Consider the following 111,101-nt stretch of genomic DNA (forward strand, 5'->3'; position numbering starts at 1 on the left):
GAACAGAGCAGTTAAGCCCCGTAGCGCCTATGGTACTGCCTTCACCGGCGGGAGAGTCGGTCGCCGCCAACCTTTTCAAGCTCTGCCCCCCGCGACTTCGTGCTGCGGGGGGCAGTCGCGTTTTATGCCCCCACCCCACCTACCCGGCCACCCGGATCCGGCATGGTGCCTCATACCGGCGTTTTGGCCCAAAGTAGATTAAATACTGTAGTAGCGTAAAGGTTATTATATCCGCTCTTACTTTTTGTTATTACCTGAAGGTTGGTTATTCAGTAAGTTTAGTAAGACTCCATTTGTCCAGCCGAAACCATCCTGTAAGGGATATTCGCCCCCTCCAGCAGGTAGTGAGGTGTTTATCACATTATATTTTTCCAGAAGCTTTCCGGTTTGCTGAAATACCCGCGTATTGAGTCGAACCCAGCGTTGGACTACTGTGTCGGCAAGGGTGGTTTCGTGGTAGTTTCGCAGTCCTTGAATGGCCATGTATTGCAATGGTGCCCACGCATTGGGAGCGTCCCATTGCTGACCACTTTTATTTTGGGTCGTCAATAGGCCACCATCCCGTAGAAAGTCACTCTGTAAACCTTGAGCCACAGACTTAGCCTGGTCGGGGGTAGCAACATGGAATGACAATGGGAAAACTCCGGCAAGGGTGCGGACCGCTGCTGGCTGCTGTTGCTGCCAATTATAATCTGTGAACCATGCTTGCTGCTTATTCCAGCAATAGCGCTGAATTGCGCGGTGACGCTGCTTAGCTCGTTGCTGCCACACCCGTGCCGCGCTAGGCTGTTGCGCGAAGCTGCGTGCTATGGTCTGTTCCAGGGCTAATAAAAGGCAGTTTAAATCAACGGGAATAATTGCGGTGGTGCGGATGCTGGAGAGCGTGCCAGCGGGGCTAAACCAGCGGGTACTGAAGTCCCAGCCGGAAGCGGCGGCGGCGCGTAGGTCGCGGTATAACTCCGCCGACGGGCGGTTGCTGGTTTGGGCGACGGCTACATCTTCCGCATACGACTCTTCCCGAGGCTCACTGCTGCTGTCCCAATACCGGTTGAGCAGCTCGCCGCCACGGAGGCGAACCACACGCTTAGTGGCCTGATTAGGTCGCAGAGAATCGGCCCCGGCCATCCAGTAAGCATATTCCTGTAGGAGCTGGGGTTGATAACGGGTAAGTACACTGTCGCCCTGCTCATGAGCCAGTAGCTCTACCATCAGCGAAAAGAAGGGTGGCTGTGAGCGGGTCAGGTAATAGGTACGGTTACCATTTGGAATAAAGCCGTATTGCCTGATCAGGTAGGCGAAATTATCGGTCATGCTACGCAGCATATCCAGCCGATGAGCTTCGCGCAAACCCAGCATGGTGAAATAAGAATCCCAGTAGTAGATTTCCCGAAACCGGCCGCCTGGTACTAGGTAAGGCTTGGGCAAAGGTAGCAGCGAGGAGTAGGCCGCTACGTGCGGGGTGGCCGGCCGCCGCAGCACGGTCCAGAGCGTATCGAGGTGGTGGCGCAGGCCTTGGGCTACTTGGCTCCGGTAGACGACCGGATTGTCGGTGGGGAGCTGAAAATGGGCGTTGATGAAGGCCGCCAGCTCGAAGCCCGGTTGCTGCTTTTGCTGCTGCCAGGCGGCCAGAATGGCGGCCGGCGCTTGCAGCGGCACCGCATCGACGAAGGTCTTGTTGTCGGGGAACACATGCCCTAACTGCACTGCCTCGAACAAGCCCGGGAATAGCTGACGCGGTGTGGCGGGCTGGGCGGCGGCCGGGGCAATCAGGAAAACGATACAGATGGCCGGGAGCAGTAGGGTACGCATAGCAGAAAGTAAAAGACGGCGGGTATCAGCAATACGCAACTGCACCCCGCATGGTAGTTACCGCCGCCGCTCTGGGCCCGCCTGCCCAGTCGGCCAAGGAAGCCAATAAAAAAGCCAGCCCCGGGGACAAACTCCAGGGCTGGCTTACAGTAATAGCGTGAATGGGCGCTAGGCGGCCTGCTCTTCCGGCAGTGGCGAGCTTTGAACCAGCGCATAAGCCGACTGATCGACTGAGGCCAGACCGGCGGTTTGCAGCTGCTTGAGGGCGCGCTGCACGGTTACGGTGCAGATCCGGTCGGCATAGCCTAGCTCCACGACGCGCTTGGCCAGGAATGCCAGCGTGAGACGCTTGCCTTTGGCGGCAGCCTGCTGGGTGAGGCGGCGGAGCAGGGTTTCGAGTTTTGGCGTGAGCTTGTTGGGCGCCCCGCAACGGGGCACCGCGTGCAGGTAATCCTTGAAACCCTGCTGGGAAAATGCCCGCCGCATACTGTACACCCGGTCGATGCTGAGGCCCAGCAAGTCGCCGGACTCCTGCACCGTCAGGTCGGCTATCCAGTGCTGGAGAACCTGCGCGCGGTTGCGCTGCTGCTTGGAGAGAATGTCAGAGTTGATAAAATCGGCGAGGTAAGCCTGTTGCTTGCGGGACAGGCTCAGGGAATGACGATGACGACCCATAACGGATGCTGACGAATGCGGCTGGCAGTGAGAAGAAGTATCCTGTGCTTCGACGATGGGGCTTCGAAATGCGGTAAGCCCAAAGCCCGAAAACGCGGGATGCCTCAAAGACTATTTTGACGTGCCGAATGTAGGAAGTGAAAAACAATTGTGCAAACGTTTGCGCAATTGTGTACATCTATTCATCTTGCTTCGGCATAAAAATCAGGGCTGGCTACTGAATTTGGACCGGTGAGCAGGATAGCGCCGGCCGCAAGGCTGAACTACTCCTTGGCCCCGGCGGTTCTTACACGTGCTCCTTTTACCTTTGCGGCCGGCCAGTTAGCTGATTTGTGCGAACTTGCCAGCTATTACCCTTTGCTCTGTGTCTACTCATCGCGCCTCCATATCAGATTTAGCAGCTCAGTTAAACTTGTCTGTCTCGACCGTTTCACGGGCCCTGAGTGACCATAGCCGCATCAGCGACGCTACCAAAAAGCGGGTCTGGGAGCTGGCCCGGGCGCTCAACTACCAGCCCAACCAACTGGCGGCCGCCCTACGCAAGGGGCGCAGCAACACGTTGGGCGTGGTGGTACCGCACATCGACGGGCAGTTTTTCGCCCTGGTGGTTAAGGGCATCGAAACCATTGCCAACCAGGCGGGCTTCAACGTGATGATCTGCCAGTCGAATGAGGATGCGGCCCAGGAGCAGAAAAACGTGGAAACCCTGGTCAACGCGCAGGTCGATGGCATTTTGCTGTCGTTGTCGTTGTCGACGCACGACTACCGCTACCTGGAAGACGTGCGGCGGCGGGATATTCCGCTGGTATTCTTTGACCGCGCCCTGGAAAGCACTGACGTAAGCGCCGTAGTGCTGGATGACTATCTGGGAGGCTACGAGGCGGTCTGTCACCTTATCGAGCAGGGTTGCCGGCACATTGCCCACCTGGGGGGGCCGCAGCACCTGAATATCTGCCGCAACCGCTACCAGGGCTACGCCGATGCGTTGCGCCACTACAATATTCCGGTGGATGACAACCTGGTGCACTTCAGCGACCTGTCGATGCAGGACGGGCGGCAGGGCATGGAGCTCCTGCTAAGCCAGGCACCGCAGGTAGACGCGGTATTTTCCTGCAACGACCTGGCCCTGGTGGGCGCCATGCAAATCGTGAAGCGCCGGGGGCTGCGCATTCCGCAGGACGTGGCGTTGGCCGGCTTCAGCAACGAGCTGTTTGATTCCCTGACCGAGCCCATGCTGACCTCCGTTGACCAGCGCTGCGAGGAAATGGGCCGTACGGCCGTGCAGCTGCTGCTGGAAATGATTCACGAGGGCGTAAGTAAGGTGGCGCCGCGCCAAGTGGTGCTGCAACCCAAGCTCCTGATTCGGGAGTCGTCGCAGCGCAGTGGCGTACTACTGCCCAACCAGATGGCCAGCTAGCATCCGCCGTACTTGCCTGCAAGAATTGAAAAAGCCTGGTCTAGTAAGAGGACCAGGCTTTTTTGGTTGCGCGAAGGGTGGGCAGGGGGTGTCGCCACCACCGCCGTAGCTGGCGTAGGGCGCGTTGGCTCTCGGAGGCAGACAGCTGCCAAACAAAAGGGAGATACATATGAGACGGGTGAAGTGAAAGATTGGGAACCCGCGCAAGGGCCACTGGTATACCGGGCGCCAGGGCGCTACCACAGGCGCGTGTCGTTGATGCCCGGCGGTAGGGGAGGCAAGGAGCCGAAGCCGACGACGCACCACCCCGCTTCGAGGCCGAAAGAGCCGCCGAGCAGCACGTAGCTGATGGCCCGCAGCACGGTGCGGCCACTGTATTGCTCGGCGCCGGGCTCGTACTCGCGCAGCAGCAGCACGTCGCCCACCTGGAAGTCCCGGTCGTTTTCGCGCACGTCGAAGGGCTTGGCCCCCGACTCGACGGCGGCAAAGCAGGCGGGCCAGATCTTCAGCTCGTGGGTGCGGCGGGCGGAAGCGGCCGCAGAAAAATCGGTGAGAGAGTTATTCGTTTTCATGAGGCGTAGGAGTTAAAGTACAGGCTGGCCCCGAGCCCGGGCCTAGTGACTGCCAAGGCCGGCCAGCTTCCGGTGGGGAGCTACCAGCGGCAGGGCCAGGGCCAAGGCTACCATCACCACGAAAAGGCCCGCTACCACTCCCAGCGCCAGCCGGAGCGTGAGCAGGTCGGCCAGCCAGCCGATAAGCGGCGGACCCAGCAGAAAACCGCCGTAGCCAATAGTCGACACCATACTCAGGGCGAGGCCCGGGGCCATGTTGTGCTGCTGACCGGTAGCGCTGAACACGGTCGGAATGACGGTTGACAAGCCCAGGCCAATGAGAAACAGGCCCCCGATGCCTACCGCCGTCAGCGGCACCAGCAGCAAGCCCAGCAGCCCCGCCAGTGCCAGCAAGCCCCCCACGACCACCAACCGTTGTTGCCCGACCTGCACGCCGAGCCAGTCGCCGCAGATGCGGCCCAGAGCCATCGTAAAGGAAAAAGCAGCGTAACCCAGCGGCGCCAGGGCCGGGCTGGCATGGGTGTCCTGCACCAGGTAGATAGTGCTCCAGTCGGCCATGGCGCCTTCGCCGAGCATACAGCAGAACGCCACCACCCCCAGGGCCAGCACCACGCGGCTCGGCCACTGAAAACCGGAGCGCGCCGGCGGGCTGTCGGCCTCCGTTTCTGGAGCGGCCTCGGGCAGCAGGGCTGCCGCGGCGGCTACCACCAAGGCAATGGCCACGGCGGAGAAGCTCAGCAGGTGCACCGCGTAGGCAATGCTGAAACGGGCGGCCAGGGCCCCGGCGGCGGCTCCCAGCATGCCGCCCAGGCTAAAAGCGGCGTGAAACGACGACATAACCGGGCGCTGCCGCTGCTTTTCCACCAGAATAGCCTGGGAGTTCATGGCCACGTCGAGCAGGCCAGTGGCCGCGCCCAGGGCCAGAAAAAGCCCCATCAGCTGGCCGACGCTGTGCAGCAGCCCCAGCCCCGGAATGAACGCGCAAAACAGCAGCGCGCCGATGGTGGTGAGGCGGCGGCTGCCGAGCCGGGTCAGCAGCCAGCCGGCCAGCGGCATGGCGCACCAGGCACCCACGGCATTACAAAACAACACCTGGCCCAGCTCCCGGTGCTCGATACCGTAGCGGAGCTCCAGTTCGGGCAGGCGGGCGGCCCAGTTGGCAAACAGCAATCCGTGCAGAAAGAAAATCAGCGTTACCGCCCAGCGGGCACGGTTCAGGGAAACCGGCACCTCGGGGCGGTGAGTCAGCAGCAGTCGGGGCATAACTTCTCAGATTACGATGACAAAGGTAGGCCATACGCCCAGCACCTGCTACTCACCGGTTAGCCACTTATAATACTCTATTGCCTAAATTAGCGGGATAATAGGCCCGTTGGCTTTGCTGGCATGTTAACCAAGTATGAAGTTAGAGTTTGAACCCATTCAGCCCTCCGCCGGCAGCTCGTTTACGCTGCTGCACTACACCGAAGCCCAGGAAGGCGGTATTCTCTGGCACTACCACCCCGAATACGAGCTGCTCTACATTCCGCAGGGCAGCGGGCGGCGGCACATCGGGCAGCATGTGTCGCGCTACGAAGGCGGCGAGCTGCTGTTTATGGGGCCCAACCTGCCGCACCTGAGCTTCAGCCACGAGCAGAAAGGACCGTTCGAGCAGATCGTGCTGCAGCTGCGGGCCGACTTTCTGGGCGACGCTTTTCTGAAGCGGCCCGAGCTGGCGGCCGTGCAGCACCTGTTCGTGCGCTCGGCGCAGGGCCTTTCCTTCGGACCCGAAACCCGGGAAATAGTGGGCGAGGCCCTGCGCCAGATGCTGGGCCAGCCGGCCTCGCGCCGCCTGCTCACGCTGCTGCAGCTGCTCTACCAGCTGGCCGAGGCCCCCGACGTGACGGAGCTGCACGCGGAAATGGGCGGCTCCGGGGCCCAGGTGAAAGAGCAGAAACGGCTGGGGCGCATCTACCAGTACATTCAGGAGCACTTCGCCGAGCCTATCGGCGTGCAGGAGCTGGCCGACGTGGCTCACCTGTCGGTGCCGGCCTTCTGCCGCTACTTCAAGAAGATGACCAGCCAGACGCTCACCAACTTCCTGCAGGAATACCGCATCAGCCACGCCCAGCTGCTGCTGCTGGAAGACATGCCCATTACGGAGGTCAGCTACGCCAGCGGCTTCAACAACCTGTCGCACTTCAACCGCACGTTCCGCCGCGTTACGGGCCTGACGCCCTCGGCCTACCGGGAGCAGAAAGCGGGCTAAGCTAGGAACAGGCCGCGCAAGCGGGAGCAGCGGACTGATCTGCTACTCCGGCTTGCGCGAAAACGTCTGGTCCTTGCGAGCTTCCAGCTCCAGCAGCCGTTTCTGGTTGTCGGGGGCGCGTAGTTTCCTCAAACAGCACCGCATCCTTATCGCTGACCTGCGTGACGATGGTCAGCGGCGGCGACAAGGTCGTGACGATAATCCAGGTAATGATTTTGCCCGGGTATTCCGCCCATCAGCTCATCGTGCCCGCGGCCCGCACCAGCGCTTGGTCGGCTTGCGGCACGGTGCCCGGGCGGTGGGCCATGACGGGGCCTGTTTTGCCTCGGAAAAACTTTTCCGGGTTGTTGCCCCTGCTTACTTCTTACGGGCAACAACGGAAATAACGTGGCTGTGCTTCACGCTGCCATCGGATTGGGCCTTATCGGTTTCGACCCCGTTGAGCATCTCTACCTCGAAGCCGGCGAATAAGGCAAACACGTCGGGCAGAGAATGGAGCGACATGCCTGATGCTTTGTTCGCGTCGTCGCTCAGGCCCAAAAAGTGACCACAGAACCGGCCGTTGCGCCGAATCATTTGTCGCACCTCGGTCCAGAGCTGCCCGAAGTGAGCGGCGGCGCAATAGGGCAAACTGAAGCTGGCGTTCACCAGGTCAAATGGGGGAAGCTGCGAAGCCTGTAAGTCCTCAAAAGCAGTCAGCTTAGTTGTGAGCCGGGCCATGCAGCGCACGGGCGCTTGTGTGAGCACCGTAGCCAGCGCTTCGGGGGCCGAGTCAACGGCTACCACGTGCCAATGACGGTTCAGCAGCTCCAGCGTGTCAGCACCGGAGCCGCAGCCCAGGTCCAGTGCTGACCTGGGCGCAGCCGCCTCCGCTTCGAACAGCTGCAATGCGGTCAGAAGGGTTGTGTGGGGCGGGGCCAGCAGACTGCCTCCGGGCTTGGGTATCGACTGTACCTGAGGGATGGTTTTGGTAGTGACCAACATAGTCATAATGCATCGTTTTATAGTGTTTAGTTCGGATAAGGTCTTGCCGCCAGGCCGCTGCCCAGTAGCTGGTATCGTGGCCGAAAGCCACTGGGGTAATCGGTAAACAGGGCCAATGCCTGGTTAGTCTGCCGCAACAGGAGCTACCGACCGTGCCAGGGCGCTTGTCGTCGCCTGACGTTGCGGTTGGTCCTCGGGCATCAGGGCCGCCCTAAAAAACCAGTTGGGGCTGGTTTTACAGGCCAGGAATTCGGGCCGCAGTGAGTGGTGAGTGGTTATTTGCCGTTCCCGTGGCGGTCGAAAGCCGTGGGCCCGGAATTGCTCCCGGACTTTCCCGGCCGGATATTCTATGAGCGGCCGGGTACCCGCTAGAGGGCGCGTACGGATGGGCGCTTTTTCTGCTATCAGAACCGAACAGCTAGCCCGTGCCACCTCACAGGCCGGGAACAGGCCGACAGGCCCGGCCCTCGCCCTACTTATATCATCGGCAGAGAACTCCCTGCCAGCAAGCATCGATTTCATAAAGGATGATTTACGACTATAGAACCCTGAAAAAGGGGCAATAAGCTAATATAAACGCGGCCCCACGGTTGCTGGCAGCCCGTTCGCACGGCTTTATAATTGCGCGAATGGCATGGGCAATGGTGTCGCTGTAGCACCCTAACCGGGTAATTTTCTGAAGTTTCGGCTGGGGTGCTAAAAGCACGGGATAGTATGCCGAAGCTCTTCAGGAAGTCGGATCCTTGGTGCTGCTGGTTGAAAGATAGCAACTTGTGGCGCTTGCCAAAAATCGGATGGACAAAATAGTTTTCTTTAGTTGAATAAGTCGGGCATTGCAGGCGCCGGTTTGGGGCGCACCCTAGCGCGCGTGCACCCCCGAATGGAAAAGGCACAGTAGCTTTGTCGGCGTTTACGTTCGTCTTTTGGCGCATCCAGGGGCCTAGTTTACCAACTGATCTTAGCTCCTCTGTTTGCGTAGAAGGATTCCACCTTTGATTGGCCTTTTATGACAGACTTCCGGCTTGAGCACGACTTCCTTGGCGAACGGTCGATTCCCAATGAGCTGTACTATGGTATTCAGACGCTGCGGGCGCTGGAGAACTTCGACATCACGGGCATTCCGCTGCGCACCGAGCCGCTGTTCGTGCAGGCGCTGGCCTACGTGAAAAAGGCCGCTGCCCTAGCCAACCGCGACTTGGGCGTGCTCGACCCGGCTATTGCCAACCACATTGCCGCCGCCTGCGACAAAGTGGCCCGGGGTGAGTTCGACGACCAGTTCACGACCGACATGATTCAGGGCGGGGCCGGCACGTCGGTGAACATGAACGCCAACGAGGTTATTGCCAACGTAGCCCTGGAGCTGATGGGCCACCAGAAGGGCCAGTACGAGTTTTGCCACCCCAACAACCACGTCAACTGCTCGCAGTCGACGAATGACGCCTATCCCACGGCCTTTCGTATTGCCTTGAGCAACAAGCTGGTGGGCTACGCGCAGACGTTGGGGAAGCTAGCCGACGCCTTTGCCCAGAAAGGGGAGGAGTTCCGCAACGTGCTCAAGATGGGCCGCACCCAGCTGCAGGATGCCGTGCCGATGAGCATGGGCGACGAGTTCCGGGCCTTTGCCACCAACCTGCGCGAAGAACTGCTGCGCATCGAGGACTCGCGCCGCCTGATCAGTGAAATCAACATGGGTGCAACGGCCATTGGCACGCGGGTAAACGCCCCGGAAGGCTACGCCGAGCTGGTTACGCGGCACCTGCGCGACATCACCGGCCTGGAGCTGGTCCTGGCCGGCGACCTGATTGAGGCCACCTACGACACGGGCGCCTACGTGCAGCTCTCGGGGGTGCTGAAGCGCACGGCCGTGAAGCTGTCCAAGATCTGCAACGACCTGCGCCTGCTTTCCTCCGGCCCGCGCACCGGCATCAACGAAATTAATCTGCCGCCGCTGCAGCCGGGCTCCAGCATCATGCCGGGCAAGGTCAACCCGGTGGTGCCCGAGGTCGTCAACCAGACGGCGTTCTACGTCATCGGGGCCGACCTGACGGTGACGATGGCCGCCGAAGCGGGTCAGTTGCAGCTCAACGTGATGGAACCGGTTATTTCCTTCGCGCTCTTCACCTCCATTTCCTACATGACCCGGGCCTGCCATACCCTGCGCGAGAAGTGCGTACTGGGCATTACGGCCAACGCCCAGCACGCCGAAAACCTGGTGCGCAACAGCATTGGCATCGTAACGCAGCTAAACCCGGTGCTGGGCTACGAAACCAGCGCCGAAATTGCCAAGGAAGCCCTGCGCACCGGTAAATCGGTGCACGACGTGGCCGTGACCGAGCGGGGCTTGCTCACGCAGGCCAAGTGGGATGAAATCTTCACCTACGAAAACCTGATCCGGCCGCAGTTTATCCAATAGCTCAGCGGCTTCAGTTTCAACGTGCCAATGGGCAGCCCGTGCGAAACGGGCTGCCCATTGTGTTATAATAGAATCAGTATGCTTCTGAAAATAAGCCCGTAAGCTATACTAATCCGCCGTCCGGCCCTCTCCTGCCAGACGGCGGGCCGCTAGGGTTTGGCGGCAATAAGGACGGCTCCGTTCCGGCCCCGCTCGCCGAACCGCTGGCGAGCATCCTGGGCACTCAGCGCCGTTACCTGCCGGGTTTCGGCGGCCAGCAAGGGCCGGAATTCAGCCAGGCTCACTTCCTTGTCGCCCACGAGCAGCAGCTTGCCGGCGGGGTCTACTAAGGCGTTGAGCTTGCGGTTGAGGGCCACCACTTCGGTGGCGTTTTCGTGGTTTTTGGTGATAATCAGAATGGCTTCCGTCGCCTTGGTGTTGCCCAGCACCTTGCCCACGTTTTCGCCTTTCAGCGCATTCATGCCGGCAATGCTGTTGGGGTCGAGCTGCTCGACGGCGGCCTTGGTAGCGGGCTTGCCATCAATGTAATACACGGCCTCGGTGGGCAAAGCCGCCTGCGCAAGGGCCGCCGGGGGCGGCGCAAGCGCGGTTTTGGGGCCGGCAAAAGCCAGGCTCAGGCCCAGGGCCAGCGGGGCCAGCAGCGCGTACCTGGCCAGGTGCAGCCGCGACGATTGTTGCTTGTTCATCATCAGAATGCGGGTTTTGAGGGTGAGAAAATGGAAATGGTTGCCCAGCCTGTGCCCCGAAGCCAGTGCACTGGCCCGCAGCAGACTATATTGATATTCCCGGCTGTCGAAGCCGGTTTGGAGCAGGTATTGGTCGGTGAGAAACTCCAGGTTTTCCTGGATGGCCCGGCGCAGCAGCCACGCGCCGGGGTTGAGCCACGCACCCGCTACGGCCAGCTGACCCAGCAGCGTATCGAGCGTATGCCATTGCTGCACATGTACTTGCTCGTGGCGCACTACCGTCGGCAGGTCGGCGGGCGGGTAGTGGACGGGGTTGAGGTAGATGGTTTGCCAGAAGGAAAAAGCACTACCCGGCGCCGTCGTCTGGCGCACCGCCAGCCCGGCCACCACGGCCGGCCGGCTGCGGCGGTGCAGCCGCCGCAACGCCAGCAGCTGCAGTCCCAGCCGGCCCAGCAGCCCCGCCGCACCCATCCAGTAGCCGATAGTCAGCCACTGCCAACAGGCGGAAGTGGCAGCGGCGGCGAGTGGCGCGGGCGGCACCACGCTGTGCCAGGTAGCCACGGCGGCCGCAGGCAGCGGCGGCAGATACTGCGCCGCGAAGCCCAGCCCGGCCACCTCAATCAGCGGGCAAACGGCGGCCAGCAGCAGCGCGACCAGCAGAAAAAAGCGGTTGAGCCGATAAAACGTGAGGGGCCGCAACAGGGCGTAATAGGCCAGCACAAACAGCAGCAGCGCCGCATTGGCCTGCAGCAGATATACAAACAGCGCCGGCATCTTACTCGGCTTTGCCCTTTTCGATTAGGGCAATGATATCCTGCAATTCCGCCGCGCTGATTTTCTGCTCCTGGGCAAAAAACGTCACCAGCTCTTTATAGGAGTTGCGGAAATAGTCGCCCACGAAGGCCGACATGAACCGCTGTCGGTAGTCGGCGGCCGGTATCAGGGGCGTGTAGCGGAAGGAATTGCCGAGCTTTTCGGCCCGCAGGTAGCCCTTGCGCTCCAGGTTGCGAATGGTAGACGCCAGCGTGGTGTAGGGCGGCCGGGGCTCGGGCAGCAACTCCAGCACGTCTTTGGTAAAGCCGCCGTCCAGCTTCCACAGCACCTGCATAGCTTCTTCTTCGGGTTGGGTGAGTCGCTCCATCTGGATTTTTACGATGTTTTCGTAATTCTACGAAAGTTTCGTAATTGAAGATATAGTGCGGGTGAAAATATTTTAAAAAAGGATACGTGGGCGTATTGATTCGCCCGGGAGAGTCGCCTGCGTTTTGCGGCTGCCAACGGGTGCCAAACGCAAAACAGCCAGCCGTTGCTGCGGCTGGCTGTTTTGCGTTTGGCTGTTTATTAAATGGTTGTGCCTTTTATTGCTGTAGCTGTAGCCAGCCGATGGCGGCACCCTCATCACCGAAAAAAGCCACTATAAATGGCTTGTCGTCGTAGGCGCTGGACGGCTGGAAATCGGGGCCGCTGAGGATGGTTTGCATCAGGGCGGGACCAACGAGGTAGACCACGCAAAGCCGCCCGCCCAGCGCGCGGCTCACGTCGGGAAAGTAATCGGTGAGCAGTCAGTGCGTGGTGGCCGGGTCGTTGAACACGCGGCGGCGAATATCCTGCAGCCAGAATCGGCTACCAAGCGCCACAGTCTGCCGGCGCAGCAGGGCGTAGGCTTCGGGCAACTGCTCCAGAGTGGGCTGGTAGCCCCAGCGGCCCACAAAAATATTCAGGTCGGAGTGGTAGCTCAGAGTCAGTAGGTCGGCAGCAACTGTGGGGCTCATGGAGGGCGGTACGGTGGGCGAGGGGCGGCAGAGCAGGCCTTACGACTTGCGCGGCAGCTTCTTTACGAAGGCCGCCACCGCCCGACTGAATTCCGTGGGGCTTTCGATGAGGGCGTAGTGGCGGCCGGGCACCACGGCCACCTGCTGGTTGGGGAAGCGGAAGGCCTTGTAGTGGTCGGGGCCAACCATGTAATCATCCTGGCCCGATACCACAAGCACCGGCACCGTGAGCGTGGCGGTGGCGGGCGTCAGATCCTGCACGTAGCCCTGAATGGCCGGCCCCTGGAACAGCGTGGTGGCAAAATCCCGGTTGGCGGGCACGCCCCGCATGGCGCGGTTCAGGCGGGCTGGTGTTGAGTCGTTGGCATACATAAACCGGTTCATCAGGCCCTGCTGGCCCAGCAGACTCATCACCATGCCGAAGCGCTGGGGTAACGGGGCGCTGGGGTCCATCGGGGGGCGCGTGGCCGCGGGCAGCAACTGGTAGCCGTTGGTGGCGGTACTTTCCATCGAGGCCGGTAGGTTCAGAATGCTGTTGACCAGCACCAAGCCTTGCACGCGCGACGGGTATTTGGCGGCGTAGGCCGTGGCAATAATGCCGCCGAACGAGTGCGACATCACCACCCATTTTTCCAGGTGCAGCTGCTGGCGCACGTCCTCCAGATCCTGCACCAGGCGCTCAATCACGTAGTTTTTATCCGGGGCCGACGCCGAGCGGCCACTGCCGCGCTGATCCAGATAGATCATCTGGAAATTCTGCTCCAGCGTGGTGCCGGCCAGGGCTTCCAGGCCGTAGCTGCCCGCGCCGGGGCCGCCGTGCACCAGCACGCAGGGCAGGCCTTTGCCGGCTATTTTGGTATACAGCTTCACGCCGTCGGTCGTCGTAATGGCCGGCGTGCCGTTGGTCAGGGTTTTTTGCTGGGCAACAGCACCTTGGGCCACGCAAAAGGCCAATAGCAAGCCGCAAAGCCAGGTGGTGAAAATGGTGTGGTAGCGTTTAGCAGGCATATTCTGAGGGAAATAAGGTGAAGACCGGGCGGAAGATAGGTACGGAGTTCGTTTCGGAAATTTGAAAAGAGCGGCTTGTTGAAGTAAGAGAACGTCATGTCGATCAGCGGGAGACATAACGTTCTTTTTACTACCCCAAACAAAACCAAAAAAGGCGCTCTGCATTGTGCAGAGCGCCTTTTCAAGCATTACCAAGCAAAGCCAAGCTTACCAGATCTTCGCCCGCTCGTTGGCGGCGCGTACCATCTTGGCGTTTTCCTGGCAGCCGAAGGCCTCGTAGAACTGGGGCATGTTCATCAAGGGGCCGTTGGTGCGGTACTGGGCCGGGGAGTGTGGGTCGGTGAGCACCTGCTGGCGCAGGTATTCGGGCCGGGCGTTGGTGCGCCAGATCTGGGCCCAGCTCAGGAAGAAGCGCTGCTCGGGCGAGAAGCCGTCGTAGTTGGGACGCGGGTTGGAGCCGTACTTTTTCTCCAGCTGCTTTTCCAGGGCCGAGTAGGCCAGGGCCAGACCGCCGAAGTCGGCCAGGTTTTCGCCCATCGTGAGCTTGCCGTTCACGAATACCGAGTCGAGGGGCGAGAAGGCCGAGTACTGGGCACCCACCATGTTGGCGCGCTGGGTAAAGTTGTCGGCGTCTTCCTTGGTCCACCAGTCGCGCAGGTTGCCCTCGGCGTCCGACTGCCGGCCTTTATCGTCGAAGCCGTGGGTGATTTCGTGGCCGATAACGGCGCCCATACCGCCGTAGTTTACCGCGTCGTCGGCTTTGGGGTCGAAGAAGGGCGGCTGCATAATGCCGGCCGGAAACACGATTTCGTTCAGCGACGAGTTGTAGTAGGCATTCACCGTGGGCGGCGTCATGCCCCATTCGCCGCGGTCAATCGGCTTGCCGAACTTCTTGGCGTCGTCCTTGTACTCCCACTCGTGGGCCGCCAGCAGGTTTTGCAGGTACGACTGGCGCGAGATGGTCAGGGCCGAGTAGTCTTTCCACTTGTCGGGGTAGCCGATTTTCACGGTAAAGGCGTTCAGCTTTTTCAGGGCTTCGGTCTTGGTGGCGGCGCTCATCCAGTCGAGCTGCTGGATGTGCTCGGCCATCGAGGCCTTGATGTTGGCCACCATTTCCATGGCCTTCTGCTTGGTTTCGGGCGTGAAGGCCTTGTCCACGTAGAGCTGGCCGAAGGCCTCGCCCAGCGTGGCATCGGTCGAGCGCAGCACGCGCTTCCAGCGGGGCTGCTGCTGCTTGGCGCCGGTCAGGGCCTGGGTGTAGCGGAACGACTCCTGCACGAAAGCCTGGGGCAGCGCGGCGGCCGAGTTGTTGACCAGGTGCCAGCGCAGGTACGTTTGCCAGTCGGCCATCGGCTCGGTTTTCAGGGCGGTGCTGGCTTCCTTCAGGAAGTCGGGCTGGCCCACGATTACTTCCTTGGCCGCGCCTAGCCCGAGCTGCTGCAACAGGCTGGTTACGCCCAGGTTAGGAAACTGCTGGCTGGCTTCCGCCACGCTCATCTTGTTGTAGTTGGCGTACGGGTCGCGCAGGGCTACGCGGTCCTTGGAGGCCTTGGCCAGCCGGGTTTCCAGGCGCATCACCGTGTTGGCGTTCCGGTTGGCCGTGGCTTCGTTGTCGCCGAGCAGCTTGAAGGTGTTGGTCAGGTAGGTCAGGTAGGCCGCGCGCACCTGCTTGGAGCGGGCATCTTCCTTGAGGTAATAGTCCCGGTCGGGCATCGAGAGGCCGCCCTGGGTCAGGTACACGGCATATTCCGTGCTTTTCTTGCGGTCCTGGTTTACGCCCACGCTCAGCACCGAGCGGGTTTGCAGCATCTGCTGGCGGGCCAGGGCGGTTTGCAGGCCTTTCAGATCCTTGATGGCGGCAATGCGGCTCAGCTCGGGCTTCAGGGGCGTAATGCCGGCCTTTTCAATGGCCATCGAGTCCATGGCTGAGGCGTAGAAGTCGCCCACTTTCTGCAGGTTCGAGCCCTTGGTGGCGCTGCGGTTGGCGGCGGCTTCCTCCAGAATCTGGCGCATCACGGCCTCGTTCTGGTTGATGAGCGTGTTCCAGGAGCTCCAGCGCGACTCGGCGGCCGGAATCGGGTTGTTTTTCAGCCAAGTGCCCGAGGCGTACTGGAAGAAATTGTCGCAGGCCGACACCGACGGGTCGATGTTGGCCACGTCCAGCCCGACGCCCTTCACCACGGGCTGGGTGGCAGGAGCGGGCGTAGTAGTGGCGGCGGTAGCCGGTGCGGCGGCCGTCGTCGATGAGGCGGTAGTGGTAGTGCTGCTGGCGGCGCAGCCGGCCAGGGCGAGGCCCGCGGCGGTGCTGACGGCCAGCAGAAGCTGAGTTTTATTGGTCATTACAGATAAGAATGGAAAAGCGGAAAAGAGCGGGATACGCCTCCCGACACGTGGCAGCACGGACTGGTTCCGCGCCGGGAAGTTCTTTTTGAGGGCTGCTGACGGGCTTCTTACCAGATTTTGGCCCGGTCGTCATCCGGGCGCACCATCTTCTGGCCGGGCTGGCAGCCGAAGGCCTGGTAGAACTGGGGCATGTTCATCAAGGGGCCGATGGTGCGGTACTGGTCGGGAGAGTGCGGGTCGGTCAGGATTTGCTGGCGCAGGGCCTCGGGCCGGATGTTGGAGCGCCGCAGCTGGGCCCAGCTCAGGAAAAAGCGCTGCTCGGGCGTAAACCCGTCAATGACCGGGCGCGGGTTCGAGCCGTACTGCTTTTGCAGCTGCTTCTGCAAGGCCCCATACACGATGGTGAGGCCGGCGAAGTCGGCCAGGTTTTCGCCCATCGTCAGCTTGCCGTTCACGTGCACCGAGTCGAGGGGCGAGAAGGCGTCGTACTGGCGGCCCACCACGGCGGCGCGCTTGGTAAACTCGGCCCCGTCGGCGGTGGTCCACCAGTCGCGCAGGTTGCCGGCCGCGTCGTACTGCCGGCCCTGGTCGTCGAAGCCGTGGGTCATTTCGTGGCCCATCACCCCGCCAATGGCGCCGTAGTTTACCGCGTCGTCGGCTTCGGGGTCGAAGAACGGCGGTTGGAGGTAGCCGGCCGGAAACACGATTTCGTTCATCGGCGGGTTGTAGTAGGCATTAATCGTGGGCGGCGTCATGCCCCACTCATTCCGGTCGATGGGGCCGCCGTACTTCTTCACTTCCTGCCGGTATTCCCACTCCCGGGCCGCCAGCACGTTGCGCAGAAACGATTCGCGCGAGATGTTCAGGGCCGAGTAGTCTTTCCACTTGTCGGGGTAGCCGATTTTCACCCGCAGCGCATTCAGCTTTTTCAGGGCTTCGGCCTTGGTGGGCGCACTCATCCAGGTGTTGGTCTGAATGTGCTCGGCCATCGACTCCTTAATATTAGCCACCATGTCCAGGGCTTTCTGCTTGGCCGCCGGCGAAAAGGCCTTATCCACGTACAGCTGACCGAAGGCTTCGCCCAGGTAGTTGTCGGTGGCGGCCAGGGTGCGCTTCCAGCGCGTGAGCTGCTGCTTGGCCCCGGTCAGCGCCTGGTTGTAGCGGAAGTTTTCGTTGACGAAGGCCGCGGGCAGCGTCTGCGACACCGAGCGGGCCATGTGCCAGCGCAGGTAGGTTTTCAGGTCGGCCAGGGGCTCGGTTTTCAGCACCTTGTCCACTTCGTCGAAAAACGCGGGCTGGCCGATAACCACTTCCTGGGCGGCCCCCAGCTGCAGGGCGGCCAGCAGCCGCTGCGGATTCAGGGTGGGGTAGCGCTTCTGCAACTCAGCCACCGTCAGCTTGTTGTAGTTGGCCTGCGGGTCGCGCAGCTCCACGCGGGTGCGGGAGGCTTTGGCCAGGCGGGTTTCAATCCGCTCGATGGTCGCCGCGTTTTTGCGGGCCGTGGCCTGGTCGTCGCCCAGCAGGGCCAGCATGTTGGTCAGGTAAGTGCGGTAAGCCGCCCGAATGCCTTCCGTGCGGGCATCCTGCTTGAAATAGTAGTCCCGGTCAGGTAGCGTCAGGCCGCCCTGGTACATGCTCACTGTGTACTGGGTCGACTTCTTCTCGTCCACGTCCACGCCCGCCCGGAAAAAGGCGTCGGTCTGCAGCATTTTCTGGCGGGCAATTTCCTCCTGCAGGCCTTTCAAATCCTTGATGGCGGCAATGCGGCTGAGCTCGGGCTTCAGGGGCGCAATGCCGGCCTTTTCAATGGCCGCGGTGTCCATGGCCGCGGCGTAGAAGTCGCCGACCTTTTGCAGGTTCGAGCCCTTGACCGCGCCTCGGTTGGCGGCGGCTTCCTCCAGAATCTGGCGCAGCAGCAGCTGGGTCCGGTCGTTGAGCAGGCTGCGCGGGCCCCAGCGCGTGGCGTAGGAAGGCAGTGGATTGTTCTTCAGCCAGTTGCCGCCCGAAAACTGGTAGAAATCTTCGCAGGGCGACACCGACCGGTCAATATCGGCCAGGTTAATACTGCGGCCCTCCGACACGACGGGCGCGGACGAGGCAGAAGCCGCCAGGGCCGGAGCCGGAGCTGTGGGGGTAGCGGCAGCTTGCTGCGGCGCCTGGCTGGTGGCGCAGCCCGCCAGCACCAGACTGGCCAGGGCCAAGCTGGCGGGCAGGGTAATCGGGTTACTCATGCGAACAAAGAACAAGGTAAAAGCTACGGGCAAAGACTAACTACCGACCGTTAGGCTGCATTCGGCGGTGCTATCTTGGCGCCGGCTTTCCGAAAAGGCCCTCATTCCTATGCAAATCATCGACAAAGTGGCCTGGCTGCACCTGCACGAAGGCCGGGTGCTGAGTACCCGCAGCCGGGGCAAAGACCGGTACTACTTTCCCGGCGGCAAGCGGGAGCCGGGCGAAACCGACGCCCAGACCCTGCTGCGCGAAATCCGGGAGGAGCTGACCGTGACGCTGGACGCCGGCAGCTTGCAGCACATAGATACGTTCGAGGCCCAGGCCCACGGCCACGCCGCCGGCATTCTGGTCCGAATGATCTGCTACGCGGCCCGCTACGAGGGCACACTACAGCCGGCCGCCGAAATCGAGGAAGTCGTTTGGCTGCGCTACGCCGACCGCGCCCGGGTTTCCCCCGTCGACCAGCTGATTTTTGACCGGCTGCACGCGGCGGGCCAACTGCAATAAGAAAGCAGCCGGCCCGCCGCTCGGCTTCCGCAAGGGGTTAGCGCTTGGCCCGCGCGTACTGGTCGGGCCAGACCACGTCCACGCCCAGCTCTTTGGCCGCGTGCAGCGGAAAGTTGGGGTCGCGCAGCATTTCGCGGGCCAGCAGCACCAAATCGGCCTGGCCGCTGGCAACAATGGCTTCGGCCTGGGCAGCCTGGGTGATGATGCCCACCGCCCCGGTCGGGATGCCGGCTTCCCGGCGGATTTGCTCGGCAAACGGCACCTGGTAGCCCGGCTCCACCGGAATAGTGGCCGCGGGCACGTTGCCGCCCGTCGAGCAGTCAATCAGGTCCACGCCCTTGTCTTTCAGAATAATGGCCAGTGCTACCGAGTCGGCGGCGGTCCAGCCGCCTTCGGTCCAGTCGGTGGCCGAGAGGCGCACGAACAGCGGGTACTCGGCGGGCCACGCGGCGCGGGTAGCTTCCACGACTTGTAGCAGCAGCCGGCTGCGGTTCTCAAACGAGCCGCCGTAGGCATCGGTGCGGGCGTTGCTCAGGGGCGACAGGAACTCGTGGAGCAGGTAGCCGTGGGCCGCGTGCAGCTCAAGTACCTGAAAGCCCGCGGCCAGGGCCCGCACCGTAGCGGCCCGGAAGTCGGCAATGACTTTGTCGATGCCCTCTTGGTTTAGCTCGATGGGGGCGGGCTGCCCGGCGTGGAAGGGCACGGCGCTGGGGGCCACCGTGGGCCAGCCGCCTTCGGCCTCGGGCACCACGCCGCTGCCTTTCCAGGACGTGTAGGTGCTGGCTTTGCGGCCGGCGTGGGCCAGCTGAATGCCCGGCACGGCCCCGTGCGCGCGCAGAAACGCCGTGATGCGCCGCAGCTCGGGCAGGTGCTCGTCTTTCCAGATGCCCAAATCGTCGGGGGTGATGCGGCCCTCGGGCGCTACGGCGGCGGCTTCGGTGATAATCAGGCCGGCCCCGCCCACGGCCCGGCTGCCCAGGTGCACTAGGTGCCAGTCGTTGGCAAAGCCGTCGGTGCTGCTGTACATGCACATCGGCGACACCGTAATTCGATTCTTGAACGTGACGCCGCGCAGGGTAAAGGGCGAAAACAGGCTGGACATAAGCAGGAAAAAGAAGCAGGCTGAATGAAGTAGCCTAAACCCGATTCCGGCCGCCAGGGTTTTGCCGCCCGGCGCTACTCCACGATTACGCCGTATTTGCTGACCAGTCCCAGCAGGCCGGGCAGCGAGAACCGGGCCTTGGTCAGGGTGTTGCCGTCGGGGTCGATGGTGAACTGCGAGGCGGTAGTGAAGTCGGCGCCGGTGAGCAGGGTGTTGCGGAACACGGCCCCGGGCAGGGTGCAGTCCTGAAACGCCGCGTCGGTGAGGTCGGCGCTGGTGAAGTCGGCGTCGGTCAGGGAGCAGTTCACGAAGCGGGTGCCGCGCAGCTTTTTGCCAAAAAACGAGGTGTAGTGCAGCTGGCAGCCGGTAAACCGCACCTCAAACAGAAAGTCGCGGCAGGCCGCGAACTGCAGGCCCGCCAGCTTGCAGTCGGTGAAGGCCACGTTCTGCAGCCCCGTGCCCGCCAGGCTGGCCGACGACAAGTTGCACCGCTCAAACAGGCAGTCGGTGAAGCGCAACGCGCCCAGCTTGGCCTCGGAAAAGTCGCAGCCCACGAAGTGACACTGCTCAAACTCCGGGTCGGGATGGGCCAGCAGGGTGCGGGCGTCCCACCGCTCGAAGCGGTTTTCGGGGGCAAAAACGGTGGGCTTACGCGGGGCGGCAGCGGGGCGGCGTTGCTTCATACACGGCAGAGTTCGGGAAAAGAAAACGGCAACACGGCCGGGCTGCTTACGGCTGGCGCAGCAGCCAGCGGGTGGCCTCACCTTCTTCCACGAACCGTTCGCCCAGGAAAGGCTTGTCGAGAAAATAGGCGGGCGGCGGAAACGCCGCGTCGGCATCCTGGTCGCGCAGCGTGACGGGGGCCAGCAGGTAAGCCAGGTAGGTGCGCCCGCCCAGGCGGGGCTGCAGTTGGGGCAAAAACGTGGACACCATCCACTGCGCGCCTTCCCGGTCGGTGTTGAAGCGGCGGCGCCCGTCGAGCAGCCAGCGGCGGCAGCCGTGGGCGGCGGCGTGTTCGAGCAGCACCAGGTAGCCCTGCTGCATTTCGGCCACTGAAATCAGCCGCTGCCAGCGCACCACCAGCACCTGCAAATCGGGGCGGTAGGTGATGGTCAGAAAATCGGGCGGAGCGGGCAGGTTCATGCGGGGCGGTAAGCTGGCAAAGCTACGGCTCAGCTTAGAAAGTTGATACTCCATCCGTAAAGATTACCGGGCGGCCCATGCAAAAACAGGCACGAGGCAAAGCCTCGCGCCTGTATACAAGTGGGTTGCGTCGTAAAACACCACAACCACTACTTGCCCGGAGCTGACGCCGGAGCGCCGTATGGAAAAGTGCTGTGGGAGAGGTTAGCCACGGAGGGGTTTCGTTCCGAGAAGCGGGGAAACCCGTTTGCCCGCGCCCGAAGCAGGGCCGAGCAACCGCCAATTTCCCCCGGCCGATGGGCCCGCGCAATACCTACATGTTGGTATTTTGCCTGGGCCGGCTGCTGCGAGGTACGTGCCACCCATCGGCTAGTATTCCCGCCCAGGCAAAGCAGGCCAGTGCCAAACAGGGCATAATTCTATTGCCCTGGAAGCTGACAATGGCCGTTCGGATTGGTATAGCGTCAGTACTGTCTAATAATCAGAGGGGTATCATTACGTTTTTCTTAAAAATTCACAATTTATTCTTGATTCTGGTGCGCGGAATGTTCGGAATAATCCAATAAACTTGTAGATCAGCCGAAAGACTGCGCCAGCCTGTACGGGCCGGATTCGCTTGTTATTTGCCTCGTTGGATTTGTGAAGACTTTACTGGCCCTGCTGCTGGGGGTGCTGGCATTGCCCGCCCTGGCGCAAACGGGTGCTTCCACGCCTCAGCTTACTCACTGCGACGCCGCCATTGAGCGGTTTATGCAACGCTGGAAAATTCCCGGCGCTTCGGTTGCCATCAGCCGGCAGGGCAAGCTGGTGTACTGCCGCGCCTTCGGCTACGCCGATTTGGCCCGCACCGTGCCCATGCGGCCCTCCCACCTGCTGCGGGTCGCCAGCGTGTCGAAGCCCGTGACGGCCACGGCCATCATGAAGCTGGTGGAGCAGGGCAAGATTGACCTGAGCCACAAGGCGTTTGGGCCCAAAGGCTATTTGCAGTCGGCCTACTACACCAGCGCCATTACCGACGAGCGGATTTACGACATAACGGTGCAGCAGCTGCTCGAGCACAGCGCCGGCTGGAACCGCAACAACGGCACCGACGGCTTCAACACCTCCGACCCCATCGACTTTCCGCTGCACGTGGCCGACGCGCTGAGCGCCCCCAACCCCGTGGGCGACTCCACGATGGTGCGCTTCCTGCTCACCAAGGGCCTCGATTTCCGGCCGGGGGCGCGCTTCGCCTATTCCAACGTGGGCTACCTGGTGCTGGGCAAGATTCTGGAAAAAGTAACCGGCCAGTCCTACGAAGGCTGGGTGCGGCAGAACATTCTGGCCCCGGCCGGCATCAGCGAAGCCCACCTGGGCCGCAACCTGCTGGCCGACAAGCACGAGCGGGAAGCCGAGTACTTCAGCAAAGACCACCGGGCCTCGTGCTACGGCACCGGCAAGCCAGTATCGGCCGCCTACGGCAGCTGGAACCTGGAGGCCATGAATGCCCACGGCGGCTGGCTGTTCTCGGCCCGCGACTTAGTGCGTTTCCTGGTGGCCACCGATGGCAACCCCGCCCAGCCCGACGTGCTGGCCCCGGCCACCGTGGCCCAGATGCTGGAGCCCTCGGAAAACAACCGCCACTACGCCAAGGGCTGGATGGTGAGCAAAAAGGTGAACTGGCACACCGGCAGCCTCGACGGTACCGCCAGCTGCGTGGCCCAAACGGCCGACGGCTACACCTGGGCCATTCTGCTCAATGCCCGCGCCACCCCCAACCGGTTCTGGAACGACCTGGAAAAGCTGGGCTGGGAGTGCGTGGAAGGCGCTACCGAGTGGCCCGCGCTGGATTTCTTTCCGCCCACCCGGAATGCCGCCCACCTGCGTGGCCACGCTACGGAGGCGGGCACGGCCACGCTGCGCTGGACCAACGGCAACGGCTCCCGCCGCCTGGTGGTGGTACAGGAAGGCAGCCCGGTAGCCCAGCTCCCGCAGGACGGCACCAGCTACGCCCCCGATGCCGCTTACGGCCACGGCTCGGCGCTGGGCAAGAGTGCCTTCGTGGTAGCCGCCGGCCCCGATAGCGCCGTGACCGTCCGGAACCTGGCGCCCAACAAAACCTACTACGCCCGGGTGGTCGAGTACTTCCAGAACGACAGCACCGGGCAGCAGGCCATGTACGCCCTGGACGGCAACCCCACCTGGCAGTTTCATACCCCGGCGGCACTTTCCATCCTGGCCAAGCTCAGCCATAAGACGGTGAAAAAACCGGCGGCGCGCAAAGCCACGGCCGCCTCCCACCACAAGCCCCGGCCAGCCACGCTGAACACGGGGCCGGCCAAAAAGCAGCCGTCGGCCCCGGCGCCCGCCAAAGCCGACGCGCCTGCCACCGCGTCGCCGTCGTATCTGGAGAAGCTGCGCTCCAAGGGCCGGGAGCTGCTGAAGTGGTTTGCCAAAGTGTAGGCCGGCCGAAGCCCAAGCGGGTTCCGGGCCAGGCGGCCCGGCAGGCAGGGCGGGCGTGAAAGTCCGGGCCGGACGTGTACTTTGCAGGAAATAGCTGGCGGCCCGGGTGGCGGCCTGGCGGTTCCTTTGCCACTTTCTTCCGCTTATGACACAGATTCGCACCGGCCTGCTGGCCTATGGTATGTCGGGTAAAGTATTTCATGCCCCGTTCGTGGCCACGCACCCCGGTTTCGAGCTGAGTGCCGTGACGGAGCGCAGCCGCAAGGAAGCCGGGCAGCACTACCCCGGCGTGACGAGCTACGACAGCGTAGAGGCCCTGCTGGCCGACGACAGCCTGGAGCTGGTGGTGGTGAATACGCCCAGCAACACCCACGCCGAGTTTACGCGCCAGGCGCTACGGGCCGGCAAGCACGTGCTGCTGGAAAAACCGGTGGCTACCTCGCCCCAGGAAGTGCGGGAGCTGTGGGACCTGGCCCGGCAGCAAGGCCGCCACCTGCTGGCCTACCAGAACCGGCGCTGGGACAGTGACTTCCAGCTCGTGAAGCAGGTGGTGGAAAGCGGACAGCTGGGGCAGCTCATCGAAGTCACGTTTCGCTACGACCGGTTCAAGACCACGCTGAACCCGAAGCCCTTCAAGGAAACGCCCCTGCCCGGCAGCGGCCTGCTCTATGATCTGGGCCCCCACCTGCTCGACCAGGCCATCAGCCTGTTTGGCCAGCCCCGGCAGAGCCGCAAAACCACCGGCCGCTTCCGCGCCGGCACCCAGGTCGACGACTACTTCTCCATTCAGCTGCTGTATCCGGGCTTTACCGTTACGGTGGCCTCGGGCCTGCTCATCGCCGATCCGCAGCCGGCCTTCGTGCTGCACGGCACCCAGGGCAGCTTCCGTAAAACCCGCGCCGACGTGCAGGAGGCCCAGCTGCTCAGCGGCCTTTCCCCCCTGGACCCCACCTACGGCATCGAGCCCGCCGACCAGGCCGGCGTGCTGACCGTGGCCGGGGGCAACGACGTGAAAACCACCACCGTGCTGCCCACCCAGAAAGGCGACTACACCGGCCTGTTCGACGCCGTGTACCAGACCATCCGCCACGGCGCGCCCTATCCTATCCGGGAAGAGCAGCTGCTGTGGCAAAATGAAATCCTGGCCCAGACCGACGACGTGTGGGGGCTGTAGCGCCCGGCGCTACCGTTCCCGGGGCCGCTCCAGCTTGCTGGCCGGATACTGCGGGTTCATCTCCCGGAGCGTATCGCGCAAGGTCTTCGCCACCACGTAGGCTTTGTACCAGTTCTGGTCGGCGGGCACCAGGTGCCAAGGGCAGCTAGTGGGGCTACAGTGCCGGAACACGTCTTCGTAGACGCGGCGGTACAGCGGCCACTGCTTGGCTTTGCCCTCGTCGCCGGCCTCGTATTTCCACTGCTTGGCCGGGTCGTGCAGGCGCTCCTGCAGCCGCTCGCGCTGCTCTTCCTCCGACACGTGCAGGTAAAATTTGAGCACCGTCGTGCCCGACTGCTGCAACAGCTTCTCGAAGGCGTTGATGGCCGTGAAGCGCTGCCGGGCCACTTCCGTGGTGATGAGCTTCTCCACCCGGGTAACGAGCACGTCCTCGTAGTGGGAGCGGTTGAAGATCTGAATCATGCCGTGGCGCGGCACCTGCTGATGCACCCGCCACAGGAAGTCGTGGGCCAGCTCCTCGATGGTCGGCTCCTTAAAGGAATGCACCCGCACGCCCTGCGGGTTGAGGCCGCTGAACACCTTCCGGATCAGGCCGTCTTTGCCGCTGGCGTCCATGCCCTGCAGAATCAGCAGCACGCTGCGGCGGTTTTCGGCGTAGAGGCGGTCTTGTAGCTCGACCAGGTCCTGCCGGAGGCGCTCAATCTCGCGGTGAATGTCGTCTTTGTGCAGCTCGTGTGGGGCGCGGCTGGGCAGGCGCGTCAGGTCGATAGCAGTGGTTTTCGGGGGCATAGCGGAGGGAAGAATCTGCAAGATGGGCGAGCTGGTGAAAGCGGCAGCGGACGGCTCATTGTCTGTTAGTTACAAGTAAAAATCGAAGGCAGAAAAGTTTGATTTTCGCGTAACCCCGCTAAACAGGCCTCCGACGTGCAGGTGCAGAGCATGGATAATTCCTCAGAGTAGGCAGAGGCAGAGGCCACCGAGGCAACTCAGCGGGCCAACCGTAATGCTCAACGCTCGACGTCGGACAGCTAAGAAGGCTCCGTAGCGCAATCAAGAAGGCACCGCCGGGCGGTGCCTTCTTGATTGTATAGTATATTGAAATTCAGATGTTTGTGTGATATTCTGGCGAGCTATTATCTGCGGTTGTTGCCAAAGGCAGCCCAACGCCCGAGGCTACCGAACTGTCGCTTTGTCTGTAAAATACGTGCGGATTGATTTGAAATCGGCCATTGTGGCTTGTTTTGCGCTTCCTGTCATCCGGTTTCAGGTTGGTACACAGTTTGTATTTACCCTCGTAACCAAGAAAGGAAAATACGCCATGAATCTGATCAGCAAAGAGTTTATCCGCAACATTGCCCCCCAGCTCGACTTGCTCAACACGTTGGGTGGCGGCACGGCGCAGGCAGTGGTGCGCGTAGATACGCGCGAGCAGGGCGTGGTTATTCGGGTGGCCGTGCCGGCCGTAAGCCCCGAAAACTTCCACGTCGTGCTCGATAACAGCCGCCTGACGGTGTACTGCGAGTACCGTCACCAGCCCGAGGATCAACTGGCCGCTCCGTTGTTTGCCCAAACCCTGGATCTGCCCGCCAACCTCGACCTGGCCCGCATCGATGCGGTGCACAAGGGCCACGAGCTGCAGGTGCGCATTCCCTACAAGGATGCCGCCGCGCAGAAGCGCGAAATCGAAATCAAGCAGCGGTAGGAATCTGCTCCGGCCGCACTGTTCATATCGTCGGGGCCGACCGACGCCATTGTTCCACTTGGCCACTGCTTCCGCAGTGGCTTTTTTATTGCCCGACTAGTTCAGCCAAACAGCGGAATGAGCAGCACGAAGCCCAGCAGCAGGGAAAGGTAAAACCAGCCCATGACCTGCCCCCGGTAGCGGCGCGGCAGCCGGTTGCTGAGCACCAGCACGGCCACGACCACCAGCAGCAGGTGCAGCAGCAGAAACACCACCGTCTTGACCCAGTTGCTCACAATCGTGTTTTCGGGCTGAAACTGGTCGGTCATGCCCATACCCGACGTGACCCAGCTCAGCAGGTAGTAAGCCGCCGTTTCGAAGGCCACGAACAGGCCCAGGCCCAGAAGCAGGGCCCGCGGCCCGGATTTTTCGGTGATGTCAGCCATTGCCGTGCTAAGCTACAAAAACAAGTCGGCCAGCGGATACCTCCGCTGGCCGACTTGTTTGTCACTGTTATGGCGAGGCTTAGCCCTTGCCCTTACCGCCTTTGCCGTTGGCTTTGTAGTGCAGCGTCACGGAGACTTCGCCGCTGGGCGTCGTGGTGCTGTGGGTGGTGTAGGTTTTGCCGGCTTCCTGCCAGGTGGCATCCTTCACCAAGGTCTTGGCCGGCCGCAGCGCCGCCGGGGCCGTGCCCTTCCAGACCGAGGTTTCGTTGCCCGAAGGCGTCACCACGTACGTTTCCTGGGTCATGTCGACACACTGGGCCAGGCCGGTCAGCTCACCGGTGATGCACTCCTTGTACTGCGACTTGTACACCAGCGCACCTTTGCCTTTGCCCTGGGTTTTAAATTCCTGGGCCTGCGCCGAGGAGCCGAAGGCAAACAGGCTGACGAACAGCAGAAAGGCGGCGCGGAAATGAAGGATATTTTTCATGAGCGGGAGAGAAGATGAGGGATTTCGCAGCGCAATTCACGCTGTTGTGCAACGCTAGCCAAGAACTGTACCAAAAGTGGCTGGCAACTCCCGTCCCGCCCCGCTACGGCCGGCGCTGGCCCAGTACCTCGGCCGTGCGGGTCTGCACATACAGATCTTCTACTTTGGCCCGGGCCCAGGGCGTGCGCCGCAGAAACGTCAGACTCGACTTGATGCTGGGATTTACGGCGAAGCAGTTGATGCGAATCCGCTCGTCGAGGCCGGGCCAGCCGTAGTGCGCCACCAAGTATTCCAGGATCTGGGCCAGCGTGATGCCGTGCAATTCGCGGATGAGGTGGCCGGATTCGTCGCGGACGTCGGTAGGGTCGGGCTGGGGCATAACGGAAGGCAAAAAGGAACCACAAAGGTGGCAAAAAGCCTGTGGATATACGTTCTTGGGCCCGCGGCTGCCGCCGGCGGGCCGGTTTTTACCCCGGCCCAGGCATTATTGACCCTGCGCTGTTCGTTACCTTTGCCATGGCAACTCTCATGAATCGACGTTCTCCCCGCCCTGTTTCCCGCCGCCGGCCTTCCGCCCGGCGCCGCTACGCCGGCCTGGTGGGGCTGCTGCTGCTCGTGCTGGGACTGGGCGTGTACCTGCGGTATCAGCGGCAGCTGCACCGCTACGCGCGCCGGGCCTACGCCAGCTTCACCTTCAGCAGCCTGACGGGCCGCGAAAAGACGCCCCTGCTCAGCGGCTACTCCGTGCACGGCATCGACGTCTCGTCCTACCAGGGCACCATCGACTGGAAAACCGTGGCCGAGCACGACGTGCGCTTTGCCTTCATCAAGGCCAGTGAGGGCGTAACCCTGCGCGACGCCCGCTTCCGCCGCAACTGGCGCGAGGCGCAGCGGGCCGGCATCTACCGGGGCGCTTACCACTATTTTCAGCCCAACTACGACGGGGCCAAGCAAGCCAACCTGTTTACGCGCACCGTGCCGTTGGCCGTCGGCGACCTGCCGCCCGTGCTCGACGTGGAAGCCCCCGAGTTTCACGATGTGGCCGTGATGCGCCGGGGCGTGGGCACCTGGCTGCGGCTCGTGGAGCGGCACTACGGGGTGAAGCCCATTCTGTATTCCAACTACAGCTTCTACAAGCGCCACCTGGCCGGCCACTTCGACGACTACCCGCTCTGGCTGGCCCACTACGAGGTCGAAAGCCCGCAGCTGCCCCCCGACAAGTGGATTATCTGGCAGCACAGCGACGAAGCCTACGTGCCCGGCATCCGGGGCACGGTCGACTTTAACGTGTTTCAGGGTAACTTCGAGAGCCTGCTGGCGTTGCGTATTCCGGCGGCCGGCAAAAGTGCCCCGGCCCGCCTTCACTAACCCCGTCTGCTTTGCTATATACTCCGTTTCTTCGCCTGACTGCCCTTGGTCTGCTGGCCGGTAGCCTGCTGCTGGGCAGCTGCGGCGGCAGCAAGGATGCCTTCACCCAAAGCGGCGGGGCTTCTTACTACGCCGATAAGTTCAACGGCCGCAAAACGGCCAGCGGCACCACCTACCGGCCCAATAAGCTCACGGCGGCCCACAACACCCTGCCGTTCGGGACCGTGGTGCGGGTGACCAACCCGCGCAACAAACGCTCGGTGAAAGTTACCGTCACCGACCGGGGCCCGCACGCCAAAGGCCGCGTCATTGACCTCTCGCGCAAAGCCGCCCGCAAAATCGACATCGTGGACGCCGGCGTGGCCCCGGTGCGGCTGAAGGTCGTGCGGGCCGCCAAACGCTGATTTCCGCCTTTTTCTCCTCCCTAGAATAGTTGCCGCATGCGCATCCGCAAGAAAGTGAAGTGGGTACAGCCCGCCGAAGCCGACCGGTTTACCGCCCTGAGTGCCTTCGTAAAAGCCGCCGAAGCCCAAACCTGGACCGAGGCCGAAATTCAGTTTGTCATCAACGAAGTGGTGGAAGCCCGCGACGAGGCCGAGGTGCACGCCATCTTCCAGGATTGTACCCAACGGTAAGCCCCGGGCCCATCCGCCAACACCCAACAAGCCCCGACGCTGCCAGCGCCGGGGCTTGTTTGCTTGGGGGAAGAAGGACGTTACTAATTTTTGCGCTTCATCTTCATTTTGCCCTTGCCGCCGTTTTTCGACATGGCCATCAGGCTGTCCTGCTCGGCTTTCATGGTGGCCGTGGTCAGGCGGCCGCTCAAGGAGAGCATGTCGCCTTCTTTCATCGTCACTGTGCTGCCGTCGGCCATCGTCACGCTGCCGTCGGCCATGATTTTGGTGCCGTTAGTCAGCGTGGTCGGCTCGGCCAGGGTGGTGGTCATGCCCTGACGGGTCACCATCACCTTGCCGTCCTTCATCACCACGCCGTCTTTCATCGTCACGCCTTCGCGCACCACCACTTTTTCCTTGGGGGCTACTGCCCGGCGGGGGGCTACTTTGGTTTGGGCTTGCGCGGCGAAACCGGCCAGGGCCAGGCCCAGCGTCAACAGAAATGAGAAGCGGAGTTTCATGGGAGAGAAAATAGAAGTGAGAGAGGTAAGCTGCTTTTCAAGTGATGTAAAATACAAAACGTCACCTAAAGTTCCCGCGTTGCCGGGGGCAACCTCAGAAAGCAGTCTGGCGTTAAAAAATGGTCTACTCTGCCTATCCATCTCCATTTCGTTCCTAAAGATTTCTTCGCATGAGTGCTGCCACCCCGAATCCGGAAATTTACGCTGAGTTCAAGCGCCAAGTGAATATGACCGCCACCGAGCTGCGGCACTGGCTTACAACGGAAGAATCCAAATCGGTAGGCCAGGACGACGGCGACGGGGAAAGCGTCGGCCACAAGTCGGGCAAGCACATTGTGCAGATTCTGGAGAAGAAAAAAGCCGACCTCACGGCCGCCGATGAGGCTCACATGCACAAAGTTCATTCCTACATCAGCCGGCATCTGGCCCAGGGCCCGGCCGCCGACAAAGAGCACTCCCGCTGGCGCTACTCCCTGATGAACTGGGGCCACGATCCGCTGAAAAAGTAATTTCGCGGAGCCGGCCCGATACGGAAAATCTCCCCTTTGTTTTGCTCCTTACCGGCCGGCCCTTCAGCCCCTCCCAACCCCATGGATTACAAAGACTATTACAAGATTCTGGGTGTCGACAAAAACGCCACCACCGACCAGATCAAGAAGGCATACCGTAAGCTGGCGCGCCAGCACCACCCCGATGTGAACCCGAACAACGCGGATGCCGAGCAGAAATTCAAGGAAGTAAACGAGGCCAACGAAGTGCTCAGCGACGAGGAAAAGCGCCGCAAGTACGACCAGCTCGGGGCCGACTGGCAGCGCTACCAGCAGGCCGGCGCCGGCCGGGGCAGTGCCGGTGGGGGCGGGGGCTTCGACTGGTCGCAGTACGCGCAGCAGGGTGGGGGCTTCGGCGGCGGCGGTAGCAACGACCCCTTCGGCGGCGCCGACTTCTCCGATTTCTTCAGCTCCATCTTCGGGGGCTCGGGCGGCCGGGCCAGCGGCAACGCCCGCCCCGGGGCCGGCCAGGACTACCAGGCCGAGCTGGAGCTGACGCTGGAAGACGCCTACCAGGGCGGGCCGCGCACCCTCACCGTAAACGGCAAAAAGCTGCGCATTACCATTCAGCCCGGCGTGGAAGATGGCCAGACCATCCGGCTGCGCGACCAGGGCGGCCCCGGCCGCAACGGTGGCCCCAGCGGCTCGCTCTACATCACCATCCGCATCCAGCCCGATGCCCGCTACACCCGCACCGGCAACGATCTGACCATGGACGTGCCCGTGAGCATCTACAAGGCGCTGCTGGGCGGCGAGCAGGTCGTTGATACGTTTTCGGGTCCGGTCAAAATCAAGATCAAGCCCGAAACGGCCAACGGTACTCGCCTGCGCCTGCGCGGCAAAGGCTTCCCAGTGTACCGGCAGGCCGGCCAGTTCGGCGACCTGTACCTGCGCCTGTCCCTGACGCTGCCCCAGCACCTGACCGACGAAGAAAAAGCGCTTATTCAGCAATTGGCCCACCTCCGCAACGAAGCCTGACCGCCATGGAAACGCACATTATCACCATCACGCTGCGCGAGTGCTCGACGCAGTACGGCCTGAGCGAGGCCGACGTCCGCGAGTTTATCGACCTGGGCCTGCTGCAAGCCGCCGACACGCCCGACGCCATCTTCGGCGAAGCCGACCACCTGGCCCGCCTCGCCCGCCTCCACCACGACCTGGGCCTGAGTAAGGAAGCCATTGATGTAATTGTGGCCATGCGGCAGCGCCTGGTGGTCGTGCAGGAGGCACTGGCCCGGCAGACGGCCCGCGCCACCCAGCTGGAGCGGTACCTGCGCGGCTCGGGGCCGGTTGTCGAAACCGACTTCTAGCGGCCGACGTCGGCCCAGTCGGCGGCTTACACCAAATCGACGGCCAAAGCCAGGGCGCAGCCGACCAGCGTGGCCGCCAGCTTGGGCAGGTTCAGGTGGTGCTCGGGGCTGGTTTCAAATAGAATGGTGGTTGATACGTGCAGGAAGTTGCCGGCCACCAGGCCCAGCAGGGCCGCGTACCAGCCGCCCTGGAGCAGGTTTTCCAGCACCACGTAGTTGCTCACGATGATGCCCGCCGGCCCGGCCAGGGCAAACAGTACCAAATACGGAAAGGCCCGCTGGAAGCTGTTGAGCCGCAGCAGCAGGGCCGCCATCAGGGCAAAAGCCGCCGGAATGTGGTGCAGGGCAATGCCGGCTAGGATAGCGTAGAAGCTCTGTCCCACGCCCGCCGCCCCCGGCGACTTCACCAGGATGCTGCCTTCCAGAAACGAGTGCAGCACCAACGAAAACAGCAGCAGAAACGGCACCCGGCCCGCGTGCGAGGTATGGTAGTGCACGTGCCCGTGCTCCACGCCCTGCGAAAAAACCTCCAGCAGCAGCTGCCCAAAAAAGCCCGCCAGCACGAAATAGCCAATCCGGTGGCTAACCTCCGGTCCCAGACTCAGGGCCTCGGGCAGCAGGTGCATAATGGTCAGGGTGAACAGGTAGGCGCCGCTGAAAGCCAGCAGCGGCTTCATCCAGGTGGTGCGGGCCGTCGGCACGAAGCGCGTCAGCCACCCCGCCCCCATGACGGTGAGAAATAACAGGAAAACGGCAAACCACATAGGGGTAATGTGCTAAGGTGCGAATGTGGGAAATGTGCTGATAAGGAAAATGTGCAGAGGTCTTGCTGCTGGGTAAGCTGAGCAATGCACTGCTGCCCGGCGCTGTATCCGAACATTAGCACATCAGCACATTCCCCACATTAGCACCTTAAATCCCTATTTTTTCAGGACGAAGATCATGCGGGGGCTGGTCTTCTCGTCGTAGGGGGCGAGGTGGTAGTCGCCCAGCACCTCGGCCAAGCGCAGGCCCGCCATCTGGAAGTATTCCTCGAACCGGTCCCGGCTCAGGGCCCGCACCCGCTCCTCGTATTGCTGCACCTGGCCTTCCCGGTCCGTAAACCGGATTTCCTTCACGATGAAGTCGTTGGAGAGGTGGCGGTGCAGTTGAAAGGTGATGCCGTCCACGGTTTTCTCCTCGTGCGCCACCAACTCGCGCACCGTCAGCTCGGTGTTCATAAAGTCGATGACCATCTTGCCGCCCGGCCGCAATGCTGCCGCTGCCGAGCGTAGCGCTACCACGTTCTCGGTTTCGTTGGCGAAATAGCCAAAGCTGGTAAAGAGGTTGAAGATGAAGTCGAACGGGCCGAAGGGCAGCGGGTCGCGCATGTCGTGCACGTGAAAGTGCAGGTGCTCGTGGGCAAACTGCCGGGCGTGGGCAATGCTTTCCGGGGAGAGGTCCACGCCGGTTACGTCGTAGCCCTGCTCGCTGAGGTAGATGGAGTGCCGGCCTTTGCCGCAGGCCAGATCCAGCAGGCGGGTGCTGGGTTTCGGGTGCAAGTGCGTCAGCAGCTCATCAATAAAAACGCGTGCTTCCGTATGGTTCCGGTCCCGGTACAGCAGGTGGTAGTAAGGCGAGTCGAACCAGGTACTAAACCATTCGGCTTCTGATTGTGGCATTCAAAAGAGCAATGAGCGGGAGAGGCAACAACGGGTGACCCAAAGCGAAGGGACGCGCTATTTTGCAACAATGTTACAAAAAGCCGCCGACATTGGGCCTTGCTGTCGGCCCGGACCAGGAGCAGCCGCGGGGCCTTGTGCAACAAATCGGCCCCGGTGCCTGCTACTCCCCACTCGGGAAAGAATAGCAGGCGCCGGGGCCTAAAAGCTTGACAGCAAAGAGGAATACTACTCCTCTTTCATCTTTTCAGCGGGCTTCTCGTTGGCGTCGTGCTGGGTTTCAGCAGGAGCGGGAGCAGCGGCTTCCTGCTTGGTGCGGTCGGTTTCTTCGCCGTTGGCCGAAATGCCGTGCTCAGCGGTGGGGTGGCGGTCCTTCTCGAAGTTGGTGTGGGAGCTGATGGGCTCGGCAATGGCGCCGCCCTTGGCCTGGTGCGCTTCTTCCACGGTGCCCTGGTCGAAGTTATCGGTGGTGCGGGAGCCGGGAGCCACCTGGTCCACGGATACTTTGGCTTCCGGACGCAGGTCCGATGGTTCGCTGCTGCAGGCGTTCAGGGCCAGGGTGGCCACGGCCACGGCGGAGAGCAGAAGATTTTTAGTCATGTTCGTAAGAGGTTGAAATGCTAAGCGTTAGGGCAGGCAATCAGCCACGATACGGGCCTCTGCCTGTTGCCTTGCCTGCTTCGTACCAAGGTACTGTACCGGCTCAAGCGGGTCAAAGTTACGCGGAAGTTGGGCTCGTCGGCGCGGCAGCGGCCGGAGATTGGGCCGGCAGCAGGTTTTTGCGCCGCAGCATCGAGTCGAACAGCTTGATGTCGTTGGGCGAGTTGAAGATGCGCAGGGGGAAATACAGGAAGATCGGCACGTTGAAGGTGCGGGCCATCCAGCCCTTGAAGCCCTTCAGCTCGTCGGCCGCCGCCGGGGGCTGCAGCCACAGCAAGTAGGCGTCGTTGTCGCGCCGGGCCTGCCCGATCATGTCCCAGGTGAGGCCCATGCCCTTGGTTTCGCTCTGGCGCAGCACGATCTGGCGGTTGTCGATTTCGTAGTTCATCCGCTCAAACAGGGCCTTGCTTTGCTCCATCTGGGCCACGCCGGTAATCTGGGCCGAGCGCAGCAGCACAAACAGCAGCGTGAGCAGCACGGCGGCCAGCACCCACCACCACGACGGCCATATCAGGGCCGGCAGCAGGCCCAGGGCCAGGGGAATCAGGGCGTACCACCAGTCTTTGCGCCACACCTGGGCCATGGCCATACGGGTGTAGGTATCGGTATCGAGCTGGTATTTCTTGGTGCGGATGGCCATGGGCGCGGGGCCCTGGGCCTGCCGGTAGCCGCCGCGTTGGTTGGGTTGTTGCATTTTGGGTAATGTGGGTAATGTGCTTTGAATGTGCTGATGTGTTGGAATGGGCTAAGGTGCTAATGACTTGCTAACCATTAGCACCTCAGCCCATTCCAACACATCAGCACATTAATTTAAAACGCTTTCAGGCTCAGGTCCAGGCTCTTGACGGAGTGGGTCAGGGCGCCCACCGAAATGTAGTCGACGCCGGTGTGGGCTACTTCGGTAATGGTCTGCTCGGTGATGCCGCCGGAGGCTTCCGTCGGAAAACGGCCGGCAATCAGCTCCACGGCCTCGCGTAGCTTGGCGGGCGGCATGTTGTCGAGCATGATCCGCTCGATGCCGCCGACTTCCAGCACCTGCTCTACCTCGGCCAGGGTGCGGGTTTCGACTACGATGGGCAGCTGCCGGCCCGTGCGCTCCAGGTAAGCCCGGGTGGCTTCGATGGCCGGCCGGATGCCGCCGGCGTAGTCCACGTGGTTGTCTTTGAGGATGATACCGTCGAAGAGGCCGTAGCGGTGGTTCACGCCGCCGCCGATGAGCACGGCCCACTTTTCGCAGATGCGGAAGTTGGGTGTGGTTTTGCGCGTGTCGAGCAGGCGGGCTTTGGTGCCGGCCATCAGGCTGGTGAGGTGGGCCGTGTAGGTGGCAATGGCGCTCATGCGCTGCATGCAGTTGAGCACCAAGCGCTCCGCCGTGAGAATGCTGCGCGAGCGACCTTCCACGATGAAGGCAATGTCGCCGTGGTTTACCCGGTCGCCGTCATTGAGCCGCTGCTCTACCCGCAGGTCCGCGTCGACCTCCCGAAAAATCAGGTGGGCCAGTGCTACCCCGGCCAGCACCCCTTCGCCTTTTACCAGCAGGTGCGCCCGGTTGCGGGCGTCGGCCGGAATGGCAGCCAGGGAGGAATGGTCGCCGTCGCCGATATCTTCGGCCAGGGCCGTGCGAATAAAGGTGGTGAGAGCTTCGGGGGTGAGGTAGGGTGGGGTTTGCACGGTGCAAAAATAGAAAAAGGCCCCGACTTGCGCCGGAGCCTTTCCCAGAATCCTTAAAAACAGTTGGTGGTGAACCAGCAGCTGCCAGGATAGAGTAAGTAGCTTTTTTTCAAATTCTTAGCGCCTCAGGGTCCGCGGCTGTGGTTATTCCTTGGTGAAATCGATGGTATCGATAACCAAACTGCCCTGGGCCGACTTCATCTTGACGAACATCCGGTAGGCTCCGGTTTTGCTGACGTACTTGCCAACCGCGTAGGGAGTTCCTTCGTTACTACCTCCGTAGTGGACGAAGTCGAAACCGGCGGGCGAGTTCTTGGCGAAGAAATCTTTCATCACAAATTCGGCCTGCGTGGAGCTATAGCTTTGCTTGTCACCATCGAAGCTCAGCTCCACGGTGGAGCCGAAATACTGGGACAGCTCCCGGGATGAGCCACTCCGGATGGCATTGCGAACCGGCGTGAAGGCTTCACCTTGTGCCAGTACCGTTACCGACAGTAACAGGAACCACACGACGGTAATAACCTGGAAAATGTTGCGTTTCATACTAGAGTAGGGAATGTATCATGCGGTTCGCTAAAACTATGCCAAGTAGTCATAGTTAGTAAAATGTCCCTACAGCCGGTCGCCACGGCCCCAAGTTAACCCAAACCAACAAAATGCGCACGTTCCCGCTGGTGCCCTTATCTTTGCTGCTATGAATAAACAGGTATTGCTGGTGATCTTGGACGGGTGGGGCTTGGCGCAGAATACGGAAGTATCGGCTATCGACAAGGCCAATACTCCGTTTGTCGACTCACTGTTTCAGCGTTTTCCCCACAGTAAGCTGCAGGCCTCGGGGGAAGCCGTCGGACTGCCCGACGGGCAGATGGGTAATTCGGAAGTCGGCCACATGAATATCGGGGCCGGCCGGGTGGTGTACCAGGACTTGGTGCGCATCAACAAGGCCATCCGGGAGCGGAAGCTGGGCTCGGTGCCCGCTCTGGAAAAAGCCTTCGAATATGCCCGCACCAACGGCAAGAACCTGCACTACATCGGGCTATTGTCGGATGGTGGAGTGCATTCCCACATCGAGCACCTGAAAGCTCTGTGCACCCTGGCCCACGACGCCGACGTGCATAAGGTGTTTATTCACGCCTTCACCGACGGCCGCGACACTGACCCGAAAGGCGGCGTCAACTACGTCAACGACCTGGAGCAGAGTACGGCCCGCACCGGTGCCAAAATTGCCTCCATTGTGGGCCGTTACTACGCCATGGACCGCGACAACCGCTGGGAACGGGTGAAAGTGGCCTACGACCTGCTGGTGAACGGCAAGGGTACGCCCTCTCAGAACCTGATTCAGAGCATGCTCGACTCCTATAAAGAAGGCGTGACGGATGAGTTTCTGAAGCCGATTGTGAAAGTCGGGGCCGACGGGCTGCCGCTGGCTACCATTCAGGAGGGCGACGTGGTGGTGTGCTTCAACTTCCGCACCGACCGGGGCCGGGAAATCACGCAGGCCCTGACCCAGCAGGATTTCCACGCCTTCAACATGCACCGGCTGAACCTGCACTACCTGACCATGACCAACTACGACGCCACGTTCGTGGGCGTCACCCCGATTTTCGAGAAGGACAACCTCGAAAACACGTTGGGCGCAGTGCTGGAGGCTAACGGCAAAAAGCAGATCCGCATTGCCGAAACCGAGAAGTACCCGCACGTCACCTTCTTCTTCTCGGGTGGCCGGGAGGTGGAGTTCAACGGCGAAACCCGCCTGATGCGCGCCTCGCCCAAGGTAGCCACCTACGATTTGCAGCCCGAAATGAGTGCCTACGAGCTGCGCGACGCCCTGGTGCCCGAACTGCAGGCCAAATCGGCCGACTTCGTGGTGCTCAACTTCGCTAACCCCGACATGGTGGGCCACACCGGCGTGTTTGAAGCCGCCGTGAAAGCCGTGGAAACCGTGGACGCCTGCACCCGCGACGTGGTAACGGCCGCCCTGGAGAGCAACTACGCCTGCATCATCATTGCCGACCACGGCAACGCCGACATGATGATAAACCCCGACGGCACGCCCAACACGGCCCACACCACCAACCTGGTGCCCTGCATTCTGGCCGACAACGACTACCGGGGTACCCTGGCCGACGGCAAGCTGGGCGACATTGCCCCCACGGTGCTGCAACTCATGGGCCTGCCCCAGCCGGCCGACATGACCGGCACCTCGTTGCTGCAACCCACTGCTACACCTACGAATGCGTAGAGCACTCGGGGCCGCCGCCTGCCTGCTCCTGACCACGGCCTGTGGTCAGGAGCCGGAGGCTGCCCGCGCGGGTCAGTCGGCCCGTAAGCCGCTGTATTTCGACGTGAAGGGCTTGCTGGACAACCAGACCAGGCTGCTTTCGGAGCGGCAGCCGGCCGTGGAAAAGCAGGTGACCCTGCGCGATGGGCAGGTGGAAACCACGCGGGTGGAGAAAGTAGACTGGAGCAAGGAGCTGCAAATCTTCTATCAGGCCGACATCAACAAGCCAGCTCTGCGGGGGGCGTACGAAGCCCAGGTGGGCGGCGCCGCGGGCGGGGCTCAGGTTTACCGCCGTAAAGCCGGCATCGAAAACATCGTGGACCAGCTGCGGGTAAGCGGCGCGGGTACTGAGGAAGGAACTGTAGAAGCCGTGCTGACCCAGGATAACCCGCTGTTCTTCTCCCGCAAGACCTTGACGATCAGCTACCGCAACGGGCTGCTGAACACGTATAAGGTGCAGGGCGTGCAGAAGCTGGTGATGTTCGACACGCTACGCTACTCGGCTACGGTGCGGGTGCTGTAACTATCGGCTAATCCAGATACGGCTCGACGCGGGCTACGGCGGGCTTGCCTTCCGAGAAGGTGGCCGACACGTTGTTGGCCCGCTCGGTGTCCCGAATCTGCACTTTGGCGCAGGAGCCGCCGGTTTGCCGGGTCGAGGCGTCCAGGGTCTGGCGCAGGCGCTGGCCGTAGGCGGGGCGGAAGTTGGTAATGACGGCCCGCCGCAACAGCCGCTGTTCGGGCATACAATAGAACTCGAACTGGTTGCCCTGGTGCTGTAGCGTCAGAATGGTGTCGGTCTGGCCTTTCTCGTGCGCGTTGGCCAGACACCGGCGCGACACGACCCTGGCTCCGGCCCGCAGCAATTCTTCGGTGGTGAGCTCGGCGCCGAACGGCTGCCCGGCCAGCGTATCGTTGGTCATAACGCAGGTAGCGCGGGGGGGCACGGGCCGGGCTACGGTGCGCCGCTTGGGCGTGGTCGGCGGCCCGGCCTGCGCACGGCTGGCGCGGGTATCGGCACCGAACTCGGGGCCCAGGCTCACGGCGGCGCATACTGCCAGGGCAGACACGAGTTTAACCGACGAAAGCAACAAAGCAGATACCATAGCGCGACAGGGGCCTTTGGTGCCTCATACGCAAATACCTACGGGGCGGCTTGTTGCCCACCAGATTTATTTGCGGCTGGTTAGCCTTCCGAACCCATAATGGTAGCCACAACCCAGCGGCGGCCGCCGTGGTTGCGGTGCTCGCCCAGGTATACGCCCTGCCAGGTGCCCAGGGCCAACTCACCGTTGGTAATCGGGAGGGTGACGGAGGTGCCCAGCATGGCGGCTTTCAGGTGGGCCGGCATGTCGTCGGGGCCTTCCTGGGTATGCTCGAAGTAGGGCGCGTTTTCCGGCACGGCCCGGTTGAAATACTGCTCGAAGTCGCGGCGGACGGTGGGGTCGGCGTTTTCGTTGATGCTCAGGCTGGCCGAGGTATGCTGAATAAAAAAGTGCGCCGTCCCGATTTTAATGCGTTCCAGCTCGGGTAGCTCGGCCACCAGCACGTCGGTAATAAGGTGGAAGCCGCGGCGCACGGCGGGCATACGCAAGCGTTTCTGAATCCAGATCATAACGGCAGCCTAGGGGTTTTTCCGCTCGTACGCGCCCGGGTCGGGCGTGGCGGGGTCGCGGGGGCGGTTGAGCAGGTCGTTGCTGACGCCGCCGAAGGGCCGGGCCAGGTCGCGCACCGCCGACAGGGTATCGAGGTTGTAGTCGAACTTATCGGCAAACAGGCCGGCGGGCCGCTTGAACTTGGGGTCCGTGTTGATCCGGTTGGAAGCGGGTAGCCCGGTTTTATAGCGCTGGGTGCGCAGCACGTTGTTTTCCAGGGTGAAGTCGGCGTAGGCGGCGCTATTCTTGAACAGCAGCTCTTCTTCCACCGAGCCCCAGACGATGGAGTTGCGGATGCTGACCCGGGTGAGCAGCGGACCCGGCACCGACTTGAGCACGCCCTCGTTGGTAATGGCTACCGACTCGGTTTCGCGCCGGAACGCGGGCGTGAAGTTGGCAATGGTGCAGAAGTTCAGGTTGTAGGTGCCGCCGGCCAAACCCAGAATGGCGTACTCGCCGCAGTTGGTAAACAGGCAGTTGGTGAGCGTAAACTCGGCGCCAATACCCAGAATGCCCGCCCCGTCGAAGCTCTGGCCGCCGCTGGCGAAGGTGAGGCCGGCCCCGGAAATGTTCTTGAACACCGTGTTTTCGACCGTCACCCGGGGGCGAGGCTGCAGGTTTTCGGGGTTGTAGACCAGCAGGCCAAAGCTCGAATTTTTGATTTCGGCGTAGCGTACCACGCTGTTGCGGCTGCTGCCGGGGTCGAACTGAATACCGGCCCACTGGCCCGGCACGTCGTTGTAGAACGGTTCGAGCCGGTCGCCGGCGAAGCGCACGATATTACGGTCGTCGGGCTTCAGCACGGCGGTGGGCACGAAGTCGGGGTTGACGCGCAATGTGCCTTTGACGATGATGGCCACGCCGGCGTGGGCGTAGACCCGGGCCCCGGCCTCAATGGTAAGCACGCAGCCGGCCGGCACCAGCACCGAGCCGGGCAGCACGTGGGGCTTGTCGGCCTTCCAAACCTCGGCGCAGCTGAGCGCGCCCCGGTGGAAGTAAGCGTTCTGGCCGTAGGCGACCAGCTGCACCTGTTGGTCGTTGCCGTTGGTTTTGAACTGGAGCTGGTCGGTGTTCAGGAAGGGCTTGCCCTCGGGCGCGGCCGTGCCGGGCCCCAGCTTGGCCCGCACCAGCACCAGCAAACTGTCTTTGCCCCGGATTTCGACGTTGTTGGCAATCGGGCCGGCGTCGCCGTTGACCACGACGGAGTACTCCGACACGGCCGGGTTGGCTATCCGGATCTGCTCTACTTTCACGGCCCGGCTGTTGCGGTTGTACACCCACAGGCGCTTGGTGACGGTCGTGGTCTGGGCGAAAACCGTGTCGAACATCACCGTGTCGGTCGAAAACTCGAGCTTGGCGCCGGGGTCGGTGGTGACGAGGTCCTCCTTGGGCTCACAGCCCGGCAGCACGGTCAGCAGGCACGACAACACGAGCAGGCAGGGTAACAGAAAGCGCATAGCGGGTGGATAGAGCGGTTAAAAATGAGTCATCCTGAGCAGAGCAAGGGACCTTGTGCCAGTGGAACGACGTGTTCTAACGGGGTAAGGTCCTTCGCTGTGCTCAGGATGACAAACGGATGGATGCGTTGCTTAGTACAACCGTCGGAATTACGCCACGCCTTCCTGCAGCCGCTCGGCGCTTTCGGCGATGCGCAGCTGCTCCACGAAGTCGTCGATGTTGCCTTCCATCACGCTGGCCAGGTTGTACACCGTGTAGCCAATGCGGTGGTCGGTTACGCGGCCCTGGGGGTAGTTGTAGGTCCGGATCTTGTCCGACCGGTCGCCGCCGCCAATCATGCTCTTGCGCTGGGCCCCTTCGGCTTCGTTTTTCTTGGCCAGCTCGATTTCGTAAATGCGGGAGCGCAGCACTTGCAGAGCCTTGTCGAAGTTCTTGAGCTGCGACTTCTGATCCTGGCACTGGGCCACCAGGCCGGTGGGCAAGTGGGTGAGGCGCACCGCCGAGTAGGTCGTGTTAACGGACTGCCCGCCGGGGCCCGACGACATAAACAGATCCTTGCGCACGTCGTTCATATCAATCTGCACGTCCAGCTCCTCGGCCTCGGGCATTACCACGATAGACGCCACCGAGGTGTGGATGCGGCCCTGGGTTTCGGTGGCCGGCACGCGCTGCACGCGGTGCACGCCCGATTCAAACTTGAGCTTGCCGTACACGTCCTCGCCCTTCACGGCCAGGATAATTTCCTTGTAGCCGCCCGAAGTGCCTTCGGTGGCGTCCACGAGCTCCATCTTCCAGCCCTGCTTTTCGGCGAAGCGCATGTACATGCGCTGCAAGTCGCCGGCGAAGATGGCGGCCTCGTCGCCGCCGGCCCCGGCCCGGATTTCCATGATGATGTCCTTCGAGTCGTTGGGGTCCTTCGGAATCAGCAGCTCCTTGATGACGGTTTCGAGGCGCTCCTGCTCGGGCAGCAGCGTTTCGAGCTCATCCTTGGCCATCTGGCGGAAGTCCTCGTCCTTTTCGGTGGCAATAACTTCGCGGGCGCCCTCGATGTTGGAGAGCACCTGCTGGTAATTCTTATACTCGGTCACGATTTTGCCGAGGTCCTTATACTCTTTATTCAAGGTCTTGTAGCGCTTCATGTCGCTCATGGCCTCGGGCTGCATCAGCTGCTCGTTTACGTCTTCGTAGCGCTGGCGAATGGCCTCCAGTTTATCTAGCATCTTGCCTTCAGGAAATTGTATTTGCAACTGCAAAGGTAAGGAAACAAACACGATGAACCCCGCCCCGCGTTCCAGGTAGCTAGTAGAATATAGTGATGCTGTAGCACAGCTCTTTCCCGGCTGTCATCCTGAGCCAAGCGAAGGACCTTATGCCCGTTGAACGTTGGCCGTTGCAATGACCCGTTCCAGCGGGAGAGGGTCCTTCGCTTTGCTCAGGATGACAGGCGGAAAAAATGGAAACCATTAAAAAACAAAACCCTAGGTTGCGCGGGTCGGATAATTCACTACTTTGGGCTCAATATTCAACGCGCCCCATGCTTCAGCACTCTGCTACAGCTGCTTTTTCCCGCGCCCTGACTGGCATTTGCACAGTCACAGGTATGGTCACAACAACCCGGTAACCGGGCTGCACCTACCTCTTTCTCCCAAAGTTTCTTTTTGAGTCGCAGCCCGAGCCGAGGAAATCCCCAGCGGATTCCTCTGCGCCCGGGCTTTTTCGTGTGTTCTTTTCAAGCCAAACGGTATGCAGGTTCTAAAATTCGGGGGTACTTCCGTGGCCACTGCGGCCAACATCACCAGAGTCATCGACATCGTGGCGGCGGCCGCGCGGCAGGAAACCACCCTGGTTGTGGTGTCGGCGCTGGGCGGCACCACCGACGCGCTGATTGAGGCCGGCCGCCTGGCCGCGGCCGGCAACGAGGAGTACCGGCAGCGCCTGCGCCACCTCGAGAGCCGCCACCTGGAAGCCGCTCGCGAGCTGGTGCCCGTGACCAGCCAGAGCAGCGTGCTGAGTTTGGTGAAAACGCACTGCAACGAGCTGGAAGGCATCTGCAACGGGGTATTCCTGCTCGGCGAGCTGAGCGTGCGCACCCTGGACCGGGTGATGAGCTTCGGCGAGCTGCTGGCCTCCCAGCTGGTGGCGGCCGGCCTGCGGGCCCGGCAGGTGCCGCACCAGTGGCACGACAGCCGCCAGCTGATCCGGACCGATGCCCAGCACGGCGTTGCCACCGTCGACTTTGGCGTGACCAAGCAGCAGATCAATGACTTCGTGGCCGCGCAGCCGGGGGCGCTGTACGTGGTGCCGGGCTTTATTGCCGCCGATGCCCAGGGCGCTACCACCACGCTGGGCCGGGGCGGCTCCGACTACACCGCCGCCATTTTTGCCGGGGCGCTGGGCGCCAGCCGCCTCGAAATCTGGACCGACGTGAGCGGGATGATGACGGCCGACCCGCGCCTGGTGCCCCACGCCCGGCCCATTCCGCGCATTTCCTACCAGGAAGCCATGGAACTGTCGCACTTCGGGGCCAAGGTGCTCTACCCGCCTACCATTCAGCCGGTGATGAGCCAGGGCATCCCGCTCTGGATCAAGAACACCTTCGCGCCCACCGACCACGGCACCTTGGTGGAGGTGAGTCCGCCGGCCAACAACCACATTGTGCGGGGCCTGTCCAGCATCGGGCAGCTGGCGTTGCTCAGCCTTGAAGGCGGCGGCATGGTGGGCATTCCGGGCTTTTCGAAGCGGCTGTTTGAGGCCCTGGCCCGGGAGAAAATCAACGTGATTCTGATTACCCAGAGCTCCTCGGAGCACTCCATCAGCGTGGCCATCAACAGCCGCGACGCGGCGGCGGCCCAACGCTCGGTGGACGAGGAGTTTGCCTACGAAATAGCCGTGGGCAAAGTCGACCCGCTGCACCTGGAAACCGACCTGGCCATCGTGGCTTTGGTGGGCGAAAACATGAAAAACCACTCCGGTATCAGCGGGCGGCTGTTTGGGGCGCTGGGCAACAACGGGGTCAATATCCGGGCCATTGCCCAGGGCTCGTCGGAAAAGAACATTTCGACCGTCATCCGGGCCCAGGACGTGAAAAAGGCCATCAACGTGCTGCACGAGTCGTTTTTCGAGGCTACCAGCAAGCAGATCAACCTGTTTGTGGTGGGCGTGGGCAACGTGGGCAGCAAGCTGCTGGAGCAGCTGGCCCGGCAGCAGGCTTATTTGCAGGAAAAGCTCAAGCTGAACGTACGGGTGGTGGGCTTGGCCAACAGCCGCCGGTTTGCCCTGCACGAGCACGGCCTGGCCCTGCACGAGTGGCCGCAGGCGTTGGCCGAGGGCGAGCCGCTGCACCTGCCCGCGCTGGTCGAAGCCATTCACGCCCGCAACCTGCGCAACGCCGTGTTCGTGGACGTGACGGCCAGCGCCGACGTGGCCCAGGTGTACGGGGCGCTGCTGGAAAAAAGCGTGGCCGTGGTAGCCTGCAACAAGATTGCCTGCGCCTCGGAGTACGTGAACTACGCCCGGCTGAAGGCGCTGGCCCAGGAGTTCAACACCGACTTCCTGTTCGAAACCAACGTGGGCGCCGGCCTGCCCGTCATCGGCACCCTGAACGATTTGCTGCGCAGCGGCGACGTGGTCAACCGGATTGAGGCCGTGCTGTCGGGCACGCTCAACTTCGTCTTCAACCACTACGACGGCAAGCGGCCCTTCGCCGAAGTGGTGCGCCAGGCCCAGCTGGAAGGCTACACCGAGCCCGACCCCCGCCTCGACCTGAGCGGCACCGACGTGGCCCGCAAAATCCTGATTCTGGCCCGCGAAACGGGGGAGAAGCTGGAAATGGAGCAGATTCACAACGTGTCGTTTCTGCCCGACTCGTGCATGCAGGGCAGCGTGGAGGACTTTTACGAGCAGCTGGCCGTGCACGAGGAGCACTTTCAGGGCCTGTACGAAGCAGCGGCGGCCCAGGGCAAAAAGCTCAAGTTCGTGGCCCGCTACGCCGGGGGCAAAGCCAGCGTGGGCCTGCAGTCCATAGCGCCCGGCCACGACTTTTACGCCCTGCACGGCAAAGACAACGCGGTACTGTTCTACACCAACCGCTACGCCGAGCAGCCGCTGGTTATTAAGGGGGCCGGGGCCGGGGCCGAGGTTACGGCCTCGGGCGTGTTTGCCGACATCATCCGCGCGGCCCGGGGGTAGCTGAGCGGCACCTTTACGTTTGTCATCCTGAGCAAAGCGAAGGACCTTCCTCACCTAAGTGACAAGGGTAACTCAATGCTCGAAGCCCTTTTGCGGATGCATTGATAAAAGGGCTTTGCCACATTTATTGAACTGCAGTGGGATAGAGAAGGAAGGTCCTTCGCAAGCTCAGGATGACAGTAAAAACAACGTCAGCCCGCGAGATTCCTCGGCTACACTCGGAATGACGTTCTTATGTACAGTAAAATAAAACACAGTTATATGCCTTCTTCCATCACCGTGCTGGCTCCGGCCACCGTGGCCAACGTGGTCTGCGGCTTCGACGTGCTGGGCTTTGCCCTGGCCACGCCCACCGACACGATGCACCTGCGCCTGACCGACACGCCGGGCGTGACTATCATCAACGAGGACGACTACAACCTGCCCACCGAGCCGACCCGCAACGTGGCCGGGGCCGCCCTGCTGGCCTTGCTGCGCGAAGCCCCCACGGGCACCGGCATCGAGGTCCGGATTCAGAAGAACATCAAGCCCGGCAGCGGCATCGGCAGCAGTGCGGCCAGCGCCGCCGGGGCCGTGGTGGGGGCCAACGCGCTGCTGGGCAACCCCTTCAGCAAGGATGAGCTGGTGCGCTTCGCCATGTTCGGGGAGGAAGTGGCCTCGGGCGTGCAGCACGCCGACAACATTGCCCCGGCCATCTACGGCGGCGTCACGCTGATCCGGGCCACCGAGCCCCGGCCCGACATCGTGACCCTGCCCGCGCCCGAGCTGCACGTGACGGTGGTGCACCCGCAGATTGAAATTAAGACCTCCGACGCCCGCCAGATTCTCAAGAAGGAAGTGCTGCTCAAGGATGCCATCCGGCAGTGGGGCAACGTGGGCGGCCTGGTGGCGGGCCTGCTCAAGCACGACTACGACCTGATTGGCCGCTCCCTGGAAGACGTCATCGTCGAGCCCGTGCGCAGCATCCTGATTCCGGGCTTCGCGGCCGTGAAAGAGCAGAGCCGGCTGGCCGGGGCGCTGGGCGGTGGCATATCCGGCTCGGGGCCATCCATCTTTATGCTGAGCCGCACCGCGGAAACCGCCCAGGCCGTGGCCCAGGCCATGCGCCGGATTTACACCGGGCTGGACATTGATTTTCACACCTACGTGACCCGCATCTGCCCTCTGGGAGTGCAGGTAGTGCCCACCGAGCAGCTTCAGCCCCATGCAGTACTATAGCCTCCGCCACCAGGCCCCCAGCGTCGACTTTCGCGCGGCCACCATTGCCGGCCAGGCCCCCGACGGCGGCCTGTACTTCCCCGAGTCCATTCCGCGCTTTTCCGCCGAGCTGCTGGCTTCGCTCAAAACCCTGCCCCAAGCCGAGCTGGCCCTGCGGGTGATGCAGCCCTACGTGGGCGACACGATACCCCAAGCCGAGCTGGCCCGCATCTGCGCCGAAACCGTGGACTTTCCGTTTCCGGTGGTGCCCGTCACCGACCAGATTGCCGCCCTGGAATTGTTTCACGGCCCGACGTTGGCGTTCAAAGACGTGGGTGCGCGGTTTATGAGTCGCTGCCTGGGCTACTTCTCCCGGCAGCAAACCCGGAAAGTAACCGTGCTGGTCGCCACGTCCGGCGACACCGGCGGGGCCGTGGCCAACGGGTTTCTGGGCGTGGAAGGCGTGGACGTGGTGATTCTGTATCCGTCGGGCAAGGTGAGTCCGGTGCAGGAGCGGCAGCTCACGGCCCTGGGCCAGAACATTACGGCCCTGGAAGTGCAGGGCGACTTCGACGACTGCCAGCAGCTGGTCAAGCAGGCCTTCACCGATGCGGCCGTGACCAGCCACCTGACGTTGACTTCGGCCAATTCCATCAACGTGGCCCGCTGGCTGCCCCAGCAGCTGTATTACCTCTACGCCTGGCAGCAGTGGCCGCACCCCGAGCCGCCGGTGGTGGCCGTGCCCAGCGGCAACTTCGGCAACCTCTGCGCCGGGCTGCTGGCTCATGCTTCGGGCCTGCCGGTGCGGCACTTTATTGCCGCCTGCAATGCCAACGACGCCGTGGCCAGCTACTTGCGCTCCGGTAGCTTCGCCGCCCGGCCCGCCGTGGCTACGCTCTCCAACGCCATGGACGTGGGCAACCCCAGCAACTTTACCCGCATGCTGGAGCTGTTCGCCCACGACCACGCCACCATCAGCGGGCTGATCAGCGGCGCCACCGTGAGCGACGAAACGACCCGCGCCACCATCCAGCGGGTGTACCAGCGGCACGGCTACCTGCTCGACCCGCACGGGGCCGTGGCCTTGCACGCCCTGGAAGAATACCTGCAACAGCAGCCCCAGCAGCACGGTCTTTTCCTGGAAACGGCGCACCCGGTGAAGTTTCCGGAGGTGGTAGAGCCCCTGGTTGGGCGGACTATTGAGCTGCCCGAAGCGGTGCACGCGCTGATGCGCCAGCCCAAGCGCAGTACGCCGCTGGCACCGCGCTACGAGGAGCTGCGGGAACATTTACTGTCGAGGTAACGGCCAACTTCTGGTGTTTTACGTTGTTTGCACTCCAAGTCCGGCGGGTGCCGGGTGTCGTGGTTTTTTGCTGTTGCCCGTATGCGCTCCGTCGTTCGTGTTGTTGCCCCCGGAATTTTGGCCGTAAGTCTGCTGGCCGGCTGCCGCCCCGACCAGATTGAGCACATCGAAAACGGGAAGCAGATTGCCACCACCCTGGAAAACATGGCCGTGAAGCGCATTCTGCCCGCCGACTTCCTGCACGCCACCCGCTGGGCCGGCGACTCGCTCACGGGGCAGGCCGACCGGGAGCTGCGCCAGCTGCTGGCCGACAAGCTGCGGGCCGGCGGCGTGGCGGCGGCCCTGCCGTATTGCCGCCCCGAAGCCTACGTCTCCACCGATTCGCTGGCCCATACCCTGCAAGCCACGGCCCGCCGCCTGTCAGTCAGGCCGCGCAACGTGCAAAACCATGCCCCGCTGTCGGCCGCCGAGCAGCGCCCCGATACCACCCGCCGGATTCAGCGCCCGACGGCGGACATGTTCGTGTACCAGCGCCCCATTCTGCTGACCGATGCCCAGTGCCTGCGCTGCCACGGCACCGTGGGCCAGGATGTTTCGGCCGCCGACTATGCCTTGATCAAGCAGCAGTACGCCCAGGACCAGGCCACGGGCTACAAGCTCGGCGACGCCCTGGGCGTGTGGCGCGTGACCTTTACCCGCAACGGCCTGGGCGAATTTTACACCATGAAAACCCGCAAGGTGATGAAGCCGCGCAAGCCGTTGTTCTGAGGCTTGTCGATTGATTATCAGGTAGTATAGATTTAGGGCGTAACGAAGAGCCGCGTTTAACCTAACCTTCCTTTGGCTCTGGCAGTTGAGGGAGCTATGAGCCTTTCTTCAGCTACTCCCATCATCATTATCGGGGCCGGTATGGCGGGCCTCACCTGCGCCAACTACCTGCACCGCGCCGGCCGGCCCGTGCTGGTGCTCGACGCCGCGGATGCCGTCGGCGGCCGGGTGCGCACCGACGTTACCCCCGAGGGCTACCGCCTCGACCGGGGCTTTCAGGTACTGCAAACGCGCTACCCCGAGGTGCAGCGCATGCTCGACTACGGCGCTTTGCAGCTGCGGGCATTTCGCTCGGGCGCGGTTATCCGGTTGGCCAATGGCCGGCAAACCACGCTGGTCAACCCGCTGGAGCAGCCGCTGGCCGCCTTTTCAGCCCTGACCTCGCCCATCGGCACGCTGGCCGACAAGCTGCGCATCGCGGCCCTGGCCCAGCGGGTGAAGAGCAGCACCAATCAGGAGCTGCTCGATTTTCCCTCGTCCGATACGTTGAGTTACCTGCGGCAAAACGGCTGGAGTGAGCAAATCATTGACTCTTTCTTCCGGCCGTTCTTCGGCGGCGTGTTTCTGGACCGGGGTTTGAGCACCGGCAGCAACTTCTTCGAGTTTGTGTTCAAGCAGTTCGTGGAGGGCGAGGCGGCCATTCCGGCCCTGGGCATGCAGCAGATTCCGGAGCAGCTGGCGGCCCGGCTGCCGGCCGGGAGCGTGCGGCTTAATACGTCGGTAGAAGCTATTCAGGGCACGAGAGTGCGGCTGGCGGGCGGCGAAACCCTGGCCGCCGCCGCCGTAGTAGTGGCCGTAGATGGGGAAGCGGCGGCCCGGCTGTTGCCCACCTCCGGCCTGGCATATCCCACGGCCTGGCGCCGCACGACCTGCACCTACTTCGCGGCCGACAACCAGCCGGGCAAGGCCGATAAACTCCTGCGCCTGAATGCCGCCCCCGACTCATTGGCGCACAACGTGGCTTTTCCCAGCGACGTGGCGCCCGGCTACGCGCCGGCGGGCCGCACCCTGGTTTCGGTCAGCACCCACGGCTCCCCGGCGTTAAGCGAAAATGACCTCACGGCCCGGCTGCGGGAAGAGCTGGCGGCCTGGTTTGGGCCCGAAGCCCGGCAGTGGCAGCATCTGCGCACCTACCATATTCCGCAGGCCCTGCCCGTGTACCCGGGCGGGCGGCCCCCGCAGCAGCCCCTGCAGGTAGCCGACAACGTGTACCGCTGCGGCGACTACGCGGCCTATCCGTCGCTGAACGCGGCAATGGCCACGGGCCGGGTGGTAGCCGAAGCCCTGTTGGCGTAAGCGGCTGAAAATGGAAAGCCGGCCCGGCGCTACCGTAAGCAGGTAGGGCCGGGCCGTTTTCCGTAGCAACCCGAGTTAGCGCAGCTCCACGAAGGCCGGGCAGTGGTCGGAGTGGATGACGTCGGGCAGCAGGCCGGCGTCGGCAATGCGGGGCTGGAGGCTATGGTCGACGAGCAGGTGGTCGAGGCGCCAGCCCACGTTGCGGGCCCGGGCTCCGGCCCTGAACGTCCACCACGAATAGTGGCCGGGCGCGTCGCCGTGGTGGTGCCGGAACGAATCGGTGAAGCCGTCGGCCAGAAAATCGGCAAACCAGGCGCGCTCTTCCGGGGTGAAGCCGGGGCTTTTCTGGTTGGCTTTCGGGTTGTGCAGGTCGATGGCCGTCTGGCAGCAGTTGTAGTCACCCCCGATGACCAGCGGCGGCACCGTCGCCTTTAGCTCGTGAATGTAGCGCCGGAAGAAGTGCAGCCATTCTACTTTGAAGGCCTGCCGCTCCTCGCTGCTCGTGCCCGAGGGCATGTACACGTTCAGCACCGAGCAGTCGGCAAAGTCGAGGCGCAGCACGCGGCCTTCCTGGTCGTAGCACTCGGTGCCGCAGCCGTAGGCCACGTGCTGGGGCGCGACTTTGGTGAACGTCGCCACGCCGCTGTAGCCGGGTTTCTGGGCTGGGTGCAGGTAGCAGAGGTAGCCCAGGGCCTCCAAGCCCGCCACGTCCAGCGGGGCGGTGCCGGCCTTTATTTCCTGCAGGCACAGCACATCCGGATTGGCTTCGCGCACCCAGTCGAGCAGGCCCTTGCTCAGGGCCGAGCGGTAGCCGTTGACGTTGTAGGTAATGATTTTCACAGCAAAAGAGTAAGCGTTGGGGCAACCCCCAAGGGAAAAAATACGGTTCAGCGACCCGCCAGCTTGGTTACCTGGGCCTCGCCCTGCTTGGCGGGCACGGCCACCAGTCGGGCCGTGGCTTCGGGCAGCAGCTCCACGTAGGTCGGGGCATTCGGGTCGGGCACTACGTCGAGGCAGGCGCTGCCCACGCACAGCCGCACGGGCTGGCCCGCCGCCTGCCACGGCACCGATAAATACTGGTCGGCGCCGAGCTGCCCGGTCGGGCCGTCGTCGACGGACACGGGCAGCGCGGGGCCGGGCCGCCGCCGGTACACAATCAGGTGGGTGGGCCGGGTGGCCAGGGTGGCTGCCGCGCCTTCCGTGCCCTGGTAGTCGGTAATCAGGCCGGAGCGCATGTCCAGGGAAAAGGCCTTGCGGGGCGGGCCGGCATTGAGTACCCTGCCGTTCGAGTTGCGGGTGAAGTCGGGGGCGAAAAACATGAAGTTGGGCCCGCGCTGTTCCAGCAGATAATATTCGCCCTGAAACTGAATGTAGACCTGCTGCCCGTCGCAAAAGCCCCAGGCGTCGGTGACGGCTACGTGCTTGCCCTCCGGCGTCAGCACCGACGGATTCACGGCCCGTTTGCCCTGCCATTCCGTGTTGCGGTAGGCCCGGGCGTCCACCGTCACGTTGCCCGGCCGGCCCGGCTGGTTGTGGCGGAACTCGAAAAAGCCCCGGTAGATTCCCATCCGCAGGGCTTCCGTCCGGATCGGGTAGGGCGTCGCGTCCGGCTGGCGCAGCTGGCTCAGCGAATACGCCGGGCCGGGCTGGGTCCAGTCGGCGCGGGCTACCTGTTCCAGGCTCTGTTGCAGCAAAGTCGCCAATAGCAGGGGGCTCGACTGCTCGGGCGTAGCCGTTACCAATTGCCGGTCGTTGCCGTAGGTGCGGGCCAACAGGTAATAGCTGCTGTCGGGCCGCTGCACGTAGTACTCGGCGGCCAGCTCGGCGGTGCTGTTCAGCTGCCCGTTGCTCGCCAGCGCCGACGCATTGATGCCGGTAATGCGCAGCACCAGGGGCTGGGCCGTGGGGCTGGCCGGCAACACCCTGCCCAGCAGCGCTGCCAGGTCCGGACCTACGCCCTGGGGCACCACCATCATCCGGTACGAGCCGAAAATGCCGCGCCGACTGACGCCGAGCCACCGCTGCGGGGGCTGGGCCTCAATTATCCGTTTGATGTAGAAGCCCTGCGGGGGCAGATTCAGGTAGCCGTTGCGTAGGCTCACCTCCAGGTCGCGGCCCAGCAGGGAGGGCTGCGCCTGCACGCTATAGCTCCCCAACAGCAGGCCCACGGCCCACCAATACGCGGTTCGGTTCACTCTCGGGCAGTAGCTAAATGATTACTGGGAATCCGGCGCGGAATCCTCTTTCATGAAGGCCTCGAAGTACTCCAGCATGTGCCATTTCAGCATCCGTTCCTGCTCCTTGAGGTTGGCGAAAGGTACCGGGCGCACCAGCGTGTAGTGCGGCCAGCCATCCTCGTCCACGTGGTCCAGGGCGTAGTGCCCCGACAGGCTAAACAGCCGGCAGGTGGCAATGTGCATCAGATCCTGCTTCTGCTCTTTCGTAAACGGCCCCGCGCCCTGCCCCAACTCCTGCACCCCGATCAGCAGGAGCAGGGCGTTGAGGTCAGGCTTTTTGCCGAAGCGGGCGCGCATCTCGTTCATGAGCTCCCACCAGCGGGCCTCAAACTGCGCTTCGGTTTCGTCGACGTGCAGGGGCATGCTAGGCGTCGTGATGATGCTCGGGGGCCGGGGGAGTGGCTTCCTCTTTCAGAATCTCCCAGTACTCCACCGCCCGGCGGAAGTGCGGTATCACGATGCTGCCGCCGATGAGGTTGGCAATGGCAAACACCTCGTAGATTTCCTCGTCGGTGAGCTTTTCCTCAAAGCACTTGCCCAGGTGGTACTTGATGCAGTCGTCGCAGCGCAGCACCATGGAGCAGGCCAGGCCCAGCATTTCCTTGGTTTTGACGTCGACGGCTCCCGCCTGGTAGGTGTTGGTATCGAGGTTGAAAAAACGCTTGATGACTTTGTTGTCCGCCGCCATGATTTTTTCATTCATGCGCTGGCGGTACTCATTAAACTCCGTGACTTGGCTCATAGTAGCGTACGTGTGGTCTGGGCTATAAACACGAAAGTAGGCACAAAAGTCGCCCGCTCCCGCCCCGGATTCCGGATTGCCGCGCCAGGTGCTTCATTTTCCGCGGCTTATGGTGGCGGCCGGCGGCAAATCCGTACCTTATCGGTTGTTAGTGCTATTCCACTGTTGACGTATGCTACCCGTTTTATTCTCCGATTTCATCGGCCTGATTTTTCCGCAGGTCTGCCTGGCTTGCTCCGAGTCGTTGGCCCGGGGCGAAGACCACATCTGCACCGGCTGCCGCGCCCAGCTGCCCTACACCGACTACCACACCCTGCCGGAGGCGCACAACCCCATAGCCCGGCGCTTTTGGGGCAAGGTGCCCGTGCGGTATGCCCTCAGCTACCTGCGCTTTCTGCGCCACGGCCGGGTGCAGCACCTGCTACACCAGCTTAAGTATCAGGGGCAGCGGGAAGTAGGGCAGGTGCTGGGCCGCTGGTTTGGCGCCGAGCTCACCCAGCAGGGCCTCAATCAGCACTTCGACCTGATTGTGCCCGTGCCCTTGCACCCGCGCAAGCTCGCCAAGCGGGGCTTCAACCAATCCGACTGCTTCGCCGAAGGCCTGTCCACGGGCCTGCAAGTGCCCTGGAGTTCGGCCGCGCTCTGCCGCACGGAAAACACCGACTCCCAGACCCGGAAAAACCGGGCCCAGCGCTGGCACAACGTCGCCACCGTATTTACCGTCGCCGACGAAGCCGTGGTGGCCGGCAAGCACGTGCTGGTCGTCGACGACGTGCTGACTACCGGGGCCACCCTGGAAGCCTGCGTGGCGGTGCTGCTGGCCGCCGGCTGCCGGGAAGTCAGTATAGCCACCATTGCCTGCGCCGAACAGTAGCCAGCCACGCTGAGCACAAGCAAAAAGCCCCGGCCTGTTTCCAGACCGGGGCTTTCGCAGATAGGGCGAAGAAGCTTACTTGTTCGAGCCGGCGTTGATCATCGCGCAGCGGAAACCGATAGCAGCCGTGGCCGAGTCCTCAGCCATGAAGCGGCGCGTACCGGGCGACAGCCAGTAGGCTACGTCTTTCCACGAGCCGCCTTTGTAGACGCGCACGTGGTCGTCGATGAGCGACTGGTAGTTCTTCTTGTCGTACTTCTCGGAGGGGTCCAGGAAGCCGTTACGACGGAAGGGGTTCAGGTCTTCCACATCTTCAAACGACAGGGGACGGTAGATGTCCTGCACCCATTCGTTTACGTTGCCCGACATATTGTAGAGGCCGTAATCGTTTGGTGGGTAGGCGTATACGTACTCCGTAATCATGGCGCCGTCGTTCAGGCTGCCGGCAATACCGGCGTAGTCGCCGCGGCCGCGCTTGAAGTTGGCCAGGAACGAGCCCATGCTCTTACCGTAGGGGTTCCGCACTTGGCGACCATCCCAGGGGTAGATACGCTTGTTTTCCTGATTTTCGTTGCCTACTTCCTGGGTGCCGATCAAAGCCTGAGCAGCGTATTCCCATTCCGCTTCGGTGGGCAGCCGGTAGTTCGGCAAGGTGTTGCCGTTCTCAATGGCGATTTTAGTGCCGCCACCCGACTCGGTGCCTTCCGCCGCATCGCCACCGGCATCCTTGTTCTTCTTGCCAAACAGGCCACCCTTTTTCTTGGGGGTGCTGCCACCCTCGTCACCTTCGCTAGCCAGACGCTCGTTTACCTTCGAGGTCCGCCAGGTGCAGTAATCGTTGGCCTGCAGCCAGCTTACGCCCACTACGGGGAAGTAGCGGAAGCCGGGATAACGCAGGTAGTAATCTACGTAAGGGTCGTTGAAGGACAGCTCCCGGGCCCACACGGTCGTGTCGGGCAGGGCGCGCTGGTAGATTTCTTCCGACGAGTCTTTGCGCACGAAGTGCAGGTATTCGAGCCAGTGGATGTTGGCCACTTCGGCCTCATCCATGTAGAAGGAGGCGATGGTAACGGTACGCTCGATGTTGTCGTGCGTCATGGTTACGTCCTCTTCCTGGGTGCCCAGCACCGTCCGTCCGCCTTCAATGAAGACCAGGCCAGGACCTTCGGGAATGCCTTTATAGTCAGCCACTTTCATGCCTTCCTCGGTATTGTACTCAATGCCCGTGGTCGAGCTGTACTTACCGGGCTTGGTAGCCGTGGGCGGCCCACCCTTACAGGAAGCCAGCGCACAGGCTCCCACGACCGCAAAACGCAGGTACTTGGAAAAATTCATGATCAAGTTGAAACTACCTGAGAGAAAATGATTTAGGAAAGGCAATTCGGATGCAATAATACGAAATTTTAGAAGGCTGGGCAAGGAATTGACGGGTAATTACGCCGTTTTAACCGGCGCCAGGCCGCTTCCAGCGAATCGAACTGACGCACGCTCAGCGACAGTTCGTGGGCCCCGCCCAAATCGGCACTCAACGAGCTCAGGCTCGCATCGTAGCTATAACCGAGCCGAAACGCCCCCACGGTGACCCCGGCCGTGGTGGTCAGGATCTGCTGCGGATGGTCGGAGCCCGGCAGGGGCAGGCCCCGGTACATCAATCCTAACGTAATGGGCGTCAGGGTCATGTAGGCGCCGGCCTCGGCCCGCTGGCTGCCGCCCTGCCGGGTGTAGCTGATGACGGGCGCTAAGCTGATTTCGCGGTATTGCTGCTTGGTCGTGCTGCGCACGAAGAAATGTTTGTAGCCCCCGTTTAAGTTCAATTGGAGCGGCAGCTTGGTCTGGCTGCGAAAGCCGAGGTCGGGCTGGTTGAGATGGTGCCCGGCCAGGCCGAACCAGAACCGCTCCCCGTAGAGCAGCACGCCGGTGCCCAGCGTGAGGTAACTGACGGGGTTGTAGTCGAGGGTTTCGCGGGTGCCGCCCTGCACCGTGCCATCGTCGCCGAGCTGGTCGCCGAAGACGAGGTTGTTGTAGCTGATGCGCTGATTGCCGTAGCTAACCTGGGCGCCGCCGCTGAAGCTCAAGTGGGGCGTGAGCCGGGCGTGGTAGGCGTAGGTGCCGCCCGCCTCAAGGCGGGTGTAGCCAATCTGGCCGGTGCGGTCCAGGTTCAGCAGCAACCCCACGGCGCTGGTCTGGTCTTTGAACCGGTAGTCGGCCGCCAACTGGGTGGTTTGGAACGTGCCGGCCAGGGTGGGAAACTGGTTGCGGTAGCTGAGCGTGATGCTGTAGTCGTCGAACAGCCCGGTGAAGGCCGGATTGGTGTGCATCCGGGTGGCGTAAGGCTGGGCGAAGTACAAATCCTGGCCGTGAGCCACGCCGCGCCCGGCCACGCCGAGGCCGGCCACCAGCACCGATTTGGCCAGGGGCTGCCACCGGCGCTGGCAGCCGGCGGCCCGAGCAGAAGAAAGACGACGCATCCGCATAAGCAACTTCTTCAACGCATTGAGTTTCTGCTTTCGTACATGCCCCTGGGCCCGGCTGGGAACTAAACGGTCAAAATCATCCATCTGTTTAGAGGCAGCAGCCACTGGCGGCTCACGTCGCGCCGGCTGCCGGCTGGTTTGGCGGTAAATCTACTGGCTTGCAACCGGGCTGGCGGCAAGTTCTGCACTACTTTTGTCAATGGCTGAGTATACTGCGGCCTGGCACCGACTACTTCTTCGTTTTTACTTTTTCTCGTATGCGCAAATTCCTCTTAGGCTTACTGATTTTTTTGGTGGTCGTGGTAGCGGCCGTGGCCCTGACGCCCATCTTGTTTAAAGATAAAATCAAGCAGGCCCTGGACCAGCAGCTGGCCCAGCGCGTGAATGCCACGGTGGAGTACGACCCCGGCAACGTGAGCCTGAGCTTGTTCCGGACTTTTCCCGACCTGGCCCTGAGCATCGACCAGCTGCGGGTGATTGGCAAGGACTCCTTTGCCCGCGACACGCTGGCTTACCTGCCCTCGTTCCGGGTCGGTATGGATCTGATGAGCGTGGTGCGCGGGGAGCAGATCAAGATCAAGTCCATTGAGCTCGACCAGCCCGACATCAGTGCCAAAGTACTGAAAAGTGGCCGGGCCAACTGGGATATTATGATTTCGGACTCGGCCGCGGCGGCCCAGGGCCAGGATACCAGCCAGGTGAGCCTGGCCATCAAGGGCTGGAAGGTGAACGACGGCCACCTGCGCTACGAGGACCGCACCATTCCGTTCAGCCTGGAAATGCGCGGATTGAACCACTCCGGCTCGGGCGATTTCGCCCAGAACGTCTTCGACATGGTCAGCCAGACCACGGCCGAGCAGCTTTCCATGACCTACGCCGGCACCGAGTACATTTCCAAAAAGAAGCTGACGGCCGACGTGACCATGGCCATGGATCTGGGGAAAATGCTGTTTACCTTCAAAGACAACAAGGTGCAGCTCAACGATTTTCCGGCTTCGTTCCAGGGCAGCATCGGCTTGCCCAACGCCACCGATATTACCTATGATCTGACCTTTAAAGCCCTGGAAACCGACTTCAAAAATATTCTGAGTCTGGTGCCGGGCGTGTACACCGAGCAGTTCAAAGACGTGCAGGCCGAGGGTAAAGTGGCCTTCGACGGCTACTTCAAGGGGGTGCAGAACGAGCTGAAAATGCCCGGCTACGGCGTGAACCTGCAAATCAAGAACGGCATGTTCCAGTATCCGCAGCTACCCCAGGCCGCCCGCAACATCAACGTGGACATGAACGTGGACAATCCCTCGGGCTTTACCAACAACGTGAAAGTCAACGTGAAGCAGTTTCACCTCGACCTGGGCAAAAACCCGGTGGATGGCAACGTCATCGTGGACGGGCTGGAGCCGATGAAGATTGACGGCCGCGTGAAAGCCAACGTGGACCTGGCCGAAATGATGAAAGTGTACCCCGTGCAGGACCTCACGCTGCGCGGACAGCTCTTCGTGGATGCTACCGGCAAGGGCGTCTACTCCAAAACCCAGATGCCGGTGGTGAATGCCAAGCTGAACCTGACCAACGGCTACGTGAAGAGCAAGCAGTTCCCGGCCCCGATTGAAAACCTGACTCTGAATGGCACAGTAATCAACAGCACGGGCCAGGTAAACGACACGCGCATCGACATTCCCCGCTTCCGCATGCTGCTGGATGGCGAGCCACTGGAAGGCCGCGTGGCCGCCCAGAACATCGACAAGCCCATCTTCGACGCCGACATCAAAGGCGTGGTGGACCTCACCAAGCTGACCAAGATTTTCCCCCTGGAAGGCATGACCGTGACGGGCCGCCTGAACGGCAACGTGGCCGCCAAGGGCCGGATGGCCGACATCGAAGCCGGCCGCTACCAGAGCGTGGTGGCCTCGGGCACGGTGCAGGCCCGGAACGTAACGTATAAGAGCAAAGATCTGCCCCAGGGCGTGAAGGTGACCCAGGCCACGGCGACGTTCAACAACGACCAGATCGTGCTGCGCGACATGACGGGCTTCGTGGGCTCGTCGGACATTGCCGCTTCGGGCACGATTTCCAACTACATGGGCTACCTCTTCACGCCCGGCCAGAGCCTGCGCGGCAACCTGACGGTGAATTCGCGCCGCTTCAACGTGAACGAGTGGATGGTGGATAACGTGAGCGGCAAGCCCAGCGCCGGCGCTACCACGGCCGCCAAGGCTCCGGCCACCGCCACCCAGGCCGACGGCGTGCTGGAAATTCCGAAGTTCTTCGACCTGACCCTGAACGCCAACGTGGGCCAGGTGGTGTACGACAACCTCAAGCTCGACAACATGAAGGGCACCCTGGCCGTGCGCGACCAGGCCGTGAACCTCAACGGACTGACGTTTAACACTCTGGGCGCCAACTTCGCCACCACCGGCGGCTACACCAGCAAGGATTTGGCCCACCCGCGGTTCAACCTCGGCCTCAACATCAAGAACCTGAACTTCCAGAACGCCTTTACCGCCTTCAACTCGGTAAAAAAGCTCGTGCCGCTGGCCTCGCAGGTGGAGGGCATTTTCTCCACCAACTTCAACGTGAGCGGCGAAATGGGCCCCGACATGATGCCCGTCTACAGCACGCTCACCGGCAAAGGCTTGTTCGAGGTAATCCGGGCGGCCGTGGGGGCCTCGCCCGTGCTGAGCAAGATCAGCTCCCTGACCCAACTGCAGGAGCTTAAAAGCTTTGCCGTGAACAACAAGGACGTGGCCGCCGAGCTGATTAACGGTAACTTCATCGTGAAGCCCTTCGACTTCACGGTGGGCCAGGTGAAAAGCACCCTGGGCGGCTCGTCCAACATCGGCGGGGCGCTGGAGTACGTTATGGCCCTCGACGTGCCGACTGGCAAAGTAGGTAACGCCCTGAACGCCAAGCTTACCCAGCTTACCGGCGTGCAGGACATCAAGGGCACGGAGCGCGTGACGCTGGGCCTGAAAATCGGCGGTACGGTGACCTCGCCCCAGGTGGCCCTGACGACCGGCAGCGTGAAAAACCAGGCCAAGGACGTAGCCAAGAGCCTGGTGCAAAGCGTGGTGCAAAGCAAAGTGGATGATGCCAAGCTCAAGCTGGCCGCCAAAACCCAGGTGGCCCAGGACAGTGCCCGCAAGGAGCTGGACCGCAAACGGGCTGAGCTGGAAGAAAAAGCCCGCCAGGAAATCGAGAAGAAGCGGCTGGAAGCGCAGGCCAAGCTGAAAAACCAGGCAACCCAAACGCTGGGCAACCTGTTTGGCAAGCCCAAGAAGCCCGCCGCCAAAGACCCCGAGCCGGCCCCAACCGATACTACGAAGCGCGGGCAGTAAGCTCTAGCCCTTCAGATTGGCCAAGCCCCGACCTGCAAACAGGTCGGGGCTTTTGTTTGGTGGCAACCTGAACCTGACTGATTGGTAGAACTTTTTTGAGGAATATAGAATATTGGCAAGGCGGTTTGAACAAAATCGGACTGATTATTGACTGAAACGAAGAAGTGCAGGAGCCGTAAGGCTCCTCTGTTCGGCTTTTCATTCGTTTTTTCCACACCACCATGACGTTAAAATCCACCCTCGCGCTGGCCCTCCTTGCTGGCCTGACGTTCACCGGCTGCTCGAAAGACAGTGCCTCTGACACCAGCACCGCCAAGCTGGAAGTGCGGCTGATGGATGCTCCCGGCGACTTTAACCGCGTGAGCCTGGATGTGCAGCAGATCGAAGTGCACCTCAAGGAGGAAAGCAACCCCGACGGCTGGGCGCTGCTGCCCTTCACACCCCAGGCCGTGAACGTGCTGGAATACGTCAATGGCCGCTCGGCCCTGCTGGTCAGCACCGACTTTGCCCCCGGCGACCTGAAGGAAATCCGCCTGATTCTGGGCCCTAACAGCACCGTAACCACCCCCGATGGCCAAGTGTACGCCCTGAAAACGCCTAGCGGCCAAACCTCGGGCGTCAAGCTGAAGCTGGATAAAGCAACGCTGCGGCCCCGCGAAACCTTCCAGCTACTGCTCGATTTCGACGTGGCCAAGTCCATCGTGGAGCGCGGCAACTGGAAGCCCGGCAACGACAAGAAAGAACGGTTTCTGCTGAAGCCCGTGATTCGCCTGGTAGCCCAGGAAGTGGCCGGGGCCATCTACGGCACCGTCACCCCGGCCGCCGCCAAGCCCCAGATCCTGGCCATCCGCTCGTCGCTCACGCCAGCCGACACGTTCAGCACGGCCGCGGATGCCACCGGCGCATACCGGTTCCAGGGCATTCCCTCGGGCACCTACCGCGTCGAATTCTTCCCCACGGCTGCGGCGCCAGCCAACCAGCCGGCCTACCGCACCGCGGTGGTGTCGGGCGTAGTGGTGGTCAATAATCAGGCAACGGACCTGAAGCAAACCAAACTTGACTAAGACTCACTCCTGCTATTTGACTGAAAAAAAGCCTGGCGCCTGCCGGGCTTTTTTGTACTGTAGCCAGAATTACGTGCTGAGCTCGTCAGGCCGTAACTAGCTATTCTACTAGTGCAAAGCCGGATATTTTCCCACTCTGGGAAATAATCATACGAAGATCTTGTTAATGTTATATGGCTAATAAGCAGCTGAATACAGGAAATATTTTGCCTTGTTTATACCCATATATCAATACTATTTTCTAGGTTTGGGACGCCAATTTATTACTCGTTTCACCCTACCACCGTTTGTATGAAAACTTACCTACTTTTCTCCGGCCTGCTGACCTCGGCCGTGCTGCTGACCGGCTGCGAAGATGCCCTGCAGGAAGCGGCGCCGGCCACGCAAACTGCCGCTCAGGATGCCAAGAAGGAGAAAGAGCCCAAGCTGACGTATCAGGCCGTAAACGTGGACGTGCAGCGGGTGGAAGTTAGCCAGGATGCCGATGAGAGCACCAGTCACTGGGCTACGCTTACGGACGTGCAGCCCGGGATGCGCAACCTGCTGGCCTCGTCTACGCTGGCCTCGCCGCTGTTTACCACGGCTGGCTTTCAGGCCGGCACCGTGAAGCAGATTCGGCTGATTCTGGGCGCCAACAACACCATTACCCTCAGCAACGGCCGCGTCGTGGCGCTGGATACGCCCAGCGGCCAGACCTCGGGCCTGAAAGTGAAAGTAAACCGGCTCATAACCGGTGGGCAGCAGTACGCGGTGCTCGTCGGCATTGACCCCGAATGGCAGGTAGTTGCCAAAGGCAACGGCTCGTACGGCCTGAAGCCCGTGCTGGAAGGCTACATTGCGACTATCCTGAGTGGCGGGGGCGGCGGCGGTGAAACCGAACTCCGGGCTCAGCGCTAAGCCAGCTGCTCCCGCTGGCTGGTAATGAATCCTGCTTTAGCGTATAAGTTCACTGCTAACAGCCTCTCTTCCTGAGCGAAGAGAGGCTGTTTGTTTACCGCCGGGGTGTCCGCTACAGACTTTTGAGGAGAGCCAGCAGCTCCCGTTGGGTGCTCTGGGTTTTGTCTTTGGCGTACCAGCCGTGCAGCTGGGTGCTAAACTCCTCGAAGGGCAGATCCTGGCTTTTCAGGTCCAGAAACATCTGCTGGGCCGTGGCCGGGCGCGGGCCCCAGTTGGCTACTTCCGTAAGCGTGGCGGCATCGAGCACCACGAGCTTGGGAATGGAGCGGCCGCCCGCCGTCAGGTATTGGTCCATCAGGTCCAGGTTGTCGTCGCGCAGCAGAAAGTGGGTGGTGATGTTGCCGGCCGAGGCTTGGGCCACGGCTTCGAGCACCGGCACAATCTGGGCCGCGTCGCCGCACCAGCCTTCGGTAATGATCAGCCAGACGTAGGGCTTGCGCAGCGCCGCCAGGGCCTCGCGCAGCTCGGGCAGCAGCTGCACCGTTTTGTCGAGGCGGTGCATGCGCTGCACGTTCAGGCGGGTGTAGTTGGTCAGCAGCTCCGACTGCTGGGGGCCGGTGGTTTTGCCTTCGGCCTGCAGGTCGTCGATCAGCTGGCGGTAGGCGTGGTAGGTGTAGCTGGCAGCCAGGCGCTCAGCACTTAAAACGGGAGTAGCCATTAGGAAAAGGTCAGGGAAGAATGGGGTAGTAACCAACAAAAAGCCCTTCGGTTTTGCTACCAAAGGGCCTGATGTGCTTGCTGCCGCCGAAGGCTAGAGGCTGACCGTTGCGCGGCCGGCCGCCGACAGCTCGCGGCAGTAGGTGATGAAGTCGGTGTTGATGGGCTCCAGGCCATTCTCGCGCAGGCGGGTAGCTACCTGGGCGCGGTGATAGTTGGCGTGCACCGGTACGTGAGTAAAAATGTCCGACACCTGGCTGGTGTAGGAGTCGCCCACGGAGTTGGTGTACGAAATCTGGCGGTGCAGCTCGGTTGCATCGGCGCGGCTGATGAGCTGGTGCAGGTGCTCGGAGGTTTGCTGGTGCAGCTGGTGCAAGCCGGCCAAATCGTGCTCCTGCCACACTTTTACCGGGCTTTTGGTGTCGGTGAGGCGGGCAATCCAGATGGCCTGGGCGTTGAGTACGTGGCTGAACAAGCGCAGGCAGACGGCCGGAATTTCCTGCCCCGCGGCTACCAGGCCGTCGAGGTGGCGCAGCAGGGTTTCGTTAGCCCACACGTTGTAGGCCCCCAGCTTTTCGTTGGTGTTAATCATAAGGGGTAAAAGTGAATGCAAAGGCCGAAGAAAGCGTGCCCGCCGACCGGTGAAGGTGCTTACCGGGGGTCACGCCAAACCAGCAGCTCGCCGGTTTTGTTTTTGTCGAAGTCGGGGCATTGTCCGTCGCCGCGGCCCGTCAGGCCCCCTTCCGGGTGGCAGATGAGCTTGCCTTTGGCGTCGTAGAGGTTCGAGAACTGGTCGCAGCAGCCCAGGGTTTCGTAGTACACCACCTTGCCTTTGTAGAGGTAGCGCGACACCTGCACGGCGGGGTTTTGCTTGGGCTCGGCCAGGTGCGACTGAATGCGGGCTTCCAGCCAGCCGGGGCGGGAGGTGGTATCGAAGGCGGTGGCCCGGGGCGGGCGCAGGTCGGTGGTGTTGGTGCTGGTGGGGTTGGGCGTATCGGTGCCGTTCACGTTGCCGGTCACGGGCGGGTCGGTGGGCGTATTCACCGTGACGCCCCGGTTGCAGGCAGTACTCAGAAAAACCGCCAGGGACGTAACGGCAACGGACAGGAACAAACGCATGGCACAGGAATTAGAGGGCGCGAATGTAGTGAACGGACGCTAAAACGGGAGGTTGCCTTCTTTAGCTCAGCAAGGCCCACACCCGCGGCCCAAACACCAGCCCGCCCACCACCAGCGCCGCCAGCGCCGTCAGCAGCACGGCCCCGGCCGCCACGTCCTTGGCCTTGCCGGCCAGCGGGTGGTATTCCGGCGAAACCAGGTCGACTACGGCTTCCAGGGCCGTGTTCAGCAGCTCGGCGGCCCACACCGTGCCCACGGCCAGCGCCACCAGCGCCCACTCGAGGCGGCCGATGCCAAAGTACCAGCCCAGCCCGATAACCACCACCGTGGCCAGGGCGTGAAAGCGCAGGTGCACCTCGGAGCCCAGCGCCGAAGTCACTCCCCGGACGGCGTGACCAAAGCTGGCCACGCGCCGCCGCAGCAGGCTGTCGTTCGGTTTGGGCTCAGCCACGGGCGTCGAATTCGCGAAAAACGGTGAGTCGCAGCTGGTCCCACTCGGGCTTCAGAATACTGAAATACACCGAATCGCGCCGCAAGCCGCCCTGGGTAAACATGTGGCTGCGCAACACGCCTTCCTCGGTGGCCCCCATGCGGCGCATGGCCTCGCGCGACTTCCAGTTGCGGGCGTCGGTTTTCAGCTCTACCCGCTCGCAGCCCAGCTCCCCGAAGGCGTACTTGAGCAGCAAATGCTTGGCGGCCCGGTTGAGGCCCGTGCGCTGGTAGTCCCGCCCAATCCACGTCCAGCCGATTTCCAGGCGCTTTTCGGGCAGGGCGAAGCTGCCGTAGCTGGTGCTGCCCACCACGCGCCCCGTCTGCCGGTCGATGATGGCGAAGGGGTAGCGGCGGTGGTTTTCCCGGTCCTGCACGGCCTGGGTCAGGTAGGCGGCCAGGCCCACGGCGTCGCCGGGGTTGGGCAGCGTAGTATAGCGCCAGATTTCGTCGTCGAAGATGACGGCCTTCAGATCTTCAAAGTCCGACGTCTCCAACGGCCGCAGCCGGACGCGGGCGTTTTCGAGCGTGATGCAGCGGGAACAGTCCATGCGGTGGGAATAGGCAGAAAAGGTCAAAACCAGAACGTCATTCCGAACGAAGTGAGGAATCTCGCGTGCTGATGTTGGAGTAGTAACTCAACTAAACACGCGAGATTCCTCGGCTTCGCTTGGAATGACGTTCTTACTCAGGCTCTACTACTTCTTAATCTCCCCGACCATGTCCTCGGGCTTCAGCCACTCGTTGAACTGCTCCTCGGTGAGGTAGCCGAGCTGCAACGCCGTTTCCTTCAGCGTCGAGCCGTTTTTGTGGGCCGTCTGGGCAATTTCGGCGGCTTTGTAGTACCCGATGTGGGGGTTCAGGGCCGTGACCAGCATCAAGGACGAATCGACGTGCTTCTTGATGTTCTCCTCGATTGGCTTGATGCCCTCGGCGCACCGGTCGTTGAACGACACGCACACGTCGCCGATCAGGCGGGCCGAGTGCAGGAAGTTGTAAATCATGACCGGCTTGAACACGTTCAGCTCGAAGTGGCCGTTCATGCCGCCGATGTTGATGGCCACGTCGTTGCCCATCACCTGGGCCGCTACCATCGTCATGGCCTCGCTCTGGGTGGGGTTTACCTTGCCGGGCATGATGCTGGAGCCGGGCTCGTTGTCGGGGATGAACAGCTCGCCGATGCCGGCGCGGGGCCCCGAAGCCAGCAGGCGCACGTCGTTGGCAATCTTCATCAGCGAAGCGGCCACCGTCTTGAGGGCGCCGTGGGCTTCCACGATGGCATCGTGGGCGGCCAGGGCCTCAAACTTGTTTTCGGCCGTGATGAAGGGCAGGCCGGTCAGGTCGGCAATGTGCTTGGCCACGGCTTCGGAGTAGCCGGGCGGCGTGTTGATGCCCGTGCCGACGGCCGTGCCGCCCAGGGCCAGCTCCGAGAGGTGAGCCAGGGTGTTATTGATAGCGCGCAGGCCGTGGTCGAGCTGGGAGGCGTAGCCCGAAAACTCCTGGCCCACGGTCAGCGGGGTGGCGTCCATCAGGTGCGTCCGGCCGATTTTCACGATGTGCATGAACTCCTCGCTCTTGCGCTTGAGCGTGTCGCGCAGCTTGGTGATGCCCGGAATGGTTACCTCCACCAGCGTCTGGTAGGCGGCAATGTGCATGGCCGTGGGGAAGGTGTCGTTGCTCGACTGCGACTTGTTCACGTCGTCGTTCGGGGCCAGCACCTTCTTTTCGTCGGCGAGGCTGCCGCCTTGCAGCACGTGGCCGCGGTAGGCAATAACCTCGTTCATGTTCATGTTCGACTGGGTGCCCGAGCCGGTTTGCCACACCACCAGCGGGAAGGCGTCGGCCAGCCCACCGGCCAGGATTTCGTCACACACCTTGCCAATCAGCTCCGCTTTTTCGGCGGGCAATACGCCGGCGTCGCGGTTGGTGAGGGCCGCGGCCTTCTTCAGAATGGCAAACGCCCGGATGATTTCCTTGGGCATGCGGTTGATATCCTGCGCAATCTGGAAGTTCTCGATAGAGCGCTGGGTCTGGGCGCCCCAGTAGGCGTCGGCCGGCACCTGCACGGTGCCCATGGTGTCTTTCTCGGTGCGGAATTGCATGTAGCGGGAATGAAGTGACGAATCCGTTTTTGGTGGCGGTAAAAGTACACAACAACCCGAACTCAGGCTTAAAAAGACGCCAGCCCCGCAAACCTCACCCCCGGCCCCTCTCCTCAGGAGAGGGGAGCCTGATGGCGCTAACGAACGAGAGCCGCAGCTTCTCAGCTGCGGCTCTCGTATTTTTACTAAGTACTAGTTTTTACTAAGTACTAGGTCGCCGGTAGCAGTGGCGGAGGCGAGAGCCGACGCGGCTGCGCAGCACCTCGCGGCTGGCTCCCTCTCCTCGGGAGAGGGCCGGGGTGAGGCTTAAAACGAGTAGTTCACCGAGGCTTTAATCACCCGGTTCTGGGCGTCGAAGTTGTTGTTCTTGTCCAACGACGACAGGCCGAAGTCGTAGCCGGCGCTCAGGCCCAGGCCGTTGTCGAACTGGTAGCCCAGGCCGCCCACCACGCCAAAGTCAACCGAGCGGAACTGGTTTTTCACGTCGAAGTCGGTGGACAAGGCATTGAAGCCCAGGGCTCCGGCCTCAACGCGCACTTTGTTGCTCACCAGAAACGAGGCCTGCGGACCACCAAACAGGTAGAAGCCGGGGGTGAGGTAGCCTTTCAGCAGCACCGGCACGTCGATGTAGGACATGCGCGAGGTGGCCGTCACCTTGGTGTTGAGGAAGTCGAACTGCTCCCAGGGCAAGGTGCCCACCAGCTTGGCGCCCTTCTCGGAGTACGACACGCCGGGCTCGATGGCAAAGCCGGGGCCGAGCGGAATGGTGGCGTAGACGCCGGCGTGGAAGCCGGGCTTCATTTCCTTGGTCACGGCCCCGTTGGTGTAGCCGGCCAGGTCCATCACGCTCTGCACGGCATCACCCGACCAGTCGGACACGTTGACGCCGGCCCGCAGGCCAAACTGCACGCCCGGCGTAGAAGCCGCCGAGCGGGCCGGAGCCGAGTACACGGGCCGGGCCGGCGCGGTAGAATAGGTGGAGCGGCGAACCTGCGCCTGAGCGGTGGAAAACGAAGCAGAAAGCAAAAGCGCGGCTACAGCCAAGCGCCCGAAAAGGCTTTTGGAGTTCATGGCAAAGGAATAAACAGGAGGGAGGATGTCAGAAAAGAAGGCGGACTGCGGCGGGGCGCCCAGTGCCGCAGCGGGCCTTCTGAGACTACACATTACAAAACCGTGCCAGTTGGCCGCCACCCGGTTTGCGGTGGTAGGTGGGTAAGGTAATAGGCTTTGTAAATCAGGTGTTTGCGTTGGAGCCGTATCGACGGAATCCGGCAAACTATCGACCGGCGCCGGGTTGGCAATAGTGGCTGGCGGCGGCGGGCGGGGTGGGAATAGCCGGCCGCGCGGTGATTTTGCCCGGCTATTCCCCGGCAGTTTGTGCCCGCGCTACGTACACCCTGTTCTTACCGTCCAACCGCTAAACACCCCCGCCCCATGAGCTCCATCAAAAAAGTAATCGAGGTATTGGCCTCGTCCGAGAAAAGCTTCGAAGACGCCCTGCAACGCGCCCTGACCGAGGCCAGCACCACCGTGCAGGGCATCAAGTCCATCTACATCAAGGACCAGAGCTGCCGGGTGCGCGACAACAAGATTGTCGAGTACCGCGTCACGGCCAAAATCAGCTTCGAGGTGATGCACAAGTGGGACCCCAGCGCCCAGCACCAGCCCGCCGCGGCCATCGACTCGCCCACGCCCGCCGGCGACGGCAGCCCCGACTACAGCCAGGTGCAGATCAAAACCCAGCCCGACCTGCCCCGCGACGTGGAGCCCGGCGGCAGCGCCACCGAGCCCCAGAGCGGCGGCGGCTACAGCGGCTAAGTAAGTAGGGGTAGGTATACCCTTTAAGCTGCCTGTCATCCTTCATCTGGTACACGCAAAGCAAAGGAACCGCCTCTTCTAAGCAACAAGGCCCATTCAAGACCCGAAAGCCCTTTATCGCCAGCGCGGTAAAGGGCTTTTCACGTTGAAGAAAGCTTGTCACTCAGGTGAGACAGGTCCTTCGCTCCACTTCGTCTCTGCTTCATGCGCAGAATGTTCAGGATGACAGGCGGAGTAGAGCCGCTCTTGCTAACCAGAGGTGCTAAAAGCTGACGCTGATTTCCACGACCTGGTCGGTGCGGCGGCCGTTGGCGGCGCCGGGCTGCCAGGCCGGCCCCTCGCAGAGCAGGCGGATGGCCTCCTGGTCGTAGTCGCGGCGCATGCCCCGCACGATCTGGAAGTTTTCGAGCTTGCCCGCCGCCGTCACCGTAAACTTCACCCGCACCGTGCCCGACAGCTCAATAGCCGGGTGTTCGGGCTCAAACTTGTTTTCGCGCCGCAGGTACTCGCGCAGGGCCAGGTAGCCGCCCACGGGCTGGGGCGTCACGATGGCGGCCGGGGGCAGGGCGGCTTTGCGGGCGGCCCCTTCCTCGGCCACGGCCCGCTTGGCCTTGCCGGCCGGCGCGGAAGCCACGGCCGCAGTCGTGGCCGGGGCCGGCAGGGTATCCGCCGCTTCCTTTAGCTCCTGCGCCGCCGGGCTGGCTTCCGACCGGGCTGCGCCGGCTGCCGGGGCGCTATACGCCACCGTGGGCGGAGCCTCCGCTACCACGGCGGCCACGTCGGCGCTGGCGGGCTCGGGGGCGGGCCGGCGGGCCGCAGCCGGCTGGGCCGGGCGGGTCCGCACCTGGGCCAGCACCCGGGGCCGGGCCGGGCGGGGTGCCGAGGCTACGGCCGGCGGGGCGGGCTCGGGGGCGGCCGGGGGCGCAGCAGCCACGGCGGCCGTTTCGGCGGCAGTCGCGGCCAACTCGCCGGCCGGGGTTGCCGCGTCGGCCGTAGCTGCTGCTGCGTTGGTCGGGGCTGGGGCGGCGGGCGGCGGGGCTACGCGGGCCAGCTCGGGCGTGGGGGCGGGCTGGCGCAGATTCCACCACAGGGCGGTGCTGGCTATTAACAAGAGAAGCACGGCGGCCACGGCCTGCCAGGCCCGGATGGCGCGGCGCGGGGTGGCTTCCTGAGCTACGCGCTGGTGCAGGCGGTGCCGGAGCTGGCTTAGGGCTTGGTCGGTGGTGGCCGCGTCGGTCAGCTCCAGGCCTTCCAGGATTTCGGCGCAGCGGGGGCAGCTCAGGGTGTGGGCCTCGATGCGGTGCTGCTCGGCGGCGGGCAGGGCTCCGGCCACGTACTGCCGCAGCAGGGGCAGCGGCAGGTGCCCGGCCGCGTCGGGAGCCGGGGGCTGGGGTGGCACAGGAGGCTGATTAGCGGGCCGCATTGGGAGCTGAGTCGAGGTAACGTTTGAGGTTGCGCTTGCCGTTTTGCAGGTGGCTTTTCACCAGGCCGAGGTCAAATCCGGTGAGTTCGGCAATGTCGCGGTAGCATTTCTTTTCCAGGTAAAACAGCTCCAGGCAGCGGCGCTGGCCCTCGGGCAGCTCGGCCAGGGCGTGTTCCAGGGCCTGCAGGCGGGCCTCGGTGAGTTCTTCATCTTCAGTGGCATCACCTGCCTGATGCAGCACCCCGGCCGATTCCATATCGGCCGCGTCGGGAAAGTGCAGCACCAGGGCCCCGTCGGGCCCGGCCCGCTGCCGGGCCCGCAGAATCATCAGGCAGTGGTTGCGGGCCGTGGCTTGCAGCCAGGCCGGAAAGTTGCCGACCTCGTGCCGCCGCAGCGTGTCGATAAGCTTCTCGAAGAGCTGCATCACCGCGTCCTGGGCGTCTTCGTCGGGGCGCAGATACTTGCGGCACACCGCAAACACCAGGGGCATGTGCCGCTCGTAGAGCACGCCCAGATCGGCCACCGCGCCCTCGAGGCGGTAGCGGACCAGCAGCTCCTCATCGGAAAGCTCGGCGGGCAACTTAGGGCGGCGTTTGAAAAACATAGACGGGGCAGGGCCGCTACGGGCTCGGGCCAAGATACGGCATCGGGCCCGTTGTTGGGTGCCCGGGCGCGGTTCCGAGTCGCACCCTCGCGACTTGGAGTCGCAGTATTCCGACCTAAAGCCGCGAGGGTGCGACTCCGAGTCGCGAGTTCCCGACCTAAAGCCGCAACCTCGCGGCTCGGAGTCACGAGTTCCCGACTCGGAGTCGCAGTATTCCGACTTGGAGTCGCAACCTCGCGACTCCGAGTCGGGACAGGGCGACAAACCGACGCGCCCGCCCGGTGCAGGACCGGACGGGCGCGGTAATGGCACCGACCACCGTAGCGCGAATTACAACCGAAGGTCAGCGCAGCTACGGTTCGCGCTACGGGTGGGGGTTACTTATCTTCCTTTTTGGCTTTGGCGGTTTTGTTCAGGCGATACGCGTAGCGCTTGCGCATCTGGGCCAGAGGGGCCTGCACGGCGCTGGTTTCGCCGTTGTCTTTGCGCAGATCTTCGTAAATATCGTCGGCTGTGACCATCACGTCGGCCCCCACGAGGCGGTAGGTATCTTCCACTTTCTGCGTCAAAGGCAGCAGCACCGCCCGTATTTCGCGCAGCTGGTTCATCAGCATTACGTCGCGCTCATACTCGGGCAGGTCGAAGGAGCGGCGGGTGAAGTCGAGGCTGGCCCGCACCGCGTCGAGGCCGGCCAGGGCATAGGGCACCCCATCGGTTCCAATTTTGCGCAGGGCGTGGCTGTCTTCTGGCTCCAGGGTGATGAGGAAGTCGAGCTTGTCCTCAATGCTTTTGAGCAGGCTGATAATCTGGGTCTGGTCGGCGGTGGGCAGCACGGCCGAAATACGGTTGCCTTGTTTCATGGGGCAGGAAACGGATAAAGGGGGTTGGATACAAAAGCCGGCCCGGCGTGGGCCCGGTTGCGGATAGCAATAGGCGGTAGGGTAGAGCGGAGAGGTAGAAGCAATCAGAGTTTTTTGTCGAAGCGGCCCTGGGTGACTTTGATGGTGTCGCAGCCGGGCTGGGCCAGGGTAAAGGCGAAGGTGCCCGAGATGATGCCCGCTGCCAGGTCCAGGCGGGTGATGGTAAACTGGCCTTTACAGGAAGTGACACCATCATCACTTGCATAGCGGGTACATCCATTTTTTCGGCCTGCATCACTATATCGCGCAGCTGAATTACTGACTGTTCCGAAAGGAAAAGTTGTACTAGAGGCAACCTGATTGCCTCCAAAGCTCAAATACTGAGCATTACTACCGGCTGAGTAGCTGTAGACTATTATATCCAAGCTGCCTCCCTGAAAACCAGGGTCATACAGCACGGCGAAGTTGGCGGTGCCATTGTTGCCGCTGGGCTGGTAGACCTGGCCGTTGACCAGGCAGCCGAAGGTGTTGGCCCCGGTCTGGGTGGCGGGGGGCAGCTGGCTTTCGGGCGCGGGGTCGTCTTGTTTGCATTTACTGCACTGGGTAAGTAGCAGCAGGGCAGCATACAGGAAGGGTTTGCCAGTCATAGCGGTAGTAGTAATGGCGAAGGGTGAAAAGCAGAAAGCCAGCGGCCCGGCCGGCCCGGCAAGGGCGGCACTAGGAGCAACTGGCAATAGGAGTGGTGCGGGTAGGAAGGGGAGCGGTGGGGCAAGATACGCGCAGCGCTCAGACGGCCAATCAGAACGGGATATTTTTACACTGGCAGCAGGCGGCGGCCGTATTCTTCCAGGCAGGGGGCGGGGGACTGGGCGCGCAGCGGGGCCAGGGCGCTGAGCAGCAGCAGCCAGAGCAGGGTAACGTGTTTCATGCGGATAGGGGGAATAGGGAGAGGATCAGAGCTTCTTATCAAAGCGGCCCTGGGTGACTTTGATCGTGTCGCAGCCGGGCTGGGCCAGGGTGAAGGCGAACGTGCCGGAGATAATGCCCGCTGTCAGGTCCAGACGCGTGATGGTCAGGCTCCCGCGAGAGTACACTGTTGATTGGTCGCTTCTATATTCATTGCAAGGGCGCAACTTATGATCGTCAATGAAAGAGGCCCCCACATCTTTATTTAGGCCTAATTCATATGCGCCAATATGGTCGATATTTATCCCACCCAATGATACTTCTTGTGTCTTCGCGACTTTCGGTTCAGGATACCGATACGTGTATATTTGAAGGGTGCCTCCCTGAAATCCGGGTTCGTAGAGTACGGCGTAGTTGGCGGTGCCATTGTTGCCGCTGGGCAAGTAGACCTGGCCATTGACCAGGCAGCCGAAGGTATTGGCCCCGGTCTGGGTGGCGGGCGGCAGCTGGCTTTCGGGGCTGGGGTCGTCTTGTTTGCACTTGCTGCACTGGGTAAGCAGCAGCAGGGCAGCATACAGGAAGGGTTTGCCAGTCATAGCGGTAGTAGTAATGGCGAAGGGTGAAAAGCAGAAAGCCAGCGGCCCGGCCGGCCCGGCAAGGGCGGCACTAGGAGCAGCTGGCAATAGGAGTGGTGCGGGTAGGAAGGGGAGCGGTGGGGGCAAGATACGCGCAGCGCTCGGAAGGCCAATCAGAACGGGATATTTTTATACTGGCAGCAGGCGGCGGCCGTATTCTTCCAGGAAGGGGGCGGGCAGCTGGGTTTTGTCGAGGGGGGCGACGAGGTAGTCCAGGTGCTGACGCAGCGAGTCGGGGGCGGAGGACTGGGCGCGCAGCGGGGCCAGGGCGCTGAGCAGCAGCAGCCAGAGCAGGATAACGTGTTTCATGCGGATAGGGGGAATAGGGAGAGGATCAGAGTTTTTTATCGAAGCGGCCCTGCGTGACCTTAATGGTGTCGCAGCCGGGCTGGGCCAGGGTGAAGGCGAACGTGCCGGAGATAATGCCCGCCGTTAAGTCCAGGCGGGTGATGGTAAACTGGCCTTTACAGGAAGTGACACCATCATCACTTGCATAGCGGGTACATCCATTTTTTCGGCCTGCATCACTATATCGCGCAGCTGAATTACTGACTGTCCCGAAAGGAAAAGTTGTACTAGAGGCAACCTGATTGCCTCCAAAGCTCAGATACTGAGCATTATTACCGGCTGAGTAGCTGTAGACTATTATATCCAGGCTGCCTCCCTGAAAACCAGGGTCATAAAGTACGGCGTAGTTGGCGGTGCCATTGTTGCCGCTGGGCAAGTAGACCTGGCCATTGACCAGGCAGCCGAAGGTATTGGCCCCGGTCTGGGTGGCGGGCGGCAGCTGGCTTTCGGGGCTGGGGTCGTCTTGTTTGCACTTGCTGCACTGGGTAAGTAGCAGCAGGGCCGCGTAGAGGAGGTAGCGGGTCATAAGAAGATAGGATAGCGTAGTCCGGCAATAGGCAGCAAGATAAGATTCCGGGCGAGACTACCGCCGCGCCGGGCGCGGGAAGTGGCGGCCCCGGCCCAAGAATTTTCCCGGCCCGGTGTGGAATCCGGGCGGCTTGGCGCATCAGACTGGTGAAACCCTTTATCCACCGTCTGCCTTATGAACAAGCTATTCCTTTTGGGGCTCGGCTGCCTGCTGGCCGCCCCGGCGCTGGCCCAGCTGCCCGCCGCCCGCCCCCAGTCCGCCCAAACGGCCCCGCCGGCCGCCGCCGAGCGCACCATCTACGGCCGCATCACCGACCGCACCGACGGCCAGGGGCTGCCCGGCGTGACGGTGACGGTAAAAGGCACCAATGTCGGCGCGGCGAGCAACCCTGGCGGCCGCTACCGTATCCTTGTTCCGAAGGGCAGCAAGACGCTCGTGTTTACCTCGGTCGGCTACGTGAGCCGGGAAATGCGCGTGCCGACCACCGATTCGCTGAACGTCAGCCTCACGCCGGATACCAAGATGCTCAGTGAGGTCGTTGTGACGGGCACCGCGCCCGCGCCCACCCGGCGCGAGGTGTCGGGCTCGGTGGCGACGCTGGAAGGCAAAGCGGCCGGGGTGCAGATCCGGGGTGCGGCACCGGCGGGGAGGATGCGGAAAAGTAAGGCCCAGCGGAGTGCACCTGTTGCAGCAGATGGATTCCGGGGGTACGATTCCGCGCCTCCCCGCCCAGTGCCGGGCCAGGGCGAGGGCTACGCCGCCATCCGCGAGAATGGCTTCCACTCGGCCCAGAAAGAGCCCCTGAGTACGTTTTCGATTGACGTGGACGCGGCCAGCTACGCCAACGTGCGCCGCTTCCTCAACCAGGGCCAGCTGCCCCCGCCCGATGCCGTGCGGGTCGAGGAAATGCTGAACTACTTCCACTACCGCTACCCCCAGCCCTCCGGCCCCGACCCGGTTTCCATCGTGACGGAGCTGGCCGTGTGCCCCTGGAACCCCGCCCACCAGCTGCTGCACGTGGCCTTGCAGGGCCGGCAGATGAGCACCCAGCAGCTGCCGCCCGCCAACCTGGTATTCCTCATCGACGTGTCGGGCTCGATGGCCTCGGACGACAAGCTGCCGCTGGTGCAGGCCGGCCTGCGCCAGCTGGTGCGCGAGCTGCGCCCCCAGGATAAGGTGGCCATTGTCGTATATGCCGGGGCCGCCGGGCTGGTGCTGCCCGCCACGCCCGGCAACCAGAAAGAAACCATCCTGGCCGCCCTCGACCGGCTGAGCGCGGGCGGCTCGACGGCGGGCGGCGAGGGGCTGCGCCTGGCCTACCAGGTGGCGCGCGAGCAGTTCCGGAAGGAAGGCAACAACCGCGTGCTGCTGGCTACCGATGGCGACTTCAACGTGGGTGAAAGCTCGGACGACGCCATGGAAAAGCTCATCACCCAGGAGCGGGAGTCGGGCGTGTTCCTGACGGTGCTGGGCGTGGGCCAGGGCAATTTGCAGGACAGCAAGATGGAGCGCCTGGCCGACAAGGGCAACGGCAACTACGCCTACCTCGACAACCTCGACGAAGCCCGCCGGGTGCTGGTGCGGCAGTTTGGCGGCACGCTGTTCACCCTGGCCCAGGACGTGAAGCTTCAGCTGGAGTTCAACCCCGCCCGGGTGCAGCAGTACCGCCTGATCGGCTACGAAAACCGCGCCCTGGCCGACGAGGACTTCAACAATGACCGCAAAGACGCCGGCGAGCTGGGCGCGGGCCACACCGTCACGGCCCTCTACGAGCTGATTCCGCCCGGCGCCCCCACCGGCATTGACCCGTTGAAATACCAGCCCAACCCCGCGCCCGTGTCGCCGGCCCCCGCCTCCGCCGACCTGATGACGGTGAAGCTGCGCTATAAGCAGCCCCAGGGCCTGACCAGCAAATTGCTCGAAACCACCCTGCGCGGCCCGGCCGGGCCCATTGCCCGGGCCTCCGAAAACCTGCGCTTCGCCGCCGCCGTGGCCCAGTTCGGCATGCTGCTGCGCCAGTCCGACCACCGGGGCACGGCCACCTACGCCAGCACCGGCGAGCTAGCCCAAGCCGCCCGCGGCCAGGATGAGGACGGCTACCGCGCCGAGTTTGTGCGCCTCGTGAAGCTGGCCGAGGGCCTGAGCCCGGTGGCCGGCACCGTGGGCACCCGCTAAGCCGCCGGCTCTTTTCCGGTATTCCTTTCTACTCCTATTTAATAAGCTACCCTCCCGATGCGTAAGCCCCCGGTTACCCTGCATATTCCTGCTTCCTGCGCCCAGCCCTGGGCCGACATGACGCCCCAGGGCGCGGGCCGGCACTGCGCCGCCTGCCAGAAAGTGGTGGTCGACTTCACCCAAAAAACCGACGCCGAAATCCTGGCGGTGCTGGCCCAGGCGGCCGGCGCGGCGTGCGGGCGGTTCGGGGCCAGCCAGCTGGGCCGGGTCTTGCAGCCGCTACCCGCGCCGCAGGGCGCGGCGTGGTGGCAAACGGCCCTGGCCGCTACCGTGGCCCTCTTCAGCTTCCGCGCCCTGGCCCCCGACGCGGCCCGAGGGCAGCAACTACGGGTGCATCCTTGGTATAGCCGCCATTCTTCCGAGCCCGAGTTTAAGCCAACTGGCAAAGACAAGCTCGCCGAGGTGGCGTTGAACAGCGAAAAGGCAGACTCGGCGGTTGTAACTGGCCGGGTGCTGGACAAAACAACCGGAGACGGACTCCCGGGAGTAGCGGTGTTAATCAAAGGCACTACTCATTATGCTTTTACTGATTCCGATGGCAACTTCTCGCTGCCAGTAGCTAATGATGAGCGGAGGCTTCCGCTAACTTTTAAACAATTAGGCTACCTGGGCATAGAAATTCCGCAGCCTGCACAGCCGTTCGTGGAAGTAAAGATGGAAGTCGAGACAATGGGGTACTTGGCGCCATATACTCCCAAAGGCATATGGCAGCGGCTAAGCTTGATTCCCTGGCGTGTGAAAAATGCCCTGCACCGGGAGTAGCCATGAAAAGCGCTGCCCTTTTTGTGCTCCTCCGGCTGTGTCCGCAGGCCCAAACGGGTCTGCGGCGGCTGGGCCGACTGTGGCCCTGGCCCAACCGGGCCGGGCCGCCGGTGTGCCGGGCACCACCCGGGCGGGCCGAGGTCCGGCGGGTGTTACCGCTTCCCGCAACGCGGATCAATAGGAAAGAACTCCTGGCTGGTGGGCGACTGGTCAGGAGTTTTTGCGTGTAAAGGGTGGGGCTAACGATGGATATAGGATAGGTATTGTGCAATTGATGGCAATTTGTTTTGGCCAAAATTATATTAGAAAAAAGCGGCTTACTCCGGGTTACGTATCGGCGGGGTGCGGTATAAACAACCACTATGCGGCGCTGATTTCGCCGCTCATCCGAAAAGATCTGCTCCGCCGGCAGAGCACTTTCGCCCGTTTTCAGGCCCGTCGGCGCGCGACGACCGGGCTTGACTACGCACCGCTTTTCCTGGAAAAGTTCTGAATCTGGTTTGCCGGGTTCGGTGGCGGAAGCATGGCCTTTTCGGAGGAGTATTTTCTCCTTTCCCTAACTCCCGACTGGTATGAACCTAAACCGCTTGCGGCCCCTGTGGCTGCTGGCCGGCGGCTTGCTGCTGCCCGCCTGTCACCAACAATACTCTACCGAAGTGCAGCAGGACGTGGCCAGCGCCTACGAAACGCCCGAAGCGGCCCCGCTGCCCGAAGCCGCGCCGCCCGCGGTAGGCAACACCGAATCGTACGCCCGGCTGCCGGAAAACCGGTTTGAGGACGTGCGCCGGGCCCCGCTCAGCACCTTCGCCATCGACGTGGACCCGGCCAGCTACGCCAACGTGCGCCGCTTCCTGACCCAGAACCGCCAGCTGCCGCCCCCCGAGGCCGTGCGCTTAGAAGAGCTGATTAACTACTTCCACTACGACTACCCCCAGCCCCGCCAAACCGATGCTCCGGCCACGCTGAACGCCGAAGTGGCCCGCTGCCCCTGGAACCCCGCGCACCAGCTGGTGCTGGTGGGCGTGCAGGGCCGGGAAGTAGCCACGTCCGCGCTGCCGCCCGCCAACCTGGTGTTCCTGCTCGACGTGTCGGGCTCGATGGAAGACGAAAACAAGCTGCCCTTGCTCAAAGCCAGCCTGCGCCAGCTGCTGCCCACGCTGCGCCCCCAGGATTATGTCTCGATTGTGGTGTATGCCGGGGCGGCGGGCCTGGTGCTGCCGCCCACGCCGGGCAGCCGGCCCCAGGAAATACTGGCGGCGCTGGATAACCTGGAAGCCGGGGGCTCGACGGCCGGGGGCGCCGGGCTGCGGCTGGCCTACCAGGTAGCGCGCGAGCAGGCCCGCCCCGGCACCAACAACCGCATTATCCTGGCCACCGACGGCGACTTCAACGTGGGTGAAAGCTCGGACGCGGCCCTGGAGCAGCTCGTGACTCGGGAGCGGCAATCGGGCGTGTTTCTCACGGTGCTGGGCTTCGGGCAGGGCAATTTGCAGGACAGTAAGATGGAAGTGCTGGCCGACAAGGGCAACGGCAACTACGCCTACATTGACAACCTGAATGAGGCCCGGCGGGTGCTGGTGCAGCAGTTTGGCGGCACCCTGTTTACGCTGGCCAAGGATGTGAAAGTGCAGGTCGAGTTCAACCCGGCCCAGGTGCAGCAGTATCGCCTGCTGGGCTACGAAAACCGCCTGCTGGCCGCCGAGGACTTCAACGACGATACCAAGGATGCCGGCGAGCTGGGGGCGGGCCAGCAGGTGACGGCCCTCTACGAAATCGTGCCGACCGGCGCCCAGCCCGGCGCCGACGCGCTGAAGTACCAGGCCGGTCCTGCGGCGTCGGCCGCTGCCAGTACCGAGCTGCTCACGGTGAAGCTGCGCTACCAGGAGCCGCGGGGCAGCGCCAGCCGCCTGCTCACCCTGCCGGTGCCCGGCCGCCACGGCGGCCCCATCGAAGCAGCCTCCGACAACCTGCGCCAAGCGGCGGCCGTGGCCGAGTTCGGGCTGCTGCTGCGGCAGTCGGAGCACCGGGGCACGGCCAGCTACGCGGCGGCCGGGCAGCTGGCCGAGTCGGTACAGGGGCCGGATGCGGACGGCGCGCGCCGGGAGTTTGCCGAGCTGGTGCGGCAGGCCGCCGAGCTCAGCGCCGAAGCCGCCCGGGTACCGGACGAAGAGGGGCGGCGCTACCGGTAAAACAGGGCCTCCAGACCCGGCGCGGGCGGCCGTTTGTGGGGCGGCTACCGAACGTTTGTTCGTAGCAAGCGGCAAAATTTAATTTGGAATTGCCAGAACTCGGCCCCACCTTGCCGCCGCAAAGCACCTGATTCTCATGACCCAGTACACCGGCCGCTTCTATTTTAGCTATTACTTCTACTACGCCCACGCGTAGTCGAGCGGTCCTCCTGTAGCTTTTCCCCACCGAAATTCTCAGCGCCTCTCGACCACCTCGGGAGGCGCTTTTTTTACGCTCATTTTCTGCCTCACATGCCTGCTTCAGTGTTCTTCTATTACGGCTACTACTACTTCTTCTTTACGAAGAAGCGGGGCCCCGTTTGCCAAAGCTGACCACCAGTACAGCACCAGAAGCAAAACAGGCCCCGCACTCCGGAGGCCTTTTTTTATGTCCATTTCCAATACCCCGCAGTATGCTTTCCACCGTCGCCATCCAGGGCTTTGAAGGTAGTTTTCACCAGATAGCCGCCCGCCACTACTTCGGCCCCGCGGCCCTGACGGCGCCCTGCGCCACGTTTGGGGAAGTGGTGCGCCAGGTGAGCAGCGGCACGGCCGGGCACGGGCTGATGGCCATTGAAAACTCCATTGCCGGCAGCATCTTGCCCAACTACAACCTGCTGCGCCAGGCCGGCCTGCGCGTGACCGGGGAAGTGTACCTGCAAATCCGCCAGCACCTGATGGCGTTGCCCGGCCAGCCGCTCGACGACATCAGGGAAGTGCACTCCCACCCCATGGCCCTGCTGCAGTGCGCCGACTTCCTGAGCCAGCACGGCCCCTGGCGCCTGGTCGAGACGGAGGACACGGCCCTGAGCGCCCAGCGCATCCGGGAGGGGCTGCGCACCGGCACCGCCGCCGTGGCCGGCAAGCTGGCCGCCGAGCTGTTCGATCTGGAAATCCTGGCCAAGGACATTCACTCCGAAAAGAAGAACTACACCCGCTTTCTAGTGGTCGACCGGCCCGAAAATGCGGCGGCGGTGGTGGCGCCCAACAAGGCCTCGCTCTACTTCCACACCACCCACGCCCAGGGCAGCCTGGCCCAGGTGCTCATCCGCATTGCCGACCAAGGCATCAACCTCTCCAAGCTGCAGTCCTTCCCGATTCCGGCCAAAACCTGGCACTACTACTTCCACGCCGACCTCGAATTCGACGACCCGGCCCAGCTCGAAGCGGCGTTGCAAGCCATGAAGCCGGTGACCGAGGGCCTGGAAGTGCTGGGCATCTACCACAAAGGCACCACGCATAAGTGAGCCCGAACCCGTAGAATAAGAACGTCATGCAGAGCGAAGCGAAGCATCTCGCGTGCTGACGTTGCCAGAGTAATCTGATTACCACTGCACGCGAGATGCTTCGGCTCCGCCTCTGCATGACCAACGAAAAAGCAGAACCCCCATGCAAGTCTCCGTCGCCAGCCGTTTGCAGCACACCCAGGAATACTACTTCTCCCGTAAGCTGCGCGAAATTGACGCTATGAATAAAGCCGGGGCCCAGGTTATCAACCTCGGCATCGGCAGCCCCGACCTGCCGCCCCACCCGCGCGTGGTTGCCGCCCTTACCTCGGCCGCCGAGCAGCCCAATACCCACGCCTACCAGAACTACAAGGGCGTGCCGGCCCTGCGCCAGGCCATGACCAGCTGGTATGAGCGCAGCTACGGCGTGACGCTGGACCCCGAAACCGAGGTGCTGCCCCTGCTGGGCTCCAAGGAAGGCATTATCCATGTGAGCATGACCTTCCTGGAAGCCGGCGACGAAGTGCTGATTCCGAACCCCGGCTACCCGGCCTACCGCGCCGCCGCCCACCTGGCCGGCGCCACGCCCCTGGACTACGACCTGACCGCCGAAAACCACTGGCTGCCCGACCTGGAAGCCCTGGCCCGGCGCGACCTGAGCCGGGTGAAGCTGATGTGGGTCAACTACCCCCACATGCCCACCGGCACTCCGCCCGACGCGGCTTTCTTCGCCCGGCTGGTGGCCTTTGCCACCGCGCACGACATCCTGCTGGTCCACGACAACCCCTACAGCTTCATCCTGAACCAGGAGCCGGCTCAGAGCCTGCTGGCCGTGCCCGGGGCCCGGGAAGTGGTGCTGGAGCTCAACTCGCTGAGCAAGTCGCACAACATGGCGGGCTGGCGCGTGGGCATGCTCGTGGGCCGCGCCGACCTCTTGCAGGAAGTGCTGCGCTTTAAGAGCAACCTCGACTCGGGTATGTTCTTGCCGGTGCAGCTGGCCGCCGTCGAAGCCCTGAGCCTGGATGAAAGCTGGTACCAGGAGCTCAACGCCCACTACGCCGCCCGCCGGGAGCTGGTCTTCGCGCTGCTCGACACCATCGGCTGCCGCTACGAGCGAAACCAGGTGGGCCTGTTCGTGTGGGCCGCCATTCCGGCCGGGTACGCCGACGGCTACGCCCTGAGCGACGAGCTACTGCACGCGGCCAAGGTATTTATTACCCCCGGCGGCATCTTCGGCTCCAACGGCAACGGTTTCATCCGCGTCAGCCTCTGCCAAACCACCCAGGTGCTGGAACAAGCATTAACCCGAATCAAAGCCAGCAGAAGCTAATACGCCCACTGCGAACCTCAGCGCCACCCGCCGCGGACCTCCGCGGGAAACTCTTCCAGAACACATGATTACGACAATAATCGGCTTAGGACTTATCGGCGGCTCCCTGGCCATCAGCCTGAAAGAACAAGGCCTGACCCAGCACGTCATCGGCGTAGACCACAGCCCCGCAAACCTGCGAAAGGCCCAGGACCTGCGCCTCATCGACGAAGGCACCGCCGACCTAGCCGCCGCCGTGCGCCGCGCCAACCTGGTGGTGGTGGCCGTGCCGATGGACGCCATGCTGACCGTGCTGCCCCAGGTGCTGGACGACGTGGATCAGCAGGTGGTTATCGACGTGGGCTCTACCAAGTCGATGCTGCTGGCGGCCGTGGCCGGGCACCCGCGCCGGGGCCGCTTCGTGGCGGTACACCCCATGGCCGGCACCGAGTACTCCGGCCCCGAAGCCGCCGTGCCCGGGCTGTTTACCGACAAAACCCTGGTTATCTGCGACGCCGAGCAGAGCGACGCCGACGCCGTGAACCAGGTGCAGCGCCTGTTCGAGCAGCTCCGGATGCGCATCGAATACCTCGACGCCGCCGCCCACGACTTGCACACGGCTTACGTCTCGCACATTTCCCACATTACCTCTTTTGCCCTGGCCCTCACGGTATTAGAGAAAGAAAAAGAGGAGCAACAGATTTTTGCCCTGGCCAGCGGCGGCTTCGCCTCCACGGTGCGCCTGGCCAAAAGCTCGCCCGATATGTGGGTGCCCATCTTCCGCCAAAACCGCGTCAACGTCCTCGACGTGCTCGACGAGCACATCCACCAGCTTCAGCACCTGCGCCACCTCATTGCCCAGGAAGACTACCCCGCCGTCTACCAGCAAATCGAGCAAGCCAACCTGATTAAGAAGATTTTGAAGTAAGAACAACAGCTAGCAAGCTAAGAAGCTAGAAAACTAGTTCCCCTCCTCAGATGAGGAGGGGCTAGGGGTGGTTGAAACCGCAGAACGACGTTTAGAACTAGCTTCCAACTCTTAGTAAACCACCCCGCCCTTCGGGCACCCCTCCTTGAAAAAAGGAGGGGAACTAGAATAGCTTCTCGCTCAACTCCCCACAAAAAACTCAAACCCAACATACATCATGCAATCCGCACTTTTCAACCGCCAGCCCGACGACAAACCCTTCCTGATTTCGGGCCCCTGCTCGGCTGAAACCGAGGAGCAAGTCCTCGAAACCTGCCAGCGCCTGGCCGCCACTGGCAAGGTGCAGGCCCTGCGCGCCGGCATCTGGAAGCCCCGCACCAAGCCCGGCGGCTTCGAGGGCATCGGCACCAAGGGCCTGCCCTGGCTTAAGAAAGCCGGCGAGCTGACCGGCCTGCCCATTGCCGTGGAAGTAGCCACCGCCAAGCACGTGGAAGACTGCCTGGCCTTCGGCGTGGATATTCTCTGGGTGGGCGCCCGCACCACTGGTAACCCGTTCTCGGTGCAGGAAATTGCCAACGTGCTGCGCGGCGTGCAGGTGCCGGTGCTGGTCAAGAACCCGATTCACCCCGAGCTGGAGCTGTGGGTGGGCGCCGTGGAGCGCCTCAAAAAGGCCGGTCTGGAGAAAGTCGGCCTCATTCACCGGGGCTTCAGCTCCTACGGCAACACCGACTTCCGCAACGCCCCGATGTGGCACCTACCCATCGAAATGAAGCGCCGCCACCCCGACATGCCCCTGCTCTGCGACCCCAGCCACATCTGCGGCCGCCGCGACACGCTCTTCGCCGTGGCCCAGCAGGCCCTCAACCTGGGCTTCGACGGCAACATGATTGAAAGCCACATCGACCCCGATAACGCCTGGAGCGACGCCAAGCAGCAGATTACCCCCGAAGTGCTCCGCGACCTGATCCAGGACCTGGTGTGGCGCCACGAAACCACCGACCAGCGCGAGTTTCTGACCGCCCTGTCCAGCCTGCGTGAGCAAATCAACCAGCTCGACGCCGAAATCATCCAGCTGTTGGGCCGCCGCATGGCCGTGGCCGAGAAAATTGGGGTCTACAAGAAGGAAAACGACATCACCATTCTCCAGACCGGCCGTTGGAACGAGGTGCTGGAGCGGGCCCAGCGTCAGGGCAGCTCCGTGGGCCTCACCCCGGAGTTTATCGAGCAGTACTTCGCCGCCGTGCATTTGGAGTCCATCAACCACCAAAACAAGGTGATGGAAGGCTAAGCCCCGTACCTGGCACAATCAAAAAAGCCCCGCATCGTAGCTGATGCGGGGCTTTTTTGAGGGTAGTCGGATAATTGCCTAGTGCGTCACCTGGATCTGCTCCCGGCTCAGCACCTTCTTCCCGTCAAGCACGTGCAGGAAGTAGATGCCCGGGGCCAGCCGGCGGGTGTCGAGCTGCAGGGCCGCGCCGGTCAGCTGCTTGCTGAGCTGCTCCCGGCTGTAGGAGTCGTAGAGGCGTACCGTGAGCGGCGCACTGGTCACCACCGGCCGCTGCACCGTCAGGCGGTCCTGCACGGGGTTCGGGTAGGTCGACACCACCACTTCGTCTTTCTTGGTACCGCGGTATACCGGGCAGAACACGTAGGGCGGCAGGTTCGGGGTATTCACGTAGGTACCGGCCCAGGTCTGGGTGTTGCAGGTGCTGGCCGATACGGCCACGGACGTGCCGGAGTTACCGGCCGCAACCTCAATATCGGCCATGCCATCGTACTGCGGGCTGGGCACGCCGTTAATCTCCCAGTGGTAGTCGCCGTCGGTGCCAATGGAGCTGACGCTGAAGTAAACCGGGAAGCCGGGGCAGGCTTCGGTAGCGGAGGCGGTGAGCTGCAGGCGGCCGTAGCCAATGGCAATCTGCAGGGGTTGCGAATTGCTGACGAAGCAGCCGTTGCCCATCTGCGCGGTCAGCGTCACGGTGCCGACGCTGTTGGCCGATACCGGCGTCAGCGTCACCTCGTTCGAGCCCGGCGTGCTGCTGGCCGTCACAATACCGGCCGGCGACACCGTCCAGCCCGTTACGGCTCCGAAGGGCGGCGTAATCGTGTAGAGGCTGGCGGCCCCCGAGCAGATTACGTTGGAGCCGCTGATGTTCGTTGCGGGGTAGGGGTTGCACTGCGAGGTGCAGTTTAGCACCGTATTGCTGCGGCCCTCCAACTCGTTGAAAATCCACTGTCCGTTCCGGTCGGTGAAGACGGTGTGGGGCTGGTTGTAATACGTGCGGCCAAACGTGGAGAAGCTTTCCTGGGCAATGAACTTGTTGACGGTCGGCGTGGTGCTGACCCCGTAGATGTAGGCACTCTGCAGGCTGTTCTGGTCGATGATGGAGGCGTCGATGCCGCTGGCCGTGGGCAGGAAGCTGAACGACTCCACGGCTTCGGCATGCACGGAAGCATCAATGAAGGGCATCCAGCTGCCGCCGTAGCGCTGGCGGAAGCCCCCGGGCACCCCCGATACCGGCTCGGTGCCGCCGGGCACCCCGTCCCAGGCCAGCAGGCCGCTGGGGCAGTTGTACTGGCGCTGAAACAGCGTCTGCGTGCTGGTAAACAGCCCGAACAGCAACCGAATCTTCTGCTTCAGGGAAATGTACGATACCCGTCTCGACTGCCCGCCGGCGGGCAGAGCGTTGACCACCAGCTCGGTTTCGTAGCTTACCCGGGAAATCCAGGGCAGCGGGGAGATAAACAACCGGCCGTTGAGGCGGGCCAGCTCGGCGTAGGGGGCAAACAGGCTGACGCCGCACTGCGAGCCCTGACTGACGGCCACCGTGCGGTAGGCCGGCTGGGTGGCGCCAAACGTAATCATGTTGCGGTAGGTGCCGTTGAGGAAGGTATTGGCTTCGAAGCCGCCCGAGCCGTCGGTGGCGCGGTGCACCAGCAGCTGGCGGGTGGCGGGCTCATCGAGCAGCAGGTTGGCCTGCTTCAGCGCGTCGCTCATGTCGGCCGTCGAGAAGGGGCCCACGTTGAACACGGCCTGCCGGCTCAGGGCCTGAATGCCCAGCGGGACGTTGGCGCCGCGCTGGGGGCTGTCCTGCAAAATCAGCAGCCGCGTGTGGGAGTTGCGGCCCGCCTTGGTCATTTCGGCCAGCTTGTAGCGCGAAATCAACCCGCCCATCGAAATGCCAATCACGGCGTTGGCCTGCCCCGAGGCAATGCCGCCGACTTTGTTGGCATTCACGTAGTTCACCACTTCCTCAAACACCTGCGCATTGCGCAGCAAGTCGTCGGTGCCGTTTTTGAAGTCGATAAACACAATGTCGTACTGCCCCAGGTTGTCCAGGTCGTTGTAGAGGTTGTAGTTGCCGGGGTTGCTGATTTCCTGCATGAACTGCGTGATGGAGTAGTTATCCTTCTGAATAGCAGGGGCAATGAAGTGCTTGTCGTAGCCTTCTACCACAATCAGGGGCTTGGTCAGCTGGGTGTGGGTGCCGCCGTAGCGGATGGATACCGTGGCGCCGGCGTGCACCCCGGCCCGGGCCGGAAAGTCGATGTTGGGCGTGGCGGTGCCGTAGCGGCAGTTGGTGCAGGCGGGCTGAGCAACTTCGATGTCGAAGTGGCTTTCGTAGCTGACCGTATTCTTAATAGGAATGGCAATCTGGTCCTTTTTGCTCTTGCCGGGCTGCTCTTTGGCGTCGACGGGGAAGAACGACAGGCTGAACGTAGCCCGCACCTTGATGCGCTTGGTGCCGGCCGTGCCGTAGTTGGCCGATATGGGCTGCCCGAAGCCGGTAGTCACGTAGCCGCGCCCGTCGCCGAAGTCGATGCTCAGGCTCGAAGGAGCGTTGCCGCCGTTCTGAATGAACAGGTCCTGCGGAAACACGAAGGACACCGTGCCGGACGCGGAATAGGTGGTGGCGGGGGCGGCGGCAAACACCGTTTTGACGGCGTAAGGGCTCTGGGCGCGGCCCGGCACGTCGTACACCTGCCCGTTCTGGTAGGAAAGCAGGTTGGCACTGAAGGCATCGGGGCGCACGGCCGAGTAGCTGATGCGCTGCACCATGAGCGGAATAGCGTTGCCCGCGGCCGCCACGTCCGCGTCAATCCGCGCGTTCAGGGTCTGGAGCGTGGGCAGCGGGTTGTTGCCGGTGATGTTAGCCGTGTACACCGTGCCGTAGAGGTAGCGGAAACCATCCGGGGTGGTGCGGCTGCTGTCGGTGAGCGTACCGTTGAAAATATCGAGCGGCACGAGCGGAATGGCGTAGTCCGCTAAAAAGCCGGTCGGAATCTGGCTCTTGTCGAGCGGCGCAAACAGGTAGTTCTGCTCCTGCTGGCCGATCTGCTGAGTAGGAACGCTGACGGCCATGCTTTTCTGCGCACGCGCCGGCCCGAAGCCCAGCAGCATGGCTGCCAGGAATAAGTAATGTTTTTTCATAAAAAAATATAATTAAAAATAAACCTGTACTAACGATAATAGGCCCGGGATAACACGACTTGTTTTAGGTAGTGGGCTTTAAAACAAGTGCTTAACAGAATAATTGGCCGCGCGGTAAAGGCAGCGACAGGCCGGTGAGCTACGCGGCGCGCACTGCTACGGATACGGAAAGCAAGCAGAGTGAAGCCGTAGTAACGCCGGAGATACTATAACATAATTGGCGTCGGCTTCGGGCAGCGTAACAAACTTACCACCGGGCCCGGGCTACCGAAATAAATTACACCTACTGGCTTTCCTGCGGTATCAACCCACGGTGTGGCAGGACTTACCCGTGCTTTCGGGTGGTGCTTCCGGGCCGGTACTTCGCCGCCTGCCCGGCTGATTTGCCCGTCTGCCGCGTTTGGCCGTACTTAGGCACATGCTCTTTTATACCGTAATGAAGCCCGTGGTGCAGGTGGCGCTGCGCGTGTTTTTCCGTCGCCTCGAAATTCGCCACCACGAGCGGCTGGAGCAGCCCGGCCCCATGCTCATCGTGTCGAACCACCCCAACACGCTCATGGACCCGCTGGTGGTGGCCGCCAACCGCCGCGCTCCGATTGCCTTTCTGGCCAAAAGCACGTTTTTCAAGAACCCCATTTCCCGCGCCATCTTCCTGTCGGGCAACTGCATCCCCATCTACCGCCGCCAGGATGCCGAAAGCGGCGACGCCGGCGTGAGCCCCGAGGAGCTGGCCCAGCGCAACGAGGCGGCCTTCGGCCAGTGCTACGACTACTTCGACAAGGGCGGTACCATCCAGATTTTCCCCGAGGGCACCAGCGTGAGCGAGCGGCGCCTGCGGCCCCTGAAAACCGGCGCGGCCCGCATCAGCCTCGGCGCCGAGGCCCGCCACGACTTCCGGCTGGGCCTGAAGATCTTGCCCATCGGTATCAACTACTTCGACCCCAGTCGGTTCCGCTCCGACGTGTTTGTCAACATCGGCAAGCCCATCGTGGTGGCCGACTATGCCGCCGCCTACCACGCCGACTCCGAAGCCGCCGCCGATGAGCTGACCGAGGAAATCCGCCGCCGGCTGGAGCAGCGCCTGGTTATCACCCGCGACGCGGCCGAGGACGAACTGGTCTTGCAGATTGAGCGCACCTTCGGCGAGCACCTCATCCCCGACGACGAGGAAACCCTCTACGACAACTTCTTGCTGAGCCGGGCCCTGCTCGAAGCCGTGCCCTACTTCGAAAAGCACGACCCCGCCCGCCTCACCCAGGTGCGCGCCACGCTCAGCGCCTACCTGCTCGACCTGGACCGCCTGCGCCTCACCGACGAAGCCCTGGAATCGGGCAAGGGCCCCGGCCAGCGCTGGACGCGGGCCGCCATTTCGGGCCTGAAGCTGGTGCTGGGCTTTCCCCTGTACCTGTACGGGCTGCTGAACAACTACATTCCTTACATTCTGCCCTCCCTCATTGCCAAAAGGGCCACCAAAGACCTGGAGTTTGTGGCCCCGATAATGATGGTTACCGGCATTCTCACCTTCGGCCTGGGCTACGCCCTGCAGATCGGGCTGGTGCACCACTTCACCCAGCACTGGCCCTGGACGCTGCTCTACGCCCTGAGCTTGCCGCCGACGGGCTTTTACGCGCTGAGCTACTGGAACAATCTGCGGGCCCGGCTGCTGCGGCTGCGGGCCCTGAAGCTGTTCCGAACCAAGCGGGCGGTGATGGAAGACTTGCTGCGGCAGCGCCAGGCCGTCCTGCGCCTGCTCAGCGAGGCCCGGAGTGCGTTTCTGGCCGCGGTGAGCGTGGCGTCGCCGCGCCGGTAGCGGCTTCTGCTCAGTGCTGTTTCAAGTGGGCTCGGGCCCGGCCGGTGCGGCCGGGCCCGAGCCTTGTTGTGCCCCCAGTCAGCGGCATTCCAGAGTATTTATATACTCGGAAAAGAACAATTTGTGTTTATTGAAGAACTTTAATATTTAAGCAAAAACACTTGGATATTTAATGAGCAAATTATTAATTTAGTAGCGTCAAGGGCCTGTGTAATAGGACTTAGGCAATGTATTGGGATGGAGGAGTAAATCTTTCAACATTTAAATCCTTGCTATGTACAAAATCTTACTCATTCTCTTTTGCGCCTTCCTGACCCTGCTGGATCCGCAAACCGTACTGGCAACTTCTGCGGAAGCCGGCACGACTTCTACCGAACTGGTTGAGGAAGCGGCGACGCCCCGCCCCAACTACAAGCCCTACCGCGGCAACAGCCGCCACAAGGCCAAGAAGCTGGGCGTATTTCGCCGCTGGAAGCTGCGCCGCAAGGCCATGCGCAAACGCAAACACAAGGCTCTGCCCGTCATCAAAGTAGATAAGCCAACCCGCAATAAATAGCCGCGCCCCGCGCCGCGCCTGTTCTACCCGGTAAGCCCCGGCCCACTGTTTCTGCTACGTGCTGCTCCTTCGGGTGCGGCCGGCGGCCGAAATGTTGGGCCGGGGTTTTGGCTTCTATGGGGCTTGATAATGGGGCGAGGAGCTGCGTGGGAAACAGTAAATAATTGAGTGGTAGTGACATGTATGCGGAAAGCAACGGCCGAACCGGTTCGTTGGCTTTCACCGCCGCCCACTCAACCTGCCGGGGCTTGCCGCAGTAGTAGGATTGGCAATGCCAGTTCCTCTATATTGTCGTTCCACTCTGTTTTCCCTCCCTTCTATGGCCGAGCAACAACTTCACACTGTCACCACTTTTTTGAGCTTAAGTGAATCCCTGGAAACCAACCCGGAGGCCTACGCGCAGGTGCTGCATCCGGAAGTAGAGCAGATCGAATACCCCAACCTGCTCAACAAAACCATTCAGCGCCGCTCGTTCGAGGAAATCCTGGACAACATCCGGGCGGGGCGGGAGCTGTTGCTAAACCCCCATTTCGAGTTGCAGCAGGCCCACGCCAGCGCCAGTGGGGAGGTGATTGTTGAAGCGCGGTGGCACGCTACGCTGGCCAACGACATCGGGCCGCTGGTGCGGGGGCAGCTGCTGGCCGCGCAGTTCTGCATGGTATTCGAGCTGCGCGACGACAAAATCATTCAGCAGCGCACCTACAACTGCTTCGACCCATTCTAATGGGCTTTGTCAGCGGGCCAGCGGCGGCCGAAAAGAGAATTTTGCGGTGGGCTGAATCCCAGGTGAACTTTTTTTCGTTTTATGAAAACGCCATTTCATCCTGGTATAGTATTCGCTAGCAGGAGTGGAGGGATTCGTTCAGCAGACTTGTAAGGCAGTAGAAAGGCACTGTTCAGGCTGTTTGTGCGAAGTGTAAGGCCATTTTCTCTTCTTCGTTATGTACAAGCTCTTCCTTCTGCTGCTGCTCATTGTTCTCACCTTAGCCGAGCCAGGCTCGGCTGCGGCCGAACCCGCCGCCTTCGTGCCGGCCACCGAGGCCACCGTGGATGCGCGGCCGGTGCCGCGCCCCAACTACAAGCGCTACAAGGGCCGCAAAAAGCACCGCAAGCCCGGATTCTTCAAGCGTTGGGCCGCCCGCCGCAAAGCCAAGCGTAAGCAGAAGGTAGCCCCCAGAAAAGGCGTTATCACCGTCGATCCGCCCACGCGCACCCAATAGGTCCTGCGCCGGATAAACCGCCCGGGCCCGTAGCCCGCCACTCTATCTTCAGCCGTCCTTTCCACTTGTGGAGTAGGGCGGCTGAATTGCTTTACGCCCGGGCCGCCGGGCCGGTGCGGTGGTTCGCGTACCGGCCGTTGCCATTCGATACTGCCCGGCTTTGGTCCCGATTTCCTACGCCCGGCCCTATCCCCGGCCGCCCCGACGCTTTGGGGCCCGTTTGCCTACGGTCTGCTGCGGGCCATGCGGCTTGCCTCGGTGGTATCGAACATCGGAGCCTGGGGTGAGTACCAGCGGCAGCACTACCGCCCCACGCGCGAAGATTAGGGCGTGGAAGGGCAGGTGCGGTAGTTTCACAACGGTAGTGTTCCGCCCCGCGTCACGCATTTCCTGGCTTTCCCCAAAACCCCGAACGTAGGAGTTACCGCGCCCTTCGACGCCTTGGAAGGCCAGCAGTAGCCACCCGTACCAACCGGCCATAACCAGCAACGCCACCCCGGACAGGAGGTGGCGTTGCTGGTTATGGCCGGTTGGCGCTGCTTACCAGGAGCCGCTGCTGTTATTGTCGGTGTCGTCGAAGCCACCCCCGCCCGAGTCGCCTGAAGAAGGGTCGTCGTAGGACGAGGTGTCGTCGGAGGAGAAGTAATCGGGCGAGTCGTTGGCGGAAGCCTCGTCGGAGAAGTAATCCGGGGCCCCGGTTTCGGCCGTGCCCGAGTCGTTATCCAGGGCCGGAAAGCCGCCGCTGGTAGCTGGGCCGGCCGTGCCATAGCCCAGGTTGGGGTTCACGCTGTTAGGGTTGAGCTGGTCGTTGTGGGGTGTGTCGTGGTCGTTGCCGTGGGCCATGCGGTTGCCGATATACGCCCCGGCCGCCGCCGCCGCGCCGGTCATCAGCATACCGCCGACGCCGCTGCCCCCACCACCACCACCCGAGCGGCCCAGGAAGTCAGGGGCCTGCTGCCGGCCGTAGCCGCCATTCGCATTGCCAGTGTTCGGCCGGTTGGGCAAAAAATCGGGGCCGCTACCGGTGGCCGGGCCTGCGGCAGAGCTGCTGCCGCGCCGAAACAGGCGGGTGATAAGCCAGATAACGCCGCCAATCAGCAGGGCCCCGAGGGCCAGGGTGCCCAGGCCGAAGCCCCCCGACGACTCCGGCTCCGGCGTGGCCACGGGCGCGGGGTTAAACGGCTCCGACTCCGGGGCTACGGCCGCCGCCGGTTGGTTGTCGTTCAGGCCGGGTGCAATACCGTCGTTAGCCGCCGGGGCGGGTTCGGTAGTAGCGGCGGGCGGGCTGTTGCGCGGGTTTGAGTCGGGATTGACGGCCAGCATCAGCGTATTCAGACCCGCCCGCAGGCCGGCGAAGTAGTTATTCTGCTTGAAGCGGGGCGTCATGTCCTGGTTGATGACGCGGGCCGTCAGCGCGGGCGTAACGACGCTGCGCAGGCCCGAGCCCGCCTGAATCGTGACCTTGCGCTCCTGGGCCCCGAGCAACACTACCAAGCCGTTGTTTTTGTCGCGCTGCCCAATGCCCCAGGCCTCCCCCAGGGCCCGGCCGTAGTCGGCCACGTCGCGGCCGCCGAGGGTGGGCACCGTGACCAGCACAATCTGGGTGCCGGTGTTGTCGGCGTAGCGGCGCAGGCCGCTTTCCAGCGTCTTCACCTCGTTGGGCTTGAGCAGCTGGGCCTGGTCGTTCACGAACTGAAACGGCACGGGCCGGGCCGGCAGGTCGTCGGCGGTAGGGGCGGCCAGCACCAGCTGGCTTGTCCCCGTCGTGATAAAGACAAAGAGCAAAAACAAAAGGCGGGACATGGCAACGGCAGTAAGGTGGAGAAAACCAGTTAGGCGCTCCTTCTACGCATCGGGTCCGCAAGTGGCCGTCCTGCCCGCGCCCCGCCGGGGTTAGCGCGGTGCCAGCCGGGAGTACACCGCCGAATCCAGGAAGCGGCCCTGGAAGTAGCAGTTCTCCCGAAAGTAGCCCTCCCGCACAAAGCCCTGCTTTTCCAGCAGCCGGATGGAAGCCGCGTTGGCGGGATCTACGTGGGCTTCCAGGCTGTGCAGGCCCAGCAGTCCGAAGGCGTAGTGCACTACGGCTTCCAGGGCCTCGGTCATCAGGCCCTGCCCACCGTGGGCCGGGTGCAGACCATAGCCTACTTCGGCGCGGTAATTCTCGGGCTGAAACTGCCACAGGCAAATGGTGCCCAGCAATTCCTCGGGCCGCTCTTCCCGGCAAAGGCCCCAGGCGATACCTTCATTGGTGCGCAGCAGCTGGTCGAGCAGGTTCAGGTGCGCCTGGGCCTGGGCCAGAGTGGTTTCGGGCAGCCGCGGAATGTAGCGCAGAAACTCCGGGTCGGAGCGGAAAAGCTGGATGACCGGGGCATCGGTGCTGGTCAGCTGCCGCAGGGTGAGGCGCGCCGTGCGCAGCACCGGAAATGGGAGTAGCTGTATATTCAACATGAGCCAAGTGGGGAGAGAGCAGGGAACAGGCGAAAGTAACGTCAGGCTCCGGCCGGGGTGGGCTCTACGGTCCGCTCGAAGCGCAGCCGGCCGTCGGGGGCTAGGCCCGCCAGCGCAAAGCCGTTGCGGCGCAGCACCTCCTCGGCCGCCGGCTCGTGCGGGAGCGTGTGGGCCACCAGCTGCCGCACCATGCCCGTTTGCTCGGCCTGCTGCACCAGGCCCGCCACCAACTCGGTGGCCAGGCCCTGCCGCCGCCAGTCGGTGGCGATGGAGTAGTTGATTTCGGCCGTGCCCGCCGCGTCGGGCGGACCCAGAAACCCGCCGGCCCCGACCAGCGTGACGGGCGTGGTATCGGTGGCTTTGAGCAGGGCGTACCAGCCGTACCAGCCCGCCGCCGTGCGTCCCCCGGCCGTAAGCTTGTCCAGGAAGTGATGCATGGTAGCCTCGTCGTAGGCGCCGGGCGGCCAGTCGGTGGGCATGGCGGCCCCCAGCAGAATGGGGAAGTAGCGGGGCTTATGCAGCTCGGCCGTGAGCAGGGCCCGGCTGGCGGCAATCAGGGTGAGGCGGGGCGTGTGGGTGATGAGCGGAATCATAGCGGGGTATACGGCCTGCGGTGGCCGGCAGACAAAGATAACCGCCGCATCAGCACGGCCGGCGGTGCGTTGCGGCGGGCCGCAACGCACCGCGCCCCGGCGGGAGGCCGGGGCACGGTTGGGAAAACGGGGCAAAACCGGGTGCTGGCCGCCTCCATTCCCGGCCTTTCCCATCCCGCTGCGGCTGGGCGCGGGCTGGCCAGCCGCAAAACCGGACACCCTGCCCGCACCCGGACACTTTTTTACCGGCGCTTAGCAGTTACTTGGTTGGTAACTAATTGAAATAGCGAAGATTACTTACCTGGCACGGCGGTTGGCTACCTATACTCAGCCCCGAACCAGTAGCGTCCGAAAGCGCACAGTGTTCGGGGCTGCATCCATCCACTCTTTTCACCCTACTGCTATGAAAACCTTGTCTGCCGCCCCGCGCCCCGCCTTCGTGGCCCGATTGTCTTCCCGTGCCCTGCTGCTGCTGGGCCTGAGCCTGGGGCTGGCGGCCGCCCGGCCGGCCTGGGCCCAGCAGGCCAGCCCTATTCGGGTAGAAGCCGCCGACGCGGAAAGCATCCGGCTGCGCGTCGATAACAGCGCGCTGCTGCCCGGCCGGGTGCAGGTGCAAAGCCTGACTACCGGGCAGGTGCTGTTCGACGAAGCCTACTCCGGCCCCGCTTACGGCAAGCGGTTCAACTTCCGCGGGTTGCCCGCCGGCCGCTACGCCCTGCTGCTGCGCACCGGCGCTACCCAGCACCGCTACCTGCTCCAGGTGCAGAGCGGGCCGACCGGCGAGGCCGTGGCCGTGCGCACCATCAAAACCCGGCTGCCCAAGCCCCAGACCCTGGCCCGGCTGTAGGCGCGGCCGGTAGTGCCAAAAAGGCCCGCAACAGCAACTGTTGCGGGCCTTCGTTGTTAGTAGGCGGTCAACCCCACGGAACCAGAGCGTTTATTCGGCCGGCCGTATATTTGCTAGGTAATGCCCAACTCCCGCGCCCTCAAGCTCTATTTTGAAAATACCGCTGCCCGCCTGACCCAGGACCCCAATGGCTTCCTGCGGGTGCGCTGGACCAGCAAGGCGCGCCGGCTGGAGGAAACCCAGGCCGTGTTTACCCACATGCGCCTGGCCCTGGAGCGGTTTGGCTGGAGCCGGATTCTGATTGACCAGACGGCCATGCTGCCCTTCACCACGGCCGAGCAGCAGTGGATATCCCAGCAGTGGCTGCCCCGGGCCGTGCAGGAAGGCGGCTACCGGCACGGGGCCGTGGTGGTGTCGCCGGAGGTGATGGTGCGGCTGGCCACGTCCTACATTACCACCCAGGTGCTGGGTTTGCCGCTGGTCTATCGTTCCTTCGAGCACGAAACCGAGGCCGTGCAGTGGCTGCTGAGCCAGCCCGCCGCGCCCCTGGGGTAGCTGCGGCTGGCCGCTTCGCCGCGCCTACCCGCTGCGGGAATTTACTGCGGCGTCGGTCGGGGGCAGGCGTAGCCGCAGGTACTGCTGCAGCCACACCGGATACAGGTTGTAGCCCACGTTGAGCACCAGCAGCAGCCCGGCCCAGCCGAGGTGGCCCCGCATCAGGGCGTAGAGGCTGACCAACCCGAAAAACACCAGCAGCACCCCGTGAAACCGCTCCAGGTGGTAGCTCTCCGCCACCAGGCGCCGCCCGGCTTGGCGGTGGGGTACGCGGCGGTAGTGGGGGTAGCGGCGACGCAGCCACTGGTGTACCAGGGTGCCGTGCTGGGTGAAGCGCGCCACCACCGGCACCCCGAGCCGCTCGTAGCGTCGCCGCGCCCGGCTCAGCTGCCAGTACCGAAACCACGACCTGGGCACCGCGTAGCCCAGCAGACTAACACCCAGCAAGCCCCACAGCCAGGGCCGGGCTACGTGCTGGTAGCAAAACACGCTCAGCGGCCCCAGCGCCAGCCCCGACCACAGCACGCTCGGCACGGCGTTGAGGGCCGCGAGCAGGGCCGCCGAGGGCCGGGCGGGTGGCGGGTCGTTGGGCATGATGGGCATGGCACTGACGGTAAGCGGCCGGTGGCTCCAACCGCTCCGGCTAGTCCCGCATGTGCTCGGCCTTCCAGCGCATGGCCGACTGCACCCGGGTGTGGCCGCTGGGGTGGTCGAAAAAGATGATTTCCTCCCAGGGGCTGGGGTCAATCTTGCGGTACTCCGAGAGCTTCATGGCCGTGCTGGCAAAGCCGTCGGGCTGGCGGGCGGCATTCAGGCCAAACGTGTCGGCCTCCTGCTCCTGGGTGCGGATGATGGTGTTGAAGCCGGGCCGGGCCAGCAGCATAAACACGCTGAACAGCGCCGCCGCCAAGGGCAGCCCGCCCACGTCGCCGATGCTGCTGATGCCCCAGCGGCTGCCGTAGCGGCCCAGCAGGCGGTGAAAGGCCCAGTCGACGAAGGCCAGGCCCAGGCCGACGATGAGCACGAAGAAGATCAGCATCTTGGGAATGTGGTTCAGCACGTAGTGGCCCAGCTCGTGGCCCATCACGGCCTGCACCTCGGCCGGGGTGCCGCGGTTCAGCAGGTTGTCGTTGAGCGACACCCGAATGGTGCTGCCCAGCCCGCTCACGTTGGCGCTGATGCGCTTGCTCTGCCGGGAAGCATCTACCACGTACACGTTGTCGGCCGGCACGCCGTTGGCCCGGGCCATGCTCAGAATCTGGCTGCGCACCGGGCCGGCGGGCAGCGGGGTGTACTTGTTGAACAGCGGGCTGATGAAAATCGGTGACAGAAACACGCCCACCACCAGGAAAATGGCGGCCAGGCCCGTGGCCCACGCCCACCAGCTCCGGCCGGTGCGCCGGATGGCCGCGTACAAAGCCAGCAGCACCAGGCTGCCCACCACCATCGAAATGGCCAGGTTTTTCAAGTCATCGGTGAGCCAGGCCCCGAACGACTGGTTCGACAGCCCGTACTGGTGCTCCCGGAAGTAGTCGGTGTAGAGGCTCAGGGGAAAGCTCAGGGCGTAGCTCAGCCCGATGTAGAGGGCGAAGTAGGCCAGCTTGGGCAGCACCCGGCCCGGCAGCCGCCCGGCCCAGGCTTGCATGCGGCGCGAGAGGCCCAGCCCCAGAAACACCGCCGCCACGGCCAGCCCGTAGAGCAGGCCCCAGAGCTGCAGCCAATAGCCGCCCTCGAAATAGGCGTCGGAGCTGGCTTTCTGGGCCGGGCTCAGGGTGTTGAGGTAGTGCTGGGTGGCGGCTTCCACGTTGAAGGCCGCCGAATCGGCGGGGGCGGCGGCCAGCAGGGGCAGGGCCAAGAGCAGCAAGGCCAGCAGCGGCAGCAGCCGTTTCGGAACAAAGAACATACGGATAGGAATACGGGCGTTACCGCCGGGCCCAGTCGCCCGGCATGCCCAAGCTAATACTTCTGTTCCTATATATAATGCCGCCTCCGCCCGACTCTTGGGGGCAGTAGCCGGGCTTCTAAAGCCGCATCCTGCTCGGCATCCCGATAGTCGGGTACTGGGGGGATATATTTACCGCCACTTCGCCCCTCTTTCTACAGACGTTTATGCCCGGTTACAAACTCTACCTCGATGATATTCGCAACCCGAAGGGAGAGGGCTGGGTGGTGGTCCGCAGCTTCGAGGAGTTTGTCGCTACCATTGAAGCCTTGGGCCTACCCGAGGAAATATCCTTCGACCACGACTTGGGCTGGGACCAGGAGCAGAATTGCGAGCTGAAAAGCGGCTACGACTGCGCCAAGTGGCTCGTCGAACAGGACTTGGCTATAGAAAACTTTAACGTCCACTCGGCCAACCCGGTCGGGGCCGAGAACATCAGAAGTCTACTCCAAAACTTCCTGAAGTTTAAGCAGAACCTACGCTAGCCCTGCCCCGCAGTCACCCCACGCTGGCGCGCGTCTCTGACGCGTGCCCCCCGGCTTCGCGTCTCTGACGCGGCCGCCAGAACGGCTTTCCCTCCACGATTCGCGTCGGAGACGCGGTGCCGGAAGTCACGCGTCAGAGACGCGCGCCCGCGTGGGGTAGGGTAGGCAAGGTCCTCCGATTACCGGGGGGAAGCCAGGCACCGGAGATTCGGGCGAGGCAACAGCTTCGCCCTGGCCTTAGCGGATAGCCTTTTCAAAGAAGGCAATAACGCTGGCATTCATGCTCTGGTGGAAGGCTTTTCTATCAAACTGGCCCTGGTCGGTGCACAGCAGCGGCGGGGCCAGGGGGCCGCAGGGGGCCAGAAACGAGAAATGCCCGGCTCCCGGCACCGAATGAAACTCGGCCCCGGCCCCGAGGGCCTGCCGCACCGGCTGGATGTTGGTGGCATAGGAAACGACCGTGTCCTGGTCGCCGCTCCACAGCTGCACCGGCACTCGCACGGCGGTCAGCGCGCCGGGGCCCAGCGTAAAGCCCAGGCCGGGGGCCGCCACCACGGCGGCCTTGATTCTCGCGTCGGGCAGGTAGCGGTTGCCCTTGGCCGCCTCATCGGGGTTCAGCAGGGGAGAGTTGCCGGCTCGGAGCAAGTTACAGATAGCCTCCGGGGTGTCGGCGCAATGCTGGGCAATCCGGGCAAGGTCGGGCTGGGCCCCCACGGCCGTCAGGACGGTAATGCCGCCGGCCGAGAAGCCAAAGGCCCCGATCCGGTTGGGGTCTATCTGCGCGTGCCCCGGCCAGGTCTTGAGCAGGTAGTCGAGGGTGGCGTGCAGCTGCCGGGTGCGGCCCCCCAGCCAGCCGACGGTGCCGGCCGCGCTTTGGTCGGCGTAGTTGTCGCCGCCGTGCATGGGGGCCGCCACGATATAGCCCGCGTTGGCCAAGGCCAGGGCCAGGTCGGCGTGGCTGCCCGGGCCGCCGGAGTTGCCGTGCGAAATCACCACGAGGGGCAAGCTGCGGCCCGCCACGGGCGCATCGGCGGCCACGTCCATCAGGCCCAGGCCCAGCCACGTCGTCGGCCAGGTCCGGGCCTGGGTGGGGTACCAGATACCGACGGCCAAGGGCTTGCCGTCCGGGTCAGTGGTCCGCGCCAGCTCAAACCCAACCGGCCGCTCCGTGCGCTGCGCCGTCCAGACCATAACTACCCCGAACCCAACAACCAGCACCACAATGACCAGCAGCAACCGACGAATCCATTTCATCTTTTTATCCAGCAGTAAAAAAGAGTGTATAGTGCTTCAATATAGAGTAAATCCATTATTCGCTACCCCTTCTGTCCGCAAGCACTAGCCTTCTGGCCCCGCCGCGCGACGGCCGAAGAACTCAATTACATGCAAAAAGCCCTCTACCGCACCAGCAGTAAAGGGCTTTGTCACGTTGGTACTCCCTGCCGTGGGGTAGGCGAGGAAGGTCCTTCGGCTCCGCCTCAGGACGGCAGACGAAAAAGCTAGTAGCTCTCCTTCTGGAACCCGAACTCCCGGAGCTTGGCCTCGAAGGTATCCGGAAACTGGGCCTTGATGTGGTGAATCAGGGCGCGCAGGGCCTTGCGCACCTGCTCCTCGCCCTGGTCCTTGGTGCTGACCTTGCCGCTGCGCTCCCCGCTGGTGTCGGTGCTGTCCTGCACCAGCTGCTTGTATTCCGTCACCAGCGGCTCCCAGTGGGCGGTGCCGTACTTGTTCTTGTCGAACTTGTGCGCCTTGAGGGCCTTGAGCAGCTTGCCCAGCGCCTTCACCCGCTCGGGGCGGGCTTTGGGTAGCCGGTACGTCGAGCCCGACTTCTCGATGCCGAACTCCCCGTAGTAGGCGGTTTTGTCGTCGTTGGCTTCGGCCAGGTAGCCTTTCACGTAGCGCAGGCTCTTATCCAAGAGCGTATCCAGGGTTTTCAGGCGCTTCGATTGGGGAGTACGGGCGTCCCCGGCGGCATCGGCCTCGTCGCGGCTGTCGGCGAAGGCCGCGGCTTGCGACGCAAAGTCGGCCTTGGTGAGCCAGAGCAGCCCTGGCAGCTCCGAGCTTTGCCAGGCTTTGGCGGCGTTGGTTGCCACTTCCGCCAGGGCAATAGCATTAGTGGGTAATTGGTTGGCCCGCTTGGCGGACTTAACGGGTTTGGCCGGCGTAGTAGCCGACTCAGCAGGATTAGTAGGCATTGATAAAGGAGTTAAAGGATACAACTTCAGGAATATAGGATTCTGCTCAACCACTAGCAACAAGTTGCCCCAGCCCGCCAACAAATGGTGGAAAGCCGGGGCAAGGTTGACCCAAGGCAAAAACAATCGTTGGAAGGCCGGTACCAATCCTCCCGGGCTTCCAACGATTGTTTTTGCCTCGGGAGGAATCCTCCCAGCCCTCCACCATTCGTTGGAAGCCCGGGCGGATTCCTCCCGGCTTGGAAATAATCGGAGGAAAGCCGGGCGGATTACCCCCCTGGCAGTCGCTCGGCTAAGCCGAGTGACGCCTACGCCGGAGGGGCTCCGCCGCGAATCCGCCCGCGCCGCCTGCGTGTAGAGACGCGTATTCGCGTCTCAATCGTTGCTGATGGTGGTACTAAGCGGGCTGGGTCGTTCAACGAGGAGACGCAAGTATGCGTCTCTACATCGGGCCCCAGCGGCCGAGGCAACCAGCCCACGCGGCGCGGGACGCTCGGGGCAAAGCCCCTTCGGCGTAGGCATCACTCGGCACAGCCGAGCGACTGCGGGGAGTTATTTAAGCTCGAAATAGCTGATAATGCGGTTTGCTTCTTCTGGACTAAAGTCGCCTTGGTGCTGGGCTAGGGCTGCTTTTACGTTTGCCACTGTTTGGCCTTCCTCCTGCTTTATCGTGGAAATACCCGAAAGGCCTTTAATGAAGTATTGCGCCGTAAAGTGAGAAGATGCGGTACTTTCAATCTTAATCAGGCCGATGTGGTTTGTGGCTGCTACTTCCGTGAGGCAAACATCCGGCCTGCGGATATCGACTATCCAGCTGGTATTATTTTGCTCGGAGATGAACCTTGAAAGGGCCTTCTTTTCTCGGTGCGTAAGACCGAGGCTTTCGATACTGCTGCACCTGGCTGGCAGTGGAAGGGACTGTATGGGTTTACAGCCACCTACTACTATCAGGCTAATAAGTGCTAAGTAGAGATGATTCATCTGAAACCAATTAGTGTTATGAATCTGCCCGCTTCGTTGGCTCAACGGCAGTCGCTCGGCTGTGCCGAGTGACGACTACGCCGGAGGGGCTCCGCCCCGAGCGTCCCGCGCCGGTAGGTGTCGTTCTATCGGCGCGGTCTAGTTCGCAGCATAGCTGCTCAGAGCGTAAGCGTCACTCGGCAGAGCCGCGCGACTGTGGGTACGTTCAGGGAGCGTAAATGTCCCAGAGGCTAAACTTCCCTTCAGAAAGCGGCTTATAGGCAACAATTCGCACCATCAGGTCGCTTAAGCTGCCGTTCACCCAAAGGAAGTGGTCAACCAGAACCTCAGTGTTTTCGGGTGAGAAGGCAACGTACTGCCTTATCTCACTGCCTGATGGTGGCAGAGTTAACCGCCCATGTTCAGCTATAACCGCTGTGATATCGTCGGCGCACAGCCGTTTCTCTTGGCTTTCGTCAACTAACTGCTGGTATCTTCCCGCTACTAGAGTAGCCACGATGTGATTAATAAGCGGGACTAGCTCTTTATTCATGCTGCTTTTATGCTGTTGATAGAGCTTATAGTTGTTGCTTGGCTGTGCCGAGTGGCTGAATAGGAGAACAAAAAACCCCAAACTCTTACGCTTGGGGCTTTTGATTATTTAGGTTTTACTAGACTACGAAGCCATCTGCCAGTTAGCATCAGGTGGTAGTTGACCGGTTTTACGAAGATGAGCTAAGAACTCCTGCTTTGTCAGCAGGCCGCCGGTGCGGCTGTGCTCATACTCCTCTACCGTTTTACCGGCCATCGAAAGATTAGAGGTCGGCTGCGAGTTGGCGGAGAATGACGTCTTGGATGGTTTCATAGCTCGGCAAAATTACGTCTTCGATGACAACGTGGTCATCATGTAACGTAAAGGTAACCGAAAGAAATTTCCGATGTTTCGTATATCCGACAACTTCGTAGGCCCCAGCTTCTTTCGGGTAAAGCCCACTACGAGGAGGAAGTAGAAGAAGCTCTTCTATTTCCTCCTGTAGAATGCTGTAACTGCTACACCAGTTCCAGTTGACCTTACCGAAGTCGACCCTATAGCCGTCTAACATCTTACGACCCGCAAGCCTCGCAAGCGTCGGGGTTATCCAGGGAGCAGGCCATATCCGAGGCGTTCTGGGCCATAGCGTTCAGGGGCTCCAGGGTTTCGGCGGCTTGCTTCTGCACCGTGAACTTGATGGCGTCGGCGGCGGCTTTGGTGCGCAGGTAGTACATGCCGGTTTTCAGGCCCTTCTTCCAGGAGTGGAAGTGCATGCTGGTCAGCTTGCCGAAGTTCACGTTCTGCACGTGCAGGTTCAGGCTCTGGCTCTGGCAGATGTAAGCGCCCCGGTCGGCCGACATGTCGATGATGCGGCGCTGGGAAATCTCCCACACCGTCTTGTACAGGTCCTTGATGTGCTGGGGAATCCGGTCGATGTTCTGCACCGAGCCGTTGGCGGCGATGATGTCGTTCTTCATCTGCTCGTTCCAGATGCCGAGCTTCACCAGGTCTTTCAGCAGGTGCTTGTTCACCACCATAAACTCCCCGCTGAGCACGCGCCGCACGTAGATGTTGGAGGTGTAGGGCTCAAACGACTCGTTGTTGCCCAGGATCTGGGCCGTGCTGGCCGTCGGCATGGGCGCTACCAGCAGGGAGTTGCGCACGCCGTGCTCCATTACTTCCTGGCGCAGCGTTTCCCAGTCCCAACGGTTGCTTTCGGGCGTCACGCCCCAGAGGTCGAACTGGAACTTGCCCTTGCTCAGGGGCGAGCCGGGGAAGGTTTCGTAGGCACCGTCCTTCTTGGCCAGGTCCTTGGAGGCCGTCATGGCCGCGAAGTAGATGGTCTCGAAGATGTCCTTGTTCAGGCCGCTGGCTTCGTCGCTCTCGAAGGGCATGCGCAGGGCAATGAAGGTATCGGCCAGGCCCTGCACGCCGAGGCCGATGGGGCGGTGGCGGCGGTTGCTGGTTTCGGCTTCCGGAACGGGGTAATAGTTGATGTCGATTACCTTGTTCAGGTTCTTGGTGGCGTGGTAGGTCACCTCGTAGAGCTTCTGGTGGTCGAACACCAGGTGGCCGCCTTCTTCCTTCAGGAAGCGGGGCAGGGCCAGCGAAGCCAGGTTGCAGACGGCAATTTCGTTCTCGTCGGTGTACTCCATAATCTCGGTGCACAGGTTCGACGACTTGATGGTGCCCAGGTTCTGCTGGTTGCTCTTGCTGTTGGCGGCGTCCTTGAAGAGCATGTAGGGCGTGCCCGTCTCGGTCTGGCTTTCCAGGATGGCGAACCACAGGTCCTGGGCCTTCACGGTGCGGCGGCCGCGGCCTTCGCGCTCATACTTGGCGTAGAGCTTCTCGAACTCCTCGCCCCAGGTGTCGCCCAGGCCGGGGCACTCGTTGGGGCACATCAGCGTCCAGTCGCCGTTGGCTTCCACCCGCTTCATGAACAGGTCGGGCGTCCAGAGGGCGTAGAACAGGTCGCGGGCGCGGTTTTCCTCCTTGCCGTGGTTCTTTTTCAGGTCCAGGAAGTCGAAGATGTCGGCGTGCCAGGGCTCGATGTAGATGGCGAAGGCACCCTTGCGCTTGCCGCCGCCCTGGTCTACGTAGCGGGCCGTGTCGTTGAACACCTTCAGCATCGGGATGATGCCGTTGGAGGTGCCATTCGTACCCTTGATGTAGGAGCCCGTGGCCCGCACGTTATGGATGCTCAGGCCAATGCCGCCGGCCGACTGCGAAATCTGGGCGCAGTTCTTCAGCGTGTCGTAGATGCCCGTGATGGAGTCGTCCTTCATCGTGAGCAGGAAGCAGGACGAGAGCTGGGGCTTAGGCGAGCCGGCGTTGAACAGGGTCGGGGTAGCGTGGGTAAACCACCGCTCCGACATCAGGTTGTAGGTTTCAATGGCCGACTCGATATCCTCCTTGTGGATACCGATAGCCACGCGCATGATCATGTGCTGGGGCCGCTCAATGACTTTGCCATCCACGCGCAGCAAATACGAGCGTTCCAGGGTCTTGAAGCCGAAGTAGTCGTAGGAGTAGTCCCGGTCGTAGATGATGGCCGAGTCCAGGGTAGCGGCGTGCTTGTGCACGATTTCCCACACGTCCTTGGCAATGAGAGAGGCATTTTCGCCGGTCTTGGGGTCCTCGTAGGTGTAGAGGCGCTTCATGGTGCTCGAAAACGACTTCGAGGTCACCTTGTGCAGGTTGCTGACCGCAATGCGGGCCGCCAGGATGGCGTAGTCGGGGTGCTTGGTGGTGAGCGAGGCGGCGGTTTCGGCGGCCAGGTTGTCGAGTTCCACGGTGGTCACGCCGTCGTAGATACCGTCGATGACCTTTTTGGCCACCTCAATCGGGGAGACGAAGTTTTGGTTGAGCCCGTAGCAGAGCTTCTCGATGCGGGCCGTGACTTTGTCGAATTTCACGGATTCGCGGCGGCCGTCGCGTTTGATTACCAGCATAAGCGTGCGAGGTTGTGTTGGATGTTGATGTATGAAAACACCACGCCGTGAAAGGGCGGGGGACTACGTGCGGAAAGCAGCGGGCCGGGAGCTTTTCCGGCCTTCCTGATGCGGAAGTTATCGGCTTCCGCTGGGTAGGACAAACCTAAACTTTAGAAGTTTTCCACATTAGGCTAAAACGGTGCAGTTCAGGCCCTTTTTCGTGATTGTCGGCTTGCTATATAGGGGTGAAACGCCGCGCAAAACAGGGTTGGCAAAGTGCCCGGGATTCGGTATTGTCGGGGTAGCAACGCAGAGCCGTAACGGGCCACTTGCCTTAGCCGCCAGCATCAAGGAATCCAGTTGCGGTAGGTTTGTCCATCGTGGCTGTGGGCACACAGGCAGTCGGGCTTGAGCGGGCGGTCCGGAAACAAAGACTGGTAGAGCTTCACCCGGTCAACTTCGCCGGGGCCTACCGCCAGCGGGTCCTGATGATTGCGCAGGAAATAGCTGAAGCCCAGCAGCGGGTCGTGCAGTGGTGGGCGCCAGCCGTCGTAAAACTCAACTCGGGTGTGGTAGCGAAAATGCATGCCCACGATGCGCTCCGCCACGTAGGTTTGCGGCAGCCTCTGAGCCAGGTTATGCGTAGTGAGCCGGTGCTGTTGGGCCAATTGGGTGGCTATACCTTCTATAGCCTGGTACTCGTGGTAAAACCACAGCTGAGCCGGTAGCAGCAGCAAGGAACCCAGCAGGCCAACTAGCCAGGCTCCGCGCAACGGGCTTCGGCCAATCCGCCACAGAATCTGCAATCCGAAAAGTACCGGCACCCAACTCACCAGCGGAAATAGCAGGAAGGCCAGGAGCAGCGTCCAAATCAGGGTGGCGGGCTGTAAAAACAGCACGCAATAGCAGCAAATGGTAAAAGCCACGCCTTGCAGGAAGACGGCACCATACTGAACCGGCTTGGGAGCCCGCGTGAGCCACGGCCACGCCAGAAAGGCCCCGAAGGCTGCCAGCAGGGTCAGCGCAGCCCAAGTCACGGGCTGACAGAACGTCTGTACGAAGTAGTTGGTCGTGAGGGCAGCGGCCGCCAGCCAGATATTGAGAAACGGCAGCCGCTGCCGGAGCCGGTAAACCACACGCTTTAGTCGAGACATGAGCTCTGCAACGGCTGAGCCGTGAGTTTCTTGCGTGAGTAGCAAAAAGCCCGGCTCTCCTTGCGGATGAGCCGGGCTGAAAAAAGGAGGCTGTAAGGGCTTAAAAGTCCTCGTCGAGCGAAAAGGCGTTTTCGGTCCGCTCGCTCATCACGCCGGCCTTCTGGTACTCGGCCACGCGCTTCTCGAAGAAGTTGGTTTTGCCCTGCAGCGAAATCATCTCCATGAAGTCGAAGGGGTTCGAGGAGTTGTAGATCTTGCTGTAGCCCAGGCTCTGCAAGAGGCGGTCGGCCACAAACTCGATGTACTGGGCCATGCTCTTGGCGTTCATGCCGATCAGGTTCACCGGCAGCGCATCGGTCACGAACTCCTGCTCGATGCTCACCGCGTCGCGGATGATGCTGTGCACGCGCTCCTCCGAGAGCTTGTTTTGCAGGTAGCTGTAGAGCAGGCAGGCGAAGTCACAGTGCAGGCCTTCGTCTCTGGAAATCAGCTCGTTGCTGAACGTCAGGCCCGGCATCAGGCCGCGCTTCTTCAGCCAGAAGATCGAGCAGAACGAGCCCGAGAAGAAGATGCCTTCCACGGCGGCAAAGGCAATGATGCGCTCGGCGAAGTTCTCGGAGTTGATCCACTTCAGAGCCCACTCGCCCTTCTTCTTCACGCAGGGCACGGTTTCCAGGGCGTTGAAGAGGCGGTCCTTTTCCTGGGGGTTCTTGATGTAGGTGTCAATCAGCAGGGAGTAAGTCTCCGAGTGAATGTTCTCCATCATGATCTGGAAGCCGTAGAAGCAGCGCGCCTCGGGCATCTGCACCTCCTGCATGAAGTTGACGGCCAGGTTTTCGTTCACGATGCCGTCGGAGGCGGCGAAGAAGGCCAGCACGTGCGAAATGAAGTGCCGCTCGTTGTCGTTGAGGTTGTCCCAGTCTTTCTGGTCCTGGGAGAGGTCAATTTCTTCGGCCGTCCAGAAGGAGGCTTCGGCCTTTTTGTACATCTGCCACACGTCGTCGTTCTGGATGGGGAAGAGCACAAAGCGGTTGGGGTTCTCGACGAGCAAGGGTTCCATAGCGGGGAGGTAAGGCGTGGAAAAGACTTCTAAGAAAACCTGAACAAGGCAGGAAGACCAGCGTGCCAACCCGGCGCCCAGCAGAAATGTTTGGGGCGTTTTCGGGGCAACTTGGCCGGGTCGAAGCATCAAATATAAACTCCGGCCCTGCCTCATTCACGTTTTTTCTCCGCTAATTTTTCTGTATGACCCCGAGATATCCACACGCCGCCTTTCTCCCAAAATGGGGCGAAAACCGACCAAAACCCCCGATTTTGGAAAAGTTATCCACATTTAGCCTGTGGACAATCTGATTTATCCACAAATTTAGTATGCGCACACCCGCTCAGGCGTTCCTTAAGGGACTATTACCGGGGGCAAGGGTGGGCGAGTTGGTCGCCCGGACCGACCCGACTGAATGACGATTAGTGAGTTAGGTTTGCTTTTGTGAAATGGAACTTCTACTTTTGCCTTCCATTTTTCAGAAACCGCGAAGACGCCGATGTACGCAATTGTCAACATAGCCGGGAAACAGACCAAGGTCGAAGCCAATAAATTTGTATACGCCCACCGTTTGGCTGGCAACGTCGGCGATACGGTAGAGCTGGGCAAAGCCCTGCTGACCGACAGCGACGGAACCATCACCATTGGTTCGCCCACGCTGGACGTAACCGTAACGGGCACCATCCTGTCGCACGTGCAGGGCGACAAGGTGCTGGTATTTAAGAAGAAGCGCCGCAAGGGCTACAAGAAGCTGAACGGTCACCGTCAGCAGTTCACCAAAGTAATGATCAACAGCATCGGCTAAGTAGGGCTTAGTTGTTAGTGCTTGGTACCTGGAGTCTTCTCCAGCGTCGCTCGGCTCTAACGCGACATTCTAAGCACTGATAACCAAGCACTAAGTACTAAATACAATGGCACACAAGAAAGGCGTAGGTAGCTCCAACAACGGCCGCGAATCACATTCTAAGCGCTTGGGCGTGAAGATCTTCGGCGGTCAAGATATCATTGCTGGTAACATCATCGTGCGTCAGCGCGGCACCAAGCACCACCCCGGCCAGAACGTGGGTATCGGCAAGGACCACACGCTGTTCGCCATGGTTGACGGCACGGTTCAGTTCCGCAAAGGCCGCAAAGACCGTTCGTTCGTAACGGTAGTTCCGGTGTCGGAAGTAGCTGAAGCTGCTGCTTAAGTAACTGCTCAGCAGCTCTTCGGAGTTGTATTGACATAGAAAAGGGATAGTCCTGCCGGGCTATCCCTTTTTGCGTTGCCCGGGTTTGCGGGCCCGCACGTGGGGTATGCTACGTGAGCCGGTAGAGCACGGGTTTGCTCGGGCTGGCGTCCAGCTCCAGGCTGGTTACCTGCAGGTTGAGCAGGTACAGGCCATCGGAGACGGTGCTAGGCACGAAGATGAGCTCGGTGATGGTGCAGTGGGTGCGGATTTGGGCGGGGTATTGCCAGAACGCATGGTGGGCCAGCAGCTCGCCGTTGTCTTCTTCCCTATCCACGCTGGGCAGGTCGAGCAGCAGGTGCTGGACGTTCCGGGCCACCAGGTACTGGGCCAGGGCGGGCTCCAGGTACGTGGGATTGGTGCCCGAGTACTGCCGGCTGCGCTTGGTCTCGTCGTTGGGCAGGGTGCGCAGAACCAGGGCCTCGGGCCGGGCCACGGCGGCTTCGAGCAGCGGCTGCACGTCGGCCAGCAGTACTACCAGGTCGCCGTTGGGCTGGGGCCGGGGCGCTACCGACACCAGCTGGGCCACGAACAGGAAGCGGCGCAGGCAGCGGTTCAGCGTGGCTGCCGGGTCGGGGCTGATGTGGCCGTAACATTCGGTGTGGGTGCCGTTGCCGTGGGGCGTCAGGTGCACGCGCTGGTAGTTGGTGCTGCCGCCTAGGGCCACGCTGCCCACGAAGCTGCCCACCCGGATGGTGTCGAACTGCACCGGCTCGGCCCAGAAGCAGTTTACCTGGTCGGGACCGGGGGCCAGGGGCAGGGAAATATCCAGCGGCTGAGCAGGGTCGAAGGAATAGGTCTGACCGAGGTGCGGGTAGGTGGCAAGCATGAACGGGGCGAGAAAAAGGCGGAAAGCCAGTTAGTTGTTCAGGGGCAAGGCGTTGAGAATCCGGCTGATTTCAGGAGCGTGGCTGAGCACCATAAAGTGGGTGCCGCCCGGAATCAGGTGGTCGACGGGGGCCGGGCCGGGCGGAAACACCCGGTCGTGGGAGCCCAGAATCTGAATGCTACTGCCCACGTTAGTACTGTCCCAGTGCAGCAGCCGGTCGATGGCCCAGCGGGTGTAGCGGGGCTCCATGTCGCGCAGAATCTGCTTGAAGGTCTGATATTCTTCCCCATTCTGAACCCCGAAATACCACTGCCCGGCCCGCGGAAACAGCTTCAGCAGCTGCGGCGGCACGAGCTTATAAACGCCGGTGGCCCGAATCAGGCGCAGCAGGCGGGGCAGGGAGTCGGCATCCGGAATGCTGGACACCAGCACGGCCCGGGCGTGGGGCCGCAGCCGGGCTATTTCCAGCGCCACGACGCCCCCGAACGACACACCCACGACCAAGCAGGGCTGCGCGGGTGGCACCGCCTCGGCCATGCGGGCCACGTAGTGCGGCAGGGTTTCGGTGGGCGCGGGCTGGGGCCAGGTCAGCACGTGCGCCTCGCCCTCCAGCAGGGGCAGCAGGTACTTGAAGACCCGCTCATCGGCTCCCAGGCCGGGAATCAGGTAGAAAACGCGGGGCGAAGCGGCGGAGTCGGGCACGGAAAACCAGATTAGCAACAGACAGAGGATCAGCCGGCTCAGGGCTCCAGGCGCATAAATACTCCTTCCAGGTAGAAGATATTATGCGGCATGCTGTCTTCGTCTTCCTCGGGCTCGTCGGCGGGGTAGGTGCAGGAGAGCTTCATGGCCACGCCATCCAGCGGCACGGGCGGGGCGTCTTCGTGGGTGTACTCCAGCAGGCATGGCCAGTCGGTCACGGTGGCCAGGGCGTCGGCTACCTGCTCCTGCAAGGCTTCGGCGCGCGGCCCGGCCAGGCGCAGCAGCAGGTCGAGGGCGGGAAACTGCAGGCCCAGGTGGAAAAAGTGAATGTCATCATCAAAAAACGTGGTGGCCCACACCGTCACATCGTCGGTGTTATCGAAGACAATGGCGGTAATCTGGACCTGCTCGACGAAAAAGTCGGCGTCATCCACGAGAGCATCAACAAGGCGTTTCATCTTCTGAACATACGCAAATCCGGGCCACGGATTACCCTCAGAAGGCAGATTTCCCGGATTTTGGCCGCCGCCGCCCCACCGCGTTCGGCAAGCAGCTAAAAAGGAAGTAGTTAGCCGAAACCCCGCAAAACGGCGGGAGCCGGATTTTACGCCTCCGGTTCCAGAAACAGCTCCAGCGTAATCTGGTCGGCCAGCAGCTTGCCCCGGTCGGTGAGCACCAGCTGGGGGCCGCGCACGGTGGCCCAGCCGTTGCGGGCCAGCTCCAGCAGGTAGGCGGCGCGGCTGGTGCGCAGGTCGGTGCCCAGGGTGTGGTGCAGGTAGTCTAGGTCGCAGCCGCGGCTGGTGCGCAAGGAGGTCATCAGGTACTCGTTGGCCCGGTCGGTGGCCGACAGGGTTTCGACGGTAGCCGGCACCTCGCCCCGCTCCAGCACGCTGGTCACGTACTGCGGGTTGTTGGCCACCGCGTATTGCCGGCTAAAGCCGTTGAAGGAGTGGGCGCTGGGTCCCAGCCCCAGGTAGGGCACCCCGCGCCAGTAGTTGGCGTTGTGGCGCGACTCGCGGCCGGGGCGGCAGAAGTTGCTGATTTCGTACTGCTCGTAGCCCTGGCTTGGCAGCGCGGCCAGCAGCATTTCAAACTGCCGGGCGACGAAGTCGTCGGGCGGGGCGGCGAAGGTGCCTTTGCGCAGCTTGCGGCCAAACACCGTGTCGGGCTCGATGGTGAGGGCGTAGCAGGAAAGGTGGGGCACGTTGAGCGCAAAGGCCTGCGCCATATCCTGCTCCCAGAGGCTATGGTCGGGGGCGGGCACGCCGTAAATCAGGTCGATGGAAATATTCTCGAAGCCCGCATCCTGGGCCGCGCGCACCGCCAGCGTCGACTCGGTGGCCGAGTGGGCCCGGTTCATCAGGCGCAGGTGGGGCTCGTGGAAGCTTTGCAGGCCGATGCTCAGCCGGTTGATGGGCGAGGCCGCCAGCTCGCGCAGCTTGGCCGCCGTGAGGTCGTCGGGGTTGGCTTCCAGGGTAATTTCGGCCTGCGGGGCCACCGGGAAGGTGCGGTAGATGGCCTCAAACAGCGTGGCCAGCTCGGCCTCGGTCAGCAACGACGGCGTGCCGCCCCCGAAGTAGATGGTGTCGAGCGTGGCGCCGGGCCCCAGGTAGTCGCGCCGGAGTTCCAGCTCCCGCACCAGGGCCTCCACCAGCCAGCTTTTCAGGCCCATCGAGGTGCTGAAGTGGAAGTCGCAGTAGTGACAGGCCTGCTTGCAGAAGGGAATATGGAGGTAGATGCCGGCCATGAAGGGAAGGAATCGGGGCCCAAAAGCAGGCCGCGTAACGCCAGAAAACAGCGGCGGCCGGGTGGTTCGTTCACGGCGGCCGCGGCAAACAGGTCCGGCGGTGTATTTTCGGGAAATTAAAAGCGCGTTTTCGCGTTTGTATCTCCAAATGTACGCCCGCGTCCTCGTTTTCCTGCTGCTCTGCGGCGGCCTGCTCAGTAGGCCGGGGGGCGGGGCGTGGGCCCAGACCCCGACGCTGCCGGTGCCCAACCAGCCGGCCCTGCAAACGCCGCCCCTGCCGCCGGCCCCCGCCCGGCCCGACTCCAGCCTGACCCGCCGAGCCCAGCGCGCGGCGGTCCGCAAGTTCGTTCGGCTGGAAACCGAGGCGGCCGACCGCGCCCTGCTGCGGCGCTACCGCTACCGTACCGCCGTCCCCGATTCGCTGGCGGCCTTCCGGGAAGTGCGCGACGTGGTGCTGGCTTTGCAGGCCGATGCCTACCTCACGGCCTCGGCCGACGGCATGCGCTGGAGCCACGACACCTTGCGGGTGCAGCTCTACGTGGGCGAGAAATTCCGCTGGGCGCGCCTGCGCAACGGCAACCTCGGCGACGGGCTCATGACCCGGGCCGGCTACCGGGAGCGGCTGTTTTCGGGCAAGCCCTTCGAGCCCAACGAGTGGGCCCGCCTGCAGCAAAATCTGCTGACGGAAGCCGAAAACCAGGGCTACCCCTTCGCCGCCGTCCGCCTCGACTCGCTGCAGCTACAGGGCGGCGACATCTCCGGCCGCGTCGTGCTCGACCGGGGCCGGGTGGTGCTGTTCGACTCGATTCAGCTGGTGGGCAAGACCAAAACCAAAAAGCGGTTCCTGACCAAGTACCTGCAGATTTTTCCCAATCAGCCCTACAACCAGCAGCGCGTGGATGCCGCCGCCCGCCTGCTGCGCCAGCTGCCCTACCTGCAAGTGAAAGCCGAGCCGGAAGTACGCTTTGCCCAAGGCCGCGCCCGGGTGTACCTGCTGCTGGAAGATAGGCCCTCCAACCAGTTCGACGCCATTGTGGGCGTGCTGCCCAACGCCACGCCGGGGCCGGGGCAGAAAAAGGTGCAGCTCACCGGCGACGTGACCATCAACCTGCGCAACCTGAGCGGGGGCGGCAAGCAGATCGGGTTGCAGTGGCGCAAGCTCGACGCTCTGTCGCAGCTGCTCGATGCTCACTACGTGCACCCCAACTTCTTCGGGACGCCCTTGGAGCTGGGCGGCACCTTTAACCTCTACAAGCAATCCAACTCGTTTCTGACTTTGCAGCCGCGCCTGCAGGTGACTTACCCCACGGTGCAGGCCGGGCGGATTTC

The 111,101-nt window shown here is 62.5% G+C and carries 110 protein-coding genes (1 of these 110 running past the window's edge); 42 read left to right on the plus strand and 68 right to left on the minus strand.

What is annotated here, in order from left to right; all coding sequences use genetic code 11:
• Window positions 1-237 precede the first annotated feature (237 nt).
• On the minus strand, window positions 238-1,809 hold the full coding sequence (treF, locus tag E5K00_RS12910) for an alpha,alpha-trehalase TreF (RefSeq protein WP_135463745.1): 1,572 nt from the start codon (window positions 1,807-1,809) through the stop codon (window positions 238-240).
• Window positions 1,810-1,977: 168 nt separating this feature from the next.
• Window positions 1,978-2,484 (minus strand): COG3415 family protein, encoded by a 507-nt coding sequence (locus E5K00_RS12915; RefSeq protein ID WP_135463746.1) that lies wholly within the window; start codon window positions 2,482-2,484, stop codon window positions 1,978-1,980.
• A gap of 364 nt (window positions 2,485-2,848) precedes the next feature.
• Here E5K00_RS12915 and E5K00_RS12920 point away from each other — a divergent pair, with 364 nt between their 5' ends.
• Entirely contained in the window at window positions 2,849-3,901 is a 1,053-nt protein-coding gene (locus E5K00_RS12920; protein WP_262710091.1) for a LacI family DNA-binding transcriptional regulator, read from the plus strand.
• Between the two features lie 236 nt (window positions 3,902-4,137).
• Here E5K00_RS12920 and E5K00_RS12925 read toward each other — a convergent pair whose 3' ends face one another.
• Complete coding sequence (locus tag E5K00_RS12925; RefSeq protein WP_135463747.1) at window positions 4,138-4,473, minus strand: ASCH/PUA domain-containing protein; 336 nt, start codon at window positions 4,471-4,473, stop codon at window positions 4,138-4,140.
• 42 nt (window positions 4,474-4,515) lie between these two features.
• Window positions 4,516-5,736, minus strand: coding sequence for an MFS transporter (locus tag E5K00_RS12930; RefSeq protein WP_135463748.1), 1,221 nt, complete (start codon window positions 5,734-5,736; stop codon window positions 4,516-4,518).
• 136 nt (window positions 5,737-5,872) lie between these two features.
• Between E5K00_RS12930 and E5K00_RS12935 the strand changes: the two genes are divergently transcribed.
• A complete protein-coding gene (locus E5K00_RS12935) occupies window positions 5,873-6,721 on the plus strand; it encodes a helix-turn-helix domain-containing protein (protein ID WP_135463749.1) in 849 nt (282 codons plus the stop codon).
• Window positions 6,722-7,078: 357 nt separating this feature from the next.
• On the opposite strand, the gene E5K00_RS12940 is transcribed toward E5K00_RS12935, so the two are convergent.
• Window positions 7,079-7,705, minus strand: a complete 627-nt coding sequence (locus E5K00_RS12940) for a class I SAM-dependent methyltransferase (protein WP_167856870.1) — start codon at window positions 7,703-7,705, stop codon at window positions 7,079-7,081.
• A 1,006-nt stretch (window positions 7,706-8,711) separates the two neighbouring features.
• Between E5K00_RS12940 and aspA the strand changes: the two genes are divergently transcribed.
• Window positions 8,712-10,118 (plus strand): aspartate ammonia-lyase, encoded by a 1,407-nt coding sequence (gene aspA / locus E5K00_RS12950; RefSeq protein WP_135463752.1) that lies wholly within the window; start codon window positions 8,712-8,714, stop codon window positions 10,116-10,118.
• 149 nt (window positions 10,119-10,267) lie between these two features.
• On the opposite strand, the gene E5K00_RS12955 is transcribed toward aspA, so the two are convergent.
• The 7 genes from E5K00_RS12955 to E5K00_RS12980 form a co-directional block, all read right to left on the minus strand.
• Window positions 10,268-11,578, minus strand: a complete 1,311-nt coding sequence (locus tag E5K00_RS12955; protein ID WP_135463753.1) for a M48 family metalloprotease — start codon at window positions 11,576-11,578, stop codon at window positions 10,268-10,270.
• A gap of 1 nt (window position 11,579) precedes the next feature.
• Window positions 11,580-11,945, minus strand: coding sequence for a BlaI/MecI/CopY family transcriptional regulator (locus E5K00_RS12960; protein ID WP_135463754.1), 366 nt, complete (start codon window positions 11,943-11,945; stop codon window positions 11,580-11,582).
• A gap of 217 nt (window positions 11,946-12,162) precedes the next feature.
• Complete coding sequence (locus tag E5K00_RS22840) at window positions 12,163-12,342, minus strand: hypothetical protein (protein ID WP_167856871.1); 180 nt, start codon at window positions 12,340-12,342, stop codon at window positions 12,163-12,165.
• 24 nt (window positions 12,343-12,366) lie between these two features.
• Window positions 12,367-12,576, minus strand: a complete 210-nt coding sequence (locus E5K00_RS12965; RefSeq protein WP_135463755.1) for a hypothetical protein — start codon at window positions 12,574-12,576, stop codon at window positions 12,367-12,369.
• A 39-nt stretch (window positions 12,577-12,615) separates the two neighbouring features.
• Window positions 12,616-13,584 (minus strand): alpha/beta fold hydrolase, encoded by a 969-nt coding sequence (locus E5K00_RS12970; RefSeq protein ID WP_167856872.1) that lies wholly within the window; start codon window positions 13,582-13,584, stop codon window positions 12,616-12,618.
• Window positions 13,585-13,791: 207 nt separating this feature from the next.
• Window positions 13,792-15,924: a M13 family metallopeptidase gene (locus tag E5K00_RS12975; RefSeq protein WP_135463757.1), complete on the minus strand. Its 2,133-nt coding sequence runs from the start codon at window positions 15,922-15,924 to the stop codon at window positions 13,792-13,794.
• 110 nt (window positions 15,925-16,034) lie between these two features.
• Window positions 16,035-18,158: a M13 family metallopeptidase gene (locus tag E5K00_RS12980; protein ID WP_135463758.1), complete on the minus strand. Its 2,124-nt coding sequence runs from the start codon at window positions 18,156-18,158 to the stop codon at window positions 16,035-16,037.
• Between the two features lie 109 nt (window positions 18,159-18,267).
• Between E5K00_RS12980 and E5K00_RS12985 the strand changes: the two genes are divergently transcribed.
• A complete protein-coding gene (locus E5K00_RS12985; RefSeq protein ID WP_135463759.1) occupies window positions 18,268-18,666 on the plus strand; it encodes an NUDIX hydrolase in 399 nt (132 codons plus the stop codon).
• Between the two features lie 37 nt (window positions 18,667-18,703).
• Here the strand turns inward: E5K00_RS12985 and E5K00_RS12990 are convergent, their stop codons facing one another.
• The 3 genes from E5K00_RS12990 to E5K00_RS13000 form a co-directional block, all read right to left on the minus strand.
• Window positions 18,704-19,768: an NADH:flavin oxidoreductase/NADH oxidase gene (locus E5K00_RS12990; protein ID WP_135463760.1), complete on the minus strand. Its 1,065-nt coding sequence runs from the start codon at window positions 19,766-19,768 to the stop codon at window positions 18,704-18,706.
• Between the two features lie 74 nt (window positions 19,769-19,842).
• Complete coding sequence (locus E5K00_RS12995) at window positions 19,843-20,451, minus strand: pentapeptide repeat-containing protein (protein WP_167856873.1); 609 nt, start codon at window positions 20,449-20,451, stop codon at window positions 19,843-19,845.
• Between the two features lie 46 nt (window positions 20,452-20,497).
• Complete coding sequence (locus tag E5K00_RS13000) at window positions 20,498-20,911, minus strand: hypothetical protein (protein ID WP_135463762.1); 414 nt, start codon at window positions 20,909-20,911, stop codon at window positions 20,498-20,500.
• 639 nt (window positions 20,912-21,550) lie between these two features.
• On the opposite strand from E5K00_RS13000, the gene E5K00_RS13005 reads away from it, so the two are divergent.
• A complete protein-coding gene (locus tag E5K00_RS13005; RefSeq protein ID WP_135463763.1) occupies window positions 21,551-23,353 on the plus strand; it encodes a serine hydrolase domain-containing protein in 1,803 nt (600 codons plus the stop codon).
• Window positions 23,354-23,498: 145 nt separating this feature from the next.
• Window positions 23,499-24,527, plus strand: coding sequence for a Gfo/Idh/MocA family oxidoreductase (locus tag E5K00_RS13010; protein ID WP_135463764.1), 1,029 nt, complete (start codon window positions 23,499-23,501; stop codon window positions 24,525-24,527).
• A 9-nt stretch (window positions 24,528-24,536) separates the two neighbouring features.
• On the opposite strand, the gene E5K00_RS13015 is transcribed toward E5K00_RS13010, so the two are convergent.
• Window positions 24,537-25,316, minus strand: a complete 780-nt coding sequence (locus E5K00_RS13015) for a PPK2 family polyphosphate kinase (protein ID WP_135463765.1) — start codon at window positions 25,314-25,316, stop codon at window positions 24,537-24,539.
• Window positions 25,317-25,845: 529 nt separating this feature from the next.
• Between E5K00_RS13015 and E5K00_RS13020 the strand changes: the two genes are divergently transcribed.
• A complete protein-coding gene (locus E5K00_RS13020; RefSeq protein ID WP_167856874.1) occupies window positions 25,846-26,229 on the plus strand; it encodes an Hsp20/alpha crystallin family protein in 384 nt (127 codons plus the stop codon).
• A 101-nt stretch (window positions 26,230-26,330) separates the two neighbouring features.
• Here E5K00_RS13020 and E5K00_RS13025 read toward each other — a convergent pair whose 3' ends face one another.
• The 3 genes from E5K00_RS13025 to E5K00_RS13035 all read right to left on the minus strand — a co-directional run bounded on the left by E5K00_RS13025 (window position 26,331) and on the right by E5K00_RS13035 (window position 27,520).
• Window positions 26,331-26,654 carry a hypothetical protein gene (locus tag E5K00_RS13025; RefSeq protein WP_135463767.1) on the minus strand — a complete coding sequence of 108 codons (324 nt, stop codon included), beginning with the start codon at window positions 26,652-26,654 and terminating at the stop codon, window positions 26,331-26,333.
• A 79-nt stretch (window positions 26,655-26,733) separates the two neighbouring features.
• A complete protein-coding gene (locus tag E5K00_RS13030; RefSeq protein ID WP_135463768.1) occupies window positions 26,734-27,141 on the minus strand; it encodes a hypothetical protein in 408 nt (135 codons plus the stop codon).
• 103 nt (window positions 27,142-27,244) lie between these two features.
• A complete protein-coding gene (locus E5K00_RS13035) occupies window positions 27,245-27,520 on the minus strand; it encodes a VF530 family protein (RefSeq protein ID WP_135463769.1) in 276 nt (91 codons plus the stop codon).
• A 149-nt stretch (window positions 27,521-27,669) separates the two neighbouring features.
• Between E5K00_RS13035 and E5K00_RS13040 the strand changes: the two genes are divergently transcribed.
• From E5K00_RS13040 to E5K00_RS13050, 3 genes are read left to right on the plus strand one after another with little or no spacing between them, the layout of a single operon-like run.
• Window positions 27,670-28,509 (plus strand): glycoside hydrolase family 25 protein, encoded by an 840-nt coding sequence (locus E5K00_RS13040; protein WP_167856875.1) that lies wholly within the window; start codon window positions 27,670-27,672, stop codon window positions 28,507-28,509.
• Between the two features lie 11 nt (window positions 28,510-28,520).
• Window positions 28,521-28,913, plus strand: coding sequence for a septal ring lytic transglycosylase RlpA family protein (locus tag E5K00_RS13045; protein ID WP_245328290.1), 393 nt, complete (start codon window positions 28,521-28,523; stop codon window positions 28,911-28,913).
• Between the two features lie 36 nt (window positions 28,914-28,949).
• The gene (locus E5K00_RS13050) at window positions 28,950-29,144 is read left to right on the plus strand and encodes a hypothetical protein (protein ID WP_135463771.1); all 195 of its coding nucleotides are present in this window, start codon (window positions 28,950-28,952) and stop codon (window positions 29,142-29,144) included.
• Between the two features lie 83 nt (window positions 29,145-29,227).
• On the opposite strand, the gene E5K00_RS13055 is transcribed toward E5K00_RS13050, so the two are convergent.
• Window positions 29,228-29,644 (minus strand): DUF6799 domain-containing protein, encoded by a 417-nt coding sequence (locus tag E5K00_RS13055; protein WP_135463772.1) that lies wholly within the window; start codon window positions 29,642-29,644, stop codon window positions 29,228-29,230.
• A 170-nt stretch (window positions 29,645-29,814) separates the two neighbouring features.
• Between E5K00_RS13055 and E5K00_RS13060 the strand changes: the two genes are divergently transcribed.
• From E5K00_RS13060 to E5K00_RS13070, 3 genes are all read left to right on the plus strand, one after another.
• On the plus strand, window positions 29,815-30,153 hold the full coding sequence (locus tag E5K00_RS13060) for a DUF3140 domain-containing protein (protein WP_135463773.1): 339 nt from the start codon (window positions 29,815-29,817) through the stop codon (window positions 30,151-30,153).
• 81 nt (window positions 30,154-30,234) lie between these two features.
• Complete coding sequence (locus tag E5K00_RS13065; protein ID WP_135463774.1) at window positions 30,235-31,170, plus strand: DnaJ C-terminal domain-containing protein; 936 nt, start codon at window positions 30,235-30,237, stop codon at window positions 31,168-31,170.
• Between the two features lie 5 nt (window positions 31,171-31,175).
• A complete protein-coding gene (locus E5K00_RS13070; protein WP_135463775.1) occupies window positions 31,176-31,502 on the plus strand; it encodes a chaperone modulator CbpM in 327 nt (108 codons plus the stop codon).
• 26 nt (window positions 31,503-31,528) lie between these two features.
• On the opposite strand, the gene E5K00_RS13075 is transcribed toward E5K00_RS13070, so the two are convergent.
• From E5K00_RS13075 to E5K00_RS13100, 6 genes are all read right to left on the minus strand, one after another.
• Window positions 31,529-32,266, minus strand: coding sequence for a ZIP family metal transporter (locus E5K00_RS13075; protein ID WP_135463776.1), 738 nt, complete (start codon window positions 32,264-32,266; stop codon window positions 31,529-31,531).
• A 156-nt stretch (window positions 32,267-32,422) separates the two neighbouring features.
• Window positions 32,423-33,163, minus strand: a complete 741-nt coding sequence (locus tag E5K00_RS13080) for a class I SAM-dependent methyltransferase (protein WP_135463777.1) — start codon at window positions 33,161-33,163, stop codon at window positions 32,423-32,425.
• A gap of 228 nt (window positions 33,164-33,391) precedes the next feature.
• The gene (locus E5K00_RS13085) at window positions 33,392-33,763 is read right to left on the minus strand and encodes a hypothetical protein (protein WP_135463778.1); all 372 of its coding nucleotides are present in this window, start codon (window positions 33,761-33,763) and stop codon (window positions 33,392-33,394) included.
• A gap of 118 nt (window positions 33,764-33,881) precedes the next feature.
• Window positions 33,882-34,517 carry a hypothetical protein gene (locus E5K00_RS13090; RefSeq protein ID WP_135463779.1) on the minus strand — a complete coding sequence of 212 codons (636 nt, stop codon included), beginning with the start codon at window positions 34,515-34,517 and terminating at the stop codon, window positions 33,882-33,884.
• A 116-nt stretch (window positions 34,518-34,633) separates the two neighbouring features.
• Window positions 34,634-35,494, minus strand: coding sequence for a carboxylating nicotinate-nucleotide diphosphorylase (gene nadC / locus E5K00_RS13095; RefSeq protein WP_135463780.1), 861 nt, complete (start codon window positions 35,492-35,494; stop codon window positions 34,634-34,636).
• Between the two features lie 144 nt (window positions 35,495-35,638).
• Complete coding sequence (locus E5K00_RS13100) at window positions 35,639-36,037, minus strand: DUF4783 domain-containing protein (RefSeq protein ID WP_135396634.1); 399 nt, start codon at window positions 36,035-36,037, stop codon at window positions 35,639-35,641.
• A gap of 151 nt (window positions 36,038-36,188) precedes the next feature.
• Between E5K00_RS13100 and gpmI the strand changes: the two genes are divergently transcribed.
• Entirely contained in the window at window positions 36,189-37,736 is a 1,548-nt protein-coding gene (gpmI, locus tag E5K00_RS13105) for a 2,3-bisphosphoglycerate-independent phosphoglycerate mutase (protein WP_135463781.1), read from the plus strand.
• A complete protein-coding gene (locus E5K00_RS13110) occupies window positions 37,729-38,298 on the plus strand; it encodes a hypothetical protein (protein WP_135463782.1) in 570 nt (189 codons plus the stop codon). Before gpmI ends, E5K00_RS13110 begins: the two co-directional genes overlap by 8 nt.
• A gap of 7 nt (window positions 38,299-38,305) precedes the next feature.
• Here E5K00_RS13110 and E5K00_RS13115 read toward each other — a convergent pair whose 3' ends face one another.
• From E5K00_RS13115 to prfA, 4 genes are all read right to left on the minus strand, one after another.
• Window positions 38,306-38,845 (minus strand): hypothetical protein, encoded by a 540-nt coding sequence (locus E5K00_RS13115; protein WP_135463783.1) that lies wholly within the window; start codon window positions 38,843-38,845, stop codon window positions 38,306-38,308.
• 116 nt (window positions 38,846-38,961) lie between these two features.
• Window positions 38,962-39,390, minus strand: coding sequence for a secondary thiamine-phosphate synthase enzyme YjbQ (locus E5K00_RS13120; RefSeq protein ID WP_210114318.1), 429 nt, complete (start codon window positions 39,388-39,390; stop codon window positions 38,962-38,964).
• Between the two features lie 9 nt (window positions 39,391-39,399).
• Window positions 39,400-40,887: a right-handed parallel beta-helix repeat-containing protein gene (locus E5K00_RS13125; protein WP_135463784.1), complete on the minus strand. Its 1,488-nt coding sequence runs from the start codon at window positions 40,885-40,887 to the stop codon at window positions 39,400-39,402.
• A gap of 150 nt (window positions 40,888-41,037) precedes the next feature.
• The gene (prfA, locus tag E5K00_RS13130) at window positions 41,038-42,108 is read right to left on the minus strand and encodes a peptide chain release factor 1 (protein ID WP_135463785.1); all 1,071 of its coding nucleotides are present in this window, start codon (window positions 42,106-42,108) and stop codon (window positions 41,038-41,040) included.
• Window positions 42,109-42,631: 523 nt separating this feature from the next.
• Between prfA and thrA the strand changes: the two genes are divergently transcribed.
• The 5 genes from thrA (at window position 42,632) to E5K00_RS13155 (ending at window position 49,700) form a co-directional block, all read left to right on the plus strand.
• Window positions 42,632-45,076 (plus strand): bifunctional aspartate kinase/homoserine dehydrogenase I, encoded by a 2,445-nt coding sequence (gene thrA, locus E5K00_RS13135; protein ID WP_135463786.1) that lies wholly within the window; start codon window positions 42,632-42,634, stop codon window positions 45,074-45,076.
• 261 nt (window positions 45,077-45,337) lie between these two features.
• Entirely contained in the window at window positions 45,338-46,294 is a 957-nt protein-coding gene (locus E5K00_RS13140; protein ID WP_135463787.1) for a homoserine kinase, read from the plus strand.
• Window positions 46,281-47,576, plus strand: coding sequence for a threonine synthase (gene thrC / locus E5K00_RS13145; RefSeq protein ID WP_135463788.1), 1,296 nt, complete (start codon window positions 46,281-46,283; stop codon window positions 47,574-47,576). The genes E5K00_RS13140 and thrC overlap by 14 nt, the downstream gene beginning before the upstream one ends.
• A gap of 117 nt (window positions 47,577-47,693) precedes the next feature.
• On the plus strand, window positions 47,694-48,344 hold the full coding sequence (locus E5K00_RS13150) for a c-type heme family protein (RefSeq protein WP_167856876.1): 651 nt from the start codon (window positions 47,694-47,696) through the stop codon (window positions 48,342-48,344).
• Window positions 48,345-48,440: 96 nt separating this feature from the next.
• Window positions 48,441-49,700: a protoporphyrinogen/coproporphyrinogen oxidase gene (locus E5K00_RS13155; protein ID WP_135463790.1), complete on the plus strand. Its 1,260-nt coding sequence runs from the start codon at window positions 48,441-48,443 to the stop codon at window positions 49,698-49,700.
• Window positions 49,701-49,775: 75 nt separating this feature from the next.
• On the opposite strand, the gene E5K00_RS13160 is transcribed toward E5K00_RS13155, so the two are convergent.
• The 4 genes from E5K00_RS13160 to E5K00_RS13175 are packed head-to-tail and all read right to left on the minus strand — an operon-like array spanning window position 49,776 to window position 52,679.
• Window positions 49,776-50,540: an exodeoxyribonuclease III gene (locus E5K00_RS13160; protein WP_135463791.1), complete on the minus strand. Its 765-nt coding sequence runs from the start codon at window positions 50,538-50,540 to the stop codon at window positions 49,776-49,778.
• 47 nt (window positions 50,541-50,587) lie between these two features.
• Entirely contained in the window at window positions 50,588-51,895 is a 1,308-nt protein-coding gene (locus E5K00_RS13165; protein ID WP_135463792.1) for a hypothetical protein, read from the minus strand.
• Between the two features lie 21 nt (window positions 51,896-51,916).
• Complete coding sequence (locus tag E5K00_RS13170) at window positions 51,917-52,300, minus strand: hypothetical protein (protein ID WP_135463793.1); 384 nt, start codon at window positions 52,298-52,300, stop codon at window positions 51,917-51,919.
• A 1-nt stretch (window position 52,301) separates the two neighbouring features.
• Window positions 52,302-52,679 carry a carboxymuconolactone decarboxylase family protein gene (locus tag E5K00_RS13175; RefSeq protein WP_135463794.1) on the minus strand — a complete coding sequence of 126 codons (378 nt, stop codon included), beginning with the start codon at window positions 52,677-52,679 and terminating at the stop codon, window positions 52,302-52,304.
• Between the two features lie 172 nt (window positions 52,680-52,851).
• Here E5K00_RS13175 and E5K00_RS13180 point away from each other — a divergent pair, with 172 nt between their 5' ends.
• Window positions 52,852-53,553, plus strand: a complete 702-nt coding sequence (locus tag E5K00_RS13180) for a ComF family protein (protein ID WP_135463795.1) — start codon at window positions 52,852-52,854, stop codon at window positions 53,551-53,553.
• A gap of 75 nt (window positions 53,554-53,628) precedes the next feature.
• Here the strand turns inward: E5K00_RS13180 and E5K00_RS13185 are convergent, their stop codons facing one another.
• Window positions 53,629-54,888, minus strand: a complete 1,260-nt coding sequence (locus E5K00_RS13185; protein ID WP_210114319.1) for an SUMF1/EgtB/PvdO family nonheme iron enzyme — start codon at window positions 54,886-54,888, stop codon at window positions 53,629-53,631.
• Window positions 54,889-54,956: 68 nt separating this feature from the next.
• Window positions 54,957-56,021 carry a PorP/SprF family type IX secretion system membrane protein gene (locus E5K00_RS13190; protein ID WP_167856877.1) on the minus strand — a complete coding sequence of 355 codons (1,065 nt, stop codon included), beginning with the start codon at window positions 56,019-56,021 and terminating at the stop codon, window positions 54,957-54,959.
• Between the two features lie 263 nt (window positions 56,022-56,284).
• On the opposite strand from E5K00_RS13190, the gene E5K00_RS13195 reads away from it, so the two are divergent.
• From E5K00_RS13195 to E5K00_RS13205, 3 genes are all read left to right on the plus strand, one after another.
• The gene (locus E5K00_RS13195; protein WP_135463797.1) at window positions 56,285-59,362 is read left to right on the plus strand and encodes an AsmA family protein; all 3,078 of its coding nucleotides are present in this window, start codon (window positions 56,285-56,287) and stop codon (window positions 59,360-59,362) included.
• 221 nt (window positions 59,363-59,583) lie between these two features.
• Complete coding sequence (locus E5K00_RS13200; protein WP_135463798.1) at window positions 59,584-60,426, plus strand: DUF4382 domain-containing protein; 843 nt, start codon at window positions 59,584-59,586, stop codon at window positions 60,424-60,426.
• A 291-nt stretch (window positions 60,427-60,717) separates the two neighbouring features.
• Window positions 60,718-61,323 (plus strand): DUF4382 domain-containing protein, encoded by a 606-nt coding sequence (locus E5K00_RS13205; RefSeq protein ID WP_135463799.1) that lies wholly within the window; start codon window positions 60,718-60,720, stop codon window positions 61,321-61,323.
• A 112-nt stretch (window positions 61,324-61,435) separates the two neighbouring features.
• Here E5K00_RS13205 and E5K00_RS13210 read toward each other — a convergent pair whose 3' ends face one another.
• The 7 genes from E5K00_RS13210 to E5K00_RS13240 form a co-directional block, all read right to left on the minus strand.
• Complete coding sequence (locus tag E5K00_RS13210) at window positions 61,436-62,041, minus strand: thioredoxin family protein (protein WP_135463800.1); 606 nt, start codon at window positions 62,039-62,041, stop codon at window positions 61,436-61,438.
• A 93-nt stretch (window positions 62,042-62,134) separates the two neighbouring features.
• The gene (locus tag E5K00_RS13215) at window positions 62,135-62,632 is read right to left on the minus strand and encodes a DinB family protein (RefSeq protein WP_135463801.1); all 498 of its coding nucleotides are present in this window, start codon (window positions 62,630-62,632) and stop codon (window positions 62,135-62,137) included.
• Between the two features lie 59 nt (window positions 62,633-62,691).
• Window positions 62,692-63,159 (minus strand): DUF6970 domain-containing protein, encoded by a 468-nt coding sequence (locus E5K00_RS13220; protein ID WP_135463802.1) that lies wholly within the window; start codon window positions 63,157-63,159, stop codon window positions 62,692-62,694.
• Window positions 63,160-63,220: 61 nt separating this feature from the next.
• A complete protein-coding gene (locus tag E5K00_RS13225) occupies window positions 63,221-63,610 on the minus strand; it encodes a diacylglycerol kinase family protein (RefSeq protein WP_210114320.1) in 390 nt (129 codons plus the stop codon).
• Window positions 63,603-64,199: a GNAT family N-acetyltransferase gene (locus E5K00_RS13230; RefSeq protein WP_135463803.1), complete on the minus strand. Its 597-nt coding sequence runs from the start codon at window positions 64,197-64,199 to the stop codon at window positions 63,603-63,605. The genes E5K00_RS13225 and E5K00_RS13230 overlap by 8 nt, the downstream gene beginning before the upstream one ends.
• A gap of 147 nt (window positions 64,200-64,346) precedes the next feature.
• On the minus strand, window positions 64,347-65,750 hold the full coding sequence (fumC, locus tag E5K00_RS13235) for a class II fumarate hydratase (RefSeq protein WP_135463804.1): 1,404 nt from the start codon (window positions 65,748-65,750) through the stop codon (window positions 64,347-64,349).
• Between the two features lie 306 nt (window positions 65,751-66,056).
• Window positions 66,057-66,776 (minus strand): porin family protein, encoded by a 720-nt coding sequence (locus tag E5K00_RS13240; protein ID WP_245328291.1) that lies wholly within the window; start codon window positions 66,774-66,776, stop codon window positions 66,057-66,059.
• A 408-nt stretch (window positions 66,777-67,184) separates the two neighbouring features.
• On the opposite strand from E5K00_RS13240, the gene E5K00_RS13245 reads away from it, so the two are divergent.
• Complete coding sequence (locus E5K00_RS13245) at window positions 67,185-67,568, plus strand: dodecin family protein (protein WP_135463806.1); 384 nt, start codon at window positions 67,185-67,187, stop codon at window positions 67,566-67,568.
• Between the two features lie 262 nt (window positions 67,569-67,830).
• Here E5K00_RS13245 and E5K00_RS13250 read toward each other — a convergent pair whose 3' ends face one another.
• The 7 genes from E5K00_RS13250 to E5K00_RS13280 form a co-directional block, all read right to left on the minus strand.
• Entirely contained in the window at window positions 67,831-68,967 is a 1,137-nt protein-coding gene (locus E5K00_RS13250; RefSeq protein WP_167856878.1) for an energy transducer TonB, read from the minus strand.
• Between the two features lie 10 nt (window positions 68,968-68,977).
• Window positions 68,978-69,595: an RNA polymerase sigma factor gene (locus E5K00_RS13255; protein WP_135463808.1), complete on the minus strand. Its 618-nt coding sequence runs from the start codon at window positions 69,593-69,595 to the stop codon at window positions 68,978-68,980.
• 377 nt (window positions 69,596-69,972) lie between these two features.
• Entirely contained in the window at window positions 69,973-70,455 is a 483-nt protein-coding gene (locus E5K00_RS13260; RefSeq protein ID WP_135463809.1) for a hypothetical protein, read from the minus strand.
• A gap of 104 nt (window positions 70,456-70,559) precedes the next feature.
• Window positions 70,560-71,102: a DUF6252 family protein gene (locus tag E5K00_RS13265; protein ID WP_135463810.1), complete on the minus strand. Its 543-nt coding sequence runs from the start codon at window positions 71,100-71,102 to the stop codon at window positions 70,560-70,562.
• 306 nt (window positions 71,103-71,408) lie between these two features.
• Window positions 71,409-71,957: a DUF6252 family protein gene (locus E5K00_RS13270; protein WP_135463811.1), complete on the minus strand. Its 549-nt coding sequence runs from the start codon at window positions 71,955-71,957 to the stop codon at window positions 71,409-71,411.
• Window positions 71,958-72,125: 168 nt separating this feature from the next.
• The gene (locus E5K00_RS13275; protein ID WP_135463812.1) at window positions 72,126-72,305 is read right to left on the minus strand and encodes a hypothetical protein; all 180 of its coding nucleotides are present in this window, start codon (window positions 72,303-72,305) and stop codon (window positions 72,126-72,128) included.
• Between the two features lie 25 nt (window positions 72,306-72,330).
• Complete coding sequence (locus E5K00_RS13280) at window positions 72,331-72,870, minus strand: DUF6252 family protein (RefSeq protein ID WP_135463813.1); 540 nt, start codon at window positions 72,868-72,870, stop codon at window positions 72,331-72,333.
• Window positions 72,871-73,047: 177 nt separating this feature from the next.
• Here E5K00_RS13280 and E5K00_RS13285 point away from each other — a divergent pair, with 177 nt between their 5' ends.
• The 7 genes from E5K00_RS13285 to E5K00_RS13315 all read left to right on the plus strand — a co-directional run bounded on the left by E5K00_RS13285 (window position 73,048) and on the right by E5K00_RS13315 (window position 82,849).
• The gene (locus E5K00_RS13285) at window positions 73,048-75,048 is read left to right on the plus strand and encodes a vWA domain-containing protein (protein WP_135463814.1); all 2,001 of its coding nucleotides are present in this window, start codon (window positions 73,048-73,050) and stop codon (window positions 75,046-75,048) included.
• A gap of 57 nt (window positions 75,049-75,105) precedes the next feature.
• Window positions 75,106-75,870: a carboxypeptidase-like regulatory domain-containing protein gene (locus E5K00_RS13290; protein ID WP_245328292.1), complete on the plus strand. Its 765-nt coding sequence runs from the start codon at window positions 75,106-75,108 to the stop codon at window positions 75,868-75,870.
• A gap of 572 nt (window positions 75,871-76,442) precedes the next feature.
• Entirely contained in the window at window positions 76,443-78,059 is a 1,617-nt protein-coding gene (locus tag E5K00_RS13295) for a vWA domain-containing protein (RefSeq protein WP_135463815.1), read from the plus strand.
• Between the two features lie 452 nt (window positions 78,060-78,511).
• The gene (locus E5K00_RS13300; protein ID WP_135463816.1) at window positions 78,512-79,345 is read left to right on the plus strand and encodes a prephenate dehydratase; all 834 of its coding nucleotides are present in this window, start codon (window positions 78,512-78,514) and stop codon (window positions 79,343-79,345) included.
• 142 nt (window positions 79,346-79,487) lie between these two features.
• Entirely contained in the window at window positions 79,488-80,654 is a 1,167-nt protein-coding gene (locus E5K00_RS13305; RefSeq protein WP_135463817.1) for a pyridoxal phosphate-dependent aminotransferase, read from the plus strand.
• A 64-nt stretch (window positions 80,655-80,718) separates the two neighbouring features.
• On the plus strand, window positions 80,719-81,561 hold the full coding sequence (locus tag E5K00_RS13310; RefSeq protein WP_135463818.1) for a prephenate dehydrogenase: 843 nt from the start codon (window positions 80,719-80,721) through the stop codon (window positions 81,559-81,561).
• 217 nt (window positions 81,562-81,778) lie between these two features.
• A complete protein-coding gene (locus E5K00_RS13315) occupies window positions 81,779-82,849 on the plus strand; it encodes a chorismate mutase (RefSeq protein ID WP_135463819.1) in 1,071 nt (356 codons plus the stop codon).
• Window positions 82,850-82,927: 78 nt separating this feature from the next.
• Here E5K00_RS13315 and E5K00_RS13320 read toward each other — a convergent pair whose 3' ends face one another.
• The gene (locus tag E5K00_RS13320) at window positions 82,928-85,993 is read right to left on the minus strand and encodes a T9SS type A sorting domain-containing protein (protein WP_135463820.1); all 3,066 of its coding nucleotides are present in this window, start codon (window positions 85,991-85,993) and stop codon (window positions 82,928-82,930) included.
• Window positions 85,994-86,411: 418 nt separating this feature from the next.
• Between E5K00_RS13320 and E5K00_RS13325 the strand changes: the two genes are divergently transcribed.
• The 4 genes from E5K00_RS13325 to E5K00_RS13340 all read left to right on the plus strand — a co-directional run bounded on the left by E5K00_RS13325 (window position 86,412) and on the right by E5K00_RS13340 (window position 89,579).
• The gene (locus tag E5K00_RS13325; RefSeq protein WP_135463821.1) at window positions 86,412-87,803 is read left to right on the plus strand and encodes a lysophospholipid acyltransferase family protein; all 1,392 of its coding nucleotides are present in this window, start codon (window positions 86,412-86,414) and stop codon (window positions 87,801-87,803) included.
• A gap of 274 nt (window positions 87,804-88,077) precedes the next feature.
• Window positions 88,078-88,359, plus strand: coding sequence for a hypothetical protein (locus tag E5K00_RS13330; RefSeq protein ID WP_135463822.1), 282 nt, complete (start codon window positions 88,078-88,080; stop codon window positions 88,357-88,359).
• A 319-nt stretch (window positions 88,360-88,678) separates the two neighbouring features.
• On the plus strand, window positions 88,679-89,083 hold the full coding sequence (locus E5K00_RS13335; RefSeq protein WP_167856879.1) for a nuclear transport factor 2 family protein: 405 nt from the start codon (window positions 88,679-88,681) through the stop codon (window positions 89,081-89,083).
• Window positions 89,084-89,300: 217 nt separating this feature from the next.
• On the plus strand, window positions 89,301-89,579 hold the full coding sequence (locus E5K00_RS13340; protein ID WP_135463824.1) for a hypothetical protein: 279 nt from the start codon (window positions 89,301-89,303) through the stop codon (window positions 89,577-89,579).
• Between the two features lie 540 nt (window positions 89,580-90,119).
• On the opposite strand, the gene E5K00_RS13345 is transcribed toward E5K00_RS13340, so the two are convergent.
• From E5K00_RS13345 to E5K00_RS13355, 3 genes are all read right to left on the minus strand, one after another.
• Complete coding sequence (locus tag E5K00_RS13345; RefSeq protein WP_135463825.1) at window positions 90,120-91,382, minus strand: TPM domain-containing protein; 1,263 nt, start codon at window positions 91,380-91,382, stop codon at window positions 90,120-90,122.
• Window positions 91,383-91,472: 90 nt separating this feature from the next.
• The gene (locus E5K00_RS13350; protein ID WP_135463826.1) at window positions 91,473-92,027 is read right to left on the minus strand and encodes a GNAT family N-acetyltransferase; all 555 of its coding nucleotides are present in this window, start codon (window positions 92,025-92,027) and stop codon (window positions 91,473-91,475) included.
• Window positions 92,028-92,068: 41 nt separating this feature from the next.
• Window positions 92,069-92,620 (minus strand): GNAT family N-acetyltransferase, encoded by a 552-nt coding sequence (locus E5K00_RS13355; RefSeq protein WP_167856880.1) that lies wholly within the window; start codon window positions 92,618-92,620, stop codon window positions 92,069-92,071.
• Between the two features lie 403 nt (window positions 92,621-93,023).
• On the opposite strand from E5K00_RS13355, the gene E5K00_RS13360 reads away from it, so the two are divergent.
• Both E5K00_RS13360 and E5K00_RS13365 read left to right on the plus strand, forming a co-directional pair.
• Window positions 93,024-93,467 (plus strand): hypothetical protein, encoded by a 444-nt coding sequence (locus tag E5K00_RS13360; protein ID WP_135463828.1) that lies wholly within the window; start codon window positions 93,024-93,026, stop codon window positions 93,465-93,467.
• Window positions 93,468-93,587: 120 nt separating this feature from the next.
• Window positions 93,588-94,022 (plus strand): hypothetical protein, encoded by a 435-nt coding sequence (locus tag E5K00_RS13365; RefSeq protein WP_135463829.1) that lies wholly within the window; start codon window positions 93,588-93,590, stop codon window positions 94,020-94,022.
• A gap of 24 nt (window positions 94,023-94,046) precedes the next feature.
• Here E5K00_RS13365 and E5K00_RS13370 read toward each other — a convergent pair whose 3' ends face one another.
• A complete protein-coding gene (locus E5K00_RS13370) occupies window positions 94,047-94,625 on the minus strand; it encodes a glycosyl-4,4'-diaponeurosporenoate acyltransferase CrtO family protein (protein WP_135463830.1) in 579 nt (192 codons plus the stop codon).
• A gap of 40 nt (window positions 94,626-94,665) precedes the next feature.
• Window positions 94,666-95,925, minus strand: coding sequence for a M48 family metallopeptidase (locus E5K00_RS13375; protein ID WP_135463831.1), 1,260 nt, complete (start codon window positions 95,923-95,925; stop codon window positions 94,666-94,668).
• Window positions 95,926-96,131: 206 nt separating this feature from the next.
• Between E5K00_RS13375 and E5K00_RS13380 the strand changes: the two genes are divergently transcribed.
• Window positions 96,132-96,449, plus strand: a complete 318-nt coding sequence (locus tag E5K00_RS13380; protein ID WP_135463832.1) for a cyclic-phosphate processing receiver domain-containing protein — start codon at window positions 96,132-96,134, stop codon at window positions 96,447-96,449.
• Between the two features lie 237 nt (window positions 96,450-96,686).
• Here the strand turns inward: E5K00_RS13380 and E5K00_RS13385 are convergent, their stop codons facing one another.
• The 8 genes from E5K00_RS13385 to E5K00_RS13420 form a co-directional block, all read right to left on the minus strand.
• Window positions 96,687-97,703 (minus strand): alpha/beta hydrolase family protein, encoded by a 1,017-nt coding sequence (locus tag E5K00_RS13385; RefSeq protein WP_135463833.1) that lies wholly within the window; start codon window positions 97,701-97,703, stop codon window positions 96,687-96,689.
• A gap of 245 nt (window positions 97,704-97,948) precedes the next feature.
• Window positions 97,949-98,644, minus strand: coding sequence for a hypothetical protein (locus E5K00_RS13390; protein ID WP_135463834.1), 696 nt, complete (start codon window positions 98,642-98,644; stop codon window positions 97,949-97,951).
• 552 nt (window positions 98,645-99,196) lie between these two features.
• Entirely contained in the window at window positions 99,197-99,625 is a 429-nt protein-coding gene (locus tag E5K00_RS13395; protein ID WP_135463835.1) for a hypothetical protein, read from the minus strand.
• A gap of 205 nt (window positions 99,626-99,830) precedes the next feature.
• Window positions 99,831-100,157, minus strand: a complete 327-nt coding sequence (locus E5K00_RS23365; RefSeq protein WP_449404954.1) for a DUF7668 domain-containing protein — start codon at window positions 100,155-100,157, stop codon at window positions 99,831-99,833.
• Window positions 100,158-100,280: 123 nt separating this feature from the next.
• Entirely contained in the window at window positions 100,281-100,469 is a 189-nt protein-coding gene (locus E5K00_RS13405; protein WP_135463837.1) for a hypothetical protein, read from the minus strand.
• A gap of 239 nt (window positions 100,470-100,708) precedes the next feature.
• Window positions 100,709-103,087: a ribonucleoside-diphosphate reductase subunit alpha gene (locus tag E5K00_RS13410; protein ID WP_135463838.1), complete on the minus strand. Its 2,379-nt coding sequence runs from the start codon at window positions 103,085-103,087 to the stop codon at window positions 100,709-100,711.
• A 329-nt stretch (window positions 103,088-103,416) separates the two neighbouring features.
• Entirely contained in the window at window positions 103,417-104,223 is an 807-nt protein-coding gene (locus E5K00_RS13415; protein WP_135463839.1) for a hypothetical protein, read from the minus strand.
• 100 nt (window positions 104,224-104,323) lie between these two features.
• Entirely contained in the window at window positions 104,324-105,283 is a 960-nt protein-coding gene (locus E5K00_RS13420; protein WP_135463840.1) for a ribonucleoside-diphosphate reductase small subunit, read from the minus strand.
• A gap of 481 nt (window positions 105,284-105,764) precedes the next feature.
• Between E5K00_RS13420 and rplU the strand changes: the two genes are divergently transcribed.
• Window positions 105,765-106,070 (plus strand): 50S ribosomal protein L21, encoded by a 306-nt coding sequence (gene rplU, locus E5K00_RS13425; RefSeq protein WP_100337832.1) that lies wholly within the window; start codon window positions 105,765-105,767, stop codon window positions 106,068-106,070.
• Window positions 106,071-106,176: 106 nt separating this feature from the next.
• Window positions 106,177-106,455, plus strand: coding sequence for a 50S ribosomal protein L27 (gene rpmA, locus E5K00_RS13430; RefSeq protein ID WP_135463841.1), 279 nt, complete (start codon window positions 106,177-106,179; stop codon window positions 106,453-106,455).
• Between the two features lie 109 nt (window positions 106,456-106,564).
• Here rpmA and E5K00_RS13435 read toward each other — a convergent pair whose 3' ends face one another.
• The 4 genes from E5K00_RS13435 to hemW form a co-directional block, all read right to left on the minus strand.
• Window positions 106,565-107,323, minus strand: a complete 759-nt coding sequence (locus E5K00_RS13435) for a cyclase family protein (protein WP_135463842.1) — start codon at window positions 107,321-107,323, stop codon at window positions 106,565-106,567.
• Window positions 107,324-107,353: 30 nt separating this feature from the next.
• Window positions 107,354-108,025, minus strand: coding sequence for an alpha/beta fold hydrolase (locus E5K00_RS13440; RefSeq protein WP_167856881.1), 672 nt, complete (start codon window positions 108,023-108,025; stop codon window positions 107,354-107,356).
• Window positions 108,026-108,063: 38 nt separating this feature from the next.
• Entirely contained in the window at window positions 108,064-108,483 is a 420-nt protein-coding gene (locus tag E5K00_RS13445; RefSeq protein ID WP_135463844.1) for a hypothetical protein, read from the minus strand.
• 146 nt (window positions 108,484-108,629) lie between these two features.
• Window positions 108,630-109,772 (minus strand): radical SAM family heme chaperone HemW, encoded by a 1,143-nt coding sequence (gene hemW, locus E5K00_RS13450; protein ID WP_135463845.1) that lies wholly within the window; start codon window positions 109,770-109,772, stop codon window positions 108,630-108,632.
• A 148-nt stretch (window positions 109,773-109,920) separates the two neighbouring features.
• Between hemW and E5K00_RS13455 the strand changes: the two genes are divergently transcribed.
• Window positions 109,921-111,101: the 5' portion of a BamA/TamA family outer membrane protein gene (locus tag E5K00_RS13455; RefSeq protein ID WP_135463846.1), read on the plus strand. It continues 697 nt past the right edge of the window; only the first 1,181 of its 1,878 coding nucleotides appear in the window; the start codon lies at window positions 109,921-109,923; its stop codon lies beyond the right edge, outside the window.

Origin of the sequence: Hymenobacter aquaticus (assembly GCF_004765605.1) — a bacterium.
Lineage (GTDB): Bacteria > Bacteroidota > Bacteroidia > Cytophagales > Hymenobacteraceae > Hymenobacter > Hymenobacter aquaticus.

Coding starts and splice junctions, on each gene's coding strand:
- treF (WP_135463745.1), bottom strand. CDS start 1,809: ATGCGTACCCTACTGCTCCCGGCCATCTGTATCGTTTTCCTGATTGCC.
- E5K00_RS12915 (WP_135463746.1), bottom strand. CDS start 2,484: ATGGGTCGTCATCGTCATTCCCTGAGCCTGTCCCGCAAGCAACAGGCT.
- E5K00_RS12925 (WP_135463747.1), bottom strand. CDS start 4,473: ATGAAAACGAATAACTCTCTCACCGATTTTTCTGCGGCCGCTTCCGCC.
- E5K00_RS12930 (WP_135463748.1), bottom strand. CDS start 5,736: ATGCCCCGACTGCTGCTGACTCACCGCCCCGAGGTGCCGGTTTCCCTG.
- E5K00_RS12935 (WP_135463749.1), top strand. CDS start 5,873: ATGAAGTTAGAGTTTGAACCCATTCAGCCCTCCGCCGGCAGCTCGTTT.
- E5K00_RS12940 (WP_167856870.1), bottom strand. CDS start 7,705: ATGTTGGTCACTACCAAAACCATCCCTCAGGTACAGTCGATACCCAAG.
- aspA (WP_135463752.1), top strand. CDS start 8,712: ATGACAGACTTCCGGCTTGAGCACGACTTCCTTGGCGAACGGTCGATT.
- E5K00_RS12955 (WP_135463753.1), bottom strand. CDS start 11,578: ATGCCGGCGCTGTTTGTATATCTGCTGCAGGCCAATGCGGCGCTGCTG.
- E5K00_RS12960 (WP_135463754.1), bottom strand. CDS start 11,945: ATGGAGCGACTCACCCAACCCGAAGAAGAAGCTATGCAGGTGCTGTGG.
- E5K00_RS12965 (WP_135463755.1), bottom strand. CDS start 12,576: ATGAGCCCCACAGTTGCTGCCGACCTACTGACTCTGAGCTACCACTCC.
- E5K00_RS12970 (WP_167856872.1), bottom strand. CDS start 13,584: ATGCCTGCTAAACGCTACCACACCATTTTCACCACCTGGCTTTGCGGC.
- E5K00_RS12975 (WP_135463757.1), bottom strand. CDS start 15,924: ATGACCAATAAAACTCAGCTTCTGCTGGCCGTCAGCACCGCCGCGGGC.
- E5K00_RS12980 (WP_135463758.1), bottom strand. CDS start 18,158: ATGAGTAACCCGATTACCCTGCCCGCCAGCTTGGCCCTGGCCAGTCTG.
- E5K00_RS12985 (WP_135463759.1), top strand. CDS start 18,268: ATGCAAATCATCGACAAAGTGGCCTGGCTGCACCTGCACGAAGGCCGG.
- E5K00_RS12990 (WP_135463760.1), bottom strand. CDS start 19,768: ATGTCCAGCCTGTTTTCGCCCTTTACCCTGCGCGGCGTCACGTTCAAG.
- E5K00_RS12995 (WP_167856873.1), bottom strand. CDS start 20,451: ATGAAGCAACGCCGCCCCGCTGCCGCCCCGCGTAAGCCCACCGTTTTT.
- E5K00_RS13000 (WP_135463762.1), bottom strand. CDS start 20,911: ATGAACCTGCCCGCTCCGCCCGATTTTCTGACCATCACCTACCGCCCC.
- E5K00_RS13010 (WP_135463764.1), top strand. CDS start 23,499: ATGACACAGATTCGCACCGGCCTGCTGGCCTATGGTATGTCGGGTAAA.
- E5K00_RS13015 (WP_135463765.1), bottom strand. CDS start 25,316: ATGCCCCCGAAAACCACTGCTATCGACCTGACGCGCCTGCCCAGCCGC.
- E5K00_RS13020 (WP_167856874.1), top strand. CDS start 25,846: ATGAATCTGATCAGCAAAGAGTTTATCCGCAACATTGCCCCCCAGCTC.
- E5K00_RS13025 (WP_135463767.1), bottom strand. CDS start 26,654: ATGGCTGACATCACCGAAAAATCCGGGCCGCGGGCCCTGCTTCTGGGC.
- E5K00_RS13030 (WP_135463768.1), bottom strand. CDS start 27,141: ATGAAAAATATCCTTCATTTCCGCGCCGCCTTTCTGCTGTTCGTCAGC.
- E5K00_RS13035 (WP_135463769.1), bottom strand. CDS start 27,520: ATGCCCCAGCCCGACCCTACCGACGTCCGCGACGAATCCGGCCACCTC.
- E5K00_RS13040 (WP_167856875.1), top strand. CDS start 27,670: ATGAATCGACGTTCTCCCCGCCCTGTTTCCCGCCGCCGGCCTTCCGCC.
- E5K00_RS13050 (WP_135463771.1), top strand. CDS start 28,950: ATGCGCATCCGCAAGAAAGTGAAGTGGGTACAGCCCGCCGAAGCCGAC.
- E5K00_RS13055 (WP_135463772.1), bottom strand. CDS start 29,644: ATGAAACTCCGCTTCTCATTTCTGTTGACGCTGGGCCTGGCCCTGGCC.
- E5K00_RS13060 (WP_135463773.1), top strand. CDS start 29,815: ATGAGTGCTGCCACCCCGAATCCGGAAATTTACGCTGAGTTCAAGCGC.
- E5K00_RS13065 (WP_135463774.1), top strand. CDS start 30,235: ATGGATTACAAAGACTATTACAAGATTCTGGGTGTCGACAAAAACGCC.
- E5K00_RS13070 (WP_135463775.1), top strand. CDS start 31,176: ATGGAAACGCACATTATCACCATCACGCTGCGCGAGTGCTCGACGCAG.
- E5K00_RS13075 (WP_135463776.1), bottom strand. CDS start 32,266: ATGTGGTTTGCCGTTTTCCTGTTATTTCTCACCGTCATGGGGGCGGGG.
- E5K00_RS13080 (WP_135463777.1), bottom strand. CDS start 33,163: ATGCCACAATCAGAAGCCGAATGGTTTAGTACCTGGTTCGACTCGCCT.
- E5K00_RS13085 (WP_135463778.1), bottom strand. CDS start 33,763: ATGACTAAAAATCTTCTGCTCTCCGCCGTGGCCGTGGCCACCCTGGCC.
- E5K00_RS13090 (WP_135463779.1), bottom strand. CDS start 34,517: ATGCAACAACCCAACCAACGCGGCGGCTACCGGCAGGCCCAGGGCCCC.
- E5K00_RS13100 (WP_135396634.1), bottom strand. CDS start 36,037: ATGAAACGCAACATTTTCCAGGTTATTACCGTCGTGTGGTTCCTGTTA.
- gpmI (WP_135463781.1), top strand. CDS start 36,189: ATGAATAAACAGGTATTGCTGGTGATCTTGGACGGGTGGGGCTTGGCG.
- E5K00_RS13110 (WP_135463782.1), top strand. CDS start 37,729: ATGCGTAGAGCACTCGGGGCCGCCGCCTGCCTGCTCCTGACCACGGCC.
- E5K00_RS13120 (WP_210114318.1), bottom strand. CDS start 39,390: ATGATCTGGATTCAGAAACGCTTGCGTATGCCCGCCGTGCGCCGCGGC.
- E5K00_RS13125 (WP_135463784.1), bottom strand. CDS start 40,887: ATGCGCTTTCTGTTACCCTGCCTGCTCGTGTTGTCGTGCCTGCTGACC.
- prfA (WP_135463785.1), bottom strand. CDS start 42,108: ATGCTAGATAAACTGGAGGCCATTCGCCAGCGCTACGAAGACGTAAAC.
- thrA (WP_135463786.1), top strand. CDS start 42,632: ATGCAGGTTCTAAAATTCGGGGGTACTTCCGTGGCCACTGCGGCCAAC.
- E5K00_RS13140 (WP_135463787.1), top strand. CDS start 45,338: ATGCCTTCTTCCATCACCGTGCTGGCTCCGGCCACCGTGGCCAACGTG.
- thrC (WP_135463788.1), top strand. CDS start 46,281: ATGCAGTACTATAGCCTCCGCCACCAGGCCCCCAGCGTCGACTTTCGC.
- E5K00_RS13155 (WP_135463790.1), top strand. CDS start 48,441: ATGAGCCTTTCTTCAGCTACTCCCATCATCATTATCGGGGCCGGTATG.
- E5K00_RS13170 (WP_135463793.1), bottom strand. CDS start 52,300: ATGCCCCTGCACGTCGACGAAACCGAAGCGCAGTTTGAGGCCCGCTGG.
- E5K00_RS13175 (WP_135463794.1), bottom strand. CDS start 52,679: ATGAGCCAAGTCACGGAGTTTAATGAGTACCGCCAGCGCATGAATGAA.
- E5K00_RS13180 (WP_135463795.1), top strand. CDS start 52,852: ATGCTACCCGTTTTATTCTCCGATTTCATCGGCCTGATTTTTCCGCAG.
- E5K00_RS13185 (WP_210114319.1), bottom strand. CDS start 54,888: ATGAATTTTTCCAAGTACCTGCGTTTTGCGGTCGTGGGAGCCTGTGCG.
- E5K00_RS13190 (WP_167856877.1), bottom strand. CDS start 56,021: ATGCGTCGTCTTTCTTCTGCTCGGGCCGCCGGCTGCCAGCGCCGGTGG.
- E5K00_RS13195 (WP_135463797.1), top strand. CDS start 56,285: ATGCGCAAATTCCTCTTAGGCTTACTGATTTTTTTGGTGGTCGTGGTA.
- E5K00_RS13200 (WP_135463798.1), top strand. CDS start 59,584: ATGACGTTAAAATCCACCCTCGCGCTGGCCCTCCTTGCTGGCCTGACG.
- E5K00_RS13205 (WP_135463799.1), top strand. CDS start 60,718: ATGAAAACTTACCTACTTTTCTCCGGCCTGCTGACCTCGGCCGTGCTG.
- E5K00_RS13210 (WP_135463800.1), bottom strand. CDS start 62,041: ATGGCTACTCCCGTTTTAAGTGCTGAGCGCCTGGCTGCCAGCTACACC.
- E5K00_RS13215 (WP_135463801.1), bottom strand. CDS start 62,632: ATGATTAACACCAACGAAAAGCTGGGGGCCTACAACGTGTGGGCTAAC.
- E5K00_RS13220 (WP_135463802.1), bottom strand. CDS start 63,159: ATGCGTTTGTTCCTGTCCGTTGCCGTTACGTCCCTGGCGGTTTTTCTG.
- E5K00_RS13230 (WP_135463803.1), bottom strand. CDS start 64,199: ATGGACTGTTCCCGCTGCATCACGCTCGAAAACGCCCGCGTCCGGCTG.
- fumC (WP_135463804.1), bottom strand. CDS start 65,750: ATGCAATTCCGCACCGAGAAAGACACCATGGGCACCGTGCAGGTGCCG.
- E5K00_RS13245 (WP_135463806.1), top strand. CDS start 67,185: ATGAGCTCCATCAAAAAAGTAATCGAGGTATTGGCCTCGTCCGAGAAA.
- E5K00_RS13255 (WP_135463808.1), bottom strand. CDS start 69,595: ATGTTTTTCAAACGCCGCCCTAAGTTGCCCGCCGAGCTTTCCGATGAG.
- E5K00_RS13260 (WP_135463809.1), bottom strand. CDS start 70,455: ATGAAACAAGGCAACCGTATTTCGGCCGTGCTGCCCACCGCCGACCAG.
- E5K00_RS13265 (WP_135463810.1), bottom strand. CDS start 71,102: ATGACTGGCAAACCCTTCCTGTATGCTGCCCTGCTGCTACTTACCCAG.
- E5K00_RS13270 (WP_135463811.1), bottom strand. CDS start 71,957: ATGACTGGCAAACCCTTCCTGTATGCTGCCCTGCTGCTGCTTACCCAG.
- E5K00_RS13275 (WP_135463812.1), bottom strand. CDS start 72,305: ATGAAACACGTTATCCTGCTCTGGCTGCTGCTGCTCAGCGCCCTGGCC.
- E5K00_RS13280 (WP_135463813.1), bottom strand. CDS start 72,870: ATGACCCGCTACCTCCTCTACGCGGCCCTGCTGCTACTTACCCAGTGC.
- E5K00_RS13285 (WP_135463814.1), top strand. CDS start 73,048: ATGAACAAGCTATTCCTTTTGGGGCTCGGCTGCCTGCTGGCCGCCCCG.
- E5K00_RS13290 (WP_245328292.1), top strand. CDS start 75,106: ATGCGTAAGCCCCCGGTTACCCTGCATATTCCTGCTTCCTGCGCCCAG.
- E5K00_RS13295 (WP_135463815.1), top strand. CDS start 76,443: ATGAACCTAAACCGCTTGCGGCCCCTGTGGCTGCTGGCCGGCGGCTTG.
- E5K00_RS13300 (WP_135463816.1), top strand. CDS start 78,512: ATGCTTTCCACCGTCGCCATCCAGGGCTTTGAAGGTAGTTTTCACCAG.
- E5K00_RS13305 (WP_135463817.1), top strand. CDS start 79,488: ATGCAAGTCTCCGTCGCCAGCCGTTTGCAGCACACCCAGGAATACTAC.
- E5K00_RS13310 (WP_135463818.1), top strand. CDS start 80,719: ATGATTACGACAATAATCGGCTTAGGACTTATCGGCGGCTCCCTGGCC.
- E5K00_RS13315 (WP_135463819.1), top strand. CDS start 81,779: ATGCAATCCGCACTTTTCAACCGCCAGCCCGACGACAAACCCTTCCTG.
- E5K00_RS13320 (WP_135463820.1), bottom strand. CDS start 85,993: ATGAAAAAACATTACTTATTCCTGGCAGCCATGCTGCTGGGCTTCGGG.
- E5K00_RS13325 (WP_135463821.1), top strand. CDS start 86,412: ATGCTCTTTTATACCGTAATGAAGCCCGTGGTGCAGGTGGCGCTGCGC.
- E5K00_RS13330 (WP_135463822.1), top strand. CDS start 88,078: ATGTACAAAATCTTACTCATTCTCTTTTGCGCCTTCCTGACCCTGCTG.
- E5K00_RS13335 (WP_167856879.1), top strand. CDS start 88,679: ATGGCCGAGCAACAACTTCACACTGTCACCACTTTTTTGAGCTTAAGT.
- E5K00_RS13340 (WP_135463824.1), top strand. CDS start 89,301: ATGTACAAGCTCTTCCTTCTGCTGCTGCTCATTGTTCTCACCTTAGCC.
- E5K00_RS13345 (WP_135463825.1), bottom strand. CDS start 91,382: ATGTCCCGCCTTTTGTTTTTGCTCTTTGTCTTTATCACGACGGGGACA.
- E5K00_RS13350 (WP_135463826.1), bottom strand. CDS start 92,027: ATGTTGAATATACAGCTACTCCCATTTCCGGTGCTGCGCACGGCGCGC.
- E5K00_RS13355 (WP_167856880.1), bottom strand. CDS start 92,620: ATGATTCCGCTCATCACCCACACGCCCCGCCTCACCCTGATTGCCGCC.
- E5K00_RS13360 (WP_135463828.1), top strand. CDS start 93,024: ATGAAAACCTTGTCTGCCGCCCCGCGCCCCGCCTTCGTGGCCCGATTG.
- E5K00_RS13365 (WP_135463829.1), top strand. CDS start 93,588: ATGCCCAACTCCCGCGCCCTCAAGCTCTATTTTGAAAATACCGCTGCC.
- E5K00_RS13370 (WP_135463830.1), bottom strand. CDS start 94,625: ATGCCCATCATGCCCAACGACCCGCCACCCGCCCGGCCCTCGGCGGCC.
- E5K00_RS13375 (WP_135463831.1), bottom strand. CDS start 95,925: ATGTTCTTTGTTCCGAAACGGCTGCTGCCGCTGCTGGCCTTGCTGCTC.
- E5K00_RS13380 (WP_135463832.1), top strand. CDS start 96,132: ATGCCCGGTTACAAACTCTACCTCGATGATATTCGCAACCCGAAGGGA.
- E5K00_RS13385 (WP_135463833.1), bottom strand. CDS start 97,703: ATGAAATGGATTCGTCGGTTGCTGCTGGTCATTGTGGTGCTGGTTGTT.
- E5K00_RS13390 (WP_135463834.1), bottom strand. CDS start 98,644: ATGCCTACTAATCCTGCTGAGTCGGCTACTACGCCGGCCAAACCCGTT.
- E5K00_RS13395 (WP_135463835.1), bottom strand. CDS start 99,625: ATGAATCATCTCTACTTAGCACTTATTAGCCTGATAGTAGTAGGTGGC.
- E5K00_RS23365 (WP_449404954.1), bottom strand. CDS start 100,157: ATGAATAAAGAGCTAGTCCCGCTTATTAATCACATCGTGGCTACTCTA.
- E5K00_RS13405 (WP_135463837.1), bottom strand. CDS start 100,469: ATGAAACCATCCAAGACGTCATTCTCCGCCAACTCGCAGCCGACCTCT.
- E5K00_RS13410 (WP_135463838.1), bottom strand. CDS start 103,087: ATGCTGGTAATCAAACGCGACGGCCGCCGCGAATCCGTGAAATTCGAC.
- E5K00_RS13415 (WP_135463839.1), bottom strand. CDS start 104,223: ATGTCTCGACTAAAGCGTGTGGTTTACCGGCTCCGGCAGCGGCTGCCG.
- E5K00_RS13420 (WP_135463840.1), bottom strand. CDS start 105,283: ATGGAACCCTTGCTCGTCGAGAACCCCAACCGCTTTGTGCTCTTCCCC.
- rplU (WP_100337832.1), top strand. CDS start 105,765: ATGTACGCAATTGTCAACATAGCCGGGAAACAGACCAAGGTCGAAGCC.
- rpmA (WP_135463841.1), top strand. CDS start 106,177: ATGGCACACAAGAAAGGCGTAGGTAGCTCCAACAACGGCCGCGAATCA.
- E5K00_RS13435 (WP_135463842.1), bottom strand. CDS start 107,323: ATGCTTGCCACCTACCCGCACCTCGGTCAGACCTATTCCTTCGACCCT.
- E5K00_RS13445 (WP_135463844.1), bottom strand. CDS start 108,483: ATGAAACGCCTTGTTGATGCTCTCGTGGATGACGCCGACTTTTTCGTC.
- hemW (WP_135463845.1), bottom strand. CDS start 109,772: ATGGCCGGCATCTACCTCCATATTCCCTTCTGCAAGCAGGCCTGTCAC.